The following is a 115,343-nucleotide window of genomic DNA, read 5'->3' as shown; positions in this document are numbered from 1 at the left end:
GGGCGGTGCCTGAAAAGCCATCTGTGATCATGCGCTGCGCCTCCAGATTCGTGGAATCGATTTCCCGGAAGAGACAGATCCTGATACGGCAGGAACCATCAGCAAAAAACATGTCATCCGGAAGCTCGGAACGGATGCTGTCCTCGGAAACAATGTCAGAGGATTCCCTCAGATAATAGCCTCTCTTCCGGTCAGAGAGGAGGGGGTATCCTTCGCTTTTTAATGAATTGACGGCCTTCCAGATGGCATTTCTGGAGACACCATACCGGTCCGCCAGGTCCTGGCCTGAAATCGGATTTCCTATATTCTGCTGCAACTCTCTCAGAATCTGTTCTTTTACTTTTACCATTGTGCACTCCTCGCCGGTTCCTATTATACCACAGTAAATGCCCGTACGATAAGTTGTGTCACAAACTGTATAAGCTACGGATTGCTCCGTGCTTTGCGCTCCCGCAATCCTACAGGTATTCGCGTTTTCGCCGTGTTTCACACGGCTTCACGCTCATACCTGTTGCCTTCGAAATCGCATACAGTCTCTTACACACGTTTCGCGCGTGACGATCCTGTCTGCGTTTTCGAAGAGCTTATACAGTAAGTCGTGTCACAAACTGTATAAGCTACGGATTGCTCCGTGCTTCACACTCTTGCAATCCTGCAGTAACTCACCATGGAAAAATTTTTGGATTTTTGCTATAATATATTCATAATTGATGACGAATGGGTGAATTTTTTTCAGCAGCTAAAGGTAAAGCACATATAGAAAAGAGGCAAAAAATGTATCAGAAAGGTGACTATGTAGTTTATGGATCAAATGGACCATGCCTCGTAATGGATGTGACTCGGCTACACATGCCGGGCTGTGACAGAAAACGTAAGTATTACGTTTTACGACCGGTTAATTCAGACAAGAGTACGATTTATTCCCCGGTAGACAATGATAAGGTGGCGATGCGTGAAATACTGGATCGCCAGTCCGCGGAGGCAATCATCGATGAAATCCCCGATATCGAATTCCTCGAGGTTGAGAGTGAAAAGTTCCGCGAAGAACAGTACAAGGATATTATCCGCAACAACAATGTCAGGGACTGTATCAGCATGATCAAGACATTGTTTGTAAAGCGGAAGAAGAGACTGGAGCAGGGCAGGAAATTCACGACGGTGGATGAGAAGTATCTCAGAGAAGCAGAAGCGATTGTCTGCAGTGAATTTTCCATTGCTCTGGGGAAGGACGCGGATGCGGTCGATCAGCTTCTCCGAAACAGATTCAAGCTTGTGAAGGAGAAGCCGAAGGCATAGGCGCGGGTCTTGCATCAGAATTGGATGAGTCACGGCGGTTGCTGACAGAATGAGATACTGAACAAGATATACAATGTGATAAAGAACAAGATACGGAATGAGATACTGAACAGAAGCCTGGGGACGGCCGGTTGCCGATTACCCTGCGGCTTCTTTTTTGTATGAGCTTTCGTAGTTGTGCTCTGGGGCTGTGTTCTATTGCTGAATTTCAGGGCGGTGTTCCACGGATGTGTTCTGTGGTTGTGCCTCCTGCACGGTTCGTGGCTGATCTGCTTTACATTTTTCCAGAGCTGGAATATCATGAAAAAGAACTCTGTATGCAGTCCGCAGGCGGATTATCACTGAGAAGAAGGCGGATATATACAGGAGAAGATCAAGGAGAAATGCTTAAATGAAAAATTCCTATCGCTTTTTTGAAAATCGGGATTGCCAGTACTTTCCGTGTCATAAGGGGCTTGAGAACTTCAACTGCATGTTCTGCTACTGTCCCTTCTATCTCAGTGAGAAATGTCCGGGGAATCCTGCCTTTGTCAGCCGCGGGAACAATGAAATCATCAAGGACTGCACCGACTGCAATTTCCCGCACCGTCCGGAGAGCTACGATGTAATCATCCGGTGGATCATGCATGAGAATAAGCACCGGACATTCAGTGAGGAGATCAGAAAAAAAACCGTTCTTTCAAGAAAGGCGGATGCATCAGCAACAGACACGTCAGGAGCAGATGCATCAAGAGCGGATACATCAAGAGCAGATACACCCGGACAAGAACACTCGAAGGGATGCTGAGATACTTGTTCACGCCGCAGGCGGATTTCTGTAAAATTTTCAGATGAAATAAATACAGATGATTCAGATATGGAAAACAGATCGACATGAAAGAAAGAAAAATCCTCAAGAACAAAGCATATCTTTACCTGACAGAATTTTTCGCGGGCATGGCTGTCATGGCCGTGGAGCTTGGAGCTAGCCGTCTTCTGGCTCCTTATTTTTCGTCCTCACAGATCGTCTGGACCATCATCATTTCCACGATCATGATCGCGATGGCTCTGGGAAATATCTACGGGGGCAGAAGCGCGGACAAAAATCCGGATCCTGACAGGCTTTATCGCCGGCTGCTGATCGCTGCGGTATGGACGGCAGCCATACCGGTGCTTGGCAAATACATTATTCTTCTGATCACAGGTATTCTGATTGTCACCATCAACAGCAATCTTTTGATTGCTGCGGGCTTTCTCGCGTGTATGGTCATTTTCGTATTTCCCTGCTTTCTGCTCGGTACTGTGACGCCGTCTCTTACCAAATATGCGGTCCGGAGTCTGGATGACAGCGGAAGCACCGTGGGAAGGCTCGGCGCCGCGAATACCGTGGGCAGCATCATCGGCACCTTCACGCCGACCTTCATCACAATTCCGACGGTCGGAACCTCGGTGACATTCCTGATTTTCTCGGGTATTCTTCTGGCGCTTGCCATGATTTATTTTATCAGCGCCCACACCGGAAAATGCCGCTGCCTGGTATCGGTGATCCTGTTTGTTTTGTGCAGCGTCTTCGGCCATTCCGGACATTTTGCGTTTTGGAACAATTCTCTGGCTTACGAAGGCGAATCCATCTACAACTATCTGCAGGTTCAGGAGGACAAGGATACCGTAATCCTCTCAACCAATGTCCTTTTCGGCATTCAGTCGATCAGCAGAAAGGACGGCTCGCTGACAGGAATGTATTACGATTATGCAATGGCTGCGCCTGTGATGGCAGGATTCGTGCCGGATGAAGAGGTGAGTGAGGCTTCCGGTAAGGAGAGCGGGTCAGGTGATGATTCGGCAGCAGACGTGGATGCGGGAGCACAGGCAAAATCGGATGCGGGAGACCGGGAAGAATCGCGTGCGGACGATGCCTGTGACATTCTGATTCTTGGAAACGGATCAGGAACGTACGCAAAGGAGTGCGCAAATCACTTCCCGGATGCGAAGATTCAGGGAGTGGAGATCGATCAGAAAATCACGGATCTTGCCGGCAGGTATTTTGACATGCCGGATTCCGTAAAGGTCGCTGCCTACGACGGGCGGGCGTATCTGGAGGCGGACCGGCACACCTATGATGTAATCATGGTGGACGCCTACCAGGATATTTCGGTGCCTTTTCAGATGTCCTCCGTGGAATTTTTCAACATGGTAAGGGAGCATCTGAAACCGAACGGAGTCATGGTAGTGAACATGAATATGCGCGCATCGGGCGAAAAATCCATCAACAGCTATCTCTCTGGCACAATCTCCGCAGTATTTCCTTCAGTCTATACGGTCGATGTGAAGGGATACACAAACCGTGAGCTTTTTGCACTCAATGAGGATCTGGATGCGGATACCCTCAATGATCGTCTGGACAGGATCGGAGATCCGGATCTGAAGGCGCTGCTGAAAAAGGTTTGCGAAAATCTCAGACAATACCGGAGGGGAGACCTTCTGCTCACCGACGATAAGGCACCGGTGGAGCTCCTGAGCATGCGTGCAATCGATCAGATTATCAATGATGAGCTTGCGTACTATAAAAAACTCTTCAGAGAAAAGGGTATTCAGGGGGTACTGAATGAGCTCTGAGAATATAAGGATTGGTGAAAAAGTTGGACAAGAAAATGGTGTTTCTGGACATTGACGGAACGCTTACAAATTTCCGGGGAGAGCTTCCGGAATCGGCGGAATATGCCCTCCGGGAGGCAGCAGAGCGTGGACATGATATGGTGATCTGCTCGGGAAGGACATACGCGCAGATTTACGCGTGGATCCGGGAGGGAGATCTGTTTCAAGGTATTGTCAGCGGTGCGGGAACCGTGGTACGCAGCCGGGGAGAGATCGTTTTCCGCAGATATGTGGAACATGAGAAAACAAGCATGCTTCTGGACTATCTGGATGAGATCGGAAGTCTTTATTTTCTCCAGGGAGATTCCGGGATTTACTGTCCGCGGGACAGAAGGGAAGAGGTCCTGCAGCTGTTCGGCGGAACGGAGGAGACCCTGGAAGAAAAATCAAGGCTGCTCGGCAGAATTACCTTTACCGATGCGCCGAAGGATAGCCCCGAGGTGAATAAATTCGTTTTCTACGGTGCGGGTCGGTCGATCCGGCAGATGCAGGAGGACCTCGGCAAATATTTCACTGTTGTGGAGACGAGCTTCAAGCTCGGAGATACGGTGGACGGCGAAATTACGATGAACGGATATGATAAGGCCTTCGGCATGCAGCGGTATCTTGACGCGAACGGAGGCCGGAGAGAAGATACCATCGCCTTCGGTGACGGACCGAACGATTTTGAGATGCTGGATTATGCGCAGGTGGGAGTGGCGATGGGAAACGCTCTGCCTGCGCTAAAAAAGACGGCGGATCTCGTCACAGATCCGGTAGATGAAGACGGACTGATGCATGCCTTTCAGAAACTGGGGCTTATCTTATGAGGCTGAGAGCAGCATGGCTGATCTTATGATGAAAGCGTAAAGGGCACCGGGACGGGTTATATGATGGAAATGTAAAGGGCGCTGGGATTGATTGTATAAGAAGTTGAGAGCATCGGGTGCGATCTGGTGATGCCTGTTATGTGATTGATGCGAGGAGGTAATTATGATGGAGTGCAGCGGACAGGAAAAAAGAGAATTTGTTCAGGAAAACTGCAAAGCGGATAGTATAAGAGATACTCTTCAGAGGGAAGTGCTGAAGATGGCAGAGGATGCCGGATTTTCGCACATGGCGCTGGCGGACAGAGCAACCTGGCATACCATGAAGGAAGTGCGTGACATGTGCGCGGCGGATAAATGCAATGCATATGGACATAGCTGGACCTGCCCGCCTGCCTGCGGGACGATTGAAGAGTGTCAGGCAAGGATGATGGAGTATGATTGGGGCGTTCTGGTTCAGACAACACAGATGCTGGAAGATTCCATGGATTATGAGGGTATGATGGAGGGAGAGAAGACCCAGAAGGAACGTTTCTCGGATTTTCTTCAGAGGCTGAGAGAGAAGAATGTTGACGTGCTGGCGCTGTCGAGCGGAGGATGCAGAATCTGCCGCAAATGTTCGTATCCGGATTCTCCGTGCCGCTTCCCGGAGAAGGCGCATTCATCCATGGAGGCCTATGGCCTTCTGGTGAGCCAGGTCTGTAAGGACAACGACCTTGGTTATTACTACGGGAAGGATACGGTAACCTACACGGGGCTGATGCTGGTGAAGGAGCATTCGGGTTCTGCGCAGTAACCGGGCTCTCCCGGGCAAACAGTACGGCAGCAAGGTGGCTAATCCCATAATCCTGTACAGAGGCGGTGTCTTTACGACGAAGAATATTTACGAGTAAGTCGTCAAAGAGGACTTTCTGTATACGATCTCCGGCAAAGGATGATCATCATGCCCGCAGCGGCACGTGTCCGGGGATTGCCGGAATCCCCGGGCATGCAGGATCAGGAATCGCTTTGGGAGTCGGAGGTGTGTCCGGAGCTGATCCGTATACCATTGACTTCAACGTTGTCGGTAACCGGAATCAGAATATATTCGATGCCGTCGATCATCCGGGTCTCGATCAAATCTGCTCTGGAGGAATCAATGGAGATCTTCACATCATCGGATTTCACCTCGAACTTGCCGGGAGTGGCGATGTTGGAGGCAAGGATGTGCTTATCCCCGGACGGATCGTCATCGTAGGTTTCCTCGAAATGTTCGATCTGTTCCTGCTCGGCTCCGCAGCTCTCAAGAAAATGACGAATCTCGTTCTTGTCGAGAGGCGTCGGCTCCGGATCGTCTTTTTTTCCCTCCAGAAGCGCATTCAGATTCCGGTGTACCGTCTTTGCCACCTCAAAATCACAGTGATCGCTGAAGGTGTCCTCAATGATCTGATCAAAGGTTTCTTTCTGGTCACCGGCCGTCATCGGAAGACTGCATCCGAGGATATCGTCCGGAATCTCGGGATGTAGAAGCTCTGCGTTTTTTGAATAGTAGAGGATGGAGTGGATGTCGGTGTTGCGGTCATTAAAGGCAGGGAAGAGGAAGCCTGTCTCGGGCATCTGAACCATCCAGTCCTGTGTCTTGTCGATGAAGGAATTCGTGGGAGCATCGAACACCAGGCCGGGCTTTGACAGAGACACCGGACAGATGCTGCACATGATAAAGGAATATACGTAGTCCGAGGCATCGAACATCTCTTCGTGATCTGTTCCGTGACCGGGGACATCGTAATTTCCGTGGATCAGAAGGATGAGATAGTTCTCTGCGTAGAGATAGGAGCTGATGATTTTGTCGTAAAAGGCGGAGATCAGCTCGTCATCCTCCAGCCGGCTGTCTCTGAGAGCCATCAGATCCTTCTGATGGCCGCCCTCCGCCTCTTCACTGAGCGGAAATTCGAGGTTCAGAAGATTTTTCCCTACCTGTCCCGAGAGCGTCTTTTTGAAGATATCGGTATATTTGTGGATCTCTTCCTCGGGAAGAGAGAGAAACGCCTCCTTCATCTCCGAGATTTTATTTTTGTGACCGTCCACATAGCAGCCGCAGATCCGGTCAACCCGGCAGTCGTCGGGCTTAAATAGTTTCCTGATTTCAAGTACTTCTTTTTTATTCATATAAAACCTCCTGTTAACTGTAACAAGTATAACTGATTCGATTTGCGAAAAAAAGTCGAAAAATGAGTCGAAAAAAGTCTTTCTTCAATTTGAAAAAAGTGCTTGCTTTTTCTCACGGTCTCTGCTATCATAGTCCTCGGTCGATTGGTCAAGCGGCTAAGACGTCGCCCTCTCACGGCGAAAACAAGGGTTCGATTCCCTTATCGACTGCTGGCAGAACATCTTGGTGTTCTGCTATTTTTTTTACGCGAACAGTGAGCCGCAGCCGAATGCGAAGTATTCGTGTGCGGCGAGCGTCGCGATAGCGAGATAAAACTCGTGCAGCGTGTTTTATCTCGTTCGTATTGGGGAACTGCAGCATTGGGAAGTTGTATTCGAACAGAAAGTTCCGCACGCGCGGAAGGAGAGGAACACTTTTTTCGGCCGGGCGGAAGAAGAGGCGGGCCGTTTGTTCGGATGGAGAAGGAAATAATCCGGAGAAACTCTTTTGTGTTCGTAAAAATTAAAGCGAACTTCTCTGTTACTAATAAAGATTTTCGAAATGGAAAAACAACTTGCATTTAACAGTTGCGTCTGGTATTATAATAAACGGTCGATTGGTCAAGCGGTTAAGACGTCGCCCTCTCACGGCGAAAACAAGGGTTCGATTCCCTTATCGACTGCGGCAGAACACCCTGGTGTTCTGCTTTTTCTTTATACAAATATTGAAACATCGGGTCGCGTGTTTGTAAATGAGTTGACTGCAGATGTTCAGATAGCTGAATAGGTATTTCTGGATCATGCTGGCTCCTGCTCACCGAGAATCTAATGTATTCTGAGCAGGAGCTGTTTTTTACGCGAACAGTGAGCCGCAGCCGAATGCGAAGTATTCGTGTGCGGCGAGCGTCGCGATAGCGAGATAAAACTCGCGCAGCGTGTTTTATCTCGTTGCAGGAGACGAATGAAAACATGATTATCAGGAACATACAGGTATTCCTTCCGGACAAGAGCTTCCATAAAGGATGCATCGTCACGAAGGATGATAAAATAGAGCGGATATATACACAGAAAGAAGAGGAAGGATCAGGGGAAATGGATGATCCGAACCTCATAGAAGATGCGTTCTCCATTTGGAGGGGAAATCCGGGCTTCCGGGAGAAACAGGATATTATTGACGGCCGGGGAGCTTATGCGATCCCCGGCCTGATTGATCTTCATTTTCATGGATGCAGAGGAGATGATTTCTGTGACGGTTCGATGGAAGCGATCAAAAGAATTGCGGAATATGAGGCGTCTGTCGGTGTGACGGCCATTGCTCCGGCTACGATGACGCTTCCGGTTTCGAAGCTCGTCAGCATTCTTCGCACCTCCGCAGAATATCGAAGAGAAGTCTGTGACGAGGGCATAGCAAGACTTGTGGGCATAAATATGGAAGGACCTTTTATCAGCGCCGCGAAAAGGGGTGCGCAGGACGCGAAATATATCATTCCATGTGACGCATCTGTCTGCGATCGATTTCTGGAGGCTTCCGGGGGACTGGTGAAATTTATCGGGATAGCGCCGGAAGCGTCGGGGGATTCCATTTCTTTCATCCGCCGGGTGAAGGACCGGGTTCATGTGGCGCTGGCGCATACAGATGCGGATTACGAGACAGCACTTGCGGCGTTCCGGGCGGGAGCGGATCATCTGGTGCATATGTATAATGCGATGCCGCCGTTCGGACACCGCGCTCCCGGCGTGATCGGGGCGGCCCTTGACTGCCCGAGGGTGATGTGTGAAATCATCTGTGACGGCATCCACGTCCATCCGTCCGCGATCCGGGCGGCCTTCCGGATGATGGGTGAGGAACGGATGATTTTAATCAGCGACAGCATGAGAGGAACCGGCATGCCGGACGGGAGGTATACGCTTGGCGGGCAGGAGGTTGATGTCAGAGGAAGAAGAGCAACGCTTGTAAGGGACGGATCACTGGCAGGTTCTGTGACAAATCTTATGGATTGTCTGCGTACGGCCGTGCGGGAAGCGGGAATACCGCTGGAAACGGCGGTTGCCTGCGCGACGAGAAATCCGGCAGAGGCTCTTGGAATTCTTGATCATTACGGTACTCTCGAGGAGGGAAAAATGGCGGATGTGGTTCTCCTGGACAGAAATCTGGGGCTGCAGGGAGTCATTGTGCGCGGAAGGATGCGTGTCGGTAAAAAATGAAGACGGCATATATCTGGTGGAAAGACGGTTTATAGCCGGTGGACAATGAAGGCGTCTGATAACCGGTGGAAGATGAGCCGGTGGAAGATGAAAGCGGCTTTGAGCCAGTAGAAGATAAGAGAGGCCGGGTTGACAAAAATCCGGTTCCATGGCAAATTGTAAAGCGTTAGTGTTCAGAATGGGACATATGCGGATGGCAGAGGTGGTATGAGGAAGACGGCATGAGAATACAGGATTTTGAAGGCGCGATTTTTGATCTGGACGGTACTCTGCTGGATTCGATGGGCGTGTGGCATCAGATTGATGTTGATTTTCTGGCGAAGAGGGGCATCGAGGTGCCCGATGATTATCAGAAGGCTATCACGCCTCTCGGTGCCCTTGAAGCAGCGAGGTACACAATACGGAGATTCCATCTGGAGAATGACACACCTGAGGGGCTTGTCCGCGAATGGCTGGATATGGCGCAGGAGGCGTACAGCAGCCATCTTCCCCTGAAGCCTTACGCGTTAAACTTCGTGAAATATTTGAAAGAAGCCGGATTGCACATCGCTGTGGCTACTTCTTCGGATGATGCGCTGGTCCGGCCATGCCTGGAGAGAACCGGACTGATGAGGCTCCTCGATGATTACTGTACGGGCAGCGATGTAAAAAGAGGCAAGGGATTTCCGGATATATATCTGAAGGCAGCGGCCGCGATTGGAACCGATCCCGGGAAGACCATGGTATTTGAGGATATTGCGGAAGGTCTTAAAGGTGCGAATGCCGGCGGCTTCTACACGGTCGGCGTATACGAGAAGGCGAATTACCGGATGCACCCGGAGATGATGGAGATCGCGGACGAGTTTATTTTCTCGTTCCGTGAACTGCTGCCGGATGACCGGATGGCAGACTGATTTCCGCAAAGCGCACGGATGTATTTTGAAGATGACCGGATGGCAGACTGATTTCCGCAAAGCAAACGGATTTATTTTGAAATGGAGTATGACATGGCAAAAAAAGACAGTTACAATGCATCGAGTATTCATGTTCTCGAAGGACTGGATGCGGTCCGCATGCGTCCCGGAATGTATATCGGAAGTACGGGGCGTAAGGGCCTGAATCATCTGATCTATGAGATCGTGGATAACTCCGTGGATGAGCATCTGGCAGGCTTCTGCTCGAAAATCAGTGTGGTGCTTGAAGCGGACGGTTCGTGCACCGTAACTGATAACGGGCGCGGAATTCCGGTCGGGATGCATGAGAAAGGAATGCCGGCGGAACGGCTGGTGCTTACCACTCTGCATGCCGGCGGAAAGTTTGACAACGAGGTGTACAAGACCTCCGGCGGACTTCACGGCGTTGGCTCCTCTGTTGTAAACGCGCTTTCCGTATATATGGATGTGCAGATCAGCAGAGACGGCTATATCTGGCACGACCGGTTCGAAAAGGGAAAACCCGTGCTGGAGCTGGACAGCAGCGGCCTATTGCCGAAGCTTGGAAAAACGAAAGAGACGGGGACACGGATTAATTTTCTTCCGGACGGCGAGATTTTTGAAAAAACCAGATTTTCGGCGGAGGATTTGAAAAGCCGGCTGCATGAGACAACCTATCTGAACCCGGCTCTTGTCATCGAATTTGAAGATAAGAGGGATGGGAAGGATGAGAAGATCACCTTCTCCGAGCCGGAGGGAATCGTCGGATTCGTAAAGGAAATGAATAAGAACGAGGAGACGCTTCACGACCCGGTGTATTTCAAGGGAGAGGCGGACGGAATCCAGGTGGAGGTTGCTTTCCAGTACATCCGTGCCTTTCAGGAGAATGTTCTCGGATTCTGCAACAACATCTTCAACTCCGAGGGCGGTACTCATATCACGGGATTCAAGACGCAGTTCACGCTGACGATGAACAGCTATGCGAGAGAGCTGGGTGTTCTGAAGGACAAGGACGCAAACTTCACCGGAGCAGACATCCGCAACGGGATGACTGCTGTGGTTTCTATCAAGCATCCGGATCCGAGGTTCGAGGGACAGACAAAGACGAAGCTCGATAATCCGGATGCCGCGAAGGCGGTCAGTAAGGTTACCGGCGATGAGGTGGTGCGATATTTTGACCGCAATCTGCCGGTTCTGAAGACTATTCTGGAGTGCGCCGAGCGTTCGGCGAAGATCCGGCGTACCGAGGAAAAGGCCAAGACCAATATGCTGACGAAGCAGAAGTATTCCTTCGATGCCAACGGGAAGCTGGCGAACTGCGAGAGCAGGGATGCGTCAAAGTGTGAGATTTTCATCGTCGAGGGAGATTCGGCCGGAGGGTCCGCGAAGATGGCCAGAAACCGGAATTTTCAGGCAATTTTTCCGATCCGCGGAAAGATCCTGAATGTGGAAAAAGCAACCATGGACAAGGTTCTGGCGAATGCGGAGATCAAGGGAATGATCAATGCCTTCGGGTGCGGATTTTCCGAGGGGTACGGCAACGATTTTGACATTACAAAGCTTCGTTACGATAAGATTATCATCATGGCCGATGCGGATGTAGACGGAGCTCATATATCGACACTGCTGCTGACGCTGTTCTACCGTTTTATGCCGGAGCTGATCTATCAGGGACATGTCTATATCGCCATGCCTCCGCTGTACAAGACCATTCCTTCAAAGGGTGAAGGGGAGTACCTGTACGATGACAAGGCACTGGAAAAATACAGGAAAAATCATGCGGGAGAGAAGTTCACGCTGCAGCGGTACAAGGGCCTCGGAGAGATGGATCCCCAGCAGCTCTGGGATACCACACTGAATCCGGAAACAAGGCGGATGCGGCGGGTGGAGATCGAGGACGCGCGTATGGCTTCTGAGACAACGGAGATACTGATGGGTACAAATGTTCAGCCGAGAAAGAAGTTCATCTATGATCATGCTACGGATGCAGAGCTGGATGTCTAAGAGGGAGATAAGCATTTAAAATGGAAGAAATTATCAGAACCGAATATTCGGAGTTGATGCAGAAATCCTACATCGACTACGCGATGAGCGTCATCATTGCCAGAGCCTTGCCGGATGTCCGCGACGGTCTCAAGCCGGTGCAGCGGCGGGTACTGTATGACATGATGGAGCTCGGGACCTACTATGACAGGGCTTACCGGAAATCCGCGCGTATCGTCGGCGACACCATGGGTAAGTATCATCCGCATGGCGACAGCTCCATCTATGATGCACTCGTTGTGATGGCACAGGATTTCAAAAAGGGACAGGTGCTCGTGGACGGTCACGGAAACTTCGGCTCCATTGAGGGAGACGGAGCAGCTGCCATGCGTTACACCGAGGCACGTCTTGCGAAGATTGCGCAGGAGGTCTATCTGAAGGATCTCGACAAGGATGTGGTCAGCTTTGTTCCGAACTTCGATGAGACCGAAAAAGAGCCGGAGGTGCTCCCGGTCCGCATTCCGAACATTCTGGTCAACGGCTCTGATGGAATTGCCGTCGGCATGGCGACCAGCATACCTCCGCATAATCTGGGGGAAGTCATCGATGCGGCCCGTGCCTATATCCGGAACAATAAGCTCACGAGCACACAGCTGATGAAATACATCAAGGGACCGGATTTTCCGACCGGCGGAATTGTCGTGAATCAGAAGGACCTGGCGTCCATATATGAGACGGGGTCCGGGAAGATCAGAATCCGCGGGAAGGTCGAGGTGGAGAAGGGAAAGAACGGGAAACAGCTCCTCGTCATCACGGAAATCCCCTACACCATGATCGGAGCGAACATCGGAAAATTTCTGATGGATGTGGCGGATCTGGTTGAGAGCCGGCAGGCACCGGAAATTACCGACATTTCAAATCAGTCCTCCAAGGACGGCATCCGGATCGTACTGGAACTTAGAAAAGGCGCGGACGTAGAACGGCTCAAGAACCTTCTCTACAAGAAAACCAGGCTGGAGGATACGTTCGGCGTCAATATGCTCGCGGTCGCAGGCGGGAAGCCGGAGACGCTCGGATTGAAGCAGATCCTTGATCATTTCGTGGATTTCCAGTTTGATCTGTCCACACGGAAGTACCGGAAGCTCCTGGCAAAGGAGATGGAGAAGAAGGAGATCCAGGAGGGACTGATCAAGGCGGTTGACGTCATCGATCTGATCATTGAGATCCTGCGCGGCAGTAAAAATCAGAAGATGGCGAAGGATTGTCTGACCATGGGTGTGACGGAAGGGATTACCTTCCGTCATAAGAACAGTGAGAAGCAGGCCAGTCAGCTCTGCTTCACCCAGCGGCAGGCGCAGGCTATCCTCGATATGCGCCTGGCAAAGCTGATCGGTCTGGAGCTTGAGGCATTGTATAAGGAAAATGAGGAGACACTGGAGAAAATCGCCCGTTATGACAAGATCCTGAACGATTACGATACGATGGCGGAGGTGATCCTCGATGATCTGGCCGCAATCAAAAAGGAATATGGCCGTCCGAGAAGAACCTTCATCACGAATGCGGAGACGGTGGTCGCAGAGGAACCGGAAGAGGAGGAGACCGAGCTGGTGTTCCTCATGGACCGTTTCGGCTATGCGAGGACGATTGACGTGTCAGTCTACGAGCGGAACAGGGAGTCGGCGGACGCGGAGAGCCGGTATCTGTTTCATTGCATGAATACGGATAAGATCTGCATCTTCACCGACCTGGGTGTGATGCACACGATAAAGGTGAAGGATCTTCCTTTTACGAAATTCCGCGATAAGGGAACGCCCATCGATAATCTCTGCAACTATTCGACGGAAAACGAGCAGGTTATTTTTGCGGCGCCCATGACCGAGGTCATCGGCAGAAAGCTGATTTTCGTGACTGCCGGAGGCATGGCGAAGGTGACCGACGGAAATGAATTTAATGTCACCAGGCGTTCAATCGCCGCGACGAAACTTGCAGACGACAAGGACCGGGCGGCGTTTGTCGCCTATGCGGATGCCGGGGACTATCTCGTCCTGCAGAGCAGGGACGGCTATTTCCTCAGGATTTCCATGGCAGAGATTCCGGAGAAGAAAAAGGGAGCGCTCGGGGTGCGCGCCATGAAGCTTACGGCAGGAGACGAGGTGGAGGAAGGCTATCTCGTGACCGGACATAAAGAGCTGGATATCGAATACCGGGGAAAGAAAATCTCTCTGAATAAAATCCGTCTGATGAAGCGGGACAGCAGGGGAACCAGAGTCAAGGTGTAAAAACGGAATAATCCGCAGAGGATACGTTTTGCAGGATTTCGCCAGACGGGATGGGTGCTGTTATCTGTCTGTGCCTGACCCGGTAAGGAGGAAGTTCTCTCAGACTCACATGGGACTGCAAAATTTAGCGAATGAAATGCAAAATATGTCTTTACAATCGATCCCTTAATCACTAAAATGTAGCGTGCTACACAATAAATGTAGCACGCTACATTTGTGCGCAGATATGCTGGCCTATCAATCATAGGATGGAAAGCATAACAAATATAAATCAGAAATTACGGTATACAAAGATGGAAAAAAGAGAAGCAACAGTAACGGAAGAGAGACTGCCGAAAAGGAGAAGGGAGGAAGCTTGTGATTCAGGACGTCCGGCGGGTGAGGAGGAGCGGCAGGAATCTGTGATACCGCTTCTGTTAATGAAAATCAACCAGCAGCTGAGAGCAAGCGCGGATCGAAATCTTGAGGAATGGGGTCTGACGCTTTCGCAGGCGCGTGTTCTCCATGTGATTGGCGAACATGGGGGCAGCGTCGCGCAAAGAGAACTGGAGCGGATCCTTGAGGTTTCCCATCCTACAGTGGTGGGATTGGTCTCGAGAATGCAGAAGAATGGATTTGTGAATATATCGATTGATACAAAGGACCATAGGAATAAAATCGTATCTTTTGCAGAAAAAGCATACAAGCATAAGGTAAGTCTGCGATGGCAGCATCTGGATGTGGATGATCGTTTGCTTCGGGGTATGACGGAGGAAGAAATTCGGCAGGCCGAAATACTGCTTCGAAGGATGTACCGCAATGTCCAGGACTGGGAAGAGGGCCGTGCATAAGAGAAGGTACAGCAATAAGTAAAAATTACAGAGATCTCATTACCTGTATAAAGAGGGAAGGGAATCTCTGTTCGCAATAGATATTCATACAGAAAGAGAGGATTTACAGGTGCTAAAAACATTAATGAAAAGTCTGAGAGAGTATAAGACTCCCTCCCTGCTTTCACCGCTGTTTGTTACCTTCGAGGTTATTCTGGAATGTATCATCCCGCTGGTGATGGCTTCTTTGATTGACCACATGAAGGGAGCTTCCCTGACGCCTGTGTTTCAGGACGGTATTGTCCTGATTATTCTGGCAATGGCTTCCCTGTACTGCGGACGCAGAGCAGCCATCGAGGCGGCAAAAGGATCTGCCGGTTTTGCGAAAAATCTTCGGCAGGACATCTATTTTAACATTCAGTCGTTTTCCTTTGCGGATGTAGACAGGTTTTCCACAGCTTCGCTTGTAACCCGTATGACGACAGATGTTACAAACGTGCAGACGGCCTTTCAGATGGTAATTCGCGGCGCGGTGCGGACGCCTCTGATGATCATCTTTTCGATTGTGATGTCTCTTACGATCAATGTCCGGATGGCCCTGATTTTTATAGCGGTCATACCTTTCCTCGCTTTAGTTCTGTTTGGCATTGTTTTGTATATTCATCCGGTTTTTGTAAGAATCTTCAAGAAATATGATGCCATGAACAATTCCGTGCAGGAAAATGTGGGCGGAATCCGAGTGGTAAAATCGTTTGTCCGGGAGGATTACGAAAAAGAGAAGTTCCATAAGAGATCCGAGGATGTCTGCAGGGATTTCACTTTCGCTGAAAAGGTTCTTGCGTGGAACAATCCGACGATGGTCTTCAGCATCAGTCTCACAATGGTGCTGGTCAGCTTTATCGGAGCCCGGATAATCATTACCACAAAGGGATCGTCCCTGAGTACGGGCCAGTTATCTTCGCTGATCACATATGGAATCCAGATCCTGATTTCCATGATGATGCTTTCCATGGTTTTTGTCCTGATTATTATCTCGCAGGAGTCTGCCAACCGAATCGTTGAGGTCCTGAAATACCAGAGCACCTTGACCTCACCGGAGAACGGAAAGACTGAAATTGCGGACGGATCGGTTGTGTTTGAAAATGTATCCTTCAAATATTCTGAGAGGAGCAAGAGATTTGCGCTGTCTGACGTAAATCTGCAGATCCCCTCTGGTTCCTCTCTGGGAATCATCGGAGGCACGGGTTCTTCAAAGACCACATTAATTCAGCTGATTTCCAGACTGTATGATGTGACAGAAGGAGCGGTGAAGGTCGGCGGAACGGATGTGCGTCAGTACGATCTGGACGCGCTGCGCAATCAGGTAGCGGTTGTGCTTCAGAAGAATGTCCTCTTCTCAGGTACCATCAAGGACAATATGCGCTGGGGCGATAAAAACGCGACGGATGAGGAAATTGTCCATGCCTGCAGGCTTGCGCAGGCCGATGAGTTTATTCAGCAGTTCCCGCAGAAGTATGATACCTATATTGAACAGGGCGGTACAAATGTATCGGGCGGACAGAAGCAGAGACTCTGCATTGCGCGGGCGCTTCTGAAGAAACCGAAGATTCTGATTCTGGATGATTCCACATCCGCGGTAGATACAAAGACCGATGCACTGATCCGGAAGGCTTTCCGGGAGGAAATCCCGGATACGACAAGAATCATCATCGCGCAGCGTATTTCTTCCGTTCAGGATTGTGACAACATTATTGTGCTGGACGGCGGAAGGATCGTGGAGCAGGGCAGTCACGATCAGCTGATCGCAGCCAATGGAATATATAAAGAAATTTTTGATTCGCAGACCATGAGAAAGGAGGAAAACTGATATGCCGAAAGGAAAAGCAAAGATTACACCGGTCAAAAAGGGAACAGCCGGACGTCTGTTTCGATATATTTTTTCCCATTACAAGGCCAGAATGATTCTGGTTATAATCTGTATCGTGATCGCGGGCGTTTCTTCTACCGGAGCTACGTTCTTTCTGCAGCGGCTGATTGATGATGTCATCACCCCGGGCATGAAGACCGGACTTACTGCGGTATGGCCAAAGCTTGTCCGTACGGTTATAGGGATGGCGGTCATCTACGGTGCCGGAGTTGTCGCATCCTTTCTCTATACGAGAAGCATGGCAACAGTGACGCAGGGAACGCTTATGAACTTCCGGAATGATATGTTTGATAAGATGCAGTCTCTGCCGATCAAATATTTTGACACGCATGCGCATGGAGATATCATGAGTACCTACACGAATGATACCGATGCCATCCGCCAGCTGATCGGACAGAGCCTTCCGATGGTTACACAATCGGTTCTTACCATTATTGCGATTGCCTTTATGATGCTGTACTACAGCTTCTGGCTGTCGCTTCTGGTAGCTCTTTCCATTGTTCTGATGCTTCGAGTGGCCCGGAAATATGCCGCCGCTTCTTCGAAATACATGATGCGGCAGCAGATTTCACTTGCAAAGGAAGAGGGATTTGTTGAGGAAATGATGGAAGGAACCAAGGTAATTAAGGTCTTCTGTCATGAAGGGGAGAGCAAAAAGGATTTCCTGAAAATTAACGAGCAGCTCTTTGAGGACAGCAATGAGGCAAATAAGGCGGGAAACGTGCTGATGCCGATTTTGTCCAATATGGGCAACCTTATGTATGTTCTGATCGCCTTTGTCGGCGCGATCATGGTATTTGAGGGAGCCACAAACGTCGGATTTTCCGGTTTTGGACTGATGACGGCAGGTATCATCATTTCCTATCTCGGCATGGCCCGTCAGCTGTCACAGACAATCGGTCAGATTTCCATGCAGGTGCCGATGATCGCCATGGGTATCGCCGGGGCCGGCCGTGTGTTTGAACTGATTGATCAGGAACCCGAAAAGGATGACGGATATGTGACGCTTGTCAGATGCAAAAAAGGAGAGGACGGCTCCCTTGTTGAGACAAAGGAGAAGACCGATCTCTGGGCCTGGAAGCATTTCCACAAGGCGGATGGTACGACGACCTATACCATGCTGAAGGGTGATATTGAGTTGGAGCATGTGGATTTTGGATATACGCCGGAGAAGCAGGTGCTGTATGATGTATCGCTCTATGCGAAGCCGGGACAGAAAATTGCGTTTGTAGGAGCAACCGGTGCCGGTAAGACAACCATTACGAACCTGATCAACCGTTTCTATGATATTCCGGATGGCAAGATCCGGTATGACGGCATCAACATCAACAAAATCCGTAAACCGGATCTCCGACACTCTCTCGGAATCGTCCTGCAGGACGTAAATTTGTTCACCGGCACGGTTATGGAAAATATTCGATACGGAAGGCTGGACGCCACGGATGAAGAATGCATCGCGGCGGCAAAGCTGGCGAACGCGGATGATTTCATCACAAGACTTCCGGATGGATATGATACGATGCTCACTGCAAACGGGGCGCAGCTTTCACAGGGACAGAGACAGCTGATTTCTATTGCGAGAGCCGCCGTAGCCGACCCGCCGGCCATGATTCTGGACGAGGCGACCTCCTCCATTGATACCAGAACAGAAGCGCTTGTTCAGAAGGGAATGGATAATCTGATGAAGGGCAGGACGGTGTTTGTCATTGCACACAGACTTTCCACCGTACGGAACAGCGACGCGATTATGGTTCTGGATCACGGCCACATCATCGAGCGCGGAACGCACGAGCAGCTGCTCGAGCAGAGGGGAACGTACTACCAGCTCTATACCGGAGCGTTTGAACTGGAATAAGAGAGAATATACAGGTTGTCGTCGCTAATGTTCTTGCCCACTGGTGAGCAAGCTCCCCGTGGGCCAAGAACATTGCGACTGGACTTATACAGTAAAAAAACATGTTGAATTTTATGTAAAATTATGTATAATAGTGGTTGTGCCACTTTTATGTGGACATGCCGGAATAGCTCAGCAGGTAGAGCACTTCACTCGTAATGAAGGGGTCATCGGTTCGAATCCGACTTCCGGCTTAATCAGGCGATTAATTCGGGCAGTGCTGCCATGAGTTAATCGCTTTTTTACAATCTGCCGGCGGAACGCCGGCACCTGACAGGACATACCAGGGAGGATATGAGTCTATGAGCTTTACAGCAACGGAACAGGATGCCAAGATCAGAGAACTGGTTGAGTTCAGCCGAAGATCCGGCAAGATCGATCTGAGCCTGTATCAGGAGTACGATGTCAAGAGAGGCCTCAGAGATAATACCGGAAAGGGTGTTCTGACGGGTCTTACGGAGATTTCCGATGTTATGGGAACAACGCTGAACGACGAGGGCGAGTCGGTGCCCTCAGAGGGGCGCCTGTATTATCAGGGATATAATGTCAATGATCTGGTGGGCGGGATGAAAAACCGCCGATTCGGTTTTGAGGAGATCACATATCTTCTTCTGTTCGGATCACTGCCGACGGAGAAGCAGCTGAATGATTTTATTGAGATTCTGAGCAGCTACCGGGAGCTTCCGGAGGAGTTCACCAGGGACGTCATCATGAAGGCACCCAGCTGCAACATGATGAATTCTCTGCAGAAGTGTATCCTGACGCTGTATTCCTATGACGCGCATGCGGACGATATTTCAATCCCGAACATCCTGCGGCAGGCGTTGTCCATGATCGCGAAGATGCCTCTTCTGGCCGTGTACAGCTACCACACGCACAGGCATTATCATCTGGGGCAGAACCTTATCATCCGGAACCCGAAGCCGGAGCTTTCGCTCGCTGAAAATCTGCTTCAGATGCTGCATCCGGACGGTCAGTATACACAGCTGGAGGCAAAGGTACTCGATACGGCACTGATTCTGCATGCCGAGCACGGCGGCGGCAACAACTCGACCTTTACGACGCATGTGGTATCTTCTACAGGAACGGACAGCTATTCCGCGGTGGCGGCTTCCCTGGGCTCCCTGAAGGGACCGAAGCACGGCGGTGCAAACCTGAAGGTTCTGCAGATGTTTGAGGACATCAAGGAGAACGTTCATAATTGGGACAATGAGGATGAAATCCGCGCCTATCTGAACAAGATTCTTGACCGTGAGGCGTTTGATCACGCGGGGCTGATCTATGGAATGGGGCATGCGGTCTACACGCTCTCAGATCCCAGATGTGTCATTCTGAAGGAATACGCGAAGAAGCTCTCGATTGAGAAGGACATGGAAGACGAATTTCATCTCTATGAAAATGTGGAAAGAATCGGAAAGGAGTGCATGATTCACAAGCGCCGTCTCGTAAAGCCGATCTGCGCAAATGTCGACTTCTACAGCGGATTTGTGTATTCAATGCTTGATTTTCCGAGAGAACTGTTCACTCCGCTGTTTGCGATCGCGCGTATCTCGGGATGGTCGGCTCACCGGATCGAGGAAATGGTCAACGGAGGCAAAATCATCCGTCCTGCATACAAGTACGTCGGTCATCACAGAAGATATATCCAGCTGGAGAACCGGGAAGACTGACAGAGGAGAGTTATACAGATACAAAGATTATTCACGGTTGAATCCGCAATTGAATCCGCAATATATCAGGCAAGCCTTGATATATTGCGGATTATTTTTTTATTAGATTGTTTCCCGGCTTCTTTTGTGTTCGAATGCATCTTACCATCCTTAATACACAGAAGTTTCTGGTAAATATATAGATAAGATAATAAAAACATTAATAGTTTTTGTACAACAGTCGGGAACCTGTATTCGAATTGACACAAAATGTGATATACTAATTGAGTGAAAATATGTTGGATCGAGTGGCAGTCCGGGTACAGATGGCAATGATTCTGTCTGGCAATACAGTCAGCAGACCGGCTGGCCCGGTTTGAACCAGAGAGTGTATATTGGAGGCGGCTGGATGAACGGTGCCGTATATAAATTAACATCTGAAGAACAGCAGATTCTTGAGAATCTTCCGAATGCGGTGGGTGTATTTCAATCTGTCGATGGGAAGATTATGCCGGTGTTTCTCTCGGGACAATTTCTGAAACTGTTCGGGTATGATTCGGGAGAACAGGCGATGGAAGCGCTGCGGAGAGACCTGTACCATGATATACACCCGGATGATGCCGCCAGAATTGCGGAAAGAGGATACGGGTTCGAGCGGGATGATACGGAATATGATGTTATTTACCGCAACAGGAATAAATATCAGCCGGATTATCATATCATTCATGCAGTCGGGAGACATGTGTGGAAAGAGGGTGTGAGACTTTCGTATTTTACATATGCAGATGAAAGCCGGATTCTGAACGGAGGGCAGGAGGAACTGCAGTTATCAGAGTCATTTTCGCAGACAATTTCACTTGACAATGACCTGCATCGCAATCAGTTTGATGATCTGACGGGACTTCCGACGGTCAGCCAGTTTCTGCAGACCATTCCCGCGAGAATCCTCGAGATAAGGAGAGAACACAGGATTCCTGCGATTTTATGGATGGACTACAGCGGATTCCGTGAGTATGAGACGTTGAACGGATTTGAGACGGGCGATGCCCTGATCCGTGGACTGGGTTGGCTGATTCGCGGTCGGTTCGGAGTCAGGAATACGGCAAGATTTAACAGTGATCATTTTGTGGCATGCGCGTCAACGGATAACTTGGAGTGTAATATCCGCAGCGTGTTCGAGAATGTGGCAAAGCTGAACCGGGGAAATTCCCGTCCGATTGCCGTTGGCGTTTATGTAATGGATTGTGATGATATCAGTCTGACATCCGCGATTGACCGCGCGAAGCTTGCGTGCGATTCGTTGAAGAATCCGGCACACTCTTCCTATACGTATTTCAATCAGGAGATGCTGGTCCGGGCAGAGCGGAAGCAGTATCTGCTGCAGAACTATCAGCGGGCAATGGCTGAGGGCTGGATTCAGGTCTATTACCAGCCGGTGATGCGTACTATCACGGGAAAGCTCTGCGGAGCAGAGGCACTGTGCAGGTGGAAGGATCCGGTATACGGGATGATCTCTCCTGGAGAGTTTATACCGGCTCTGGAGGATGAGGGCAGAATTACTGACCTCGATCTCTTTATGTTCGAACAGGTCTGTCGTGACGGCTGGGAACGGATCAAGGCAGGCATGAATATCGTGCCGGTATCGGTGAATCTTTCCCGCAAGGATTTCCGTAAGCCGGATCTGGTCGAAAGAATAGAAGGCCTGGCGAAAGAATATAAGATTCCGCGTGAGCTCATTAATCTTGAGATCACAGAGAGCGCATTCATCCGCCATCCGGAGAGGCTGAGTCAGTATATCAGCCGTTTCCATGAGCTGGGATTTCAGGTCTGGATGGACGATTTCGGCACTGCTTATTCGTCTCTGGGTTCTCTGAAGGATCTGAATTTTGATGAGCTGAAAATCGACATGAGCTTTCTGAGTACCTCGACGGAAAAAGCCAGAAACATCATCACCTCTGTCGTGGATATGGCAAAGAAAATTGGAATCCAGACGCTTGCCGAGGGCGTTGAGACCTGTGAGCAGTACGAATTCCTGAAGCAGATCGGATGCGAGAAGGTACAGGGATACTATTTCGGAAAGCCAATGGACAGGGCATCTTTCTCGCAGCACTGCCGGGATAGAAAAATCGGGGAAGAACGGCTCCGGTGGAAGAACTATTACGATGCTTTAAGCAGGATTGATTATCAGACGGATGAGCCTCTGTGTGTCATTGAGGATGACGGCAAAACCATGCGGCTGCTTTTTGCCAATGAGGCGTACAAGGATGTGCTTAGCCGTGACGGCATCAATGACATTGATTCATGGATTGCGGAAATCAACACGGACAACAATCCGATGCATGCCTTCCACCGGCGGTATGCCAATGAGCAGCTGCGGAAGCTTAAGGGACCGCAGGTGATCACCTATCCGTCCGGTGATCATTATATGGAGCTGACCGGGAACGTCATTACGCATTATGAGAAGTATTATATCTATGCAATGAATATCCGGTACATCCGGCTGAATACAACATCAAAGGATCAGCAGAGAGCATATTACATACAGAGCATCTATTATCTGTGCGGTGATATTGCGGTTTGTAATCTTATGGACAATACCATGTACGGGCTCAAGTCCGTAAATTCTGCCGAGCCGATCGGAATCGGAGGAGAAAGCATTGATTTGATGCGGGCAGAGAAGAGCTATACAGAGAAGTTTATCTATCCGCCGGATCAGAAGCGATTCCATGCTTTCCTCAATCTGAAGACATTAAGAACAAGGATGATGGAGAAGAAAGGACAGGATCTGAAGGGCTTTTTCCGAAGCAAAATGCCGGACGGCGAATATTACTGGATGCTGCACATGTGCATATCTATACCGGGAACGGATTTCTACCAGGTCCTTCTGGTAACTATTCCTGTAGACTTCAATTCGGAGGTCCGCGGACTTCTTCTGGGTGACCCGGACCAGAGTGGAGAGCACGGGACTTATAAGGAGACAGATGAGAGTAGAATCACGCCGGCGCTGCTCTGGAAGAATCTGGAAGCCTATTCAGACGGGATGTATTTCTGGAAGGATGTGAACCGGAGATTTGTGGGCGCAAGCCGTAGCTTTCTGAACTTTTACGGTTTTCAATCCGAGGACGATATTATCGGGAAGACAGATGAGGAGATGCACTGGCATGTAGAGACAGAGCCCTTTAAGAACGATGAGATCGATGTTCTGGCGAATGGGGAAAGAGTAAGTCTCGCAAAGGGAAAGTGTATCGTCCGGGGGAAACAGCGTACGATTCTGGCCAATAAGATTCCGATTTACAGAGACGGGAAGATCATCGGCCTGATGGGGAATTTTTTCGACGCAGAGAATCTGTATCAGCTTCTGGACGATCGGTATCAATCGGAATCGATCGATGCGGTGACGGATCTCCTGAATACGACAGGGCTGTCCGAAAGCTTCAGAGACTATCTGGAGGCGCTGTGGACGGATAACAAAGAGTTTTCACTGGTACAGATCTATATTCCGGAATATGAGAATTTCGCCAGAAGATATGGAAAAGAGGCGGGACACACGCTGCTCCGCAGTGTCGGAGAGCTATTGCGAAAGGTGTTCGGCAGAGAAAGCACCATCGGGAGACTGACCGGGAGTTACTTCACAATCCTGATTCAGGATGAGGATCCGAAGAAATTAACGGAAGCACAGGCAAGATTTGAAGAGAAGATTTCAAGGCTGAGAAAGGTCGGTCAGTGGCAGTGTGCGCTGACTGCCACAATAAGGGTATCAGTGATGAATCAGACCAACGCGAGCCAGGAAAAATATGCGAAGAATCTGAATCATATGTGGGCAGGATTGAGCGTATATAAGCCGGAGGCATGAGCGCAGCCGGCGGTCGGCGCCCGCGGAAATTACCCCTTCTATTGACCGGAGGTTCAATGGAAGGGGTTTCGTAATGCCGGATTGTGCTTCAGGGATCTCCTGGAAGATTTTCACGGCTCTTTCAGTAGAGTCAGAGTATGATCAGCATCTCGGGTGCATCCATGGCCTGTTGTTGAGATATGCGAATCAGAGGTCAGATTCAGGCCTGATTTTTCGGAAGAGTTCACTTGCATGGCAGGTTGAAATTTGGTGCTGCAATTGAGATGGGTTATTTTCGGAGAAGTTAAGGCAGATTATTTTCGGGGAAGTTAACATTGACAGGCAGGGATGTCTGGCGTATATTTATTATACCCATAGGGGGTATTGACTCGTTTGACAGGAGGTAATACATGTATAATTTCAGATTTAGTGTTCCTACAACGATTTATTTTGGTAAAGGGCAGATCTCACATCTGTCAGAGCTTGCTGATTTTGGCTCCAAAGTACTCCTTGTCTATGGTGGAGGGAGCATCAAGCGAAATGGTATCTATGATACAGCACTGAAAATCCTCGAAGATGCCGGGGTAACGGTCACGGAGCTGTCCGGTGTAGAGCCGAATCCCAGAATAGAGACGGTTCGAAGGGGCGTTGAGCTGTGTAAAGAGCAGAAGCTGGATATGGTTCTGGCAATCGGAGGAGGCAGTGCGATCGACTGTGCAAAGGTTGTGGCTGCCGGCGTGATGTACGACGGGGATGCCTGGGATCTTGTGCTGGATCCTTCTAAAATCAAAAAGGCTCTTCCGATTTTCTCCGTATTGACATTAGCGGCCACCGGTTCCGAGATGGATTGTTTTGCGGTTATTTCAGACATGACAAAGAATGAGAAATGGGGAACCGGCGCGGATGTTTTGAAGCCAACCATGTCAGTCCTGGATCCTACATATACCTTTTCGGTGTCCAGAAAACAGACCGCTGCCGGTACGGCGGATATGATGAGCCATACCTTTGAGAATTACTTCACCAAGGAGCCCGGCTGTGATGTGCAGGCAAGATTTGCCGAGGGCCTTCTGAAGACAATGATCAAATATGGCCCGGTCGCTCTTGAGGATCCGGATAATTATGATGCCCGTGCAAATCTGATGTGGGCGGCAAGTCATGCAATCAACGGGCTGATTGCGAATGGAAGTCAGCCGGCCTGGTGCGTACATCCGATGGAGCATGAGCTGTCCGCATTTTATGACATCACACATGGCCAGGGACTGGCGATTCTCACTCCGGCATGGATGGATTTTGTCCTTGAGAAAGATCCTTCAACTGCCGCAAATTTTGCAGAGTACGGAAGAAATGTGTGGGGAATTTCGGAAACAGAGGATGAGAAAGCTGCGAGGGAGGCGATTGCAAAAACCAGAACGTTCCTGTTTGAGACCATGGGACTTCCGGAGAACCTGCGCGCCGTTGGAATTGACAGCGAGGAACATTTCGAAGTGATGGCAGAAAAAGCGGCAAAGGGCAGTGTGGGCTGTTTCGTTCCTCTCACAAAAGAGGATATTGTGAAGATTTACAAGGCTGCCTTTTAATTCATATCAAATGCTGGCGTGAGGAGATTGAAAGCGTTCGTACAGATATTAGCATAGTGCACTTGAAAGCGTTCGTACAGACTTCTAAGGCCGAGTAATGTAAAAAACACCCGTAAAGTCCTGCCAGGCAAGACTTTGCGGGTGTTTTCCTGCAGTGCGCGAAACATTCAGAAATTGATTCGCGATCACTCTACACCGTCGTCCGGAAGGGGCGAAACATCGCTTCGGTAGACCTTCCGGAAGAAGGTCAGCGACAGAATAAAGGAGGCGATTTCCGCGATGAAGAAACACCACCAGACGTTGTTGACATTTCCGGTCATTGAGAGAAGCCAGGCGGCCGGGATCAGGATGACAAGCTGTCTTCCGAGGGAGACAAAGAGGGAATAAAAGCTTTTTGAGAAGGCCTGGAAGATGGAGCTCATGATGATGCCCATGGCTGCAATCGGAAAATGAATGGCTATCGTCCGGAGCGCGACGACACCCATCTGTTTCATTTCCGCGGAGGCATTGAACAGATCAAGAAGTCTGTCTGGTATCAGCTCGAAAGTTGCAGTTCCGCAGAGCATCACACAGATAGCAAGCAGCATGGCGAATTTGAGGGCCTTGTTGATTCTCCGTTTGTGTCCGGCTCCGTAGTTGAAGGCCAGAACCGGGATCAGTCCGTTGTTCAGACCAAAAACCGGCATAAAGAAGAAACTCTGAAGCTTGAAATACACTCCGAAGACGGCGGTTGCGGTTGTCGAGAAGGAGATCAGGATCAGATCCATCAGGTAGGTCATGACCGATCCGATGCTCATCATCAGGATCGATGGTATGCCGACAAAGTAAATTCTGCCGATGGTTTTTTTATCCGGATGAAGAATGGCTCCAGCGCTGATATGAATATCGCGGTTTAATTTCAGATTCATCACAAAGCCGAGAACCGAGGCAATCGTCTGTCCGATGACGGTTGCATAGGCGGCGCCCGCCACTCCAAGTTTCGGGCAGCCCAGAAGGCCGAAGATCATAACCGGATCGAGGAAAATATTGATGATGGCGCCGGTGAGCTGCGAGATCATACTCAGCATGGTTCTTCCGGTGGACTGCAGCAACCGCTCAAAGGTGACCTGCATGAAAAGTCCGAAGGAAAGAGTCATGACGATGCCGAGGTAGGCATTGCCATACTGAATAATGTCTGCCGAGGATGTCTGGCTCCGAATAAAGGGCCCGGTGATTGTCAGACCGAGAATCGCGGAGACGACAAAGCTGAAGAAGGCCAGAAGGATGCCATTATTCGCTGCCTTATCTGATTTGTCAAACTCCCGTGCGCCGAGCGCCCGGGAAAGCAGAGCGTTGATGCCTACTCCGGTGCCGGCGCCTACCGAAATCATGAGGTTCTGCATGGGGAACGCAAGAGTAACCGCTGTCAGCGCATCCTCACCGATCTGCGCGACGAAAACAGAATCCACAATGTTATAAAGAGCCTGTACCAGCATGGAAATCATCATAGGGACGGACATGTTGACGATCAGCTTCCGGATGGGCATGATGCCCATTTTGTTGTCGGACCGGGGGTCTTGTGTTGATTGTTTCATTACGAAAATATCTCCTGAGGTTTTGATGAAGAGCAGATCGATTACCATTTGTGCCTTTCTTATAGATATTGGTACGGGCAGTCGATCAGCCTTCTTATACTAACACAGAATGAAGATTTTTGGTATCCATCTCATGTTATTCCGGGTGACAGGAGAGAACCGTCGAAAGAGCCCGGGATCCAAGCACTGCATCAGAGGCACAGAAGATGTTTTTACACAAAGCAAGAATACATTGACCTTGTACAAATAAAATTAGAAGAGAACAATGATAATATCGGCAGGATAAAGAAGATGGCTGCACGCAGTATAAAATGAAGAAGATGGCTGCACACAGTAAAAAAACAAAAAAGAGACGGTCGCGATAGCTTGGGGTATGAGAATGGCTTATGCGAAGGCCTCTTTATGTTTGCTATTTCATTTAGGGGAGGGGAAAAGGGGAAATGAAGCGTTTTTATGCTTGGATTCGTCAGTTCTCGGAATCGGCCTCGACAGAGACGGAGATAGGATAGAACCATTTCTCCATGATCGGATTGAGAAGTCTGCAGAACTGACGGGCAATATAGCCGACGATGATGGCAGAGATCACCGTTCCCTCCCGTACGCCGTTGACACCGCGGAAGAGAACAAGGGAAAGAATAACCGCGGACGCCATCATACTGACGTCTACGAAAATTTTTACGATTCCCGCTTCCTTGCCGGTGATCTGGTGCAGAGCGGTTGCGACGCCTTCGCCCGGCAGCATGATTACATTGGCCGTGAATTCCATGGACACGCCGAAGGCAAGGATCAGGCAGCCGACGAGAAGACTGATAAGCTTCATCAGATACTGTTGAGGGTTCAGCCAGAAGATCAGATATTTCATAGAGAAATCAATAAAGTACCCGAACATGACAGATACGGGAATCTGCAGAAGCTGAATCGGCTGATATCTCTTGCGGAGCAGAACGATCTGGAGCGCAACGAGCAGGAGACTGAACAGGATGGTGAAGCCACCGAGTGTAATCGGGTACTTCAGACTCAGAACATAAGGAATGCTTGAGATCGGCGAGGTGCCGAGGCGGGCATTGGTGATGAAAGCCACTCCGAGAGAGTTGATGAAGAGACCGATGATGAAATACAGATATCTTTTGATAAGTGGCATATGACGCATTAGATAACCTCCTTCATATGTTTTATGTGATGGAAACAGAGAAAAACCTCTCCTTTCTATGTGCTTGCGCGAACAGCGAGAAGCTTCAGACCATTGTTCCTCATTATATGAAGTGTTGATGCGGGATTCAAACAGAAATAACAGATGGATTCATAAGAAATAGTTATGACTTTGATGCAAAAGCTGTGATATGATACCTATATATGTTATCCGGGTAGTATGGACAGCGGTACGCTTTGCAGGGGAGGGGAGAGTTTGACAATTCGTCAGCTGGAATATTTTCTGACAGCAGCGCAGACGTTGAGTTTTACGAAGACAGCGCGACAGTTCTATATTTCACAGTCAGCGGTGACGCAGCAGATCCATGCGTTAGAAGAGGAGTTTGATGCGGAATTGTTTCTGCGCAGAAATAACAGAATCCGTCTGACCCCGGCAGGAGAAACGCTGGTGCAGGATGCGGAAATGATGGTGGCCAGATACTATGACGCGATCGAAAAGGTGCATGCCGTACGGGACGGCATGAGCGGAGAATTGCGGATCGGGTATCTGCAGGGAATGGAGATGTCGCGTTTTCCCAGGACAGTACAGGAATTCCGCGCGGATTATCCGGGAATTCAGATTTCCCTGAACCGTGACAATGCCGTAAATCTGCATGATGATTATCTGAACGGGAAGTACGATATTATCTTCAACGTAAAAAATCCTCTTCTGCGATATTCTAACAGCCTTTCAAAGACCATCGGAGAATATCCGTATTACGTGGTGGTTCCGACGGATCATTATCTGTCTGGCACGCGGAAGGTAGAATTGCGTCAGCTCCGGTATGAGAAGCTGATTCTTCATGATTTTAAGATTGAAGTTCCGGCAAATTCGGAGATCCATCCGCATCCGTTTCTGAATAAAGAGATCATGAAGAATGTCGCACAGGTCACGGATGATATCGAGAATATTCTCATCTTTGTAGCGGCGGGGATCGGCATTGCGATTGTGCCGGAATTCGATGTCTTTAAGCCGCAGATCAATATCAATCTTTCGTATATACCGCTCGATACGGGAGACTATCGGGAGAAGCTGGAGATCGTATACCCGGAAAAAGATGCAAGTCCTCTGCTGCGTTATTTTATGGATAAGATTTAAAAAATCTGCCGTATATAAAATCAGGATTATTGAGCTGGAATGATAGGTCAAGCCTGAAAAAACCTTATTTTATACGGGTTTCAAGCAAAATCATGTTGCTGCATCTCCGTGGTTTTGAATGTATCCAGCCTCCCAGAATAGATCGTCAAGCGTTTTATCCAGCGCTTTGCAGATGGCGATGCAGAGGCGGATTGTGGGATTATAGTCCCCTTTTTCAATCGCGTTGATTGTTTGCCGTGACACGCCGACCAAATCGGCAAGCTGCTGTTGGGAGAGGTCTTTGGCGGCTCTTGCGGACTTCATCTTCAGATTCTTCATTAGTCCTCATTCCTCTTTTCCCGCAGCTTCTGGATTATTACGGCAACCACGATGACCATAAACATAACGCCCATTATGACCGTGATGTTGGTAGCAGTTAGCTTCCCTTCCGGCAGCCCATCCTCGGCGATACGAAGTATGCCAGTGATGAGATTGCAGAGACCGATGATAAAGATCAGGAGAGTCCATTTCTTCCATTTTCCCGAAACGCCAAAGTAAACGCCCTTCATGACCATATAGACAACGTAGACTGTAATCATCAGAAAGCTGACAGCCATTATTGCAAGGCTTCCGTCCATAGGGAATGCATCCCAGTCCAGAAGGAACGAAGTTATGATCCCGGAAAGAACACCGGTGACAGTCGCATACTGATACGCACGTCCCCTGACTGCTGTCTGCATCTCATCATACATAACCTGCTTGGTCTTTTTCTTCTCATTGAGTACGAGCACAAGAAGCACAAAAACTGCAAATGCCAATCCAATACCGACACCTATTTTGTAATACATGATTTGTCCTCCTTACTTTGTGTCAAGTTTATTTGACATCAAGAGCATAGCATGATGAATAGCAAAATGTCAACTATATATTACATATTTTTGGGAATAATAAAACAATAGAAATATCAACGATTTCGTGATGTGATAAACAAGACTTTTGAAGCAGAATCTATCGGAGGAAAACATAATGGCTGTGCAGTATAACAGGCTCTTTAACTTTAAGCTTGACAGGATCGAGTTCGAATAATCAGATCAGGAAATTAGATCAGTCAAGTAAAAACACTTGACACGGATTGCGATATCGTGTAGGATAAGCGGGTACGTTAGAAAAGCGTACCTGTTTTGTGCGCAAACAGGGACACACATGTGACTGAGAAGCAGTCATGCGCGGCAGGCAGCGCGAACGCGCGAAATCCGAATACCTGTAGGATTGCGGGAGTGCGAAGCACGGAGCAATCCGTAGCTTATACAGTTTGTGGCACGACTTATCGTATGGACGTTTGCTGTCGCTGCAGGATGGGAGATCGGGAATTGCTATGGAAGAGTTTGTGGAGAAATCTTACCTGTTTGATTTTTACGGCGAACTCCTGACAGAGCATCAGAGACGGATCTACTCCGAGATTAACTTTGAGGATTATACTGCTGCGGAGGTGGCCAGAGATGAAGGAATCAGCCGCCAGGGCGTGCACGACCTGATGAAGCGCTGTGACAGGATACTGGAGGATTATGAGAAGAGACTTCACCTTGTCGAGAAGTTCCTGAAGATCAGGAACAGCGTCAGGGAGATTCAGAGACTGACGGATTTCGGAGATCCGGAAAACCGGGCAGATGCTGCGGAGGCAGATCATCGCATGGAGAAGATTTACGGTATTTCTTCTTCGATTCTGAAGGAACTGTAGACCCGGGCAGAACGCCGCATGATATGAGGAACAGAGAGTATGGCATTTGAAAGCTTAACCGATAAACTTCAGAATGTGTTCAGGAATCTTCGGAGCAAGGGTAAGCTGACGGAGGATGATGTTCACGCTGCGCTGAAGGAAGTCAAGATGGCGCTTCTTGAGGCAGATGTCAATTTCAAGGTTGTCCGCAAATTCACGAAAACCGTGGAAGAGAAGGCAATCGGACAGGATGTCATGAACGGGCTGAATCCGGGTCAGATGGTGGTCAAGATCGTAAATGACGAGCTGATCAATCTGATGGGCTCCGAGACGACCGAGCTTCCGCTGAAGCCGGCCTCGCAGATTACGGTTCTCATGATGATTGGTCTTCAGGGATCTGGTAAGACAACGACCGCCGCAAAGCTTGCAGGCAAGCTGAAACAAAAGGGCAGGAAACCGCTTCTGGCTGCCTGCGATGTATATCGCCCGGGCGCGATTGAACAGCTGCAGACCAACGGAAGCAAGGTCGGAGTCGATGTCTTTTCCATGGGAAGCAAGGCAAAGCCGGTGAACATATCGAAGGCCGCATATGAGCATGCCAGAAGCAACGGCTACAATGTGGTCATCCTTGATACGGCGGGCCGTCTTCAGATCGATGAATCGATGATGGAAGAGCTTGTGGCCATCCGGGAGGCAGTGACCGTTGACTGTTCGATCCTTGTGGTAGACGCTATGACAGGACAGGAAGCTGTCAACGTGGCGAAGACCTTTGAGGATAAGGTCGGTATCGACGGCGTGGTACTGACGAAGCTCGACGGAGATACAAGAGGCGGTGCGGCGCTCTCGATCCGTTCCATCTGCGGCAAGCCGATCCTGTACGTGGGTATGGGAGAGAAGATGGAGGATCTTCAGCAGTTTTATCCCGACCGTATGGCGTCCAGAATCCTCGGCATGGGTGATGTGCTCAGCCTGATCGAAAAGGCACAGGCAAATGTCGATGAAGAGAAAGCCAGGGAGATGGAACAGCGTGTCCGGAAGGCGCAGTTCACCTACGATGACTACATGACCAGCATGGAGCAGATGAAGAATATGGGCGGCATTTCAAGTGTCCTTTCCATGATGCCGGGAATGACCGGAAGCAAGATGAAGGAAGTGGAGGGGATGATCGATGAGAAGGATCTCGCCAGAAAAGAGGCCATTGTCCGCTCGATGACGCCGAAGGAACGCGCAAATCCTGATCTGATGAACATTTCCCGAAAACGGAGGATTGCCGCAGGAGCAGGAGTGGACATTTCCGAGGTCAACCGCTTTATCAAACAGTTTGACCAGACCCGTAAGATGATGAAGCAGATGCCCGGCATGATGAAGCAGCGCGGCAGGAAAGGCATGTTCGGTAAGGGAGGTTTCAATTTTCCTTTTTAACCGGATGGAGATATTCGGAACGAAAGAGGGAAGATTGTTCTCATAGAAGTAATCAGGGGAGAGATACCTTAACGATTACAAATCACATCATATACAATTATTTTTATTATGGAGGAAAAGAACAATGGCAGTTAAAATTCGTCTGAAGAGAATGGGACAGAAGAAGGCACCTTTCTATAGAATCGTGGTAGCAGATGCGAAGTCTCCGAGAGATGGCAGATTCATTGAGGAAATCGGCACCTACGATCCGACCAAGGATCCGAGTGTTTACAAGGTGGATGAGGAAGCTGCTCAGAAGTGGCTGAAGAACGGCGCTCAGCCGACAGCAGTTGTTGAGAAGATCTTCAAGCTCGCCGGTATCCAGAAGTAATCATATTCAGGCCGGAGGTGGATTTTTGTGAAAGAGCTGGTTGAAGTAATCGCCAAAGCTCTTGTAGATAATCCCGATGAAGTGGTTGTCACGGAGATCGAAGACGGCAGCGACCTTCGAATTGAACTCAAGGTTGCAGCGGCGGACATGGGCAAGGTCATCGGACGGCAGGGAAGAATTGCGAAGGCAATCCGATCCGTTGTGAAGACCGCCTCTACCCGGATCGACAAAAAGGTGACAGTTGAGATCATCGAGTAAATCGCATGAGCAGCTTGCGGTGACGGATAAATGATTCATAAGAGCAGTCGTTTAAGGAGCATCTCTCTAGGGCTGATGCTGCTTGCTCGGCGGCTCTTTTTATATAAAGATAGTAGAACGTTCAAAAATAAACAAACCAATTATTGGTACAAGATGGCACTCTGTAAAGCCGTACTCAATATATCGATTGGTCTGGACGAATAAAGAACGCTCTGATAGTTCACAAAATATCAAGGTGGAAATGCTGACAGATGGTCTGCGTGCGGCGCTGGCCGGAACAGATGTACAGGAGATATGGGGCGAACAATATGGAAAAATTTCTGAAAATCGGTGCGGTGACGACGACGCACGGTGTCCGCGGGGAGATGAAGGTATTCCCGACGACGGACGACCCTGAGCGGTTCCTTGATCTGGATGAGGTGATTCTGACAAACGGAAAGCAGTCGGAGACCCATCAGATCCTTGGCGTCAGATTTTTCAAGAATCTTGTCATTCTGAAACTGGAAGGGATCGGATCCATGGATGACGCGGTGAAATACCGTTCGTGGGATGTGATGATTCCCCGGGAAAAGGGAGTGCCGCTGAAGGAAAATGAGTACTACGTTGCGGATGTGATTGGAATGACAGTCCGGACGGAGGACGGGCAGATCTTTGGAACGCTCAGGGACGTTATAGAGACCGGAGCCAACGATGTCTATGCGGTTGAGACGCAGGAGCACGGCGAAGTGTTGATTCCCGCAATTAAAGCGTGTATTATGAAGGTTGACGTCGAAAAGGGCGAGATGACGGTCCATCTGCTTCCCGGTCTGATCGACGGGTAAGAGTGGTAATCGAGATGCAACCCGCGCAGAGCGTGTTATCTCGATTGAGAAGAGAGGTATACACGAATTGAAAAAATGCATACATTGTGGCGCAGAACTGTCGGATGACGCAAAGGCGTGCAATAACTGCGGCTGGCCGGTCGGCAAACCGGATACGATTTCCGGGAGTTCACCTGAAATACCACGGGGATCATCGGAGACGCCTTCCGAAGAGCGCAGCGCCGGAACGGACGCGGAAGTGAATAAATCCGGGGACACAAAGGCTCCGGCGGCTCTGGAGACAACGGCGGATCAGGAGAAAATAGCAGGAGCTTCCGGAACCGCAGATTTCCCGGGAGTGGAAAACATTGTCCATAAAGGTCAGAATGTGACATCGGCTGCGACTGACTCAGAGACGGCGAAAACAGAAGCCGGCGTGCGGGAAGATCAGAATATGGCATCGGCTGCGAATGACTCAGAGATGGTGAAAACAGAAGCCGGCGTGCGGGAAGATCAGAATGTGGCATCGGCTGCGACTGACTCAGAGACGGCGAAAACAGAAGCCGGCACACAGGAAGAGCAGAAGATCGCCAGGGCTGCGGCGGATCACGGCGTTATATGGGATAAGGATCATTCCAAGGACAAGATCGACATTCCGTGGGATCCGGAAGAGGCTGACCGGAAGAAGGCAGAGGCCAGAAACGGCGGCGGGGACGGCGGATTTGGGAATGCGGAAAGTTCCGGGGATCACACGGATGTGTTCCGGAACAGAAACGGTGAAGAACATTCTGATCAGCCCGGAGGCTACTGGTTCCAGGGAAAATGGCATCCCCTCTCGGATCTGAATTCCGGTGAGAGCAGTAATCGGGAAAGGACGGGATCCGGTAACGGCAGGTACTGGGAAAATGGCGCCTGGCACGACGGTCCGCTCGCCGGAAATCCGCAGAATAATCGCGACAGTTCTGAGGACAGCGGAAGTGCGGGTGCTTGGAACGGAAGCGGTTCAAACAGTGGAAATTCCGGAAACGGCTGGAACAGCGGGAACGCAGACAGCGGATGGAAGAATGGACAGAATACCGGCTGGAACAGCGGGAATGCAAACAGCGGATGGAGTAATGGACAGAATACCGGCTGGAACAGCAGCAATTCAAACGGAGGCTGGTCCGGAAATCAGGGCAATGCTCCTTACGGATCGGGTTACGGCCCCGGATATCCGATCAGAAACAACAGCTTTGCGGTTGCGGCAATGGTACTTGCGGTCATTTCGATCTTCCTGAACAGCCTGTACTGTATTCCATCGGTGCTCGGCATTTTCTTTGCAATTGTCGCACTGAACCAGATCCGGAAAAATCCGGGGGCATACAGGGGAAGGGGGATGGCAATAGCGGCGCTGATTATGTGCATCGTACTGTTTATTGTCTATCTGATTGCCTTTGTCGAGGTTTTCAGGCTGATGAGAGACCCTGCGTTTATGAAGCAGATCGAGGATTATCTGAAGCAGCTGCAGGGAACTGTTTCTTCATCCGCCGGGCAGGCGGCAGCAATGTTCCGTGTGTGAGAACGGTGAAGACACAGAGAAGAATCCTTTCACGAGGTATACAGCTTGAATTTTTATGTATTGACTTTGTTTCCGGAAATGATACAGAATGCGGTGGGAACGAGCATCACCGGACGTGCCATCAAAAACGGCAGCATTCGTGTAGACACGGTGAATATCCGTGATTTTTCTACGAGAAAGACCATGCGCGTGGACGATTATCCCTATGGGGGAGGCGCGGGGATGGTGATGGAGCCGGAACCGGTATTCCGCGCGGTGAAATCCGTTGAGGCAAGAATCGGACAGAAGCCGAGAGTGGTCTATATGACCCCGCAGGCACGGGTGCTGGACCAGACAAAAGTCGAATCGCTTGCGCAGGAAAAAGATCTGGTCATCCTTTGCGGTCATTATGAGGGGATCGATGAGCGTGTTCTCCAGGAAACGGTGACCGATTATATTTCGATCGGCGACTATGTGCTGACAGGAGGAGAACTGGGAGCCCTGGTTTTGATTGATGCGGTGTCCCGATTTGTGCCAGGTGTTCTTTCAAATGAGGAATCCTCGCAGTTTGAATCTCTGCAGGATAATCTGCTCGAATATCCGCAGTACACGAGACCGGAGGTGTGGCATGAGCAGAGCGTTCCTCCGATTCTGCTGTCCGGCGATCATCTGAAGATCGAGGAGTGGAGACATGAGGAATCCCTGAAACGCACAAAGGAGCGTCGTCCGGATCTGCTGAAGAACAGCTATCGCGTGATCTGCGTGAGCTATGGAGAACCGGGGGCGGCGGAAAATGGCCGTCTTCTGACGGAATCTGTATCCCGTTACGGGGAATACATGGATTACAACCGACGGAAGCTGCAGAAAACGCCTCTTCGCATGAAACCGTGGAACCTGCTGCTTCTGGTGATGCCGGGAGCTGGGGGAGTGGGCAAGGCATTTCCTGCGGAGATAACATCTGCTTCTGCGGGGGTGAAGCCCGCCGTCCGGTATGACCCTTCCGTTTCGTTTGCGGAGCGGTTCCGCGGCCTGTACGGTTCAGAAACACCGGCGGTTCTCGTTGGCAGCGATGACGAGATCGAGGAGGCTTCGGCATTCCTCAAGAATCGGAAATTCCACGTAATTGCCCGGATCAGTCCTGCGGTGTTCGGCGGGGATCAGCTTCTTCGAAATGCCGCACTGGATATCAGGGAAAAAGTCTTGCATTTCCACTGAGCATAAGGTATAATGTCAAAGTCTGTGGACAGGTGAGCAAGTCCCGGATGATGGTCCGCTGTCACGTTTATCGGTGGTATGAACATCCATTTTATATAGTGTCAAGGAGAGATAGAAATGAACGAGATTATCAAGAAGATCGAAGAAGAGCAGCTGAAGAAGGACGTTCCGCAGTTCCGCGTTGGCGATACCGTTAAGGTTTACGGTAAGATCAAAGAGGGAAACCGTGAGAGAATTCAGGTATTCGAGGGTGTCGTACTGAAGAAGCAGGGCGGAAGTAACCGCGCTACATTCACGGTTCGCAAGACTTCCAACGGCATTGGCGTTGAGAAGACATGGCCGCTTCATTCTCCGCTTGTAGAGAAGGTGGAGGTTGTTCGCCAGGGTAAGGTTAGACGTGCAAAGCTGAACTACCTCAGAGGTCGTTCCGGTAAAGCCGCAAAGGTTAAAGCGCTGGTTAAATAATTCATTTCAGACGGACAAGGAGGCCCCGAAAGGGAGCCTTCTTTTTGTTTTATCGGATGTGAATAATTCCGGGAAAGGTGGCAAAATGTACAATTTCAGATTCAGTATTCCCACAACAATTTATTTTGGAAAGGGACAGATCTCTCATCTGTCAGAGCTTTCCGATTATGGATCAAAGGTTCTGCTCGTCTATGGCGGCGGGAGCATCAAGCGGAACGGAATCTACGACACGGCGATGAAAATCATGAGCGATGCGGGGCTTACGGTGATGGAGCTTCCGGGGGTTGAGCCAAATCCCAGAATTGAGACGGTGCGTAAGGGCGTTGATCTCTGCAAAAAAGAGCAGATCGACATGGTTCTTGCGATCGGCGGCGGAAGTACGATTGATTGTGCGAAGGCTGTGGCCGCTGGAGCTGCGTACGACGGCGATGCCTGGGATCTGGTACTTGATCCGTCGAAGATTACCGGGGCTCTTCCGATTTTTTCCGTTCTGACGATCGCCGCGACCGGTTCTGAGATGGATAAGTTCGCGGTAATCTCGGATATGACGAAGAATGAAAAGTGGGGAACATGCGCGGAGGCGATGAAACCGACGATGTCCATTCTTGATCCGGAATATACCTATTCCGTCTCCCGCAGGCAGACCGCGGCAGGAACCGCTGACATGATGAGCCACACTTTCGAGAACTATTTTACAAAGGAACCCGGATGCGACGTCCAGCAGAGATTCGCGGAGGGACTTCTGAAGACCATGATCAAATATGGCCCGGTTGCTTTGAAGGAGCCGGATAACTACGACGCGCGCGCGAATCTGATGTGGGCGGCAAGTCACGCGATCAACGGACTGATCTCAGACGGCAGCAAGCCGACATGGTGTGTTCATCCGATGGAGCACGAGCTGTCAGCTTTTTATGACATCACACATGGAGAGGGACTTGCCATTCTCACTCCGGTCTGGATGGAATTCGTTCTCAGAAAGGATCCGTCTGTTGTCCGGAATTTTGCGGAATACGGCAGAAATGTATGGGGGCTTTCCGGTGAGGATGAGGCGAAAATCGCAAAGGACGCGATCGCGAAGACGCGGACCTTCCTTTTCGAGACCATGGGACTTCCCTCCAATCTCCGTGCGGTCGGAATCGACAGCACTGAGAATTTCGAGACAATGGCGGCGAAGGCGGCCAGGAAGAGCGTGGGAAGCTTCGTTCCACTTACCAGAAGGGATATTGTAGAGATTTACCAGGCTGCCTTTTGATGGAACTGCCTTCAGATCGGTCAGCTTTCGGACAGGTTAGCTTTCGGATAGCCGTTGTACAGTGAAACAGGTGCGAATTCCCCTTGCCGACTCCTGTTTTCTTGCCAGATCAAGGGGTTTGCGGAGAATACGGCAAACACCCATACGATACATCATGCCACACACTGTATAAGCTACGGATTGCTCCGTGCTTCGCACTTGCGCAATCCTACAGGCATTTGCACTTTCGTGCCGCTTGCGCGTCACTTCGTGCTCATACCTGTTGCCTTCGAAATCGCATCCAGTCTCTTACACACGCTTCGCGCGTGACGATCCTGTCTGCGTTTTCGAAGAGCTTATACAGTAAAGAGATTTTTCTTCTGCGGGACCATCGGTCTTTGCTGTGGACAGTTCCCACGGCGGCGGAAGGAGGATCTCTTTTTTGCGTGAATCGGTCGTGGCGATTTTACGGCTTATGTGGTATGATTTAGCAATACAGTTTACAATGGACGGGGAGCGGAAGTTATGGGGAGAATGAAAAGAAAACGGCAGGAGACGCCGGCCGGTGTGAAAACGGTGGAACAGCAGGCACTGGAACGCCGACAGGCAGAGGCGGCGCTCCGGCGCGATGCGGAACGGGAGACCGATAAACCGGAGGATCCGGGTGTTCAGGAGAGCCGGAAAGGGGTGAAGAAGGCGTACCAGCATTCCCGTGGATTCCGGATCGGAGGATGGTGCGCTGCGGCAGGCTGTGCGCTGATTCTGGCGTTTCTGTTTGCACAGGCATTCTGCCATGCGATTGTGATCAACGAGGGATCGATGGAACCGACGTTGTCAGCGGGACAGACCTGTCTGATTAATGAGGCGGCATACCGGCTGAGCCGGCCGAAGCGCGGAGATATTATTGTTTTTCGTTCGGGGAACGGAAGGTATGGGGAGGGGCTGCGGATCAAGAGGATCGTGGGACTGCCCGGAGAGACGGTTCAGATCAGCGATGGAAGGATACTGATTAACGGGACGGCGATGAAAGATGACTTTGCCTCAATCGTTGATCCGGGTGTGGCATCAGAACCAGTCACTCTTGATGCGGATGAGTATTTCGTGCTCGGAGACAACCGCAACGGGAGCGAAGACAGCCGTTATGACGCGGTCGGGAATATTGCGGAATCGGAGATCGTGGGGAAGCTGTGGCTCCGTGTGCTGCCGTTTCGAAAGCTTTCGGTTCTGAAGTGAGAGAGCCTCACACATCTGCCGCCTCGTGAAGGCGGCAGGAAGAATCATTTGCAGGAGGAGTTGAATGGAAATACAGTGGTATCCGGGACATATGACGAAGGCAAAACGTCAGATGCAGGAGGATCTGAAACTGATTGATATCATCATTGAGCTGATCGATGCGAGAATTCCTTATTCCGGCCGGAACCCGGATATTCGCAGCATGGGCGCACAGAAATCGAGGCTGATTGTACTCAACAAGGCGGACCTTGCGGATGAGAAAAGGAACAGGCTGTGGATGGAATATTATCAGCAGCAGGGAGCCCAGGTCCTGCTGGCGGATTCGAGAAACAGAGGAACCTTGAAGCAGATCCAGCCGCTGATCCGTGAGGCGTGCAGAGAGAAAATAGAAAGAGACCGGCGCCGGGGGATCCGGAACCGCACGATCAAAGCGATGGTTGTGGGCATACCGAATGTCGGGAAATCGACCTTTATCAATTCCATGGCCGGAAGAGCTTCGGCAAAGACAGGCAATAAACCCGGTGTCACCAAGGGAAAGCAGTGGATTCATCTGAGTAAGGAGCTTGATCTGCTTGATACCCCGGGCATTTTGTGGCCGCGGTTTGACGATCCGAAGGCCGGGGTGCGCCTGGCATTTATCGGCTCCGTCAGTGATGATGTGGTGCAGACCGAGGAACTTTCACTGGAACTGATCCGCTATCTGACAGCGGAATATCCGGGCATGCTGGAGGCAAGGTATGGCGTCTCCGAATCGGAAGAACCGGTAAAGATTCTGGAGAATATCGCGGTAAACAGGAAATGCCTGTCGGTCGGAAATCAGGTATCATACGAAAAGGCGGCGGCTATCCTGCTGGATGAATTCCGCAGAGGCGCTCTCGGGAGAGTAACGCTGGAGATCCCCGAAGCTTGATGCTTTTATTAAATTTCTCTTTAAAGCCTTTGCTGTGGCGATGGGGAGGTCAGGCGGCAATAATGCAATCAGGTATGCTGAGGCCGTAAGAAGAAAGGACCGTATATCAGATATGACGAAGAAAGAGGAAGCGGAATTAAAGCGGGAGGCAAAGCTTCGGAAGGAAATGGAGCGGGTAGAGGCTCTCTGTGAGTTTGAAAAAAAATATCCGGACTGTGAACTGATCTGCGGGATCGACGAGGTGGGAAGAGGACCTCTTGCCGGGCCGGTGATGGCAGGAGCCGTGATTCTTCCGAAGGAGATCCGGATCCGCTATATCAATGATTCCAAGAAGCTCTCCGAGAAAAGGCGTGAGGAGCTGTTTGAGGTGATTTCGCGGGAAGCCATTGCGATCGGGATCGGAACGGCTTCTCCGGAGAGGATCGATGAGATCAACATCCTTCAGGCAACATATGAGGCGATGCGGATGGCAGTCGGAAAGCTCGGGGTAAGTCCGGATCTGCTCCTGGTGGATGCGGTTCATATTCCGGATCTGGCGTTCAGACAGGTCTCCATTGTAAAGGGAGACGCGAAGAGCCAGAGCATTGCTGCGGCCAGCATCATGGCGAAAGTTACCAGAGACCATCTCATGGAGGAGTATGACCGGAGATTTCCGGAATACCGGTTCGCAAAGAACAAGGGGTACGGAACGGCGGAGCATATTGCGGCGCTGAAGGAATACGGGCCCTGTCCGATTCACCGGAGAACATTTATCGGCCATTTTGTTGACGTCTGATAAGGCGCGTTTTCGCATTTCCCGTTTTTTACATGTGAATTCAGTTTTTCTTTCTGGCGACGTGTGAAAAATCCATCCGTCTTTTACATGCTGCATTGCATTCCCAAAATCGTCGCCCTTCACAAAACTGTCGGGCGGAGAAAAACAAGAATTATCTAAAATCGCCGCTCTTCACAAAATGGCCGGTTGGAGAAAAGCAAGAATCTAATACGTTTGTCTGTCGGTTCTTGTACCGTCAGTTTTGCACATCTGGGGCAGGAAAAGCCCTGATTATTCTGATCCCCGATTCCGGGGGCAATTTCCCTTGTTTCTGATAATAAAACGAAAATACATGTAACGACCCAGCGCACCATTAATAAAACGAAAATACATGTAACGACCCAGCGCTATATATATAAAACGAAAATACATGTAACGACCCGGCGCACCATATAATAAAACGAAAATATAAGTAACGACCCGACGCACCATATTATCAAACGAAAATATTAACGACCGGGCACATTGTAATTTCAAGCGGAAAAGACTGCTTGTTTGGTTTCGAGCGGATGGATTGGAGGAAAAAAGTGAATAAGAGGAAAACAGGATCCAGGTATGAAACGCTGGCGGCGAGGTATCTGGAGGATAAGGGCTATCTGATTCTCCGCCAGAATTTCCGGTGCCGCACGGGGGAGATTGACCTGATCGCGAGGGATGAAACGAAGGAACAGAGAACTCTTGTTTTCGTAGAGGTGAAATACAGAAGAAACGGCGCCGTCGGACTGCCCGAGGAGGCAGTCAATGAAAATAAAAGAAGAAGAATCAGCCGGGCGGCAGATTACTTCCGGATGCAGTACCGGATTTCTCCGGATATGCCGTGCCGGTTTGATGTGATAGCGATCGAGGGTGACAGGCTGAGGCACCATGTCAGTGCATTTGAGTATGAGGCGCAGAGGCGTTATTGAAAGGGGCATGAAGATGGCTCGGAGATGCAATGATGAAAGCCTGGATTGCTGCCGGCAAAGGTTCTTAAAATAGCCGCATGAAGATGGCCTGGAGATGCAATAATGAGAGCCGGCATAGATAGGTGGTATTGAGATGCGGCTCAACGAGATAAAACACGCTGCGCGAGTTTTATCTCGCTATCGCGACGCTCGCCGCACACGAATACTTCACATTCGGCTGCGGCTCACTGTTCGCGTAAAAAAATACTGCCGTACAAAATGAATTGTACGGCAGTATCAGACGAAATCTGAATCAGCATCCATGCTGCTTGAGAAGCTTATTGATCTTCAGGGTGTTGTCACGCACCTTATTGATGGATACGTCGTGGTTCAGCGTATCAATGATGCTGGCCATGTACTTGCCCATCTTCGCGGTGGAATACCACGGGCGGGAGAGCAGTTCCGGTGTCTGGTAGATCAGGTTAGTGGTGATGACCTTCTTGATCATTCCCTTTTCGTAGTATTCATCAAATTTGGCCAGTCCGTCTGTGAACAGGCCGAAGGTGCAGCAGACATATACGTTGCGGGCACCGCGGTTTTTCAGCTGTGTCGCGACATCGAGCATGCTGCCGCCGGAGGAAATCATATCGTCGATGACGATGCAGTCCTTGCCCTCTACGGAGTCGCCGAGGAATTCGTGGGCGACGATGGGGTTCTTGCCATTGACGATTCGGGAATAATCACGGCGCTTGTAGAACATGCCCATGTCAACTCCGAGCACATTGGAGAAATAGATGGCACGGGACATGGCTCCCTCATCCGGGGAGATAATCATCAGGTGGTCATTTGAAATCTGGATATCCGATTCTGTCTTCAGCAGTGCCTTCAGGAACTGATAGGTCGGGAAGAAATTATCAAAGCCGTGAAGCGGAATGGAGTTCATAACGCGCGGGTCGTGGGCGTCAAAGGTCAGAATATTGGTTACGCCGTAATCCACGAGCTCCTGCAGAGCAAGCGCGCAGTCGAGGGATTCCCTTCCGGTTCTCTTGTGCTGGCGGCCTTCGTACAGGAACGGCATCATGACGCTGATTCTGTGTGCCTTTCCGTTTGCCGCGGCGATGACGCGCTTGAGGTTCTGGAAATGGTCATCGGGGCTCATGTGGTTGATGTTTCCGAACTCGCTGTAGGTGACGCTGTAATTGCATACATCAACGAGGATGAAAAGGTCAACGCCCCGTACGGACTCATTGATGACACCCTTGCCCTCGCCGCTTCCGAAACGGGGAAGGTTCACGTCGATGATGTAATTGTCTGTGGCATATCCATAGGTGTCCTTCTTTGCGGTGTTCTGGGCAGAGATCTCCTGCCGGAACTGGATCAGATACTTGTTGATGGTCTTAGCCATTTCTTCGCATCCGGGCAGAGCGATCAGCTTGAGAGGAGCGACTGCAGATGCATTCACCAGATATTTTGTATTAGCCATGAAAGCCTCCGGTATAATGTTTTTTCACAACGGGATGCCCGGAAATTCGCGTAAAAAACGGCTCCGCTATAGCAGATAATGAATTCGCACGGGCGTACACGACACATATTAGCATTGAAAAAAAGGGGTGTCAATGCCTGCTTCCGCGGTCAAGTTGCTTTTTCAGAGCGGATTTGTTATGATTTGTAGGATGATCGGAGGATGGAAAATGGGAAAGACTGCACATATTATAAGAAAAATCGAACCCGGAAGCATTGCCGAGGAAATGGAAATGGAGCCCGGCGATGAGATCCTGAAGATCAATGGAAACGATATTGAAGATATTTTCGACTACCGGTTTCTGATGAATGACAGTTATATTGTGGTTCTGCTGAAAAAAAAGAAATCCGGCGAAGAATGGGAACTGGAAATCGAGAAGGATCCGGACGAGGATCTAGGAGTGGAGTTTGAAAACGGGCTGATGGATGACTACAAATCCTGCAGCAACCACTGCGTTTTCTGCTTCATTGACCAGATGCCGAAGGGAATGCGGGATACGCTCTATTTCAAGGATGACGATTCCAGATTGTCCTTCCTTCAGGGCAACTATGTCACACTGACAAACATGAGCGACAGCGATATAGACCGGATTATCCGCTACCGGATGGAACCCATCAATATTTCGTTTCAGACCACGAATCCGGAACTCCGCAGGAAGATGCTTCACAACCGGTTTGCGGGAGATGTTTTTCCGAAGGTGAAGAGGCTGGCGGACGCCGGGATCGAGATGAACGGGCAGATCGTTCTCTGTAAAGGCCTGAATGACGGGGAGGAGCTGGAACGGACCATCCGGGATCTCACCGGATACCTGCCTGCGCTCCGGAGCCTTTCGGTTGTGCCGGTAGGACTTTCCAGGTTCCGGGACGGTCTGTACCCCCTCGAGCCGTTCAATGGAGATGATGCGGCGAAGGTAATTGACCATATCGAAAGCTGGCAGAAAAAGCTGTACCCTAAGTACGGAGTGCATTTTGTGCATGCGTCGGACGAGTGGTATCTTCTGGCGGGCAGGGACATTCCGGAGGAGGAGCGGTATGACGGCTATCTTCAGCTGGAAAATGGTGTCGGCATGCTGAGGCTTCTGGAGACAGAGGTGAGAGAGGAGCTGCGGGAACGCAGCGGAGATGACAGGACACGGAACCTGACGATTGCGACGGGACAGCTTCCTGCCGATACCATTCGAAAGCTGTGCGGACTGATCCGGGAGAAATATCCGCAGGTCTGCGTCCGGATCGTACCAATCCGGAATGACTTTTTCGGCGAGAGAATCACTGTGTCCGGACTTGTCACAGGGACGGATCTGATTCGTCAGCTGAAGGGAAAGGAACTCGGGGAGGAGCTTTTGATTCCCTGCAATATGCTTCGTTCCGGGGAAAATGTTTTTCTGGATGACATCACGGTTGAACAGGTTATAATGGAACTAAAGGTTCCCGTCACTGTGGTGGATCCGGAGGGAAAGGATTTCTGCCTTGCGGTTCTCGGAGAGACGAAGGGCAGTACACATAGAAGGAGACAGATGTATGAGCAAACCGATCGTAGCAGTTGTGGGACGCCCGAACGTGGGTAAGTCTACATTATTTAATGCTCTTGCAGGAGAGAGAATCTCCATTGTGAAGGATACGCCCGGAGTGACCAGGGACCGGATCTATACCGATGTCAGCTGGCTCTCTCATGAGTTTACGATGATTGATACCGGTGGAATCGAGCCGGACAGCAGCGACGTGATCCTCTCGCAGATGAGAGAACAGGCGATGATCGCCATCGACACCGCTGATGTGATCATTTTTATGACCGACGTCCGTCAGGGACTGACAGACGCGGATTATCAGGTCGCCACCATGCTGCGCAAGAGCCGGAAGCCGATTGTGCTTGCCGTGAATAAGGTGGACAGCTTCAAGGCACAGCAGATGGATGTATATGAGTTCTATAACCTTGGTATAGGAGAACCTTATGCGATTTCTGCGGAAGGAAAGCAGGGACTTGGGGATCTTCTCGATGCGGTGATTTCGAAGTTCCCAGAGGGAGCAGAGGCGCCGGAGGAGGACGAGAATCCCAGAATTGCCGTTGTCGGGAAGCCGAATGTCGGAAAGTCCTCTATAATCAATAAACTACTCGGCGGTAACCGGGTCATTGTATCGGATATCGCAGGCACCACAAGAGATGCGATCGACACGGTTATTTCCCGGAACGGGAAGAATTATACCTTTATTGATACCGCGGGTCTTCGGAGAAAGAGCAAGATAAAGGAGGACCTGGAGCGGTACAGCATCATCCGGACTGTATCTGCGGTGGAGCGCTGTGATATCGCAGTTGTCGTGATCGACGCGACGGAGGGAATCACCGAGCAGGACGCGAAGATTGCCGGAATCGCCCACGAGAGAGGGAAAGGGCTGATTGTCGCGGTGAACAAGTGGGATGCGGTCGAGAAGGATGATAAATCCGTGAAGGAGTTTACGAACAAGGTGAGGAACACCCTCTCCTTCGCCTATTACGCGGAAATTATCTTCATATCCGCTAAAACCGGGCAGAGACTGCCGAAGCTCTTTGACACCATCGATGAGATTTTGGATTCGCAGACGCTTCGTGTGCAGACCGGTGTTCTGAATGACATCCTGACCGAAGCCCTTGCCATGCAGCAGCCGCCGTCAGATAAGGGCAGGAGGCTGAAAGTTTTTTATATGACACAGGTAGCGGTGAAGCCGCCGACCTTTGTAATCTTTGTGAATGAGAAGAAACTGATGCATTTCTCTTATCAGAGATATCTGGAAAACCGGGTACGCGATGCCTTCGGGTTTAAGGGAACCGCGATCCGTTTCATTATCAGGGAGAGACAGGACAAGGAGGAGAACTGAGAGATGCTTGCACGGGCTTGCAGTCTGCTGATCGGATACGGATTTGGTCTGTTTCAGACCTCTTATTTCATCGGAAAAGCAAAGGGCGTGGACATCCGGAAGATGGGGAGCGGCAACGCGGGAACGACTAACGCGCTTCGCACGCTCGGAACGAAAGCCGGTCTCATGACGATGGCCGGGGACGTAACGAAGTGTATTCTCGCTGTTATTCTTACCTGGCTGATTTTCCGCAATTCATACCCGGAGCTCTTCCCGCTTCTCAAGATCTGGACAGCTGCCGGAGTCATCCTCGGACATGACTATCCGTTCTATATGGATTTTCGAGGGGGCAAGGGAATCGCTGCAACGGCGGGAATGGTCATCGCCTTCGGCGACTGGCCGATGATACTGGTGGGTACGGTGCTGTTCTTCTCGATTTTTTTTGCGACTCACTATGTGTCTCTGAGTTCGCTGTCACTGTCTACGGAGTTTCTGGTATTTCTCTGCGTTTTTTGTGCAATGGGAAGATATTCGATGACGACAGCCCGGCTCACGGAGATGTGTGTGCTTACGGCGATTCTCACCGCACTCGCGTATTTCCAGCATCGGGGTAATATAAAGAGACTTGCGACGGGATGCGAAAGGAAGACTTATCTGAGTCATCGCCATCCGTCGGATAAATAATACCGGTGACGCGTGCAGCCTGGCGGACAAATCGGGCAATAATGGTGAACGCGTGTGTCCTGGCGGACAAACCGGTGACTCGCGCATTGCAGCGGGGCCGTGGCGGCACGGCAGATATTAGGGAGGTGAATCGATGGCAAAAATCAGTGTGATTGGTTCGGGAAGCTGGGGGACCGCGCTTACCTGGCTTTTATGCAATAATGGTCACGAGCTGACCCTTTGGTCCTACCGCGCGGAAGAAACGGAAATGTATCAAAAGGATCATCAGAACACGGATAAACTTCCGGGTGTGATTCTTCCGGATTCCGTGGAGTATACGACAGATCTCGGGGAGGCCTGTGCCGGAAGGAATCTCCTTGTGCTGGCAGTTCCTTCTCCGGCCCTGAGGAATACGGCACACAAGATGAGCGGACTGGTCCGGCCCGGACAACTGATCGTCAGTGTGGCAAAGGGGATCGAGGAGGATTCTCTGATGACAATGAGCGAGATCATTGAGCAGGAGATTCCGCAGGCGGATGTGGCTGTTCTTTCCGGCCCCAGTCACGCGGAGGAGGTCGGAAGAGGTCTTCCGACGGCTATTGTCGCCGGGGCGCACAGCAGAGAGACCGCGAACCGGGTGCAGTCCGTCTTTATGTCGCCGGTATTCCGGGTGTACACAAGCTCGGACATGAAGGGAATTCAGCTCGGGGCGGCATTGAAGAACGTGATGGCTCTTGCGGCGGGAATTGCGGACGGGCTCGGATACGGGGACAACACAAAGGCGGCGCTGATCACCAGAGGAAGCGCAGAACTTGCAAGGCTTGGAGGCGCGATGGGCATTCACATGAGAACGCTCTACGGTCTGTCCGGAATTGGTGATCTGATCGTAACCTGCGCGAGTCTGCACAGCCGCAATCGGAAGGCGGGCTATCTGATGGGGCAGGGATACACCATGGAAGCCGCGATGAAGGAAGTGCACCAGGTGGTCGAGGGCGTATATTCTGCCAGGGCGGGAAGGCTGCTCGCGGAAAAGTATCACGTGGATATGCCGATCGTGAATGAGGTGAATGAAGTGCTCTTTCACGGAAAGCCCGCCCGTGACGCCGTGAATGAACTGATGCAGCGGGACGGAAAAGATGAGATCGAAGAGTGGGAGGAGTAAGATGCTCTTCGATCAGTCAGTCAGAACCGCCCATTCCGTGTCTGCAAGATCCTGAGGAACATGAGCGGTGCGGAGCCCTTCGTCCATTGCGTCGATAGCGGTCATCTCCGGTTCTGTGAGGGCAAAATCAAAGATGTCCGCGTTTTCCGCGATGCGCGAAGGGTGTACGGATTTCGGAATCACTGAGATTCCACGCTGTATCAGCCACCGGAGACCGGTCTGGGCGGCTGTCTTTCCGTATTTTGCGCCGATCTGGATGAGAATTTCGCGGTCCTTGTATGCGCCGCGCGCGAGCGGCGCATAAGCCTGAACCTGAATACCGTGGCTCTGGCAGTAATCTACGGTTTCACCCTGACGCCAGAGGGGATGGCATTCTATCTGATTGAGTACCGGAACAACGCCGGTTTCCCGCTCAAGACATTCGAGCTGAGCCGGGGAAAAATTGCTCACGCCGATGGATCGGGCAAGTCCTGATTCCTTCAGGCGGATCAGTTCCTTCCAGGTCTGCCGGATACATCCCGGAACCGGCCAGTGAATCAGGTATAGATCGATATAATCGGTTCCGAGTCTGTCAAGCGTCCGCTGGAAGGCACCCGACACGTCTCCGAGCCGCTGGGCGTTGTTCCAGACCTTCGATGTGAGAAAAATACTTTCTCTCGGAATATCAAGGTCCCGGATGGCATTTCCTAAAAGCTCTTCGTTGCCGTAGACAGAAGCCGTGTCAAACAGACGATAGCCGCAGCGGTAAGCAGCGTCCACGGCGGTATGCATATCTTTTTCATCCGTTGTCTTGTAAACCCCGAGCCCGAGCAGCGGGATGGAATTCCCGTCGTCCAGGGGGTGAGACGGAATATTTATCTTCTTAAATTCTTTGGTCATAGTCTGATACCTCGCATTAAAACATCTGAAATATTCTGATTTAAAGTCAATAAAATCCTCCAACTATCTTTTGATATCCGATTTAAAGTCATCTGAAATATCCAGCCTATCGCTTGATATCCCAGGTAAAGCGATTTCGATTGCTCCGGTTATTTTTAAACATCCGCTTCCAGAACCTTAAAACGATAATATGTAACATTGCTCACAGCCGGTTGATGAAGAGATGAATATGACAATAAGCATAATGCATGAAAAAGTATGGAAATTACGGATGAAATCATTTAAAATAGAGATGTTACCGGAAATCTGATAACCGAAAACGGGGGAAAGTGCACAGGATCATCGGCCCAATTCCCTGTGAAAATGGAAAATATTGCTATTATCATAATACACATTATGGAAAAGTGCAATCATCACTGCGGCGAGAGAATAAGTATGCGGGTGTGTTTGTAAAAAAATACAATTTTTTGATACACTGCCGGAGAATTGTGCAGATTACATTAAAAAGACATGCCAAAAATGTGCAAGTTTTCGACCCGGAGAACCCCCTGGGGAGGATGGTGACAGCAACAGACAAAAGCGCCTCCTGTCGGCCGGAGCGACTTGTGCATTATTGAACAAAAAAGTTTGGGATCAGGAAACAATCAATTCGGAGAAAACGTTTTTTTACGTTCACTTTACACAAAAAATGGCTCTTAGGACAAACGACTTCTATTGATATTTTCCATGGGTGAGTATATAATCAAGGTGCTTGTGAAAAGAATATCATGCTTGTTTTTTTCAGCTATTGATAATTTCAGCGGAGGTCTCTCATGCATATTTTAAGAGATGAAAACGGAAATCTGATTCCTCACGGCGCACATGATCACGATCACCATGATCACGGCCATGCGGAAGCCTGCAATGCCGGATGCGGAAACTGCGAACCGGAAAGCGGGAAGTGCAAGGATCAGACATTTGCTTTACTGAACTATATGGTTCAGCACAACACACAGCACGCCGCGGAAGCGGAGAAGATGGCCGGCGAACTGGAGAAACAGGGACTGGCAGACGTCGCGGCACAGATCAAAGAGGGTGTCACCGAATACCAGAAGGGCAACATGTATCTGAATATCGCTCTGACGCTTTATAAGGAGCACCTGAAGGAAAAGGCCGGAGAGGAGCACTGACGCAGAAGACACAGCAAAGGAGTTGATAGAAATGTGTCTCGCAACCGTATATAAGGAAAGTGACAATACCGTAATCATGGAAAACACCGCACGAATCGATGTGGACGGCGATTTCGTGATTGTAGAAGATATTGTCGGAGAACAGACAAGAATTCAGGGCAGAATCAAGTGGGTGGACCTTGCGGCGAGCAAGGTTATGCTGGTCTGCGACTGATGACAGTTCCACTGACCGGATGAGCAGGGAACAGGACAGCAGAGCTTTTTTACTGCAGATGCAGATAAGGAAACAGGAGGTGTAATCGCCAATGGCGCATGTGATTGCCGTTGCAGGCAAGGGCGGTGTCGGAAAGACGACGCTGACTGCATTATTAATACAGTATCTCTGCAAGAGCGGGAAGGGCCCCGTGCTTGCGGTAGATGCAGACGCAAATTCAAATCTTAACGAGGTCCTCGGAGTCGAGGCACCGCCGACACTCGGAGAAATCCGCGAGGAGATCAATCATGCGGAGGATTTTGGAAGCAAGCTTCCCTCCGGAATGAGCAAGGCAGAGTACGCGCAGTTCCGTTTACAGGGCGCGCTCACAGAGGAGGATGATTTTGACCTCCTGGTCATGGGGCGTACTCAGGGGAAGGGATGCTACTGCTACGTCAACGGACTGCTTCAGACACAGCTTCAGAAGCTTCAGTCGAACTACCCCTATATTGTAGTGGACAATGAGGCGGGACTTGAGCATATCAGCAGAGGCATTCTTCCAAGCATGGAGACGGCAATTCTTGTCAGCGACTGCTCCAGAAGAGGCGTTCAGGCTGCCGGAAGGATCAAGGATCTGATTGCAGAGTGTCATCTGAACCCGGAGAGAATCGGACTGATTGTCAACCGTGCTCCGAACGGAAAGCTCAATGAGGGCACAAAAGAGGAAATCGAGAAGCAGGGTCTGGAACTGCTCGCGGTGGTTCCGGCGGATGATACCGTGTATGAGTTCGACTGTGACGGGAAACCATCTGTTGATCTTCCGGAGGATTCACCGGTCAGAGCTGCCTTGATGGAGGCAGTCAGAAAGCTGGGACTCTGATCCCTTTGAGACCCGTACAAGAGTAAAGTACCGGAGGGCGTAAGCCGGGCACATTTAATTTCGAATGCTGGCACAGGCGATGCAGTGGTTCTGCTGCCTGCGGCAGAGCGGTTCTGTGATGAGGAACCGCAGATAGATTATATTTTTGTTTAATTAACTTAATAAACCATTATACTTTTGAGGAGGACGAAAGCATGGCATTCAGACCGTATACGATCGAGGAACTCGAGGCGGCCACCAACAGATTACTGGAAACTGGCGCAAAAGTAGGAGCGGATTCCTATCAGGCCAGACTGAAGAATCAGACCCCGCACTGCGGATTCGGTGAGAAGGGAATCTGCTGCCGGATCTGCCGCATGGGCCCGTGCCGTATCACACCGAAGGCACCTCGCGGAATCTGCGGCTGCGACGCGCATGGAATTGTAGGAAGAAACTTCCTGCGTTTCGTAGCGGGAGGCGCTGCCACTCATTCTGATCATGGACGCTCCATCTGCTACACCCTTTACAATACAAAGCCGGAAGGACCGTACACCGTGAAGGATCCCGAGAAACTGATCCGTATCGCAAAGGAGTGGGGCGTTGAGACCGAGGGAAAGGATATCTATGACCTTGCTCACGAGGTTGCGTACATGGCGATGGAGGAGTACGGAAAGGTATTCGGCACGCAGAGATGGCTGTCGAGAGCTCCGGAGCACACCAGAGAGCTCTGGCACAAGGCGGAGATTGAGCCGAGAGCAATCGACCGTGAGATTTCCTGCTCCATGCATATGACACATATGGGCAACTCCTCTCTGCCGGAGGCACTGATCCGTCAGTCTCTGAGAGCCGGAATGTCCGACGGATGGGGCGGTTCCATGGCCGGAACCGAGTTCTCCGATGTTCTGTTCGGAACACCGAAGCCGGTTGACACAAGCGCGAACCTTGGCGTAATGGTCGAGGAGAATGTAAATATCGTTGTACACGGACACGATCCGGCACTTTCCGAGCTTGTCTGTGACTATGCGGAAGATCCCGAGATGATCGAGCTCGCCAAGAGCGTCGGCGCAAAGGGAATCACCGTATCCGGCGTGTGCTGCACATCCAATGAGGTTGCGATGCGCCGCGGAATCCCGATGGCAGGAAACTTCCTGCAGCAGGAAAATGTAGTTCTGACCGGAGCCTGCGAGGCGATTGTCGTTGATGTTCAGTGTATCTTCCCGGCACTTGGACCCCTGTCCAAATGCTTCCACACAAAGTTCATCACAACTTCTCCGATTGCCAGAATGCCAGATTCCGATTTCATCGAGTTTGATGTAGACGATGCGGATAAGCAGGCAAAGCTGATCGTTGAGACGGCTGTGAAGAACTTCAAGAACAGAAAACCGGAGCTTGTACATATCCCGCAGCTGAAGACAAAGGCAACCGTCGGATATTCTGTTGAAGCAATCAAGAAACAGCTCAATGTGGTTACAAACTCTCAGGTGGACGAGCTGGATACGCTTCAGCCGCTGGTTGACTGCATCACATCCGGTGTTATCCGCGGATGCGTTGCGATGGTCGGTTGCAATAACCCGCGGGTTCGTCCGGATACCGCTCATATCGGTCTGATGAAGAAGCTGATCGAGAACGATATTCTGATTGTCGCATCCGGATGTTCGGCACAGGCAGCTGCAAGAGTCGGACTCATGGATAAGGAGGCAAAGGAGATCTGCGGAACCGGTTTGAAGACCGTTTGTGAACTCGCAGACATCCCGCCGGTTCTTCATATGGGATCCTGCGTAGATATCAGCCGTATGTGCGTACTGGTATCGGATCTGGCAAAACAGGCTGGCTGCAATATTTCTCAGCTTCCTGTTGTCGGCTGCGCTCCGGAATGGATGTCCGAAAAGGCGGTATCCATCGGAAACTATGTAGTTGCTACCGGAATTGATACCTTCCTTGGCGTAGAGCCCGGTGTATCCGGATCGGATCAGATCACCGACCTTCTTACCGGAGGAATCCGCGACTGGGTTGAGGCTGCATATACCTTTGAGCCGGATATTGATAAGCTCGGTGACGAGATGATCGAGAGAATCGAGGAGAAGAGAAAAGCACTCGGAATCTGATCAAAAGCCGCGCAGACACATTTTGAAATGCAGACTGGCGTACCCGCCTGAAGGACGCCATTAAAGTTATCGGCCGCGGATCGCTTCGTGACCTGCATCTTCGCGGGTCCCGGGGCTGTCCGCCGCTGTTTCCGGCTGCCTTTGCGCAGATTATCCGTGTGATAAGAACGGGAGCGGCCGGAATTATTCAGCAGAGTTGGAGGCTTTATTAATGAAGATAGCGATCACCGGAAAAGGCGGCGTCGGCAAGACCACGTTTGCGGCAACACTGGCCAGGATGTATGCGGATCAGGGCAATGGGGTGCTTGCGGTGGATGTGGATCCGGACGCAAACCTTGGACTGGCGCTCGGTTTTTCAGAAGACGAACTCGACCAGATCGTTCCGATCACAAAGATGCGCGAGCTGATCAATGAGCGGACAGATCTGGACGAGATTACAAATATGTACAAGCTGAATCCGAAGGTTGATGATCTTCCGGATAAGTTTGCAAGAGAGAAGAACGGCGTAAAGCTTCTTCTTCTCGGAACAGTAGATACAGCAGGCCGCGGGTGTGTCTGCCCGGAGCACGTGCTGCTTCGAAGACTGATTCATCATCTGATGCTTCGCAGCAACGATGTGGTGATCATGGATATGGAGGCAGGACTGGAGCATCTCGCAAGAGGCACCACAAAGGGAATGGACCAGTTCATTGTCGTGATCGAACCGGGGGCGAGGAGCATTCAGACATACAAAAATGTAAAACGGCTTGCCGCTCAGCTTGGCATCAACGATGTCAATGTGGTGGCAAATAAGATCCGTGACGAGAAGGATGAAGAATTTATCCGATCCCGGATACCGGAGGAAAATATCCTCGGATTCATACACTATAATACGGATATCATGGATGCCGACAGGCAGGGCTGTTCACCGTATGATTACAGCAGGCAGCTCCTTGAAGAAGTTAGTTCTATTAAAGAAAAAATAGATCAAATAAAAAACGCGGAGGTAGAAAAATGACTTTATTTGATGTGATTTTTCAGGGAAATGATGCAGTTTACGGACTGACAGAAAAGGCCGTAGACGATGCCATCGCAAAGTATGGCGCAGACAAAAAGGTAGGCTTTCCGGGGACTGCATACAGCATTCCGTGCTATTATGCTGTTACAGGAACCAAGGTCAGCACACTCGGCGAGTTGAAAGATGCGCTTGCGGTTGTCAAGACACTTATGACAAGAGAGGCAAAGCTGAATGACGCTCTGATGTCCGGTGTAGCAACGGCTCTTCTTGCGGAGTTCATCGAGGTTCTCAAGTATATCGATAACGATACGCCATATGAGGCTCCTTACACAGGTCATCTGCCGGATCCGGTTATCCGTGAGCTCGGTGTTCCGCTTGTTACCGGAGACATTCCGGGCGTTCCGGTTATCATCGGTGAGGCTCCGACAGCAGAAGAGGGCGCAGCCCTTGTTAAATCCTATCAGGAGCAGGGACAGCTCGTTACACTGGTCGGCGGCATCATTGATCAGTGCGCGCAGCAGAAGGTTAAGATGGGCGCTAATGTCCGTGTAATCCCGCTTGGCAAGGATATCACAGCTGTTGCACATGTTGTTTCTGTCGCGATCCGTGCGGCTCTGATCTTTGGCAACATCAAACCGGGTGACGCCGCAGGACTCATGGCATATACCAAGGAGCGTGTTCCGGCATTTGTCAATGCTTTTGCTCCTCTGAACGAAGTTATCGTGGCTGCCGGCGCCGGCGCAATCGCGCTTGGATTCCCGGTTATCACGAACGAGGATACCTTCGCGGTTCCGGAATGCCTGATTCCGAAGGTTCCGGTAGAAAAGATGAATGCTGCTTCCCTGGAAGCGAGAAACATCAAGATCAAGATTACAAAGGTAGATATTCCGGTTTCCTTCGGCTCCGCGTTCGAAGGTGAAATCGTACGCCGCGGTGACATGCAGGTTGAGTTTGACGGTTCCCGTGTGGATTGCTGCGAGCTCGTACATATGAAGGATCCGTCAGAGGTTGAGGATCACTCCTTCGAGCTGATCGGACCGGACTTCGATGAATTCCCGGTCGGCAGCAAGCAGTCTATCGCCTATGTGGTTGAGGTTGCCGGAAAGAACATGCAGGCAGACTTCGAGCCGGTATTTGAGCGTAAGTTCCATTCTTACCTCAACTGCATCGAGGGTCTGATGCACACCGGTCAGCGTGATATGATCCGTATCCGTATCAGCAAGGATACCTTCAATGCCGGCTTCCGCGCAAAGGATCTTGCAGAGGTTCTGTACACCCAGATCAAGAACGAATTTGCCGCTGTTGTAGACAAATGTCAGGTAAAGATTTACACCAAGCCGGAGGACTGCACAAGAATCCGTCATGAGATTGCCATTCCGATGTTTGACAAGCGTGACGAGAGACTGTCGAGCATGACCGATGAGGCAGTTGATGTATATTACAGCTGCATCATGTGTCAGGCATTCTCTCCGAGCCATGTATGTATCGTAACTCCGGAGCGTCTCGGACTGTGCGGAGCCGTATCCTGGTTCGATGCAAAGGCAACGCATGAGCTGGATCCCAACGGACCCTGCCAGGTTGTTACAAAGGAGCGCCCGATCGATGAGAGAATCGGTGAGTATGAGGATGTAAACGAGGCAGTCAAGAAGTTCTCCCAGGGTGCGCTTGATGATGTATCTCTGTATTCCATCATGGAGAAGCCGATGACATCCTGCGGATGCTTCGAGTGTATCTGCGGTATTGAGCCGTTCTCCAACGGTGTCTGCATCGCAAACCGTGAGTATGCAGGTCAGACTCCTCTCGGAATGACATTCTCAGAGCTCGCTTCCATGACAGGCGGCGGTGTTCAGACACCGGGCTTCATGGGACATGGCAAGCATTTCATCGCATCCAAGAAGTTCATGAAGGCAGAGGGCGGAATTGCCAGAATCGTATGGATGCCGAAGGATCTGAAGGATCAGGTTGCGGATGCTGTCAATAAGACCGCGAAGGAACTGTACGGAATTGACAACTTCTGTGATATGATCGCGGATGAAACCGTTACGACCGATCCTGAGGAGCTGGTTGCATGGCTGACCGAGAAGGGACATCCGGCACTCAGCATGGATCCGATGATGTAATTCGTTGATGAGGCTGGTCGGAAAAGGCGTTTATGGGGACGCCTTTTCCGGCAGGCTTTTTTACGCGAACAGTGAGCCGCAGCCGAATGCGAAGTATTCGTGTGCGGCGAGCGTCGCGATAGCGAGATAAAACTCGCGCAGCGTGTTTTATTTCGTTGTGGTATTTCACCTTTCAGGATGGAATATTGATGCTGTTTTTGGTATGATAGAGGGGTAACAATTCCGGCATCGCAGAAGCTGTCTGTGTATTTTTGCTGACAGATAATCTGGCGGAGCCGGCAGAAGTTTAAGATTGTTATACTATTTTTACTCGCTTAGGAGGAACAAGAGAAATGCCGTTTAACCGTAAAGCACACAAATTCAATGCCTCTATTAATGAGGTTGAAATCGGAACAGGCGACAAGGCGATCAAGCTCGGAGGGGAGAATACATTTCCTTTCTACAGCTTTGACGGGTCGCTCGGCTCCGGCCCGAAGATCGGCGTTGAGATCACAGATCTTGGTCTTGACGGAGAGCCGGATGGCGTAAAGGCTTATTACGCGGGATGTAATACCATCGGCGAAATCGCCAAGAAGGCAGCACAGATGCCCGGCGGAGATTTTGTCGTACTTCGTTTGGCTGGCGGAGATCCGAACGGAGCAAACAAATCAGTGGATGATCTGGTAGCGGTTGCAAAGGAAGTTGCCGATGCTATCGACACTCCGCTGGTTGTGGAAGGCTGCAAGAACGTTGAGAAGGATGCGGATCTTCTCGCGAAGGTTGCGGGAGCCCTTCAGGGAAAGAATATTCTGGTAATGTCAGCGAAGGAAGAGAACTACAAGGCAATCGGCGCAGCTGCGGGCCTTGCTTACGGTCAGAAGGTCGGAGCAGAATCCGCGGTTGATATCAACCTTGCAAAACAGCTGAATGTAGTAATGACGCAGCTCGGCGTTCCGGCATCCAGTATCGTGATGAATACCGGTTCCGCAGCGGTCGGATACGGCTTTGATTACACGATTTCCACATTTGACCGTGTACGTGCGGCGGCACTCGGACAGGATGACAAGATGCTTCAGATGCCGATCATCACACCGGTTGCTTCCGAGACATGGGCAGTGAAGGAATCTACGGCTGCAGAGGAAGATGCTGATGAAGGATGGGGACCGGTTGAGGCCCGCGGAATTTCCATGGAGGTTCAGACCGCGACAGCCTGCCTTGTTTCCGGTTCTGATGCTGTAATTTTGAAACATCCGGAATCTGTTAAAACAATTTCCAGGTTAATCAAGGAATTAGTCTAAGAGAGCAGAGGAGGATAAAGAATTATGGCATTAAGTGGTATTCAGATTTTCAAACTGACCCCGAAGAAAAACTGTAAGGAATGCGGATGCCCGACATGTATGGCATTCTCCATGAAGGTAGCGCAGGGCGCAAAGCAGATCAGTGAGTGCCCGCATATGTCTGCAGAGGCTCTGGAGCAGCTCTCTGAGGCAACTGCTCCGCCGATGAAGACGATTAAGGTAGGAGCGGGAGACAGCGAGCATACGCTCGGCGGAGAGACGGTTCTGTACAGACATGAGAAGACCTTCGTAAATAAGACTGTTTACGCGGCAAACATCTGCACCTGCATGGATGACGCGGAGATCGATGCAAAGCTCGCACAGGTTCCTTCTGTAGACTACGACCGTATCAACGAGCGTATGTATACAGAGATGATCAATGTAAACTTCGGTAAGGATACGACACCGGAAAGATTCGCTGAGGTGGCAAAGAAGGCTGCAGCAGTTCGCCCGGTTATCCTTTCCGTAAAGGATGAGGCAGCGGCAAAGGCTGCACTGGATGCGGTCAAGGATACCAAGCCTGTGCTTGACGGAGCGGACGCTTCCAACTACGAGGCATTCAACAAGCTTGCGACCGATGCCGGTGTTGTGCTTGGCGTCAGCGGTACTAGTATCGACGAGCTGTATGATACGGTTCAGAAGCTTGAGAAGCTTGGCAATAAGAACCTGATTCTCGATGTGACAATGGATTCCATCAAGGCTACGTTTGAGGCTGCTGTAATCATCAGACGTGCGGCACTGGCAGACGGAGACCGCAGCTTCGGATATCCGTCCATTGTAAAGGTCAACAAGCTGACCGATGACAGAGAGCTTCAGCAGTCTCTCGTTGCTCTGTTCACGCTGAAATATGGTTCCATCGTCGTTGTGGACACCATGGATTATGCGATGGCTCTTCCGCTCTACGGACTGCGCCAGAACCTGTTCACTGATCCGCAGAAGCCGATGAAGGTGGCACCGGGAATCTATCCGATCAACGGAGCGGATGAGAACTCTGTATGCTTGACGACCGTTGACTTCGCTCTTACGTACTTCCTTGTATCTGGTGAGCTGGAGAGATCCGGAGTACCCTGCAATCTGATTATTTCCGATGCCGGCGGACTTTCCGTACTGACATCCTGGGCTGCAGGAAAGCTCTCCGCAACCTCCATCTCCAAGTATATTCAGGAGAATGTTGAGGACAAGATCAAGAACCGTACCCTTATCATTCCTGGTAAGGTAGCTGTTCTGAAGGGAGATCTTGAGAACAAGCTTCCGGGCTGGAAGATTGTAGTGGCTCCTCTTGAGGCAGTTCAGCTTGTGAAGTTCCTGAAGGATATGAAAGCAAACGGAGAGATCTGATCTCTTCGGGCAGGACGGACAGCAGTGATGTTGCCCGTCCCGCGGCAAAATCTATATAAAAGTATAAAGGAGACAAAAACATGGCAAAATTCGTTACAATCGGTGAACGTATCCATTGCATTTCCCCGGCAATCCGCAGAGCTATGGACAACAAGGAGCCGGAGGCTATTCTGAAGCGTGCAAAGGAGCAGATTGACGCAGGCGCTACTTATCTTGACGTTAATATCGGACCTGCTGAGAGCAACGGACCGGAGCTTATGAAATGGGCAGTTGAGCTTATTCAGAGCAATTTTGACAACGTTCCGCTTGCGCTGGATACCTCCAACAAGGCAGCGATTGAAGCGGGAATTTCCGTTTACAACCGTTCCAAGGGCAAACCGATCGTGAACTCCGCAGACGCAGGAGACCGCATGAGCAACATCGACCTCGCTGCGGCAAATGATGCAATTGTTATCGCACTTTGCTCCAACGGACCGATCGCTGCCGATAACGATGAGCGTATGATGCATTGCCAGAATATGCTTGAGCACGGCATGGAGCTCGGCATGGAAGCTGAGGACCTCTGGTTTGATCCGCTGTTCGTCGTTGTAAAGGGAATGCAGGACAAGCAGATGGAGGTTCTGGAGTGCATCAAGATGTTCTCCGATATGGGACTGAATTCTACCGGCGGTCTTTCCAACAATTCCAACGGAATGCCGAAGAACATCCGCCCGATCATGGATTCCGCACTTGTTGCCATGGCAATGATGCAGGGTCTTACCTCTGCAATTGTGAATCCGTGCGATCAGAGACTGATGGAGACAATCAAGTCCTGCGATGTATTCAAAGGCAACACACTGTATGCAGATTCCTATCTGGAGCTGTAATCACAGAGGATGGAAAAACAGGCTCCGGGAAGAATACTTCCCGGAGTCTGTTGCTGTATAAGGCTGTCATCAAGCGGAAAGCTTTTGTGCATGTGAAGCATGGTAAGAAGTCCGGAACGGAAATCACGATGAATTTTACACAGGATAAAAGTCTCTCTGCATGCGAAGCATGCTCGGAAAGCAGCATACATATTGTGGTGTCCTGCTTGCGGGGCAAGTGGTGACACGGGGCTGATACAGCCGGATAACCGGTGTGATAACCGCCGGATCCGTTACCGGAGAGAGAACAGTAGAAGGTGGAGGTAAGGTATGTACAAGATTACATTTGTAACAGAGGAAGGCAGCCGGACGGAAGCCTTTGCAAATGACGAAGAGACGATTCTGTCTGTTGCGCAGAAAAGCAATGTTCCGATTGATGCGCCCTGTTCCGGGAATGCTTCGTGCGGAAAATGCCGGGTAAAAATTATATCAGGAGAAGTGGAATCCAGACAGACACGGCATATCACGGATGAGGACTATGCGGCAGGATGGAGACTGGCCTGCGCCAGCAAGGTGATCGGGGATGTAACGGTTGAAGTTCCGGATATTGCTTCCGCCTATAAGAGCAGAATGCGGGTGGCGGATCTTAGCTCCCCTGCCGAGCTGAAAATCTTCCGGGATGCGACGGATCAGGTAAAGAAGGCGGGGATTGCGTACCGGAATAATATGGATATCATCGAGATCCGGATGGATGCCCCGACGCTGGATGATACAAGACCGGACAATGAGAGGGTTGTGGATGCGATCGAGAAGAAAACCGGGATCGGGAAAGTGAGACTGCCGTATTCTGTCATGCGGAAAATGGCACATGTCCTTCGGGTGAGTGATTTTCATGTGAAATGTGTCGTCCGGACGACCGGGAAAGATGTGTTTGTATATGACATGCTTCCGGCCTCTGTTGATGTTGTGATCGGCGGACTCGCGGTAGATATCGGTACCACTACCGTTTCAGCGGTGCTGCTGAATATGAAAACCGGAGAAATTCTCGGAAAGGCGTCCTCGGGCAATGGGCAGATCCGTTATGGAGCCGACGTTATCAACCGGATCATTGAGTCTCAGAAACCAGGAGGTGGTAAAAGGCTTCAGGACGCGGTGATTAAGGAAACGATCAATCCGCTGATTCAGGAAATCTGCCGGGCGGCAAAATTTCCGAAGAGCCACATCTACCGGATGGCCGTCGCGGGAAATACGACGATGAACCATCTTTTGTTCGGCGTCGATGCGGATCCGATCCGAAAGGAACCCTATATTCCCACTTTCTTCAAGACAAATTCACTGTTCGCCTCGGATATCGGGATTGATATTCACCCGGATGCGCACATTATTCTGGCTCCGAATATCGGGAGCTATGTAGGAGGTGACATTACAGCAGGGGCCTTTATCAGCATGATCTGGAACCGTCCGGAGATGTCGTTGTTTATCGATCTTGGAACAAACGGTGAGCTGGTGCTGGGAAACTCAGATTTTCTTGTGAGCTGCGCATGTTCAGCAGGGCCCGCGTTTGAGGGAGGCGATATCAGCTGCGGTATGCGCGCGACCGACGGCGCGATCGACGCGATCACGATCGACAAGGAGACGATGGAGCCGACGCTCAGTATCATTGGGGATAAGGGACAGAAGCCGGTCGGTCTGTGCGGATCAGGGCTGATTGACACCATCGCTGAGCTGTATATCAACGGGATTATCAATCCGAAGGGAAAGTTTGTCCGTGAAGGGGAGAGAATCCGCCACGACAAATACGGAATGGGAAGCTATGTCATTGCGTATGAGAAGGATGCGGACAGCGTTAAGGACATTGAAATCACAGAGGTTGACATCGACAACTTCATCCGCGCGAAGGGAGCCATTTTTTCCGCGATCCGCACGATGCTAAGACAGCTGGAGCTTCCGGTTGAAGTTATCGATGATGTATATGTGGCCGGCGGAATCGGCAGTGGCATCAACATGAAAAATGCTGTTACGATCGGAATGTTCCCCGATATACCTCTTGAGAAATTCCATTATATCGGCAATTCGTCTCTGACGGGCGCGTACAGCATGCTGCTGTCCGGAGACGCTGAACGAAAGGTGTATGAGATTGCGCGCAGCATGACTTACATGGAACTTTCCACAGTGAATACGTACATGGATGAATTCGTCGCATGCTGTTTCCTGCCGCACACGGACAGCACGCTGTTCCCGTCCGTAAAGCTCAGGTGACAGCAGAGATCTTTAATTGAGCAAATTGTACAAATAATTTCAAAAAGATTCCGCAAAGATCACGGACGGCCTGATTGTTATTTATTTCACACAAATATTGGTTAGACTGAACAAAAAACAGGAGATTGAGTCAAAAAGATATGATTCAATCCCCTGTTTTTTGTTAGAGTTTGCACAATTTTTGCATAAAATTTTATGTGGCAGAACAAAGAAAAGACAGTAAACAATGCATATAATCACACATGTGATTGAATTATAATAAAAATAATTAGAAATAACAGAATAATATTAAAAAAAGAAGTAGATGACTATTGTAAACTGTGTTACAATAATTACCGGTACAGTATAGTATATGAGATGCTGTCTTAAAGGAGGATATTTTAGTATGGGCTACAAATCAGACATTGAGATTGCTCAGGAATGTGTAATGGATCCGATCTCGAAGGTCGCTGAAGCAGCGGGCATCGACGAGGAGTATCTGGAGTACTACGGAAAGTATAAGGCGAAGATCTCCGACAAATTAATGGACAAACTGGATAAGCCGGACGGAAAGCTGGTTCTTGTCACTGCAATCAATCCGACTCCGGCAGGCGAGGGCAAGACAACGACTTCCATCGGTCTGATTGATGCCCTTTCCAGATTAGGCAAGCATCCGGTAGGCGCGATCCGTGAGCCTTCGATGGGACCTGTATTCGGTGTCAAGGGCGGAGCCGCAGGCGGCGGCTATGCTCAGGTTGTGCCGATGGAGGATATTAATCTCCATTTTACCGGAGATATGCATGCAATTGGCGCGGCGAATAACCTTCTTGCGGCAATGGTAGACAATTCCATTCAGCAGGGAAATCCGTTCAACATCGATCCCAGAAAAGTGATCTGGAGACGCTGCGTAGATATGAATGACCGTCAGCTCAGAAATGTAATCGATGGACTTGGAACCAGGCTTGACGGTGTTCCGCGTTCTGACGGATTTGATATCACGGTTGCTTCCGAGGTTATGGCTACCTTCTGTCTTGCAAAGGATCTGATGGATCTGAAGAAGAGACTGTCAAAGCTTATCGTCGGCTACACCTACGGCAAGGCTTCAGAGGAGAAGCCGGTTACAGCCGGAGATCTCGGCGCAGCCGGAGCAATGACCGCCCTTCTGAAGGATGCGATCAAGCCGAACCTTGTTCAAACACTGGAGCATACGCCGGTTCTGGTTCATGGAGGCCCGTTCGCCAATATCGCGCACGGCTGCAACTCCGTTATCGCTACACGCACAGCTCTGAAGCTCGGCGATTACTGTGTGACAGAGGCCGGATTCGGCGCGGATCTGGGAGCGGAGAAGTTCCTGGATATTAAGTGCCGTTTCGCAGGTCTTAAGCCAAACGCGGTTGTGATTGTTGCTACCGTTCGCGCTCTGAAGTACAATGGCGGTGTCGCAAAGGCAGATCTGAACAATGAGAATCTGGAAGCTTTGGAAAAGGGACTTCCGAATCTGCTCAAGCACGTAAGCAATATCAAGAACGTATATCATCTTCCCTGCGTTGTTGCGATCAATGCGTTCCCGACCGATACAAAGGCAGAGCTTGATCTTGTTGAGGAGAAGTGCAAGGAGCTCGGTGTAAATGTCTGCCTGTCCGAGGTATGGGCAAAGGGCGGCGAAGGCGGTATTGATCTTGCCAAAGAGGTGGTACGTCTCTGTGAGCAGGACAATTCCACATTCACCTACAGCTATGAGCTTGAGGGTACCTCAATCGAGGATAAGCTGAATGCCATTGTTCAGAAGGTATATGGCGGAGATCATGTTGAATTTACAGCGAACGCGAAAAAGCAGCTGAAGAAGCTGGAAGAAGCTGGATACAGCAATGTTCCGATCTGCGTGGCAAAGACTCAGTACAGTCTCACGGATGATCCGACCAGACTCGGTGCTCCGAGCGGTTTCGTAGTAACTGTCCGTAATCTGAAGATTTCGGCGGGAGCAGGCTTTATTGTAGCGCTTACCGGTGAAATCAGCACAATGCCGGGACTTCCGAAGCATCCGGCGGCAATGGACATCGATGTGGACGAGAATGGCAAGATCACAGGCCTGTTCTGAGATGACCTCCTGTGTCCGGTTGATCCGGTTAAGTCTATAAGGATTGTACATTCTTGTACAGGGTGAAATAATTAGTGTGCCTGCGGTTTTCTTGCTGTTCAACGGCAGTTGCCGCGGGCACATTCTATATCTGCACAGCTGGGAGACAGAAAGACTTTGATGCCTCCATATGGGCACATTCTATGTCTGCATGGACAGAAAGCAGCCGCTCACGAAGAGGATCAAATATCGGAATCGCAGGATGAAACCCTCGAAACGCGCGTTATCCTGCTCTGTTATCTGTTAAAAGATAAATGCCCAATACATTGTGCCATGAGCTGTATTAATCTATAAAATCTATAATGAAGGTCCGGATTTATATGCGCTGCAGATTCCGCAACGGGTGATCTGTCTGCGTTTCCGGATAATGAATAACGGATTGTGTATGTAGTGATCTAAGGTTTCAGAATCAGAAAAGGAGGCAGACTATTCAGTGAGTGATGAAAAAGTAATGAATCAGGAGGATTCAGCGGGACAGACTTACAGATTCACAGATCTTTCCTGCGAAGAGTTTACGGACAAGCTTTCCTCGAAGGCTCCTGTACCCGGCGGCGGCGGAGCTTCAGCTCTTGTAGGTGCCCTTGGGGCGGCGCTCTGCAACATGGTGGGGAATCTCACGGTTGGCAAGAAGAAATACAAGGATGTTGAGGCGGAGATTCTGGATCTGATGGAAAAGGTCACGAAACTTCAGCAGGAGCTGCTCGAGTGCGTGGAGGAGGATGCAAAGGCGTTTGCTCCGCTGGCAGCCGCATACGGACTTCCTCACGGGACGCCTGAAGAGCAGGCACATAAGGCGGAAGTTCTTGAGGAATGTCTGAAGGGCGCATGCAGCGCGCCGATGCAGATCATGCACAAGATCTGTCGCGTGATCTCTATGATCCGTGTCTTCCAGACGAAGGGATCGGTTCTTGCGGTAAGTGATGCGGGAGTTGCGGCGGCTCTCTGCAGCGCGGCTCTCCGGGGAGCAAGTCTGAATGTGTACATAAACACGGGATCCATGAAGGACCGGGAGTACGCGGAGATGCTGAACAGAGATTGTGATGAGATGCTGGATATCTATTGTTCGCTGGCGGATCAGATCTATCAGGAAGTATTCCAGAAGCTGAATCCGTGACAGGGTTCTCTGTATTGACAGAACTCTCAAATTCGTGGAGAAGAAGAGGCCAAAGTGATCTTTTAATCGTTCAGCGTGGAGAAGAAGAGACGAGAGTGACCTTTCAAACGGGTGGAAATGCCGAGCTTTGGGAGAAAATACGAATCAATATTATTTAGATATAGAAAGAGGGATTGACAGAAATGGCAAAACAGTTATTGGGCAAGGAAGTAAATGCGGATCTGAACCAGCAGATCATTGACCGGGTCAATGCGCTGAAGGAAAAGGGTGTTGTTCCCACCCTCGGAATCATTCGTGTAGGCGAAAAGGACGCGGATCTGTCATATGAGCGCGGCGCAACCAAGCGTTGTGAAAAGCTCGGTGTTGAATACAAGAAATTTGTATTTTCCGAGAACGTTTCTCAGGAAGAGCTGATGGGTGCCATCGATCAGGTAAATAAGGACAGCTCGATTCATGGAGTCCTGATTTTCCGTCCGCTGCCGAAGACGTTGGATGAGAAGGCGGTCATTGCGGCTCTCGATCCGGAGAAGGATATCGATGGAATCACAGACGGATCCATGGTCGGCGTCTATACCGGTCAGAAAAAGGGTTTTCCTCCCTGCACAGCACAGGCGGTAATGGAGATTCTCAGACATTATCAGGTGGATCTGAAGGGAAAGAAGGCTGTCGTCATCGGAAGAAGCCTGGTTATCGGAAAGCCGGCTGCAATGATGCTGCTGAAGCAGAACGCGACAGTTACTATCTGTCACACCAAGACGAAGGATATGGCAGCCGAGGCAAGAGAGGCGGACGTTCTTGTGGTCGCGGCGGGACACCGCGATGTGGTTGATGACACTTTTGTGAGACCGGGACAGATTGTAATTGATGTGGGAATCAACGTGAATGACGAGGGGAAGCTCTGTGGAGATGTTTCCTACGACAAGGTGGAGCCGATTGTTGATGCGATTACACCGGTGCCGGGAGGCGTTGGAAGCGTAACGACATCTGTTCTTGTAAGCCATGTTGTTGAGGCGGCTGAAAGGAGTCTTGAGAAATGAGTGCATTCGATGAGAAATTCGGGGAATTGAAGAATTCCGCGAAAGAGCTCGGAAGCAGAATCGGGAAGGGCGCGCAGGATCTCGGGAGCGCTGCTTCCACCAAGGCAAAGTTAGAGATGGAGAAGGCAAAGCTCAAGGATATCTATGCGGAGCTGGGCTCACTTTATTACAGAGAAAATAAGGATACACCGCCCTTTGAATACTCGGATCTGTTCGAAAGAATTGAGAAGGGAGAACAGGCTGTCGCCGATTATGAGCAGATCATCGACAAGAACCTCAAAAATTTGAAAAAACCGGAACAGTCCTGAGCGGTGGCGGTATTCCGTAACGAAGGATCAGGCATACGCCGGAGAGATGATTTATGCGATTGCTCCTGGTTAGAAGATGCTTTTTGCGATTGAAAAACAGAGAACAATCATATATAATCAAATTAGATGAAGCGGTCGGCAAATTCACCACTAGTCATATGAAGTGGTTAGCAGATATGTCAAACGAAGGGGTCAGCAGATATAACGTTTATCTGCAGGATTGCAAGAACGCAGAGCACGGAGCAATCTGAAGCCTGTACAGAGTGTGGTAAAATGGATCGCAATTCAGTTTGATGAATAACACGAAATGTTGAAATGAATTTTCCTGGGGTGTTCGATCCCCTGTCTATTATGAACCTACATTTACTTTAAAACGGGATTCCTATATCAAGGTACGGCTGTCAGGCCTCCGTTTGCAGAGGAAGGCAAAAGTACGTTTGCGGTTGCCCACCTGGAATTTATTTCTAGGAGTCAAATGGCAGGAACGGCATTTCGGGTCGGAGGAGAGTGTATGCTCTCCTCCCTTTTTTACGCGAACAGTGAGCCGCAGCCGAATGCGAAGTATTCGTGTGCGGCGAGCGTCGCGATAGCGAGATAAAACTCGCGCAGCGTGTTTTATCTCGTTTGCGAGAACTGCAAGTTCGGCGCTTCCGTCGGCATGACCGGGCGATCGTATGCTCTCCTCTTTTTTGCGAGAGCTGAAAGAGGAAATAAATCCACCACATACATTTTATGCCGTTTTTCTTGACACTGTCAGGGGAAGAAGCTAGAATAACAGGCAGTGAAAAGCGTTGAAGACGTATGTATGGGTATATTGACCCGCAGAGAGGAAGGATCGCTGGCTGAAAGTTCTTCCGGGCTCCGGTATATTCAGAGTTTCGCGTCGGAGCTTCTTTTCTGAACGCCGGAGTTTTTCCGGTCGGTAGGATCAGACGTGTCTGCACGTTACAGCAGCTATGAGTGTCCGTTTTTTCTGTGTGGAGAACAGCCTGCGGCAGCAGGGAGAATCATGCGGGAGAATCGGGAATCAGGGTGGTACCGCGAGAGTTTTGCCTCGTCCCTAGACAGGGATGGGGCTTTTTTTACGCGAACAGTGAGCCGCAGCCGAATGCGAAGTATTCGTGTGCGGCGAGAGTCGCGATAGCGAGATAAAACTCGCGCATCGTGTTTTATCTCGTTGCGCTTCTGTTTTCAGCTGAAGGGCCGGCAACAGACGGAAATGACATTTTTGCCGGAAGGCCGGTCCTTAACGGGAATGCAGCTTTCGGCGTGAATCTCGTTGACAGGTGTGATGCCGGGAACCCTCCGGGGAGCGGAGAGTCAGCGGTTAGACAGCGATAGAGTCCCTGCCCGGGCGGTGAATCAGAGAGCACCGTTGAAGTATCATGTAAAGATCAAAAAAGATCAAAAATGAAAGAGGAAAAACAATGAGTGATGTAAGCATGAAGGAAAAACTGGAAGCAATTGTCGGAAAGACATTGGAGAGCCTTCGGGAAGCTCACACTCCGGATGCGTTGAACGAGATCCGTGTCAATGTACTTGGAAAAAAGGGTGATCTGAAGAATCTGATGAAAGCCATGAAGGATGTGGCTCCGGAGGATCGTCCGCGGGTCGGGCAGCTTGTCAATGAGGCGAGAGATACAATTTCAGAGAAGCTGGATGAGGCAAGACAGAAGATTGAACTGGATCAGATGAATCTGCGTATGAAGCAGGAGACCATCGATGTGACGCTTCCTGCGAAGAAGGCCGAGATCGGTCATCGTCATCCGAACACAATCGCACTCGAAGAGATGGAGAGAATCTTTGTCGGAATGGGATATGAGGTCGTGGAAGGACCGGAAGTTGAGTACGACGAGTATAATTTTACAAAGCTGAACATTCCGGCGAACCATCCGGCAAAGGACGAGCAGGATACCTTCTACATCACAAAGGATATTGTGCTGCGTACGCAGACATCTCCGGTTCAGGCCAGGAGAATGGAGCAGGGGAATCTGCCGATCCGTATGATCTCACCGGGACGGGTATTCCGCGCGGACGAGGTGGATGCTACTCATTCTCCTTCCTTCCATCAGGTGGAGGGCCTTGTCATCGACAAAAATATTACCTTCTCGGATCTGAAGGGTACCTTGGAAGAGTTCGCAAAGGAAATCTTTGGACCGGACACGAAAACGAAGTTCCGTCCGCATCACTTCCCGTTTACGGAGCCGAGCGCAGAGATGGATGTCAGCTGCTTCAAGTGTGGTGGAAAGGGATGCCGTTTCTGCAAGGGCGAGGGATGGATTGAAATCCTTGGATGCGGAATGGTTCATCCGCATGTACTGGAAATGTGCGGCATTGATCCGGAACAGTACACGGGCTTTGCGTTCGGAGTTGGACTTGAGCGTATCGCACTTCTGAAGTATGAAATTGATGACATGCGCCTTCTGTACGAGAACGATGCGCGGTTCCTGAAGCAGTTCTGATTATCCGGAGAGATAGAAACGGAACATGGATGCGCCGGGTTCAGAGAAATAAAAGACTGAGGCATGGATAAAGCCGCAGGCGAGGATAAAGCCACAGGTGAGGATAAAGCCGCAGGCAAGGATAAAGCCGCAGGTGAGAATAAAGCACAGGCGAAGACAAAACCCTGATCAGATATAGGAGAGAAAGAATGAATACATCTTATTCATGGATAAAAAAATACGTACCGGACCTTGATGTCACTCCGCAGGAATATTTTGACGGGATGACGCTTTCCGGAACAAAATGTGAGACTTACGAGGTACTGGATAAAAACCTGAAAAATATTGTGGTCGGACAGATCCAGTCGATCGAGAAGCATCCGGATGCCGACCATCTGGTGATCTGCCAGGTGGATATCGGAACCGGGACGGTACAGATCGTAACCGGTGCGCCCAATGCGCACAAGGGCATGCTTACCCCGGTTGTCCTTCCCGGAGGAAAGGTCGCCGGCGGACATGACGGAAGCGCGCTTCCTGAGGATGGCATCGAGATTAAGGACGGTATGCTCCGCGGAGTTCCGTCGCACGGAATGATGTGCTCGATTGAGGAGCTCGGAAGTTCCAGGGAATTCTATCCCGAGGCGCCGGAGAACGGAATTTATGAGTTTTCAGAGGATGACGGGGTGAAGCCCGGCGATGACGCGATTGCAGCGCTCGGGCTTCACGATGTGAACTTCGAATATGAAATTACCTCGAACCGTGTGGACTGCTACAGCGTGATTGGTATCGCAAGGGAAGCAGCAGCTACCTTCCATCAGAAATTTTACCCGCCGGTGATCAGGGAGACGGGCAACAACGAGGATGTCAATGACTATATCAGGGTAACGGTTGAGGACCAGACTCTATGCCCGCGCTATACGGCAAGAGTCGTAAAAAACATTCATCTGGCACCGTCGCCGAAGTGGATGCAGAGATGTCTCGCTTCCAACGGCATCCGGCCCATCAATAATGTCGTGGATATCACGAACTATGTGATGGAGGAATACGGGCAGCCGATGCATGCTTATGATCTCGATACGATTGCCGGAAAGCATATCATCGTGAGACGGGCAGATGATGGGGAGAAATTCACCACTCTGGACGGAAAAGAATACACGCTGGATTCCTCGATTCTGACGATCCGTGACGATGAGAAGGCGGTAGGCCTGGCCGGAATCATGGGAGGTGAAAATTCCATGATTACGGACAATGTACACACCATGCTTTTTGAGGCGGCCTGCTTTGACGGTACCAATATCCGTCTTTCCTCCAAAAAGATTGGAAACCAGACGGATGCATCCAGAAAATTTGACAAGGGTCTCGATCCGAATACTGCCCTTGAAGCGATGAATCGCGCCTGCATGCTCATCGAAGAGTTCGGGGCAGGAGAGGTAGTCGGCGGAGCCATTGATATTTACCCGGTTAAACGAGAAGAGTCGAGAGTTACGTTTGAGCCTGACAAAATCAACCGCCTTCTGGGCACGAACCTTTCAGCGGAGGAACAGCTGAAGTATCTTGCCTCTGTGGAACTCAGATATGATAAGAAGACGAATGAGATCGTGGCTCCGACCTTCCGGCAGGATATCCACAGGACCTGCGATATTGCGGAGGAAGTTGCGAGATTCTTCGGTTATAATAATATTCCGACGACACTTCCGACTGGAGAGGCGACCACCGGGAGACTGTCGTTCAAGAACAGGGTTGAGGCGAAGGCAAGAGACGTGGCAGAGTACTGCGGATTTTCTCAGGGGATGTGCTACTCCTTCGAGAGTCCGAAGGCCTTCGACAAGCTTTTGTTCCCGGAAGATGATCCGGTCAGAAAGGCTATTGCGATTTCCAACCCGCTGGGTGAGGATTTTTCAATCATGCGGACGACTTCTCTGAACGGCATGCTGACATCCCTTGCGACCAACTACAACCGCCGCAACAAGGATGTCCGTCTCTATGAACTCGGAAATATATATATTCCGAAAGAACTGCCGCTGACAGAGCTTCCGGATGAGAGAATGCAGTTTACTCTGGGCTTTTACGGCAAGGGCGACTTCTATGATATGAAAGGTGTGGCAGAGGAATTTCTCGGACAGATCGGCATGCATGACAGGGTAGAATACGACGCGAAAGCCGGAAAACCGTTCCTTCACCCCGGACGCCAGGCACTGATCCGATATGACGGAAATATTATCGGGTATCTCGGCGAGGTTCATCCGATGGTACTGAAAAACTACGGAATCGGTGAGCGCGCATATGTGGCTGTACTTGATATGCCGGAGATCCTTCCGTTCGCTTCCTTCGATCGTAAGTTTGAGGGGATTGCGAAATTCCCCGCGGTAACCCGTGATATATCCATGGTAGTTCCGAAAGAAATTGAAGCGGCAGTTATTGAGAAAATGATCCGCCAGAGGGGCGGAAAAATTCTGGAGGATCTGAAGCTGTTTGATATCTATGAGGGAGAACAGGTTGAGGCAGGACATAAATCCATGGCTTATTCGCTGACATTCCGTTCCAGAGAAAAGACGTTGGAGGAGTCGGATATCGCTGCATCAATGAAGAAGATTCTGAACGGACTGTCAGGTCTCGGCATCGAACTCCGGCAGTAATGTAAGAGGAGAGGTAAAGGTGAAAATATATGCAATCCGGCATGGCGAAACATCCTGGAACAAAGAAAGACGGCTGCAGGGGCAAAAGGGCAGTGATTTGGACAGCGAGGGAGTATTGCTCGCAAAGATGACGGCGGAAGCGCTTCGGGAAGTGAAATTTGATATCTGCTACACAAGTCCTCTGGTTCGTGCCCGTCATACGGCTGAAATTATTCTCGCGGACCGCAAGGTTCCGGTGATTCCGGAACCGAGAATTGAGGAAATCGGATTCGGAGTCTGGGAAGGATTGTGCTGCGATGCGGATCATCCGGAGAGAATGCAGATTCCGCTGGATGAGTATATCCGATTTCAGGAGGATCCGCTTCATTATATTCCGCCGGAGGGAGGGGAACGGATTCAGGATGTCCTGGAGAGAACGCACAATTTTTATGAGGAGCTGATTCACAACCCCGATCTGCAGGACAAAACCGTATTGGTATCTTCACATGGCTGCGCCGTCCGTGCTTTTCTGAACAATGTATACGAGGACAAAAAAGATTTCTGGCAGGGAGGTGTGCCGATGAACTGCTCCGTCAGCATTATTGACGTGGAAAACGGAGTGGGAAGGCTGGAGGCATCGGATCAGGTATTTTATCCGAAAAAATACTATCACAGTTTTTACAAGCGTCCGTCAGATGCCGGTGATCAGAAGGAGAAAAAGAAACATGCCGATGAAAACAAGTGATTTCTATTATGACCTGCCGCAGGAACTGATTGCGCAGGACCCGCTGGAGGACAGAAGTTCCTCCAGATTGATGTGCCTGAACAGAGAGACCGGAGAGGTGCGGCACGAACACTTCACGCAGGTGATTGATCATCTGACAGATAAGGACTGTCTGGTCATCAATGATACAAAGGTCATTCCTGCCCGTCTTTACGGGACCAAGAAGGATACTGGCGCGGTGATCGAGGTTCTGCTTCTGACACGGAAGAAGGATAACATATGGGAGACGCTGGTGAAGCCCGGAAGGAAATGCAAGGTAGGAACGGAACTTGTTTTCGGACACGAGGGAATCCTGACGGGCACCGTCGTTGATGTGACGGAAGATGGAAACCGGTTTATTCAGTTTCATTATGAGGGAATTTTCGAGGAAATTCTGGATAAGCTCGGAGAGATGCCACTTCCGCCGTACATCAAACACAAACTGAAGGACCGCACCAGATATAATACCGTCTACGCGAAGAATGACGGATCGGCAGCAGCGCCGACGGCAGGGCTGCATTTTACAAAGGAACTGCTTCAGCAGATCCGGGACAAGGGCGTGAAGATTGCGCATGTGACGCTTCATGTCGGACTGGGCACCTTCCGTCCGGTAAAGGTGGAGGATGTCACGAAGCATCAGATGCATTCCGAGATGTATATTGTAGAGCCGGATCAGGCAAAAATCATCAATGATACGAAGGCAGCAGGAGGCCGGGTGATCTGTGTGGGCACAACCAGCTGCCGCACACTGGAATCCGCGACAGATGAGAATGGAATCCTTCAGCCGGGCAGCGCATGGACCAGCATCTTTATCTATCCGGGCTATCAGTTCAAGATCATGGATGGACTGATCACGAATTTTCACCTCCCGGAATCCACATTGATCATGCTGGTGTCCGCGTTTGCGGGGAAGGATAATATTATGAATGCGTACCGCATCGCTGTGCAGGAAAAATATCGCTTCTTCAGCTTCGGGGATGCGATGCTTATAGAATAACAGCAAAATCTCATTATTTGCGGTTTGCGGCCGCCTGTGGCCGTAAACACGATTAAGGGCGGCTGTTCTGCTTATGCAGAACAGCCGCCCGAGCTTATACAGTGACCGCAGCGATGCCCATGGCACCTTTTCCGCCGTGGCAGGAAATGGTGCAGCCGGTCATGACGTATTCAGTATTTTGAAATCCGTTCTCGACAGCGATTTCCTTCATACGATCCAGAACATCCTGAGCCAGTCCCTTTCCATACATCAGATACAGGGTATCCTTGCGGCAGTCATAACGGCTGAGAAAATCCCGATAAAACTTATCAACAATCCTGCGCATGGATCCACGGTATTTCCTGGTTGCGATCAGGTGACCGGTGCTGTCAATCTCGATCAGCGGTTTCAGATTGAGGATGTTGGCGGCAATGTAGGAGGCATTGGATACTCTTCCGCCGGCTCGCAGATATGCGAGTGTCGCCGGGATGAACTGGCACTCGATATGATCTGAGATGGAGCGGAGTTCATCCGCGAAGGCGCTGTAATCGGTGATATGCTCCCCGCGTTCCCGGATCAGACGGTATGCTTCTGAAATGTAAGCGGTGCAGCCTCCGGATACAGACTTTGTATCAATCAGATAGACATCCTGAAAACCCTCGTCATCAATGGCAAGCCGGGCGTGGTCATATGTGCTTGATGCGGCGGCAGAGTAGGCAAAATGATAAATCACACATCCGGGATGTTCTTCCTGCAGCCTGTGGAAAAAGTCGATATATTCACCCTCGTTTACCGCGGATGTTGTCGGAATTCTTCCGGTTTCGTCAAAATAGTCAAATACGCGGTCAATCGGAAAATGACCGTCGTCAAATGACTCGCCGTTCATAATGACATGCATTGGAACAACATGAATCTGATATTTTTGTACAAGTGATTCCGGAAGATCCGATCCACTTTCTGTTGATATGAGAATCTCTCTCATATATTTTCTCCTGTCCAGCGCCATGAATTTGGGTTGTTGCAGACGCTTAAACTCAGTATATCCTTTTTCGAAAGAAATGAACAGTGCAAAGCGAGAATTTTCGCTGTCTCATCTTTTCACTGCCTCCGTCAGGACGCTCCGTTCTTAAGCTGTCCGGGGAGCAGGCTGCTCCGGTGAGGCCGGTAAGGGAGGACTGCTCCGGTTGAGGCCGGTCGGGCAGGCTGCTCCGGTGAGAGGTGACCCGGGGAGGCGGCCCTTCAGGTCTGACTCTGCAAACCGTGATCTGCAGCCAGCGCGCAATTTTTTTACAGAAGCGGATATAAAGGGAAAATGGAGGAGGCGAAGAAACAGAAAGACAATAGCGGAGAAAGAAAATAGCAGGAAAATAATTTACATCTGTCACAAAAATGGTAAAATACAGATAGGTTGTTAAAAAAATATCATAAAGCGCGGTCCCTGAAAATGGAAACGGAAAGGCGTATGGAAGAGGAGGAATGAGCTGATGAATTACGATGAAAAGTACAAGGAGAAACTGGTAACCGCCGAGAAGGCAGCTTCGGTGATTAAAAGCGGCGACTGGGTTGATTACGGATGGTGTGTAGGAACGAATGTTGCGGTTGATAAAGCTCTGGCAAAGAGAATGCCTGAGCTTCATGACGTGAACATCCGCGGCGGCGTTCTCTGTCATGCTCCGGCTATCTTCGGAATTGAAAATCCGGCGGAACATTTTATCTGGAACAGCTGGCATATGAATCCGGTGGAGAGACATTCGGTATCCAAGGGGTTCTGCTTTTATACGCCGCTTCGTTATTCTGAGCTGCCGCGCCTCTACAGAGAGAGCACGATGCCGTTGAATGTGGCAATTTTTCAGGTATCGCCGATGGACAAACACGGCTACTTCAATTTCGGCCCCTGCGCGAGTCAGATGAGCGCTGTTGTGGAGACGGCAGATATCGTAATCGCAGAGGTGAACAAAAACATGCCGGTATGTCTCGGAACCCGGGATAATTACGTGCACATTGACCAGATCGATATGATCGTTGAGGGAGATGATCCTGCGATTGACGAGGTGCCGGCAGGGGGAGAAGCCAGTGATGTGGATAAGGCGGTCGCGGAGCTTGTAGTTCCGGAAATCTCGGACGGCGCCTGCCTGCAGCTGGGGATCGGCGGAATGCCGAACGCGATCGGCAAAATGATTGCGGAAAGTGACCTGAAGGATCTGGGTATTCACACGGAGATGTACGTGGATTCCTTTGTGGATATGGCAGAGGCGGGCAAAATTAACGGGTCAAAGAAGAACATTGACCGGGGGCTTCAGGTGTATGCTTTCGGTGCCGGCACCAGAAGGATGTACGATTATCTCGACGGAAATCCGGAATGTATGGCTGCCTCTGTCGGATATGTCAACGACATCGATACCATCGGCGCGATTGACAATTTTATCTCTATTAATAACGCTGTGGACATTGATCTTTACGGACAGGTTAACGCCGAGAGCGCAGGGATCAAGAATATTTCGGGAGCCGGCGGACAGCTCGACTTTGTACTTGGAGCGTATAAATCCAGGGGCGGAAAGAGCTTTATCTGCCTGTCGTCCGCGTACAAGGACAAAAAGACCGGGGAGATCAAGAGCCGGATCCGTCCGACGCTGACCCCGGGAAGCGTGGTTACGGATACGCGCGCGAACACGATGTATATCGTGACCGAATATGGAAAGGTCTGCCTGAAGGGGCTCTCCATGTGGCAGAGAGCGGAACAGCTGATCAATATCGCACATCCGAAGGTACGGGATGAACTGATCCGTGAGGCGGAGAAAATGAACATCTGGAGACGGTCCAATAAGAGATGACATGCGGCGGTGATGTCAAGGAAAAAACTATACAAGATTGCGATCCAAATTTAGCAAGTTTTTTTCAAAATAAAGATTGATAAATATTTGACAAAAAGGCGGAATAGGGGTATGATGATTACATCGTTAAGAAATAAACGAGCATTGTTCCGGCGGTCTGAATCAGAAGACTCGGTACAGCGTTCCGGCTTTTTCCTGACGGTGATTCATGAGGATATACATATTTCACGTACTATAATATTTATTTTTTAAGGAGGCTTTAATATGGCTGAGAAAATTGTTATTGCTGGCGCCTGCCGTACTGCGATCGGTAAGATGGGTGGAGAACTTAGCACAGTTCCGGTTGCTGATCTCGGAACAATTGTTATCAAAGAGGCTCTGAAGCGCTCCGGAGTACCGGCGGATAAGGTAGACATGGTATACATGGGATGTGTACTTCAGGCAGGACAGGGACAGAACGTTGCCCGTCAGGCATCTGTAAATGCGGGAATTCCGGTTGAGGTTCCGGCAATGACTCTTAATATTCTCTGCGGTTCCGGACTTGCAGCTGTCAACATGGCAGCAGACATGATCCGTGCGGGAGAGGCGGAAATCGTTGTTGCAGGCGGCATGGAGAGCATGTCCAAAGCTCCGTACCTTCTGCAGAACGGACGTTATGGATACAGAATGGGCGATGGAGCACTGATTGATTCCATGACGCATGACGCTCTTACCGATGCATTCAACAATTATCATATGGGAATCACAGCTGAGAATGTTGCCGAGAAATACGGCCTGACCAGAGAAGAGCTCGACGAGTTCTCCGCAAAATCTCAGCAGAAAGCCTGCAAGGCAATTGAAGAGGGCAAGTTCAAGGATGAGATCGTTCCGGTAGAGGTAAAGGGACGTAAGGGCAAGGTTACCATCGTTGATACCGATGAGGGACCGCGTCCGGGAACAACAGCAGAAGGACTTGCAAAGCTTCGCCCCGCTTTCAAGAAGGATGGAATTGTAACCGCAGGTAATGCTTCCGGAATCAATGACGGTGCGGCAGCAGTTGTAGTAATGACAGAATCCAAGGCAAAAGAGCTCGGTGTAAAGCCGATGGCTTCCTGGATCGCAGGCGCGCTCGGCGGCGTTGATCCGGCTATCATGGGTGTAGGACCGATCGTAGCTACCAGAAATCTGCTGAAGAAGACCGGAATGACCGTTGCGGACTTCGATCTGTACGAGGCAAATGAGGCATTTGCTACACAGTCTCTCGCAGTTGCCAAGGAACTCGGATTTGATCCGGAGAAGCTGAATGTAAACGGAGGAGCAATCGCTCTTGGACATCCGGTAGGATGCTCCGGAACAAGAATCCTTGTTACCCTGCTCTATGAGATGCAGAAGAGAAAAGCGAACAAAGGTCTTGCAACTCTTTGCATCGGCGGCGGCATGGGCTGCGCTACCGCGGTAGAGAGATACGAGGAGTAAACGGAAACTTATCAGGAGCTGAAACGGAGCTGTTTTTCCCTGCACAGGGAGAGCCGTTTCCGGCTCCTGAATCATATTGGATAAGAAAGGGTTTCTATCATGGCATATGTTACATATGAAACCGAAGGCGCGGTAGCAATTGCCACTATTGACCGCCCGAAGGCTCTGAATGCATTAAACAGCGAAGTTCTTGACGATCTGGAGAAGGTGATTGAGGGCATTGATCTTGATACCATCCGTTGCCTCATCATCACCGGTGCCGGCGATAAATCCTTCGTAGCCGGTGCGGATATCGGAGAGATGAGCACCCTGACAGCTGCCGAGGGAGAGGCTTTCGGCAAGAAGGGAAATGACCTGTTCCGCAAAATTGAGACGCTCCCGATTCCTGTCATTGCCGCGGTTAACGGATTTGCTCTGGGCGGCGGCAACGAGATCGCAATGAGCTGTGATTTCCGCATCTGCTCTGAGAATGCCGTATTCGGACAGCCGGAAGCCGGCCTTGGAATTACGCCGGGCTTTGGAGGCACACAGAGACTTGCTCGTCTGGTAGGACCGGGAATGGCAAAGCAGCTGATCTACACCGCAAGAAATATCAAGGCGGATGAGGCGTTCCGCATTGGTCTTGTCAACCAGGTGGTGCCGCAGGAAGAGCTGATGCCAACGGTGAAAAAAATTGCTTCCATTATCGCGGGCAACGCGCCGATCGCGGTAAGAGCATGCAAGAAAGCGGTCAACGAGGGCCTTCAGGAGAATATCGATGATGCACTTGTGATCGAGGAGAAGCTCTTCGGTTCCTGCTTCAATTCCGAGGATCAGAAGGAGGGAATGGCAAATTTCCTCCGCAAAAAGGATGATCCGAAGAAGGTAAAACACGTGGCATTCCAGAACAAGTAATCGTATAATACAGTACAGGTGTCCGGCACCGGTTTTTTCGCGTTCCGGAAGCCGGACACCAGATACTGTTTCCATCACTATAGAATATCTATGCAGGAGGTACAGCAATGAAAGTTGGTATTATTGGCGCCGGCACAATGGGTTCCGGTATTGCACAGGCATTTGCACAGTGCGGCGAAGTGGAGAAGGTTTATCTCTGTGATATCAAGCAGGAGTTCGCTGACGGCGGCTTCGCGAAGATCAAGAAGGGCCTCGATAAGAGAGTGGCGCGGGGAAAGATTGACCAGGCAACTGTTGATGGAATCCTTGGCAAGATCGAAACCGGACTGAACACAATCTGCACAGATGCTGATCTGATCGTAGAGGCTGCTCTTGAGAATATGGAAATCAAGAAAAACTGCTTCAAGGATCTTCAGGAGAACGTCGTAAAGAACCCGAACTGCATCTACGCGTCCAACACCTCTTCTCTGTCTATCACAGAGATTGGATCCGGACTTGCAAAACCGGTCATCGGAATGCATTTCTTCAATCCGGCACCGGTTATGAAGCTGGTAGAGGTTATTGCCGGAATCAACACTCCTGCTGAGATCGTTGCCCGGGTAAAGGAGATTGCGGTTAAGCTCGGCAAGACTCCGGTAGAGGTTAACGAGGCGGCCGGATTTGTTGTAAACCGTATCCTTGTGCCGATGATCAATGAAGGAATCTGTGTATACGCTGCAGGCGTTTCTGATATTGAAGGCATTGATACCGCTATGAAGCTCGGATGCAACCATCCGATGGGACCGCTTGAGCTGGGAGATTATATCGGACTTGATATTGTACTTGCCATCATGGATGTCATTTACAAAGAGACCGGTGATTCCAAGTACCGCGCATGCCCGCTTCTTCGCAAGATGGTTCGCGGCAAACAGCTCGGAGTCAAGACCGGAATCGGATTCTATGATTACTCCAATGGCGGAAAGGTTCCGACCGACAAGAAGTAATCAAATCATAAAGCATACATTTTCCGGCGGCGGAGCACTGCGTCCGTTTGCCGGATAAACACGTGTCCTTTCAGGACACCTTCGAAAAAATATCCGGCTCCGGTTTTCGGCGCTGCATCAAGCGGCTGTACAGGTTTACATACAGACTTACATGATGCTGGTTCAAGCGCACGGTTGCCTGTTTTGCTTTCCGGAAGAGATTAGAATAACATTTGGAGGTTAGACATGGATTTCACGTTAGATAAAAAACATGAAATGGCGAGATCTCTTTTCAGAGATTTCGCGCAGAATGAAGTAAAGCCTCTTGCGCAGGAGATCGATGAGGAAGAGAGATTTCCGCGCGAGACATTTGACAAGCTCGCAAAATACGGCTTTATGGGAATTACCGCTCCCAGAGAGTACGGCGGACAGGGCTGCGATGAGCTGACGTATGTACTCTGTCTGGAGGAGATCGCAAAGGTCTGCGGAACGACAGCGGTTGCTCTTTCCGCTCATACTTCTCTGTGTATCGACCCGATCATGACCTTCGGTACCGAGGAGCAGAAGAAGAAGTATATTCCGAAGCTCGCAAAAGGTGAGTGGCTCGGCGCCTTCGGTCTGACGGAGCCTGGTGCCGGAACTGATGCGCAGGGGCAGCAGACAAAGGCGGTTCTTGACGGAGATGAGTGGGTACTGAACGGCTCCAAGTGCTTCATTACAAACGGCAAGGAAGCGGATGTCTACATTATCATCGCGGTAACGGGAACCGTTGAGAAACGCGGCAGAAAGCAGAAAGAAATCTCCGCATTCATCGTGGAAAAGGGAACACCGGGCTTTACCTTCGGAACGAAGGAGAAGAAGATGGGTATCCGCGGATCCGCGACCTATGAGCTGATTTTCCAGGACTGCCGTATTCCGAAGGAGAACATCCTCGGCGCGAAGGGCAAGGGCTTCGGAATTGCCATGCACACGCTGGACGGCGGACGTATCGGAATTGCGACACAGGCTCTCGGCCTCGCGGAGGGCGCGCTGGATCTTACCGTAGCCTACACGAAGGAGAGAAAGCAGTTCGGACGTTCGATCGCACAGTTCCAGAACACACAGTTCCAGCTCGCAAATCTGAAGACAACCTGTGACGCTGCTCAGCTTCTGGTATATAAGGCTGCCTGCGCGAAGGACGCTGCCGGCTTCTCACCGGCATCCACGTACAGCGTAGAGGCCGCAGAGGCAAAGCTGTTTGCCGCAAAGGCCGCGATGGATGTCACGACAGAATGTGTACAGCTCCACGGCGGTTATGGTTATATCAGAGAGTATGACGTAGAGCGTATGATGCGTGACGCGAAGATCACGGAGATCTATGAAGGAACCGCAGAAGTTATGCGTATGGTTATATCTGCGAACTTACTGAAATGACAGGAGGAATATACCGTGAAGATAATTGTTTGTATTAAACAGGTACCGGATACAGCAGGCGGTGTCAAATTCAAACCGGATGGTACCCTGGATCGTGCGGCTATGCTTGCCATCATGAATCCGGATGACAAAGCCGGACTGGAGGCGGCACTGAGGATCAAGGACGAGACCGGAGCAGAGGTAACAGTTCTCACCATGGGACTTCCGAAGGCGGCTGATGTTCTTCGCGAGGCGATCGCGATGGGCGCGGACAAGGGCGTTCTTCTGACCGACCGGAAGCTCGGCGGAGCAGATACCTGGGCGACTTCCTCGACGCTTGCAGCCGGAATCCGCAAGATCGGAGAGTACGATCTGATTATCACCGGACGTCAGGCGATCGACGGCGATACCGCGCAGGTTGGACCGCAGATCGCGGAGCATCTCGGCATTCCGGTGATCTCCTATGCACAGGCAATCAAGGTGAACGAGGCAGAGAAGACCGTAGAGGTTGAGCGTCAGTTCGACGACAGATATCATGTGCTGAAAGCAAAGATGCCCTGCCTGATCACAGCTCTTTCCGAGCTGAATCCTCCGCGCTATATGACCCCTGCCGGAATCTGGGATGCGGTTGACGCGGAAATCACCACCTATAACCGTGATGATCTGACGACACTGAAGGATGAAGACTGCGGTCTCGCTGGTTCTCCGACAAAGATCGCGAAGGCTTCCGACAAGGTACGCAAGGGAGCAGGCACCATGTTCAAGGATCTTGATCCGGATGCCGGTGCTGCTGTCATCTGCGAAGAACTGACAAAGAGACATTATATTTAATGAAGGCGGTGAGTAGAATGAGTTTAGAAGATTACAAGGGTGTATATATCTTTGCACAGCAGGTAGATAATCACATTGACAACATTGCCTTCGAGCTGCTCGGAAAGGCAAGAGACCTGGCAAAACCTCTGAACACACAGGTTACCGCAGTTCTGATCGGATACCAGGTTGGGGGCCTTGCAGACGAGCTGGCCGAGTACGGCGCGGACAGAGTCATCGTCGTGGATGACCCGGAGCTGAAGGAGTACCGCACGGAGCCTTACGCGCACGCGCTGGCATCGGTTATCGAGAAGTATAAGCCGGAGATCATGCTGGTGGGCGCAACCGCGATCGGCCGTGACCTCGGCCCCACGGTTTCGGCACGTGTTCATACAGGACTTACTGCGGACTGCACCTCCCTCGATATCGGAGATTTTCCGCTTCAGCCGAAGCCGAATCAGGAGCAGAAGCACAATCAGCTGCTCATGACCCGTCCGGCATTCGGAGGCAACACCATTGCCACCATCGCATGCCCGGATAACAGACCGCAGATGTCAACCGTACGTCCCGGCGTCATGGAGAAGATCACGCCGATCAAGGGAGCGAAGGCTGAGGTCATTAACTACAATCCGGGATTCACTCCGGATGACCGTTATGTCACAATCGAGAAGGTTGTGAAGAAGGTCAGCGAGACGGTAGATATCCAGAAGGCAAAGATTCTGGTATCCGGCGGCCGCGGTGTCGGAAGTCCGGAGAACTTCCAGATCCTCAAAGATCTGGCGGATGTTCTCGGCGGAGAGGTATCCTGCTCCCGTGCGGTAGTTGATAACGGATGGGCGCCGAAGGATCTTCAGGTCGGACAGACCGGAAAGACGGTTCGTCCGAACATTTATTTCGCAATCGGTATTTCCGGAGCCATCCAGCACGTAGCAGGCATGGAGGAGTCTGATCTGATCATTGCGATCAACAAGGACGAGTCCGCACCGATCTTTGACGTGGCGGACATCGGAATCGTCGGAGATCTGAACAAGATCGTTCCGAAACTCACGGCGGATATCAAGGCTGAGATTGCAAAGAAGGCCTGAATAACGAGATAAAACACGCTGCGCGAGTTTTATCTCGCTATCGCGACGCTCGCCGCACACGAATACTTCGCATTCGGCTGCGGCTCACTGTTCGCGTAAATAAAAACTAAAAAGGCAGGACTTTCACGGTGGCGTGAAAGCCCTGCCTTTTCATGTACATGAGCAGACGGACGTAAAACAGAGAGGCAGTTATACAGAGACAATTATAAACAACATTGACGGGCCGTCTCCTCTGAATCAGATTCCGGGAAGGCGGAAGCTGCAGAAAAAGAGGACTTTCACGCGATGAAATTCGTGTGAAAGCCCTCGTTTTTCATGTCAGAACAGGCCCTTGAGAGCGGGATAGAATTTACGGAACCGGTTATACTTCTCCTCGTATTTTTCCGTGAGAACCGGGTCTGGCTCGATTGTATCTGTGACATGTATGATGCGATCTGCCGCGTCCTCGACAGAAGCAAATTCACCACAGCCGACAGCCGCCAGCATGGCGCCGCCGAGAGAGGGGCCCTCCTGAATGGCAGGGACATCGAGTGTCAGATTCATGACGTTGGCGCAGATCTTCATCCAGAGTTTTGATTTTGAACCACCGCCGACAATTTTGGAGCGGGTTACATTGAGACCAAGACCTCTGGCAATTTCGAGAGAATCACGAAGACCGAAGGCAACGCCCTCCAAAACAGCCTGCGTCATTTCGGCACGCGTCGTATCCATGCGCATGCCGATAAAAGCTGCCTTGCAGGAGGGGTCATTGTGCGGGGAACGCTCGCCCATCAGATACGGAAGATAAAAGACATTGTTCTCCCCGAGCCGGGAGATCGATGCCTGCTCTCCGGAATAATCCTTTGTATTCAGAATCTCTTCATTCCACCATTTGTTGCAGGAGGCGGCACTGAGCATGCAGCCCATCAGGTGATAGTGACCGTCTGCGTGGCAGAAGGAGTGAAGCGCGTGGTTGGGAGTATCCACAAACGAGGAACTTGAAATAAAGAGCGTGCCGGAAGTTCCGAGCGAAAGGTTGCATCTCTCATTTCCGACGGTTCCGGTTCCGACGGCGGAAGCCGCATTGTCGCCTGCACCCGCGATGATCTTCACAGTGCGGGGAAAGCCCAGTTCTTCCGCAACGGAAGGCTTGAGTGTTCCGACCGGCTCATAGCTTTCATAGAGCTTTGGAAGCTGTGATTCTGTGATCCCGCAGATCTCAAGCATTTCCGGGGACCAGCGTCTGTTTTTCACATCGACGAGAAGCATCCCGGAGGCGTCGGAGAGGTCTGTGCAGAAGCTCCCGGAAAGCATATACGCGAGGTAATCCTTCGGAAGCATGATTTTGCATATTCTGCGGAAATTATCGGGCTCATTTTTGCGGACCCAGAGAATCTTGGGGGCAGTGAAGCCGGCGAAAGCGATATTTGCCGTCCAGGAGGCAATTTTATCCTCACCGATGGTATGATTGAGATAGTCGGTTTCCTCCTGGGTGCGGCCGTCGTTCCACAAAATTGCGGGGCGGATAACCTGATCCTTGTCATCAAGGATGACGAGGCCGTGCATCTGGCCTCCAAAACTGATTCCGGCGATCTCACTTCTGTTAATATCTTTGGTCAGGATCTTCATGCCCTCCAGGGATTCTCTATACCAGTCTGAAGGGTCCTGCTCTGACCATCCGGGGTGAGGAAAGTGGAGAGGATACTCGCGGCTGATGATGTTCCGGATCGTACCCGCGGAATCCATGAGAAGAAGCTTGACGGCAGATGTGCCGAGGTCAATGCCGATATAGTACATAGAGCTATTCCTCCTGTATGCATTTTTGTGACAAATTGTGGCGCCCTGCCTTTGGAGCAGGGCGCTAACTGGTAATTTACGCGAACAGTGAGCCGCAGCCGAATGCGAAGTATTCGTGTGCGGCGAGCGTCGCGATAACGAGATAAAACTCGCGCAGCGTGTTTTTTCTCGTTGTTAGGCAAAAGGATTTTCGTCCGCATAGCGGTCTCCGGCGGGATGATTGTATCCGATCTCATCAACCGGGACACCGATGAATTTCAGGGTGTCGTAGAGAACCTTACCGTAGTGACCGAACATTACGGCGCCGTGGTGCGGGAAATTCTTCTCGATCAGCCAGTGACGATAGAAACGGCCCATTTCCGGAATCGCAAAGACACCGATGGATCCGAACGATCTTGTCGCAACCGGAAGAACCTCGCCCTGCGCGACATAGGCGCGGAGCTTGTTGTCAGCGGTTGACTGCAGTCTGTAGAAGGTAATGTCGCCCGGAACGATATCGCCTTCGATTGTTCCATCGCACCACTCCTTCGGATGGGTGTTCGCCATGATGGCCTGATAAGCCAGATGAGGGTTTGTGAGCTTGTTGGAGCAGGTGTTGCCGCAGTGGAAGCCCATGAAGGTGTCGCTGAATTTCCAGTTGTATGCGAATTTGCCCTCGATGCTTTCCTTGTACATATCCTTTGGTACGGAGTTGTTGATGTCGAGCAGGGTGACCTCATCCTGGCTCAGGCAGAGACCGATGTACTCGGACAGTGTGCCGTAGATATCAACCTCGCAGCTTACCGGGATGCCCCTCTTCATGAGACGGCTGTTTACATAGCAGGGAACAAAGCGGAACATATCCTGGAACGCGGGCCAGCACTTTGTAGTGAGTGCGACATATTCCTTGCAGCCCTTGTGACTTTCCGCCCAGTCGAGGAGGGTCAGCTCGTACTGCGCAAGTTTCGGGAGCATTGCCGGCCTGTTTGCTTCGGTGTATCCCATTTCGTTTGACATGTCCTCGATAACAGATGCGATTCTTTCATCATCCGCGTGCTTGGTATAGGACTCATAGAGGTCAAGCTCGGATTCTTCCTCGATCTCTACGTTCAGATTGTAGAGCTGCTTGATGGGGGCATTGCAGGCGAGGAAGTTAGACGGACGGGGGCCGAAGGAGATGATCTTCAGGTTGTTCAGTCCGATGGCAACTCTTGCGATTGGAAGGAATTCATGGATGCGGTCCGCCAGATCCTCGGCGTCGCCGACCGGCTCATCGGGGATGTAGGCCTTTACATTGCGCAGGGCCAGGTTGTAGCTCGCATTGAGCATTCCGCAGTATGCGTCGCCGCGGCCGCCCTTCAGATTGGTCTGAGTCTCTTCGGCGGCGGCACAGAACATCACCGGTCCGTCAAAATATTTTGCAAGCATCGTTTCGGAGATCTCCGGACCAAAATTGCCGAGGAAGACGCACAGGGCATTGCAGCCGGCGGCTTTTACATCTTTGAGCGCATTTACCATATCGGTTTCGCTCTCAATGATGGTGATCGGACATTCGTAAATATCTGCGGCGTTATATTTTGCGGCATAGGCATTCACCAGAGCTTTGCGCCGGTCAAGTGTGAGACTTGCCGGAAAACAGTCGCGGCTTACGCCGACAATGCCGATTTTAACAACTGGAATATTGTTCATTATAATATCCTCCTGAGAAATAAAAAATCTGTGAAGCTTTCCCGGGTATAAAAAATCTGTGATTCATTCCCGGGGGAGCGGCTGGTCAGTCTACCCGGAGATTTTCGCCTTCGAGACCGTTAAATGCACCTTCGATTCCGGCATCCGGATGAGCGATGAGCCATTTGTTGACGGCAGTAATCAATCTGTCCTCGCTGTCTCCTCCGTGATCGGAGGTCAGCTCGGTATTCGTGCCCTTCGGAAGGACCACGACACAGCGGAACGGCTTGCCGTCAACGCTGCACGGCGCGTAATGAAGGGTGGTGGCGTAAACCTCGATCACTGTGCCTGCCGGCACAAGGAATGCCTCAACCTTTGAGGTGTCATAGTGAAAATCATCTGTGATATCCTGCTGTTTTCCGAGAAGAAGAATAAGATCATTTTCTGCGATATTGATTTCGGACGAACGATGATATTCCAAAGCGTTCAGAAAAACATTATACCCATTGCAGTATCCGATCTGGACCGGCAGTTCGCCGTATATGGTCTGACGGACCTTCTCACCGGATGCGGTCTGCTCAAGCTTCGGATCCGATGCGACGTAGATGGTGTGATCCGTCGGACAGTCGGTATCCTTTAAAGCATCCATAATGCCGGAAACATCGAGGCCGTTGATTACGCGGCCGTATGGATGAAAGAATTCATCATGGACATTATGTATTACCATTCTAAAAACCTCCCTTAATATCTGTGAAGTTTGTCCTTATGTGGAAAGCTTCTCTAGTCATCGCTTTTAATTATAACAGATTTTGCTGAAAATACGATACATTTTCTTGACAAAAAGTACAAAAAATAGAACAAAAAACAGAACAAAACAGCAGAACAAAAAAACAGAGCAAAAAAACGGCCGGCCTTCGGTTAAAGGAAGACCGGCCGGTGTGGTTGAAGCTTTAAAGAGAAGAAATCGGTATGAGGCGAACAGCAGATCGGGGAAGACTTTGTCACTGCTGCAGAAGGAATTTCAGATCCCGGTAGAATTCCGGATAGGATATGTTCACGCATTCGGCGTCCCGGATCTCCGTTTCGCCGTCGGCGGCGAGAGAGGCAATGGCAAAGGACATGGCGATGCGGTGATCGAGATGGCTGTCGATGAGGGCACCGTGAAGCGGTTTTCCTCCATTGATTATCATACCGTCGTCGGTACCGGTGATGTCGACACCCATGCGGGAGAGATTTTCCACCATGAGGTCAAGACGGTTGGATTCCTTTACCTTCAGCTCTCCGGCATCCCGGATTACGGTTGTTCCCTCTGCCGTCGAGGCGAGGACGGCGATGATCGGGATCTCATCGATCAGGGTCGGAATCAGACTGCCTTCAATTACGGTGCCATGAAGCGGAGTGTACCGCACTTCGAGGTCTGCCGTGGATTCTCCGCCAGAAGCCGAAAGTCTGCGGTAGGTCACAGTTCCGCCCATGTCCTGAATAACGCGCAGAATACCGTCGCGGGTGGGATTTGTGCCCACGTGCCGCAACAGAATCTCGGAGCCGGGGATCATGCAGGCGGCCGCCAGAAAATAGGCGGCGGAGGAGATATCACCGGGTACCTTAACAGATATTCCGGAGAGCTCATTTCCGGGATGAATGGTTGCCGCAAGACCGTCGGAGGACAAATCGGCGCCGAAATGACGAAGCATCAGTTCCGTGTGATTTCTGGAAAGAGCCGGCTCTATGACTGTTGTAGCAGAATCAGCGTAAAGCCCTGCAAGCAGAAGGCATGATTTTACCTGGGCGGATGCCACCGGAGAATGATAGGTAATACCGTGAAGCGGCTGACCTATAATCTGAAGAGGTGCGCATCCGTTGTCACGCTCGCTGGTGATGCACGCGCCCATCTGCGTCAGTGGTTCGATGATCCGGTTCATGGGCCGCTTTTGTATGGAGGCGTCTCCGGTGAGGGTACAAGGAAAATCCTGTCCGGCAAGAATGCCGGAGATGAGGCGGGTTGTTGTGCCGGAATTGCCGCAATCAAGCACGGTGTCCGGGGCGTTGAGCCCGTGGAGCCCCTTCCCGTGGACGATGACATGATCCGGGTGTTCCGGATTGGTTTCGATATCAATCCCCATGCTGCGGAAGCAGCTGATAGTGGAGAGGCAGTCGGCGCCGGGCAGAAAATGGGAGATCTCAGTCGTCCCGTTTGCGAGACTGCCGAACATGACTGCCCGGTGAGAGATGGATTTATCCCCCGGAATATCCAGCTGTCCGTGAAGCGGTTTATCTGTCGGATAAAATTTCATGACACGGTTCCTTCCTTCTGAAAGTTCTGCAGATTCATTTACTGTATAAGCTCTTCGAAAACGCAGACAGGATCGTCACGCGCGAAGCGTGTGTAAGAGACTGTCTGCGATTTCGAAGGCAACAGGTATGAGGATGAAGCGCGAACGCGCGAAATCCGAATGCCTGTAGGATTGCGGGAGTGCGAAGCACGGAGCAATCCGTAGCTTATACAGTATGTGGCACGACTTATCGTATGAGGTTTACTGTATAAGATGCGTAGTAGCTCATTTATATCCCGTTTATATTTCGGAAATGTCATTATTGCCTGCGGCCCATCGGATGACGCGGCGGGAAGCAATCTTTTTTCAGACCTTGCGACGGACAAGATAGTTCCTTTTCCGCAGAACGTCATCTGCGTTGTTCCGGGCGTTTTCCTCATAAAATTCAATCCGGAGGACTCCGTCTTCAAATTCCCGGTTGTGAATGATGCCGATGTTCCGGATGCTGATCTGATTCATGGCGAGCAGCGTCGTAACGGTTGCGATTCCGCCGGGTTCGTCGTAGATATCCACGTACAGAAGATATTGTCTCGGAACCGATCCCCTCTTGATGTCGTCGATAGAATCCCGGTAATCCTTGGATGAGGAAAAAGTGCGGTACAGGCCGTCGGCATCAGCGGAATCGATCATGAAGCGGAAATTGGAGAGAAATTCCATATAGCGATCCAGAACCTTCAGGATATCTTTCCGGTTGGCGAGGCAGATCTGCTGCCACATGACCGGAGATGAGGAGGCTATTCTGGTGATGTCACGGAACCCGCCCGCTGCCACCAGCTTCATCTTTTCATCACGGGTATCAATGCTTTTTACCGTGTTCACCAGAGATGAGGCAACGATATGCTCGAGGTGGCTGACACCGGCAACGATGTAGTCATGCTCTTCGGCGGAGACTACGATCGGGAGAGAACGGATGGACCGGATCAGGTCCGAGTAACGCCGGACCTTTTCGGGGTCGGTTTCCCGGTTTGTCGTAATAAAATAGTACGCGTTTTCCAGCAGGTAATCCGTGGAGCTGGAGAAACCTGTTTTCTCTGTACCTGCCATCGGATGGCCGCCGATGAAATTCTCTGCCAGGCCGGTCCGTACCGCAGCGTCGGTCGTCTCGCCTTTAACGGAGCCCACGTCGGTCAGTATGCAGTCTTCCCGGATGATGGATCTGAGAAACGGAAAATAGGTGATATTGGTCTGTACAGGTGCGCACAAAAAAATAAAGTCACAGTTTCCGAACCGCGGGTCATTCTGGTCGAGAGCTTCGTCGATTGCGCCTGCTATCAAAGCCTGTTCGAGCGTGGAAGGGGTGTGGGAGTATGCGAGTATATGAAAATCCGGATGGAATTTTTTGATGGATCTGGCCAGGGAACCTCCAATCAGTCCGAGACCGATAAAGCCGATACAAGTCATAGGAGTTTTTCCTCACTGTAATATACATCAGCGCGTCAAAGCGCTAAAACAACTTATGTCAGTGTAATGGATAAACAGAGAAAAGTCAATGAAGGCAGATCAGACGATAATCATGTAAAAATAAGACATAAATGCGGCGTAATAACAGCAACGTCCCGGGATGCCGGCCGGAAATGTTGGATAAATGACACAAAAAGGTTGATAATATTGCAAGTTTTTAGTAAAATATATCCATAGCGCCGGGAAAGAGAGAAAGCGCTTTCAAGGCGACTCAAATGTATGGAGGTTAACATTATGGAGGTTTTCAGAACTGACAGGGTCAGAAACGTCGTAATACTCGGACACGGCGGAGCAGGCAAGACTACCCTTGTTGAGGGAATGGCATATCTTTCCGGCATCACCAGCCGTCTCGGAAGTGTTAACGACGGAAATACAATCAGTGATTACGATAAAGAAGAGATTAAGCGCAAGATTTCTATCAATACATCCATTGTTCCCGTTGTGTGGAACAAGTGCAAGGTAAATGTACTGGATACCCCCGGATATTTCGATTTTGTCGGCGAGGCTGAAGAAGCAGTTTCAGCTGCGGATGCGGCGGTAATCGTTGTTTCCGGAAAGGCCGGCGTTCAGGTAGGCACAGAGAAGGCATGGGATCTCTGTGAGAGATACAACCTTCCGAGAATGTTTTTTGTCACGGATATGGATATTGATGACGTATCCTATCGTGATGTTGTTCTGAAGCTTCAGGAGCTTTACGGCAAGAAAATCGCTCCTCTTCATATGCCGATCCGCAAGGACGGGAAGTTTATCGGCTATGTGAATATCGTGAAGAACAAGGGACGCAGATACATTAATAAGAATGAAAAAGAGGAAATCCCGGTACCGGATTACCTGAAGGATTACCTCTCTGAATATAGAGACGCGCTGTTGGAGTCAGTGGCGGAGACCAGTGAAGAGATGATGGACCGCTATTTCAACGGTGAGGAATTCTCCCCTGCGGAGATTGGCGCTGCACTGGCAATGAATGTCGGCTCCGGAGATATGGTTCCGGTCTGCATGGGATCTCCGATCAATCTGCAGGGCGTGAAGATTCTCCTTGATGATATCGTGGAATATTTCCCGGATCCATCCCGGAGAAAACGCGCGGGACTTGACCGCAGCAGCAATGATGTATTCAACGCGGACTATAATTTCACCGGTCCGAAGAGCGCAACGATCTGGAAGACGATTGCGGACCCGTTCCTCGGAAAGTATTCCGTGATCAAGGTCTGCTCCGGTGTATTGAAGTCAAATGACGTGCTCTACAATGTCACGCAGGATTCCGAGGAGAAGATCGGAAAGCTGTATGTCATGACCGGCAACAAGCCGGTGGAGGTACCGGAGCTTCATGCCGGTGATATTGGAGCGCTGGCAAAGCTCGGCGATGCAAAGACCGGCGATTCTCTGGCAACAAAGGATCATCCGGTTGACTTCGGTCCGGTGGCGGTGTCGAAGCCTTATACGGCAAAACGCTACAAACCGCTGAACAAGAATGATGTGGATAAGATTTCCCAGGGCCTTTCCAGACTTCAGCTGGAGGATCTGACAATGAAGGTTGTCAATGACTCGGCAAATCATCAGTCTCTGATCTATGGCATCGGTGAACAGCACATCGAAGTAATTGCGGCGAAGCTGAAGGAGAGATATAAGGTTGACATCGAGCTCTCTGAGCCGAAGATCGCTTTCCGCGAGACGATTCGCAAGAAATCTGACGTGGACTCCAAGTACAAGAAACAATCCGGCGGTCACGGTCAGTATGGACACGTGAAAATGCGCTTTGAGCCATCAGGGGATCTGAATACACCGTTTGTTTTTGAAGAGGAGGTTGTGGGAGGATCTGTTCCGAAGAACTACTTCCCTGCAGTTGAGAAAGGCCTGGCAGAATCGGTGACATCCGGACCGCTTGCGGCATATCCGGTAGTCGGTGTCAAAGCGATTCTTTATGATGGATCCTATCATCCGGTTGATTCCTCGGAGATGGCATTCAAGACCGCAACCATTATGGCGTTTAAGGATGGTTTTATGAAGGCGGATCCGGTATTGCTGGAGCCGATTGTAGATCTTAAGGTGATTGCGCCGGATGCGTTCACCGGCGATATAATGGGTGACCTGAATAAGCGACGCGGACGCGTCCTGGGAATGAATCCGGCCGGAAACGGGAAGACGGAGATCGAGGCGGAGGTACCGCAGCTCGAGCTGAGCGGATATTCCAATACGCTTCGTTCCATGACCGGAGGTGCCGGCGATTTCTCCTATGAGTTCGCGAGATATGAGCAGGCTCCGGCGGAGATCCAGAAAGCACAGGTTGAGGCGAGAGCAGGAAAGGTCACGAAGCTTGATGATTGACAGGACGGCTTTCCTCTGCTGAGAGTGCTCCTGTGAATGTGAATCTGCTGTCTGCTGCATCAGCTGGGAAGCTGTATGCGGCAGACAGCTTTTTTATGCGAACAGTGAGCCGCAGCCGAATGCGAAGTATTCGTGTGCGGCGAGCGTCGCGATAACGAGATAAAACTCGCGCAGCGTGTTTTATCTCGTTATCGCGCCTGAGCAGGAAGAGAACCCATGGCTGCACCGGAAGCAAAGCCGGAGCGGCCAAGTTTCGTGCGCCGTGCTGCGGTTTCAGCGGCTGGGGGAACATCAAAAACACGAGGAACGTTTTGGCTCGCTTTCCGGATATCCTTTGTGTTATGATTATAAGGATTAAGGATTACAAAAATGCACCACATGCGGAGCGGCAGGATCCATACAGGCTACCGCGAAGGCGGAGACATTGATCAGGACGTCCGCATGGAAAGGAGACAGCAAAAATGGGGAATGATAAGGAATTTGAGGCTGGCAGTATGAGAGGGAATCCTCTGGGAACTGACATCAGTGCGGAGGAAGTGCGGGATCTGGCGGAGAAATTCATTTACTCCAGATATATTGTGGGTAAGGAACAGAATCAGAAATTTCTGCATAACCTGAAGATGCCGGAATACCTGGCACTGCATATCGTGCGGGAATACGTAAAGGATCTTCCCGAGGACAATCGGAAAATGTATCTGAATGTTCTGTCGGAGAAGCTGGAGCTTCCGATAAACGAAACCTCCCATGTGGCTGAGGCACTGAAAAACCGCGGTTACGTGACCTGGACCTTTGATGGGAAGGGAAACGGAGGCACTTATCTCAATATTACCCAGCGCGGGCTTGATATGCTTGCGGATAATGAGAAGCGCGTGGACAAGTTTACGAAAAAGGTCGTTAATCGTTTCGGACTCGACCGGATGCTTCAGTTTATGGAAATGAGCTCGGAGCTCTCCCGGATCATGAAGGATGAGCGGGAGGAAACAGAGTCCGGAGAAAGCAGCGGTAAGGCATGATTTCTCCGTATAATTTCCGCAGACTGGAGAAAAAGTGGGAGGGCTTTTTGGGCCCCTCCGCTGATGCCCGGGACGGGATACCGGAGTATTATCAAAGAGAATACGGGCAGGACGCGATGCGCATGTATGTACTGTTCTCCGGAAAACTGCCCGGAAACAGTGAACGGGATGAAGCGTGCGCCGAGGGAATTCTTCGATATCTTCGCAGATACTGGAGAATCGCAGAGGAGATTCTGGAACGGTCGAATGAGTCAGAGTCAGCAGATGAAACAGAGGCTGGTGACAATTTCGACGCATGCAGCGTGAAAAAACTGCCGGGAGAAGCCCGTGAGCTGATATATACTGTGAATGAGAGAGTCAGCCGCTCTAAGTGGAATACAGCGGCAGCTTCGATGATGGAAGGCCTTAATCTGCTGCGTAAGGAGGAGCGTGGCCGGGGATTGATGAACCCTGTGGAAGAATTACTTTTTATGAAGAATTACATTCTTCTGTCTGCTCCGTTCACTCCTTACATTGCACAGGAGCTTTGGGAGAGGTACGGCGGGTGCGGATATCATCGTGGTGTGCCGGACATTTTGGAAGATGAAGACAGAAGAAGTGTCATGGAGGAACCCTGGCCGATTGCCGGGGATGCAGATAGGTCCGGTGATCCGGTTCGCCTTCCAGTCTGTATCGATGGAAGAAAAAGAACCGAGATACCGGCACTTTTTGGGTGGACCCGGGAACAGGCGGAAAGGGCAGCGGCCGCTGCCCTCGGGAGCAGGATGCCGTCAGATGTCAGGAGAATTGTCTATGTGCCGGGGCGCATTCTGAACCTTGTGACAAAGTAAACGGCCATACGATAAGTTGTGACACATACTGTATAAGCTATGGATTGCTCCGTGCTTCGCACTCCCGCAATCCTCCAGTAAACCGTAGTGCTGTATACAGCGGCACACACGGTATAAAGCCAGCGGCTCCGTTGCCTCGTAACTCTCACAGCTGCCACATGAGAGCGGATTCGTCGGTCTGTCGCGGCGTTCAGGCATGCGGTTTTCTGTGTTTGCTCCTTATGCCCAAAAACTGCCCGCCTGACGACGGCTTTATACAGTAAACCTTTTCGCTTTTTTTGTTTGCAAAGTGAAATTTTGGTGTATAATATCAGCAGATTATCATTAGGAGGACAAATCAATGGCTACAAAAGATATTGACTGGGGAAGCCTGGACTTTAATTACAGAGAAACGGATTACAGCTATGTCTCCATGTACAGAGACGGAAAGTGGGATGAGGGCAGGCTGACGAAGGATCACACAGTTACGATGAGTGAGTGCGCGGGGGTTCTTCAGTATTCTCAGTCCTGCTTTGAAGGCCTCAAGGCATATAGAACGAAGGACAACAAGGTGGTATGCTTCCGCCCGGATATGAATGCGCAGCGTATGTATGATTCCTGCAAACGGCTGGAAATGCCGCCGTTCCCGGTTGATCGTTTTGTGAAGGCTGTTGAAGAGGTGGTAAAGGCGAACGTTGACTGGGTACCGCCATATGGCTCCGGCGCAACGCTCTATATCCGTCCTTATATGTTCGGATACAATGCGGTTATCGGAGTAAAGCCTGCTGAGGAGTATATGTTCCGTATCCTCGTAACACCGGTTGGCCCGTATTTTAAGGGCGGAGCAAAGCCGGTTGTTGTGCGTATTCCTGACTTTGACCGCGCTGCGCCGCATGGAACCGGCGGAATTAAGGCCGGCCTGAACTATGCGATGAGTCTTCACCCGATTATGGAGGCGCACAGAGAGGGATTCAACGAGAATCTGTATCTGGATCCGGCGACCAGAACAAAGGTGGAAGAGACCGGCGGAGCAAATGTAATCTTTATCAAGGACAACGGGAAGACACTGGTAACGCCGAAGTCCGATTCGATTCTTCCGTCCATCACCCGCCGTTCCCTCTGCTATATCGCCGAGAATATGCTGGGCATGAAGGTGGAGCACAGACCGGTTATGTTCAGTGAAGTACCGGAATTTGAGGAGATGGGTCTTTGCGGAACCGCAGCCGTTATCAGCCCGGTAGGACAGATCAATGACCATGGCAGAATCATCAACATTCCGAGCGGCATGGAGAAGATGGGGCCGGTTCTCACAAAGCTTCGCAGCACACTGACAGGTATTCAGGACGGAGAGATCGAAGGACCGGAAGGCTGGGTTCATGAGATAGACGTTGACTGAAGAAAAGTGAATCCGTGACGTTCTTTTTACAGGTTAATTGAATTAACAGAAAATTGATGCTAATATGAGACTGTCGCATGATATGCATACAGTGAATCAGCGGACCGGCCGCAGGATGAACACGTACTGCGGACCGGGATAAGCAGAGAAGATTTTGATTCACGGGTAGGCTCAATGCGGTGGTCTCATTTTTTGTGAGTCCGGAAGAAAGACAGAAAGGCATCATAAGTGAATCAGAATAGTACACCGATTTTGGACGCAATTGAAAATTTCCGCAGCGAAAGGCCGGCATTTTTCCGTATTCCAGCGCATCGCTTTGAACGCGGAGCAGATCTGAGGGCTTTGGAGGTTCTCGGGGAAAGGGCGTTTATGAGCGACCTTACAGAGGCTGAGGGACTGGATGATCTGCATCAGCCGACGGGGCCGATCCGGGAGGCACAGGATCTGGCTGCGGAAATCTGGGGATCGGATCACTGCTGGTTTCTGGTGAATGGTACAACGTGTGGGAATGAAGCTATGATTCTCGCCTCTGTACAGCCCGGGGAAAAAATCCTGGTTCCGAGGAATGCGCATAAATCCGTGCTGATGGGCCTGATTCTGAGCGGAGCCGTTCCGGTATGGGTAAACACGGAGACAGTTCCCGGATGGAATATCTCCGGTGAGGTGAAACCAGAGGAGATTGAAAAAGCATTGGAGCGGGACAGCGAAATCCGGGCAGTCTTTGTGGTGAGCCCGACTTATTACGGGATCTGTTCCAATTTGCGGAGAATTGCGGACATCTGTCACCGGCATGGGATTCCTCTGCTTGTCGACGAGGCACATGGATCCCACCTGTATTTTTCGGATGAGATGCCGGAAGGAGCGATCCGGGCAGGGGCGGACGCAGCGGCACAGAGCATTCACAAGACATCCGGAAGTATGACGCAGAGTTCAATGCTTCAGTGGAAGAGCCGTTTTCTTTCACGCCAGAGACTGGATGAGTGCCTGAAGCTCGTGATGAGCACGAGCCCGAATTACCTTCTTATGGGTTCTCTGGACGGAGCACGCCATAACCTTGCGCTCCACGGCGGAGAATTGATGAGCAAATCGATGGCGATGGCAGACATTCTTCGTGAGGAGCTTGCGCGGATTCCTTACGTGGATGTACTGACGACAGATGTGTGTTATGAGATGTCCGGGGAAGAAAAAATTGCCCTTGCGACTGCAAAGTCAGCGGGAATTCCTGTGGAAGAGCTTCTCGGGAAGGGAAAAAAAGTGCCGGAACACCTGACGCTGGATCCGCTCCGGATCGTTTTTTCGGCAAGGAGAGCAGGAATCACAGGTTTTCGTCTGCAGAGACTGCTCTATGATAAGGGCAGAGTCAGCACGGAACTGGCAGATTTTGAGAACGTAGTGGCAGTCGTCACGTGGGGAAATAACGGCGACGATATCCGGCGGCTGATAGAGACACTGAAGAAGATCTTGAGGGAACAGACGGGCTGCGGCACAGAGGACATTCCGAGGGAAAGTGCGGAAGAAATCGGGAAGATCCCTGAGAATAATGGGAAAATGCCGGGCAATAACGGAAAAATTTCGGGGAATAACGGAAAGGCCACAGGAAAGGACGCGAGGATCACGGAGCTGGACAGCTTGTACGGCTTCTCCGACAGCTTGTCGGACGGAAGACGCGAGGACTATCTCAGGCATGCCGCATCTGTGCTTCCCCAGGTGGTAATGACACCGAGAGAAGCTTTTTACAGTGAGAAGATTCTGGTGAAATGGGAAGATGCGGTCGGCAGAGTTGCCGGGGAAAGCATCATCCCGTATCCGCCGGGGATTCCGCTGATCTGCCCGGGTGAGGTGATCACCAGGGAGATTTTCGACATTGTCCAGCGGTACAGGGAAAACCGGCTGCCGATCCACGGACCTGCGGACCGTGATCTGGAAACCATGAGGGTCATCCGATATCGAACAAAGCCGGATATCACCTGAGGATGGCATGAAGGAAAGATATATAACCGGGAGGTATGCATGAAATTTATATCCTGGAATGTGAATGGGCTGCGAGCCTGTGTGGGAAAAGGATTCAAGGAGTATTTCGACAGCACCGGCGCGGATTTCTTCTGTATTCAGGAGAGCAAGCTTCAGGCCGGTCAGATCGATTTTGCGCCGGAGGGCTATTACTGCTACTGGAATTATGCCGACAGAAAAGGATATTCCGGCACAGCGGTTTTTGCAAAGCAGGAGGCGCAGAATGTCACTTACGGGATCGGAGTGGAGGAGCATGATCATGAGGGACGCGTGATCACTCTGGAATATGAGAAGTTCTATCTCGTGACCTGCTATACGCCAAATTCCCAGAGTGAACTGAAACGGCTGGATTATCGGATGCGCTGGGAGGATGATTTCCGTGCTTATCTCCACACCCTCGCGGAGAAAAAGCCGGTGATTGTGTGCGGGGATCTGAATGTGGCACATGAAGAAATCGATATCAAAAACCCGAAGACGAACCGCAGAAACGCCGGATTTACCGATGAAGAGCGGGAAAAGATGACTGAGCTTCTGGATTCGGGTTTCACGGATTCCTACCGCTGGCTGCATCCTGATAAGATTGAGTACTCCTGGTGGTCGTACCGCTTCCGGGCGCGTGAGAAAAATGCGGGATGGAGAATCGATTATTTCCTGATCACCGATAATCTCAGGGATCATGTCAGCGATGCGGTTATCCACACCGATGTGATGGGATCGGATCATTGTCCGGTTGAGCTGGACCTTACGATATGATTTCAAGCCGGATGAGGTCGGATTCGGGGAAGCCGGCTATCTGACTACAGGTATGGGGATGAAGCTGCGAAGCAGCGAAGTGACGCGCAAGCGGCACGAAAGTGCGAATATGCGCGGGCGGGTGAGCCACATCTGCGCACACAGTGTGAAGCGGTTTACCTGTCTGTGATCAGGGAAGAACCGGAGGAAGAGAATGGCAGAGAAGACAGAATTCAGGGTAACACCATCAGATCCGGAAAGACTTGGAGTGCACGGCATTACGACGAACGGAGTGCGGAACGGAAACCTGTTCGCCTGCGTGATTCCGGAAGGGAAGCGGGCGGAGCTTCTGCTCTATCATACCGGGGAGATAGAGCCGTGTCAGGTGATTCCCCTGGAGGAAAAATACCGGACCGGCGATATCAGTTCCGTCTTTGTGGAGATGGAGAATTCGGCAGCGTATGAATACAATTATCGGGTAGAGGGGAAGATCGTGGCGGATCCGTATGCCAGATCTGTTCGGAAAATTACAAATCCGGTCAGCGGCGAGGAAGAGTACCGGTGTTCGATGCGGGTCTATTTCAAGGCGGGAACCGAGCCTCTCAATATCCCCTATGAGGACAGTATCTTCTACAAACTTCACGTGAGAGGCTTCACAAAGACCCGGCCGGCGGGCGTGAAGCATCCCGGAACATTTCTCGGTGTCACGGAGATGATCCCGTATCTGAAGGACATGGGGGTGACTTCGCTGATCCTCATGCCGTGCTATACCTTCGAAAATCAATCCAATGAGGAAAAATACTACTATCTGGATCAGCAGGTGCAGGTGAAGGAACCGGAGAATAGTGCGGACCCGGTTTTGAATTACTGGGGATACACAAAGGGATTATATTTCGCGCCGAAAAAGGCTTACTGCGCCACGGATAATCCGAACAAGGAGTTCGCGGAAATGGTGGATGCCCTCCATGAGGCTGGCCTGGAATGCATCCCGGAGTTCTATTTTCTTCCGGAAGCGGATGCAAGGCTTGTCACCGATGTGCTTCGCTACTGGCGCCTTCACTTCAAGGTGGACGGTTTCCATCTCGTCGGCGACGGGAGCTGGATTCACGCGGCCGTTACTGACCCCCTGCTTCGGAGAACGAAGCTGATTACCTCCGGTTATGATACCTCCGTGCTGTATGGAGGCAGAAAACCGGTATTCCGGAATCTTGCGGCTATGAATCCGTCCTACGAGCAGGCGATGCGCCGGTTTCTGAAGGGCGATCCGGATGTCGGCACGGACGAAGCCGGCTGGTATCTCCGAAGAAACAGCGAGGACCAGGCGTTCATCAATTATTTCGCTGACCAGGATGGCTTCACGATGTATGACATGGTTTCCTATGAGGAAAAACATAATGAAGCCAACGGTGAACAGAATCACGACGGGACAGATTTCAACTTTACCTGGAACTGCGGGGAGGAGGGACCGTCCAGAAAGAGCGCGGTCCGTGCGCTGAGACGGCAGCTGCTCAGGAATGCTTTTCTGATGCTGATGACCAGCCAGGGAGCACCGATGGTCTACGCAGGGGATGAGATGGAGAACAGCCAGGGGGGCAACAACAATGCCTGGTGCCAGGACAACCGCACCGGCTGGGTTACATGGAGCAGATCAAAATCGGCGAGAGAGATGCATGATTTTGTCAGGAAGGCCATTGCGTTCCGCAGGGAACATCCGGTTCTTCGATCCGCACGGGTGCTGCGGATGGCGGACTATAAGGCCTGCGGATTCCCGGATCTTTCGTTTCACAGCGAGGTGGCATGGATGAGCGCCTCCGGAAAGACGAAGACAGGATTCGGCGTCATGTACTGCGGGCAGTATGCGGAGAAGCCGGACGGAACAGCGGACGACACGATCTATATCGCATACAATATGTACTGGCTGACGCAGCGGTTCGCACTTCCGGATCTTCCGGAAGACTTCCGGTGGGTTATCAGCGCGGATACGTCGCGTGAGCAGGCGTTCCCGGAGGAAGGTACGGAGACGGAAATCGATTCAGACGAGAAGGCAGTGGAGGTATCTCCGAGAAGTATCGTGATCTTAGCGGCGGTGCGGAAATGAAGAATAATTACGCGTGGCAGCATTTCAAGACAATTACATATCACAAGTGCCTGGTTCTTCATTATTGTTTCCGTATGGGGCTTTACTGGCAGGGAATTGTGCATGATCTGTCCAAGTATTCGCCTACGGAATTCCGCGAGGGGGCGAGATACTGGCAGGGAACCAGAAGCCCGAACAACGCGGAACGCGAGGCTACAGGAGTTTCCCTTGCCTGGCTTCATCATAAGGGGCGCAACAAGCACCATTTCGAATATTGGATTGACTATGGTATAAACTGTGATACAATCATCAAAGGCGTGCCGATTCCCCGCAAATATGTGGCGGAAATGGTCGCGGACCGCATCAGTGCATCCAGAGTATATCTGGGGGACGGCTATAATGACTGTGCTCCCTATGAGTACTGGAAGAAAGGCAGAGACAGGCTGTGGTTTGTCGATGATTCCGTGAAGAATCAGCTTGATCAGCTGCTCAGGATGCTGGCAGAGAAGGGTGAAGACGTAACTGTTTCATATATAAGACACACATTTTTGAAGGGTGGACAACAGGAATGAAAAAAGTAGTGAAATTCGGTGGCAGTTCTCTCGCAAATGCTGAGCAGTTCAAGAAGGTCGGAGATATCATCCGGGCGGATGAGGGCAGACGCTATGTTGTCCCGTCGGCACCCGGCAGACGGTTCAGCAATGACACCAAGGTTACCGATATGCTGTATGACTGCTACCATCGTGCGGAGGAAGATCAGGATTTCTCCGACGCGCTTCAGAATATTCGCGATCGTTACGATGAGATCATTCACGGTCTGGGCCTGTCTCTCAATCTGGACAGCGAGTTCGAGACAATCGCCGAAAATTTCCGCAGCAAGATCGGAACCGACTACGCTGCGTCCAGGGGAGAGTATCTGAACGGAATTGTGATGGCGGAATACCTCGGATATGAATTCGTCGATGCCGCAAGAGTTGTGGCCTTCGATGAAGACGGAAAGTTTGACGCGGTAAGGACAGATAAACAGATGGGTGCGGTGCTTGAGCCTCTTGAGCATGCGGTGATTCCGGGATTCTACGGCACAAAGCCGGACGGTACAGTGGAGACCTTCTCCCGGGGCGGGTCCGACATCACCGGATCCCTCGTGGCAAAGGCGGTTCATGCGGATCTGTATGAAAACTGGACGGATGTATCTGGCTTCCTGATGGCGGATCCGAGAATCATCAAGGATCCGGTTACCATCAATACGATTACCTATCGTGAGATGCGCGAGCTTTCCTACATGGGAGCGACGGTTCTCCACGAGGATGCGGTTTTCCCTCTCAGAAAGGAAGGAATTCCGATCAATGTTCGAAATACAAACCGTCCGCAGGATCCGGGCACAATGGTTGTCGAGAACACCTGCAACAAGCCGAAATATACCATCACCGGTATCGGCGGCAAGAAGGGATTCGCTTCCATCACGATTGAGAAAGCCATGATGAACGCGGAGGTCGGATTCGGCCGTAAGGTGCTTGAGGTGTTCGAGGACTGCGGGATGACGTTCGAGCATACGCCTTCCGGCATTGACACCTTCTCCGTGTATGTCAACCAGAATGAATTTGAGAAGCACGAGCAGCAGGTTATCGCGGGGCTTCACAGATCCGTTCATCCGGACATGATCGAGCTGGAATCTGATCTGGCACTGATCGCGGTTGTGGGCAGAGGTATGAGAAGAACCAGAGGAACCGCGGGACGGATCTTTGCCGCGCTGGCCCACGCTCATGTCAATGTCAAGATGATCGACCAGGGTTCCTCTGAGCTGAACATCATCATTGGCGTGGAAAACCGCGATTTTGAGACGGCGATCAAGGCGATTTATGATATCTTTGTTGTTTCACAGCTGTAATCGTCAGATTTTATAGCGATAAAGAATTCCTTTATGCTATAATATAAGCAGTTGCCGTACGAATCATCGGCGGCAGGGCCCGTAAACAGAAGAAGAACAAGGAGATCGTGCATGAAAAGACTATTGCTGAAGCTCAGCGGAGAAGCGCTTGCAGGAGACAGGAAGACTGGATTTGACGAGGAAGTTGTAACAGGTGTCGCAAAACAGGTTCGGAAACTGGTGGATGACGGCTTCCAGATCGGGATTGTTATCGGAGGCGGAAACTTCTGGAGAGGCCGCTCCAGCAAGAATATCAACCGCACGAAGGCGGATGAGATCGGTATGCTTGCGACGGTTATGAACTGCATCTATGTGTCCGAGATTTTCCGGTCACAGGGGATGATGACATCGGTTCTGACACCCTTTGAGATCGGCGGAATCACGAAGCTTTTCTCGAAGGACCGGAGCAATAAGTATTTTGCGCACAACATGGTTGTATTCTATGGCGGAGGAACGGGCAGCCCGTATTTTTCGACAGATACGACCGCTGTTCTCCGCGCGATTGAAATCGATGCTGACGAACTGCTTCTGGCGAAGGCTGTCGACGGCGTCTATGACAGCGACCCGAAGAGCAATCCGAACGCAAGGAAGTACGATGAGGTTTCGATTCAGGAGGTCATCGACAAACAGCTTCAGGTGGTGGATATGACCGCATCGATTCTGGCGAAGGAGAACAGGATGCCGATGGTGGTGTTCGGTCTTGACGGGGAAGACAGCATCGTCAATGCTGCGCACGGGAAGATCACCGGGACAAGGGTGACCGTGTAAGAGACCAGGGAGGAATTTACAATGAATGAGAGAGTAAAGGCATACGATGCCAAAATGGAGAAGACACTCGCAAACCTTGCAAATGAGCTCGGTGCCATTCGTGCCGGCCGTGCGAATCCCCATGTCCTGGATCGTATCACGGTTGAATATTACGGCGCTCCGACACCACTGAATCAGGTGGCGAATATTCAGGTTCCGGAGGCCAGAATCATTCAGATTCAGCCGTGGGAATCTTCGATGATCAAACCGATCATCAAGGCAATCCAGACGTCCGATCTTGGCATTAATCCGAATACGGACGGTAAAGTGATCCGCCTGATTTTCCCGGAGCTGACGGAGGAGAGACGTAAGGAGCTCACAAAGGAGACAAAGAAGAAGGGCGAGGAAGCCAAGGTGGCTGTCCGCAACATCCGCCGGGATGGCAATGAGGCTTTCAAGAAACTGGAAAAATCCGAGGATCTGTCCGAGGACCTCATCGCGGAGCTTCAGGATGACCTTCAGAAGGCGACCGATAAGAGAATCAAAGAAATCGACAAGGCTGTGGAAGAGAAGTCCAAAGAGCTGATGAAAGTCTGATCGGCACAGACGGCTTCGTGAAACAGAAATGAGGGGGAGCTGACGTACGAAATGCTTGTTGTATAATTTGCCGCAGAGGTTTTGCTCCGGGGCATTGTGCAAAAAGGTGTTTCGCGCGGCAGCTTCTTTCTATGCTTGCTGCTAATTGCTGCAGCTGGAGGAAGAAATGAAAGAAGAAGACCAGCTTGAGGGCCTGAAGGTCCCGAACCATATTGCGATTATTCTGGACGGTAACGGAAGATGGGCAAAGCGCAGAGGAATGCCGCGCAGCTACGGCCATATTGTCGGCTGCAATAACCTGGAGAAGATGTGTGATGAGATCTGCGAAATGGGGGTAAAGTATCTCACGGTCTATGCGTTTTCCACCGAAAACTGGAAACGGTCGGCGGATGAGGTGAAGGTGCTGATGAATCTTTTTCGGAAGTATCTGAGGCGTGTCGAGATGAAAGCGCACAAGAACCGGATGAAAGTGCGGATTATCGGTGATCCTTCTGCACTTGCACCGGATCTCCAGGAAGAGATCCGCGAGGTTGAGGAGGCATCTGCAGATTACGATCAAATGTATTTTCAGATTGCCCTGAATTACGGTGGGAGAGATGAGATCGAACGCGCGGTTACAAGGATTGCGGAGGATGCCAGTAACGGGAAGCTTCCGGAGGGCCGGGTGACCGGAGAGATCTTTGAGAGATACCTGGATACAGCCGGAATACCAGATCCGGACCTCCTGATTCGTACAAGCGGCGAGCAGAGGATCTCGAACTTTTTACTGTGGCAGCTGGCATATACGGAATTCTATTTTACCGATGTGGCATGGCCTGATTTTCATAAGCAGGATCTGATTGAGGCGATCGAAAAGTATAACGGGCGGGACCGTAGATTCGGAAACGCAAAGTAAGGACAGCAGGGAGGAAATACTAATGTTTTATATTCTCGGCCTTGTCGGGGTACTTGTGATGCTTGTCGTTCAGTATCTGACAAGAAAGACGACAAATTCTTTTCTCACAAGACTGGTCAGCGGTGTGATCCTGGTTCTGATCGCACTGATGGGGATCAATGCCGGAGGGTGGGTGCTCTTTCTCATCTCTCTCGCTCTGGCTCTGATCGGCACATTCGAGCTGTATCGTGCCCTCGGTATTCACAGGGGCGGCAGAACCATCGATATGCTTGAGCTGTTCGGATATATTTCAGTGATTCTCTACTATGTGAGCCTCGTCTATATGTGGGGCAGTTATCAGGTGTTCGCGATCATCTGCAGCCTGGTCATCGTGATGTTCGTCTATGTATTCTCTTATCCGAAGTACAATGCCCGTCAGATTATGGAGACGTATTTCGGGGTGATTTATGTGGGCGTCATGCTTTCCTTCGTCTACCAGACCCGTTGCCTTGAGGGAGGACAGTTTATTGTCTGGCTTATTTTCCTGTGCTCATGGGGATGCGATACCTGCGCCTACTGCGCGGGGAGACTATTCGGCAAACATAAGATGGCGCCGGTGCTCAGCCCGAAGAAGACCATCGAGGGAGCGATCGGGGGAGTCGCCGGAGCAACGATTCTCGGCATGATCTATGCGCTTCTCACGCAGGGGCCGGTAATGGAATACATGATCATCTGTCTCATCGGGGCGCTGATCTCGATGGTCGGTGACCTCTCGGCATCTGCAATCAAGAGAAATGCCGATATCAAGGATTACGGGAAGCTCATTCCCGGTCACGGCGGAGTTCTGGACCGCTTTGACAGTGTGATCTTTACCGCGCCGATCATCTATTTTCTGGCAGTGACGCTGGTGAAGTGAGCATAGTTCGGGCGAAAGCACCGGCGAGGTGAGCATAGTTCGGGCGGAAGCGCCGGTGAAGTGTGCATCATCCTGGTGGTGACGCCGGTGAAGCGGGCAGAAGCACGGCAGAAAGGAGCAGGCAGGAATGAAAAAAATAGCCATTCTGGGTTCGACCGGATCAATCGGTACCCAGACGCTGGATGTGGTGAGGAACAATGGGGATATCCGCGTGGTTGGAATTTCCGCGGGACACAATGCAGACAAGGCGGAAGAGCAGATACGGGAATTCCATCCGGAGATTGCGGTTATCTACGATGGGCAGGCGGCGGAGGAGCTCAGAATCAGAGTCCGGGACACGGATACAAGAGTGCTGTCGGGCATGGACGGACTTCTGGAGCTGGCTGTGATGCCGGATGCGGACATTCTGGTCACTGCCATTGTAGGAATGATCGGGATCCGCCCGACACTGGCTGCCATTGAGGCCGGAAAAGATATTGCCCTTGCCAATAAGGAAACCTTGGTGACAGCGGGGCATCTGATCATTCCGCTGGCGCGGGAGAAGGGGGTGCGGATCCTTCCGGTTGACAGTGAGCACAGCGCGATTTTCCAATGCCTGCACGGTGAAGACAGAAGGCAGGTTCACAAGCTCCTCATCACAGCTTCCGGAGGACCCTTCCGGGGTAAAAAAACAGCAGAGCTTTCGAACATCCGGCCGGAGGATGCCTTGAAGCATCCGACGTGGTCAATGGGAAGAAAAATTACCATTGATTCCGCAACACTGGTCAATAAAGGTCTTGAGGTCATGGAGGCCCGATGGCTGTTCGATGTGCCGCTGGAAAGAATTCAGGTCGTTGTCCAGCCACAGAGCATCATTCACTCTATGGTAGAATTTGAAGACGGGGCGGTTATGGCGCAGCTCGGTTCTCCGGATATGCGGCTGCCAATTCAATATGCGCTTTATTATCCGGAGCGAAGATATCTTCCGGGAGAGCGGCTTGATTTCACAAAGCTGCGCTCCATCGAAATCGATGAGCCCGATATGGAAACCTTCCGGGGTCTGCCGCTTGCAATTCAGGCGGCGAAAGAAGGCGGCTCAATGCCGACGGTCTTCAATGCCGCAAACGAGGAGGCCGTGGCTCTGTTTCTGGATCACAAAATCGGTTTTCTGGATATCTACCGCATTATCGAGGGGGCAATGAACAGACACAGAACGATTGAGAATCCGGATCTCGGACAGATCCTCAGTGTTGAGGCAGAGACCAGGAGGCGGATCTCAGAAGAATGGAACAAATAATATAGGGGAAGCGTATTGAAATATATCATCGGAATCCTGGTGCTGGGACTTGTCGTCCTTTTTCATGAGTTCGGCCATTTTATCCTGGCGCGGAAAAATCACATCGTTGTTGAAGAGTTTGCCATCGGCATGGGACCGAAGATTTTGTCGTTCAAAAGCAAAAAGAGCGGAACAGTCTTTGCATGGCGTCTTCTTCCCTTCGGAGGATCCTGCGCGATGCTGAATGAAGATGAAGGGGAGGAAATCCCCGGCAGCTTCATCGGTGCGCCGGTGTGGAGGAGAGCACTTGTAGTCGCGGCAGGACCCGTCTTCAATTTTATTCTGGCATTTCTGCTGTCTCTTGTGATTGTCGGTGCGATGGGAGCGGATCCGGCGGTAGTCGCAGAGGTTCCATCCGGCACGCCGGAGGCAGAGGCGGGCCTTAGCACGGGGGATGAAATCGTATCGTACAATGGAGAGTGGATCGTAAATTCCAGAGACTTCTATATGGACCTTCTGATGAAGGAGATTCCGACAGATAAGGTTACGCTTGTCGTAAGGCGGGACGGAAAGAACGTCCGGGTCAGCTATCAACCGTTATCGCAGACGAGATACCTGCTCGGAATTCACTGGCAGGAGGCGGAAGACGGAAGCGGCCTTCAGCTGACCATGGTGAATAAGGGAACAGCTGCCCGGAAGGCAGGCCTTGAAATGGGCGATATTGTAACTGCGCTGAACGGGACAAAGGTCCGCAGCACGGAAGATATCAGCAATTATCTGGAGGAGCATCCTCTGGACGGATCTCCCGTGGAGATCACCTATGAGAGAAACGGAAAAGAAGGGACGGTGACGGTAACTCCGGAAAAGACGGTTACTGCCACGTTGAATTTTTCCTATCAGTCTGCCCGCGTAAGGCAGGGATTCTTCGGCGTAATTCGTTACTCCTTTTACGAAGTGATCTTTTGGATCAAGATGGCCTGGAAGTCTCTGGCGGGGATGCTGAACGGAACGTTTGGCATAAATGACATGTCCGGACCGGTGGGAATCGTCAAAACGGTAGGAGACACCTACAGCGCGGCCGCGGCAGAGGTATCGCCGGCAGCGGCTCTCTTCACACTTCTTAGCGTAATGTCCATGATATCCGTCTCTTTGGGATTTATGAACCTGATTCCGCTTCCGGCTCTTGACGGAGGAAGACTTCTTCTGATGCTTATTGAAGGCATACGAAGGAAGCCGGTCAACCGCAAGATCGAGGAAAATATCAATTTCTATGGTCTGATGGCGTTGCTGGCATTTATTGCGTATATTACGGTGCACGACATCATGAAACTTATCTGAGACAGACGGAGCCGCGTGGCTGTCGTACTATGCATCGCGATGCGCGCGTGAGATCGCGATGCCCGCTGTGTTGTGGTTCGTTGTAATGGCGGGAGAACGAATGGCGGCGCGTCCTGGCGGTTTTCTGGTTAAAAGAAGAAAGGGAATAAGAATGATTTCATCAATTACGGCAATGGATGTGCGGGTACTGGTATTCTTCCGGGATCACCTGCGCTTTTCGTGGATGACACCGATTATGCAGGGAATCAGCGCCTTCGGTTTTTTCGGCTGGTTCATTTTGACGATTCTTCTGCTGGTATTTCGGAAGACAAGGGATGCGGGGAAGGTGGCCGCGGTTTCACTCGTGATTGAGGCAATTGTTGTCAATCTGATGATGAAGCTGCTCTTTGCGCGTATAAGACCCTTTGATGCCTTCAACTTTTTGATGCCGATCGGAAAACTGCCGACGGACTATTCCTTCCCGTCAGGACATACGGCGAACAGCTTTGCCGTAGCGCTTTCGGCTGTACACATGCTGCCGCGGAAAGCGGGGATACCTTTGGTCATCCTTGCAGTGTTGGTCGCGTACTCCAGGATGTATCTGGGGGTTCATTACCCGTCTGACGTGATCGGCGGGTTTCTGGTAGCACTGGTGATCAGTCAGGCAGTGTGGTACTTCATGGTAAAGAGACCGGTGGGAATGGAATCCAAAGCCACAGAGTCCGAGTAGACTGTTGATTGAAATGTGAGTCCGCAGCGTTTTTCGCCGGGCTGTTTTTATGCTGAGAAGGACAGATGACGGGCGCGAGAAAAACTGGAATTTTTTCTTGTAAATTTCAAAAAAACTGTTGACGAATCCAGGTACAGGTGCTATTATAATATTCGTTGTCGGCGAGAATAACAGCGATAACAAAATGAATAAATGCGGAAGTGTCGGAACTGGCAGACGAGCAAGACTAAGGATCTTGTGGTAGCAATACCGTGTGGGTTCAAGTCCCATCTTCCGCAGACCAAAACCGTCTGATTTCATCAGGCGGTTTTTTCATGCCCTGAAATGCCCGAATAGCTGCGAAAATGGGCCTGAAAAAGAGGCTTTAGATGACGTTTTACAGAGAGCAATGTGTTATCTGAAAATTACACGCTGTTTTCCTCTTATTCGTGATTTCTGCGACAAAATATGTTACTATATACTAAAGTATTTGCGCAGAAGGAGAAAAATTTGGACAAAAAGACAAAGATGAAGAGGAGCGCACTCCGCAAAAGGTGGATCATTACCGGTATCGTTTTTTTGCTATGTGCAGCTGCATTATGGCTCTTTATCGGGGCGGTACGCAGAAAATCCGCAGCACAGATGAGAGAGATGTGTCGTCTGAGCGAGCAGGCACGGATAAGCGAGCTTAACGCAGACATTGATCAGTGCAAGGATATCACGCAGACGCTGAAATTACTGCTGCAGGACAGCAACAGTGAAGAAATCCGGAATTTTACCATGATTTCCAGGAATATGCTGTACGGCCGTAATGAAGTGGCTTGCCTGCAGCTGGCTCCGGATGGAATCGTCAAGGAGACATATCCTGAGGATGCCGGATACTCGGATAAGAAAGATCTTTTCCAGGATAAGGAAACAAGGGAAATATGTGAGTATTCCAAAACATCTGGCGCGATTGTGGTTCAGGGACCGATAGAGATGAAGCAGGGCGATTCATGTATCGTGGTGCGGAATCCTGTTTATCTGTATGGGCAGGACGGGAAGAAGCACTTCTGGGGCTTTACCATTGCGATTATCCGTGTTTCCAAGGCATTTCAGGCAGCGCTGAATTCCCTGAGTTCCTTCGGATATGATTACCACCTGTATAAGACAAATCCGCTGGACACAAAATATCATCTGGTGAATTCTTCAAAAAGATACCTGGTGAAGCCTGAGACGGTTTCCTTTGTAAATGGTGGCTGCACCTGGCGGCTGGATGTGACGCCGAAAAAAGGCTGGCAGGTTACCGATTCCTTGAAAAATTACTGTTATTTCGGCTCGGTAATCTGTGTTCTGATCACGGTGCTGGTGTATCTGGTTCTGATGATTTCAGAGGACCGGAAAAAGCTTGTGTCGATGTCAGAGCATGACAGTCTTACCATGCTGTTAAACGGACGAAGGTTTGGCACGGATGCCGCTGCCGCTGCCGCTCGGGCAGCGTCGAACGGATGTGGATTCGGAATTATTTATATTGATCTCAACTGCTTCAAGAAGATTAATGATCAATATGGTCATCAGACCGGTAATGATGTTCTGGTGGAGGTGGCTAAGAGGCTTTCTGCGTCGGTGCCATATGCAGCTTATCGGCTTGGCGGGGATGAATTTGCTCTTCTTGTAACAGATGATTTTACGGAGGACGGATATGGGGACATCATTCGGGGCATCAAAGCCTTTTTTGAGGCGCCGGTTGTTGTGGGAAGTCATCTGATTTATGTCAGTATTAGTGCGGGATATGCGCTTTCTTCCAGGGATGGAAACGATCCGGAGAAGCTCAGGTCAATTGCGGATCAGTGGATGTATCGGGAGAAGCAGAAGTATCACAGAATGAAGGAGATAGAGAATATTGATGGGACTAAGCAAGCTTATTGAGTACTTTAAAACCAGTGATACCATTGGCGAAAATCAGGAGGCTATAGAGACTATGCGTTACTATAGCCGCGAATCCCAGAAGCTGACCATGGAATTAAATACCGGTTTTCATGAGCCGGAAGAAATCGCGGAGCTCTTCTCCAAAATTATCGGAAAACCGGTAGGAGAGGGATTTGGGCTGTTTCCTCCTTTTTATACGGATTTTGGAAAGAATATTACAGTAGGAAAAAACGTCTTCATCAATTCTGATTGTAAATTTCAGGATCAGGGCGGAATTTTTATTGACGATGATGCCCTGATCGGGCCAGGAGTTGTGCTTGCAACACTGGACCATGATTTCAACCCGGAAAAAAGACATCAGATGCATCCCGCATCTATCCATATTGGAAAAAGAGTCTGGATTGGTGCAAATGCAGTGATTACCAGGGGAGTAACCATCGGAGATAATTCTGTTGTCGCAGCGGGTGCGGTTGTAGTGCGTGATGTACCTGAAAACACGGTTGTTGGAGGCGTACCTGCCCGTATGCTCAAAAGTATTACCTGAGAATTCTCCGGGTGAACTACTCCGACTTATAGAAGTCGGAGTAGTTCACGTCCGGCCACAGAGCACTGATGATGACGCAGTTTGCCACGGGTTTATTGTACGTGATTGCATTTTTCTTTGGGAAAAGCAGCATCATGCTTCTATTTGTAGTTTTGTTTTGCGCAACCGCAGTAAGTGGAAAGGAAAAAGTAAAAGAGAATAGAAAGCATTTGATTCAGGAGACCTCAGGCGGATACTGCAGAGGTCTTTTTTTACGCGAACAGTGAGCCGCAGCCGAATGCGAAGTATTCGTGTGCGGCGAGCGTCGCGATAACGAGATAAAACTCGCGCAGCGTGTTTTATCTCGTTGATGATGGAAAATACCGCGGAATCTTCAGATGTGTACTGCTTCTTACAAAGAACAAAAATGAATGTTTGTCTGCATGTAGAATCATGTTGAAATTATTTTTTGTCATATTGTATTAATCTATTGACACAGACGAGTACTCGTGATATTGTTCTAGTGTACTAAGGAACTAATACAGACATGCGAAAGAGATGATTGCAAGGCCGTAGGGAGGTGGTTATACAGATGGCATGGGAATTTAAGAACGGTATTCCGATTTATCTTCAAATTATGGAAGGAATAAAAACCCGGATTGCTGGCGGACTGCTTCCGCCGGGAAGCAAGCTGCCTTCGGTCAGAGACCTTGCTGCGCAGGCAGGGGTGAACCCGAATACAATGCAGCGTGCGATGACGCAGCTGGAGCAGGAAGGGCTGCTTTATACACAGCGGACAAGCGGAAGATTTGTGACGGAGGATGAGGCGAAGATGAAGGAATTAAGAAGCAGCCTGAGTGAGAAGTATGTGGAGGAATTGTTTACACAGCTTTCGCGGCTTGGTATGTCAAGAGAGGAAATCATTTCTGAAGTCAGCCGGTGGAGACCACAGGAAGATGAGAATGTTAATAAGAGCAGTGAATGAAAATCATATTTATTTTTCATAGAAAAGGATGTAAGGAGAAAAATAATGGCAGAAATAGAATGCAGGGATCTGGTAAAAAAATATGGGGCGAAGGTCGCGCTGAATGGAGTGAACCTGTCTCTGGAGAAACAGAGAATCATCGGGGTGGCAGGGCCGAACGGAAGTGGAAAGACGACGCTCATCAAGCTGATTGAGCGGCTGCTTACGCCGACATCCGGAGAGATCTTAATTCACGGATTGCAGCCGGGAAAGGAAACAAAGGAAATTGTTTCCTACCTTCCGGACCGGGATTTTCTTCCGGATTGGATGAAGGTAAAAGAGCTGCTGGATTTCTTTGAAGCCTTCTATAGCGATTTTGATCGGGTTAAGGCTGAAAATCTGATGGATAAGCTGGAAATCGACTACAATTTGAACTTTAAAAAGATGTCGAAGGGTACCCGGGAAAAAGTGCAGCTGATTTTGTGCATGAGCCGCAAGGCAGAGGTATATCTGCTGGACGAACCGCTTGCCGGTGTGGATCCGGCGGCGAGGGACTACATTATTCATACAATATTGGAAAACTATAACGAGGACGGATTGGTTCTGATCTCTACACATTTGATTACAGATATTGAATCGATTTTGGATGAGGTGATTTTTCTTCAAAACGGAAAAGTCCTTCTTCACCGGAACGCAGATGATCTCCGCGCGGAAACGGGAAGAAGCATCGATGATTATTTCAGGGAGGTATTCGCATGCTGAGCAAGTTAATCGGTTATGAAATGAAAGCTTTTGGAAGGATCCTGTTTCCGGTTTATCTGGCGATCGTAGTGGTTGCGGTACTGCTTGGCATTGATTTCCGTCTGTTTTCGGCCCCGGAAGGTGCGGCTGGATCTGTTGCGCTTACCATTATACTTGTACTTTTGATTGCGGCAGTGTTCCTTATTACGATTATTCTTTCTGTAGTGCGCTTTTACACAAATCTTCTGGGGCGGGAGGGATATCTGATGTTTTCCCTGCCGACGGGAACGGGAAGCCTGATCTGGGCGAAGGTTATTTCTTCTGTTATCTGGAGCCTGTTCAGCGTAATCGTGGCAGCTGCATCGGTCATTCCATTTTTCCTGATCCCGTCTTTTTCTGAGGAAGTGGAGAAAATCGAAATCAGCAGCATTGTCTCAAGGGTTTTTGAAGCGGCGGCACCGTATACGGCAACTATTGTGCTGGGAGTTCTTATCGTGATTGCCTCGACTGTTGCTGCGATCGTTCGGATATATGCGGCCATATCCATCGGACATTTATGGTCGGATCACAGAATTATCGGTGCGGTTCTGACGTATATAGGATTTGAGATTCTGGAATTGATCATAATGGCCATTCTGGGCAGCAGCCTTTTCATAACAATTAACCTTCCGGGTTTATTCCGTGCGATGGGATCAATCGGAGCGGAGGTGTCCGTTTTGCTGGGGTGTATTGTGATAATTGCAATTTATAGTATCGTTACCTGGATCGTTCTCGATAGGAAACTTAATCTGGAGTGAAGCTGAAATACCCGCCTTATCTCAGCGGGATCGAAGATCATGGCGTCGGTTGAGAAAAACGTCTCACCGGCGCATCCCTTTTTCTCTGGTGTGAACAGGTTCCACAAAAGGTGCACGGGTTCGTTGATCCAAAGGATAAAATGATGTATGGTTACGATCTGCACCAGGCAATCAGAACCGCACAGACCTGCCCGTGGGAGCGATCAGCTTGAGGATGACACAACAAATGCCTAAATTGCCTGAACAATAGGTACAATAGCATGCGGCATGTTGAGCCGCTGGGTGAAAAACGCATATTTGAAGGAAATATCAGTGATAAAAAAATTCTTCAAAAATCTACAATTCATGGTTGACATTCGTGCCCTACGGTGTTAAAGTATCATTTGTCGCCGAAATACAGCGACAGCACAGAAGTAACACAGAATGAACATTGACAACTGAACAGTAAAACACATCCTCGAAAATTCAAATGAAGTTTTATTAAATTTTTGTTTGAACGATCGAAAGTATTCAACGGGTTATTGAACTGCCTAGCAGGGAGATAACAAATTGATTACGATCCTTTAAAACAGTAAAAAGGGATGAATTAGCCAAGTGTTAATTCTGAACGAATCAATCTTTTTTATGAGAGTTTGATCCTGGCTCAGGATGAACGCTGGCGGCGTGCTTAACACATGCAAGTCGAGCGAAGCGCTGAAAAAGATTTCTTCGGAATGATTTTTCAGTGACTGAGCGGCGGACGGGTGAGTAACGCGTGGGGAACCTGCCTCATACCGGGGGATAACAGTTGGAAACGGCTGCTAATACCGC

At 50.6% G+C, this 115,343-nt stretch carries 93 protein-coding genes, 4 tRNA genes, 1 rRNA gene and 1 other RNA gene (1 of these 99 running past the window's edge); 85 read left to right on the top strand and 14 right to left on the bottom strand.

Translation table 11 applies throughout. From position 1 onward, the window contains the following. A protein-coding gene (locus ACTQ1O_RS02270) for a biotin operon repressor (RefSeq protein ID WP_441485924.1) crosses the window boundary here: on the bottom strand, positions 1 to 349 show its 5' end (the start). Its footprint begins 503 nt before the window's first position; the window shows 349 of its 852 coding nt (coding positions 1-349); its start codon is at positions 347 to 349; its stop codon lies off the left edge, out of view. A 425-nt stretch (positions 350 to 774) separates the two neighbouring features. Between ACTQ1O_RS02270 and ACTQ1O_RS02265 the strand changes: the two genes are divergently transcribed. From ACTQ1O_RS02265 to ACTQ1O_RS02245, 5 genes are all read left to right on the top strand, one after another. Further along, complete coding sequence (locus ACTQ1O_RS02265) at positions 775 to 1,296, top strand: CarD family transcriptional regulator (protein ID WP_441101201.1); 522 nt, start codon at positions 775 to 777, stop codon at positions 1,294 to 1,296. 391 nt (positions 1,297 to 1,687) lie between these two features. After that, complete coding sequence (locus ACTQ1O_RS02260; RefSeq protein WP_441485923.1) at positions 1,688 to 2,083, top strand: cysteine-rich small domain-containing protein; 396 nt, start codon at positions 1,688 to 1,690, stop codon at positions 2,081 to 2,083. Positions 2,084 to 2,169: 86 nt separating this feature from the next. Next, a complete protein-coding gene (locus ACTQ1O_RS02255; RefSeq protein WP_441485922.1) occupies positions 2,170 to 3,891 on the top strand; it encodes a spermidine synthase in 1,722 nt (573 codons plus the stop codon). Between the two features lie 14 nt (positions 3,892 to 3,905). After that, complete coding sequence (locus tag ACTQ1O_RS02250; protein ID WP_441486075.1) at positions 3,906 to 4,739, top strand: Cof-type HAD-IIB family hydrolase; 834 nt, start codon at positions 3,906 to 3,908, stop codon at positions 4,737 to 4,739. 163 nt (positions 4,740 to 4,902) lie between these two features. Continuing rightward, positions 4,903 to 5,532, top strand: a complete 630-nt coding sequence (locus ACTQ1O_RS02245) for a DUF2284 domain-containing protein (RefSeq protein ID WP_441485921.1) — start codon at positions 4,903 to 4,905, stop codon at positions 5,530 to 5,532. Positions 5,533 to 5,732: 200 nt separating this feature from the next. Here the strand turns inward: ACTQ1O_RS02245 and ACTQ1O_RS02240 are convergent, their stop codons facing one another. Next, positions 5,733 to 6,884, bottom strand: a complete 1,152-nt coding sequence (locus ACTQ1O_RS02240; protein ID WP_441485920.1) for a DUF4317 domain-containing protein — start codon at positions 6,882 to 6,884, stop codon at positions 5,733 to 5,735. A 138-nt stretch (positions 6,885 to 7,022) separates the two neighbouring features. On the opposite strand from ACTQ1O_RS02240, the gene ACTQ1O_RS02235 reads away from it, so the two are divergent. The 13 genes from ACTQ1O_RS02235 (at position 7,023) to ACTQ1O_RS02175 (ending at position 25,929) form a co-directional block, all read left to right on the top strand. Next, positions 7,023 to 7,094, top strand: a tRNA-Glu gene (locus ACTQ1O_RS02235). 380 nt (positions 7,095 to 7,474) lie between these two features. Then, positions 7,475 to 7,546 (top strand) — tRNA-Glu (locus tag ACTQ1O_RS02230). 286 nt (positions 7,547 to 7,832) lie between these two features. Further along, the gene (nagA, locus tag ACTQ1O_RS02225; RefSeq protein WP_441485919.1) at positions 7,833 to 9,068 is read left to right on the top strand and encodes an N-acetylglucosamine-6-phosphate deacetylase; all 1,236 of its coding nucleotides are present in this window, start codon (positions 7,833 to 7,835) and stop codon (positions 9,066 to 9,068) included. A 221-nt stretch (positions 9,069 to 9,289) separates the two neighbouring features. Further along, the gene (locus tag ACTQ1O_RS02220; protein ID WP_441485918.1) at positions 9,290 to 9,961 is read left to right on the top strand and encodes an HAD family hydrolase; all 672 of its coding nucleotides are present in this window, start codon (positions 9,290 to 9,292) and stop codon (positions 9,959 to 9,961) included. A 93-nt stretch (positions 9,962 to 10,054) separates the two neighbouring features. Beyond that, a complete protein-coding gene (locus tag ACTQ1O_RS02215; RefSeq protein WP_441101207.1) occupies positions 10,055 to 11,983 on the top strand; it encodes a DNA gyrase/topoisomerase IV subunit B in 1,929 nt (642 codons plus the stop codon). A gap of 20 nt (positions 11,984 to 12,003) precedes the next feature. After that, positions 12,004 to 14,241 (top strand): DNA gyrase/topoisomerase IV subunit A, encoded by a 2,238-nt coding sequence (locus ACTQ1O_RS02210; protein WP_441485917.1) that lies wholly within the window; start codon positions 12,004 to 12,006, stop codon positions 14,239 to 14,241. A gap of 293 nt (positions 14,242 to 14,534) precedes the next feature. Further along, entirely contained in the window at positions 14,535 to 15,071 is a 537-nt protein-coding gene (locus tag ACTQ1O_RS02205; RefSeq protein ID WP_441485916.1) for a MarR family winged helix-turn-helix transcriptional regulator, read from the top strand. A gap of 109 nt (positions 15,072 to 15,180) precedes the next feature. Beyond that, complete coding sequence (locus ACTQ1O_RS02200; RefSeq protein WP_441101210.1) at positions 15,181 to 16,917, top strand: ABC transporter ATP-binding protein; 1,737 nt, start codon at positions 15,181 to 15,183, stop codon at positions 16,915 to 16,917. Between the two features lies 1 nt (position 16,918). Next, on the top strand, positions 16,919 to 18,832 hold the full coding sequence (locus tag ACTQ1O_RS02195; protein ID WP_441485915.1) for an ABC transporter ATP-binding protein: 1,914 nt from the start codon (positions 16,919 to 16,921) through the stop codon (positions 18,830 to 18,832). A 160-nt stretch (positions 18,833 to 18,992) separates the two neighbouring features. Further along, positions 18,993 to 19,065 (top strand) — tRNA-Thr (locus ACTQ1O_RS02190). 108 nt (positions 19,066 to 19,173) lie between these two features. Next, a complete protein-coding gene (locus tag ACTQ1O_RS02185) occupies positions 19,174 to 20,541 on the top strand; it encodes a citrate/2-methylcitrate synthase (RefSeq protein ID WP_441485914.1) in 1,368 nt (455 codons plus the stop codon). Between the two features lie 388 nt (positions 20,542 to 20,929). After that, complete coding sequence (locus tag ACTQ1O_RS02180) at positions 20,930 to 24,373, top strand: EAL domain-containing protein (protein WP_441485913.1); 3,444 nt, start codon at positions 20,930 to 20,932, stop codon at positions 24,371 to 24,373. Between the two features lie 389 nt (positions 24,374 to 24,762). Then, a complete protein-coding gene (locus tag ACTQ1O_RS02175) occupies positions 24,763 to 25,929 on the top strand; it encodes an iron-containing alcohol dehydrogenase (protein WP_441485912.1) in 1,167 nt (388 codons plus the stop codon). Positions 25,930 to 26,114: 185 nt separating this feature from the next. On the opposite strand, the gene ACTQ1O_RS02170 is transcribed toward ACTQ1O_RS02175, so the two are convergent. Both ACTQ1O_RS02170 and ACTQ1O_RS02165 read right to left on the bottom strand, forming a co-directional pair. Next, positions 26,115 to 27,503, bottom strand: coding sequence for an MATE family efflux transporter (locus ACTQ1O_RS02170; RefSeq protein ID WP_441485911.1), 1,389 nt, complete (start codon positions 27,501 to 27,503; stop codon positions 26,115 to 26,117). A 466-nt stretch (positions 27,504 to 27,969) separates the two neighbouring features. Continuing rightward, positions 27,970 to 28,653, bottom strand: coding sequence for a YczE/YyaS/YitT family protein (locus ACTQ1O_RS02165; protein WP_441485910.1), 684 nt, complete (start codon positions 28,651 to 28,653; stop codon positions 27,970 to 27,972). Positions 28,654 to 28,908: 255 nt separating this feature from the next. Between ACTQ1O_RS02165 and ACTQ1O_RS02160 the strand changes: the two genes are divergently transcribed. Then, a complete protein-coding gene (locus ACTQ1O_RS02160) occupies positions 28,909 to 29,790 on the top strand; it encodes a LysR family transcriptional regulator (RefSeq protein WP_441485909.1) in 882 nt (293 codons plus the stop codon). Between the two features lie 90 nt (positions 29,791 to 29,880). Here ACTQ1O_RS02160 and ACTQ1O_RS02155 read toward each other — a convergent pair whose 3' ends face one another. Together ACTQ1O_RS02155 and ACTQ1O_RS02150 are read right to left on the bottom strand one after the other, a co-directional pair. Continuing rightward, on the bottom strand, positions 29,881 to 30,108 hold the full coding sequence (locus ACTQ1O_RS02155; RefSeq protein WP_441099213.1) for a helix-turn-helix transcriptional regulator: 228 nt from the start codon (positions 30,106 to 30,108) through the stop codon (positions 29,881 to 29,883). Next, the gene (locus ACTQ1O_RS02150; protein ID WP_441485908.1) at positions 30,108 to 30,617 is read right to left on the bottom strand and encodes a hypothetical protein; all 510 of its coding nucleotides are present in this window, start codon (positions 30,615 to 30,617) and stop codon (positions 30,108 to 30,110) included. The genes ACTQ1O_RS02155 and ACTQ1O_RS02150 overlap by 1 nt, the downstream gene beginning before the upstream one ends. A gap of 527 nt (positions 30,618 to 31,144) precedes the next feature. Between ACTQ1O_RS02150 and ylxM the strand changes: the two genes are divergently transcribed. The 13 genes from ylxM (at position 31,145) to ACTQ1O_RS02085 (ending at position 42,646) form a co-directional block, all read left to right on the top strand. After that, positions 31,145 to 31,507, top strand: coding sequence for a YlxM family DNA-binding protein (ylxM, locus tag ACTQ1O_RS02145; protein ID WP_441474799.1), 363 nt, complete (start codon positions 31,145 to 31,147; stop codon positions 31,505 to 31,507). 39 nt (positions 31,508 to 31,546) lie between these two features. After that, on the top strand, positions 31,547 to 32,908 hold the full coding sequence (gene ffh, locus ACTQ1O_RS02140; protein WP_441485907.1) for a signal recognition particle protein: 1,362 nt from the start codon (positions 31,547 to 31,549) through the stop codon (positions 32,906 to 32,908). Between the two features lie 124 nt (positions 32,909 to 33,032). Beyond that, positions 33,033 to 33,278: a 30S ribosomal protein S16 gene (gene rpsP / locus ACTQ1O_RS02135; protein ID WP_441099209.1), complete on the top strand. Its 246-nt coding sequence runs from the start codon at positions 33,033 to 33,035 to the stop codon at positions 33,276 to 33,278. A gap of 27 nt (positions 33,279 to 33,305) precedes the next feature. Next, complete coding sequence (locus ACTQ1O_RS02130; RefSeq protein WP_441099208.1) at positions 33,306 to 33,536, top strand: KH domain-containing protein; 231 nt, start codon at positions 33,306 to 33,308, stop codon at positions 33,534 to 33,536. 308 nt (positions 33,537 to 33,844) lie between these two features. Further along, complete coding sequence (gene rimM / locus ACTQ1O_RS02125; protein WP_441485906.1) at positions 33,845 to 34,357, top strand: ribosome maturation factor RimM; 513 nt, start codon at positions 33,845 to 33,847, stop codon at positions 34,355 to 34,357. 67 nt (positions 34,358 to 34,424) lie between these two features. Further along, positions 34,425 to 35,894, top strand: a complete 1,470-nt coding sequence (locus ACTQ1O_RS02120) for a DUF4190 domain-containing protein (protein ID WP_441485905.1) — start codon at positions 34,425 to 34,427, stop codon at positions 35,892 to 35,894. Positions 35,895 to 35,939: 45 nt separating this feature from the next. Continuing rightward, positions 35,940 to 37,088 carry a tRNA (guanosine(37)-N1)-methyltransferase TrmD gene (trmD, locus tag ACTQ1O_RS02115; protein ID WP_441485904.1) on the top strand — a complete coding sequence of 383 codons (1,149 nt, stop codon included), beginning with the start codon at positions 35,940 to 35,942 and terminating at the stop codon, positions 37,086 to 37,088. A gap of 117 nt (positions 37,089 to 37,205) precedes the next feature. Continuing rightward, positions 37,206 to 37,553 (top strand): 50S ribosomal protein L19, encoded by a 348-nt coding sequence (rplS, locus tag ACTQ1O_RS02110; protein ID WP_441099204.1) that lies wholly within the window; start codon positions 37,206 to 37,208, stop codon positions 37,551 to 37,553. Between the two features lie 85 nt (positions 37,554 to 37,638). Continuing rightward, the gene (locus tag ACTQ1O_RS02105) at positions 37,639 to 38,805 is read left to right on the top strand and encodes an iron-containing alcohol dehydrogenase (RefSeq protein WP_441485903.1); all 1,167 of its coding nucleotides are present in this window, start codon (positions 37,639 to 37,641) and stop codon (positions 38,803 to 38,805) included. A 504-nt stretch (positions 38,806 to 39,309) separates the two neighbouring features. After that, on the top strand, positions 39,310 to 40,017 hold the full coding sequence (gene lepB, locus ACTQ1O_RS02100; protein WP_441485902.1) for a signal peptidase I: 708 nt from the start codon (positions 39,310 to 39,312) through the stop codon (positions 40,015 to 40,017). Positions 40,018 to 40,081: 64 nt separating this feature from the next. Continuing rightward, positions 40,082 to 40,927 (top strand): ribosome biogenesis GTPase YlqF, encoded by an 846-nt coding sequence (ylqF, locus tag ACTQ1O_RS02095; protein ID WP_441485901.1) that lies wholly within the window; start codon positions 40,082 to 40,084, stop codon positions 40,925 to 40,927. Positions 40,928 to 40,967: 40 nt separating this feature from the next. Next, positions 40,968 to 41,702 (top strand): ribonuclease HII, encoded by a 735-nt coding sequence (locus tag ACTQ1O_RS02090; protein ID WP_441486074.1) that lies wholly within the window; start codon positions 40,968 to 40,970, stop codon positions 41,700 to 41,702. 566 nt (positions 41,703 to 42,268) lie between these two features. Then, positions 42,269 to 42,646, top strand: coding sequence for a YraN family protein (locus ACTQ1O_RS02085; RefSeq protein WP_441485900.1), 378 nt, complete (start codon positions 42,269 to 42,271; stop codon positions 42,644 to 42,646). 292 nt (positions 42,647 to 42,938) lie between these two features. Here the strand turns inward: ACTQ1O_RS02085 and ACTQ1O_RS02080 are convergent, their stop codons facing one another. Then, on the bottom strand, positions 42,939 to 44,108 hold the full coding sequence (locus ACTQ1O_RS02080) for a ribose-phosphate pyrophosphokinase (protein ID WP_441474790.1): 1,170 nt from the start codon (positions 44,106 to 44,108) through the stop codon (positions 42,939 to 42,941). A gap of 208 nt (positions 44,109 to 44,316) precedes the next feature. Between ACTQ1O_RS02080 and ACTQ1O_RS02075 the strand changes: the two genes are divergently transcribed. From ACTQ1O_RS02075 to ACTQ1O_RS02060, 4 genes are all read left to right on the top strand, one after another. Further along, complete coding sequence (locus tag ACTQ1O_RS02075; RefSeq protein WP_441485899.1) at positions 44,317 to 45,711, top strand: DUF512 domain-containing protein; 1,395 nt, start codon at positions 44,317 to 44,319, stop codon at positions 45,709 to 45,711. Then, entirely contained in the window at positions 45,665 to 46,996 is a 1,332-nt protein-coding gene (der, locus tag ACTQ1O_RS02070; RefSeq protein WP_441474788.1) for a ribosome biogenesis GTPase Der, read from the top strand. The genes ACTQ1O_RS02075 and der overlap by 47 nt, the downstream gene beginning before the upstream one ends. Positions 46,997 to 46,999: 3 nt before the next feature. Next, positions 47,000 to 47,659, top strand: a complete 660-nt coding sequence (locus ACTQ1O_RS02065) for a glycerol-3-phosphate acyltransferase (RefSeq protein ID WP_441474787.1) — start codon at positions 47,000 to 47,002, stop codon at positions 47,657 to 47,659. Between the two features lie 133 nt (positions 47,660 to 47,792). Then, positions 47,793 to 48,800, top strand: a complete 1,008-nt coding sequence (locus ACTQ1O_RS02060; RefSeq protein WP_441485898.1) for an NAD(P)H-dependent glycerol-3-phosphate dehydrogenase — start codon at positions 47,793 to 47,795, stop codon at positions 48,798 to 48,800. 12 nt (positions 48,801 to 48,812) lie between these two features. Here ACTQ1O_RS02060 and ACTQ1O_RS02055 read toward each other — a convergent pair whose 3' ends face one another. Next, a complete protein-coding gene (locus ACTQ1O_RS02055) occupies positions 48,813 to 49,679 on the bottom strand; it encodes an aldo/keto reductase (RefSeq protein ID WP_441485897.1) in 867 nt (288 codons plus the stop codon). Positions 49,680 to 50,491: 812 nt separating this feature from the next. Between ACTQ1O_RS02055 and ACTQ1O_RS02050 the strand changes: the two genes are divergently transcribed. The 19 genes from ACTQ1O_RS02050 (at position 50,492) to queA (ending at position 74,271) form a co-directional block, all read left to right on the top strand. After that, the gene (locus ACTQ1O_RS02050) at positions 50,492 to 50,848 is read left to right on the top strand and encodes a cobalt transporter (protein WP_441485896.1); all 357 of its coding nucleotides are present in this window, start codon (positions 50,492 to 50,494) and stop codon (positions 50,846 to 50,848) included. Between the two features lie 31 nt (positions 50,849 to 50,879). Then, positions 50,880 to 51,062 carry a CooT family nickel-binding protein gene (locus tag ACTQ1O_RS02045; protein ID WP_441099191.1) on the top strand — a complete coding sequence of 61 codons (183 nt, stop codon included), beginning with the start codon at positions 50,880 to 50,882 and terminating at the stop codon, positions 51,060 to 51,062. A 91-nt stretch (positions 51,063 to 51,153) separates the two neighbouring features. Beyond that, complete coding sequence (locus ACTQ1O_RS02040; RefSeq protein ID WP_441485895.1) at positions 51,154 to 51,921, top strand: nucleotide-binding protein; 768 nt, start codon at positions 51,154 to 51,156, stop codon at positions 51,919 to 51,921. A 194-nt stretch (positions 51,922 to 52,115) separates the two neighbouring features. Then, complete coding sequence (gene cooS, locus ACTQ1O_RS02035) at positions 52,116 to 54,005, top strand: anaerobic carbon-monoxide dehydrogenase catalytic subunit (RefSeq protein ID WP_441474782.1); 1,890 nt, start codon at positions 52,116 to 52,118, stop codon at positions 54,003 to 54,005. Between the two features lie 211 nt (positions 54,006 to 54,216). Continuing rightward, the gene (locus ACTQ1O_RS02030) at positions 54,217 to 55,002 is read left to right on the top strand and encodes a nucleotide-binding protein (protein ID WP_441099188.1); all 786 of its coding nucleotides are present in this window, start codon (positions 54,217 to 54,219) and stop codon (positions 55,000 to 55,002) included. Next, positions 54,999 to 57,122: an acetyl-CoA decarbonylase/synthase complex subunit alpha/beta gene (acsB, locus tag ACTQ1O_RS02025; RefSeq protein ID WP_441485894.1), complete on the top strand. Its 2,124-nt coding sequence runs from the start codon at positions 54,999 to 55,001 to the stop codon at positions 57,120 to 57,122. The genes ACTQ1O_RS02030 and acsB overlap by 4 nt, the downstream gene beginning before the upstream one ends. 332 nt (positions 57,123 to 57,454) lie before the next feature. Further along, complete coding sequence (gene acsD, locus ACTQ1O_RS02020; protein WP_441099186.1) at positions 57,455 to 58,399, top strand: acetyl-CoA decarbonylase/synthase complex subunit delta; 945 nt, start codon at positions 57,455 to 57,457, stop codon at positions 58,397 to 58,399. Positions 58,400 to 58,423: 24 nt separating this feature from the next. After that, positions 58,424 to 59,776 (top strand): acetyl-CoA decarbonylase/synthase complex subunit gamma, encoded by a 1,353-nt coding sequence (gene acsC / locus ACTQ1O_RS02015; protein ID WP_441485893.1) that lies wholly within the window; start codon positions 58,424 to 58,426, stop codon positions 59,774 to 59,776. An 80-nt stretch (positions 59,777 to 59,856) separates the two neighbouring features. Then, positions 59,857 to 60,642 carry a carbon monoxide dehydrogenase/acetyl-CoA synthase methytransferase subunit gene (gene acsE, locus ACTQ1O_RS02010; RefSeq protein ID WP_441099184.1) on the top strand — a complete coding sequence of 262 codons (786 nt, stop codon included), beginning with the start codon at positions 59,857 to 59,859 and terminating at the stop codon, positions 60,640 to 60,642. A gap of 309 nt (positions 60,643 to 60,951) precedes the next feature. Beyond that, entirely contained in the window at positions 60,952 to 62,880 is a 1,929-nt protein-coding gene (gene acsV / locus ACTQ1O_RS02005; RefSeq protein WP_441485892.1) for a corrinoid activation/regeneration protein AcsV, read from the top strand. A 385-nt stretch (positions 62,881 to 63,265) separates the two neighbouring features. Further along, a complete protein-coding gene (locus ACTQ1O_RS02000; protein WP_441485891.1) occupies positions 63,266 to 64,957 on the top strand; it encodes a formate--tetrahydrofolate ligase in 1,692 nt (563 codons plus the stop codon). A gap of 472 nt (positions 64,958 to 65,429) precedes the next feature. Next, on the top strand, positions 65,430 to 66,110 hold the full coding sequence (locus ACTQ1O_RS01995) for a cyclodeaminase/cyclohydrolase family protein (protein WP_441485890.1): 681 nt from the start codon (positions 65,430 to 65,432) through the stop codon (positions 66,108 to 66,110). Between the two features lie 182 nt (positions 66,111 to 66,292). Beyond that, positions 66,293 to 67,147, top strand: coding sequence for a bifunctional 5,10-methylenetetrahydrofolate dehydrogenase/5,10-methenyltetrahydrofolate cyclohydrolase (locus tag ACTQ1O_RS01990; RefSeq protein ID WP_441485889.1), 855 nt, complete (start codon positions 66,293 to 66,295; stop codon positions 67,145 to 67,147). Next, positions 67,144 to 67,455 carry a hypothetical protein gene (locus ACTQ1O_RS01985; RefSeq protein WP_441485888.1) on the top strand — a complete coding sequence of 104 codons (312 nt, stop codon included), beginning with the start codon at positions 67,144 to 67,146 and terminating at the stop codon, positions 67,453 to 67,455. Before ACTQ1O_RS01990 ends, ACTQ1O_RS01985 begins: the two co-directional genes overlap by 4 nt. Positions 67,456 to 67,774: 319 nt before the next feature. Then, a non-coding RNA gene (gene ssrS / locus ACTQ1O_RS01980) (6S RNA) lies at positions 67,775 to 67,958 on the top strand. A 939-nt stretch (positions 67,959 to 68,897) separates the two neighbouring features. Continuing rightward, positions 68,898 to 69,917, top strand: a complete 1,020-nt coding sequence (gene pheS / locus ACTQ1O_RS01975; protein ID WP_441486073.1) for a phenylalanine--tRNA ligase subunit alpha — start codon at positions 68,898 to 68,900, stop codon at positions 69,915 to 69,917. A gap of 188 nt (positions 69,918 to 70,105) precedes the next feature. Further along, a complete protein-coding gene (gene pheT, locus ACTQ1O_RS01970) occupies positions 70,106 to 72,532 on the top strand; it encodes a phenylalanine--tRNA ligase subunit beta (protein ID WP_441485887.1) in 2,427 nt (808 codons plus the stop codon). 19 nt (positions 72,533 to 72,551) lie between these two features. Continuing rightward, positions 72,552 to 73,256: a histidine phosphatase family protein gene (locus ACTQ1O_RS01965; RefSeq protein ID WP_441485886.1), complete on the top strand. Its 705-nt coding sequence runs from the start codon at positions 72,552 to 72,554 to the stop codon at positions 73,254 to 73,256. Beyond that, on the top strand, positions 73,243 to 74,271 hold the full coding sequence (gene queA, locus ACTQ1O_RS01960) for a tRNA preQ1(34) S-adenosylmethionine ribosyltransferase-isomerase QueA (protein ID WP_441099312.1): 1,029 nt from the start codon (positions 73,243 to 73,245) through the stop codon (positions 74,269 to 74,271). The genes ACTQ1O_RS01965 and queA overlap by 14 nt, the downstream gene beginning before the upstream one ends. A gap of 94 nt (positions 74,272 to 74,365) precedes the next feature. Here queA and ACTQ1O_RS01955 read toward each other — a convergent pair whose 3' ends face one another. Then, the gene (locus ACTQ1O_RS01955; protein ID WP_441485885.1) at positions 74,366 to 75,232 is read right to left on the bottom strand and encodes a DegV family protein; all 867 of its coding nucleotides are present in this window, start codon (positions 75,230 to 75,232) and stop codon (positions 74,366 to 74,368) included. Positions 75,233 to 75,734: 502 nt separating this feature from the next. Here ACTQ1O_RS01955 and ACTQ1O_RS01950 point away from each other — a divergent pair. The 7 genes from ACTQ1O_RS01950 (at position 75,735) to ACTQ1O_RS01920 (ending at position 83,679) form a co-directional block, all read left to right on the top strand. Next, complete coding sequence (locus ACTQ1O_RS01950; RefSeq protein ID WP_441099176.1) at positions 75,735 to 77,081, top strand: butyryl-CoA:acetate CoA-transferase; 1,347 nt, start codon at positions 75,735 to 75,737, stop codon at positions 77,079 to 77,081. A gap of 264 nt (positions 77,082 to 77,345) precedes the next feature. Further along, complete coding sequence (locus tag ACTQ1O_RS01945; RefSeq protein ID WP_441099175.1) at positions 77,346 to 78,536, top strand: acetyl-CoA C-acetyltransferase; 1,191 nt, start codon at positions 77,346 to 77,348, stop codon at positions 78,534 to 78,536. A 99-nt stretch (positions 78,537 to 78,635) separates the two neighbouring features. Beyond that, a complete protein-coding gene (locus tag ACTQ1O_RS01940; protein WP_441099174.1) occupies positions 78,636 to 79,430 on the top strand; it encodes an enoyl-CoA hydratase-related protein in 795 nt (264 codons plus the stop codon). A 107-nt stretch (positions 79,431 to 79,537) separates the two neighbouring features. Beyond that, positions 79,538 to 80,413 (top strand): 3-hydroxyacyl-CoA dehydrogenase NAD-binding domain-containing protein, encoded by an 876-nt coding sequence (locus ACTQ1O_RS01935; protein ID WP_441099173.1) that lies wholly within the window; start codon positions 79,538 to 79,540, stop codon positions 80,411 to 80,413. 225 nt (positions 80,414 to 80,638) lie between these two features. Continuing rightward, positions 80,639 to 81,805: an acyl-CoA dehydrogenase gene (locus tag ACTQ1O_RS01930; RefSeq protein WP_441099172.1), complete on the top strand. Its 1,167-nt coding sequence runs from the start codon at positions 80,639 to 80,641 to the stop codon at positions 81,803 to 81,805. 15 nt (positions 81,806 to 81,820) lie between these two features. Beyond that, on the top strand, positions 81,821 to 82,615 hold the full coding sequence (locus ACTQ1O_RS01925; RefSeq protein ID WP_441099171.1) for an electron transfer flavoprotein subunit beta/FixA family protein: 795 nt from the start codon (positions 81,821 to 81,823) through the stop codon (positions 82,613 to 82,615). A 17-nt stretch (positions 82,616 to 82,632) separates the two neighbouring features. Further along, the gene (locus ACTQ1O_RS01920; RefSeq protein WP_441485884.1) at positions 82,633 to 83,679 is read left to right on the top strand and encodes an electron transfer flavoprotein subunit alpha/FixB family protein; all 1,047 of its coding nucleotides are present in this window, start codon (positions 82,633 to 82,635) and stop codon (positions 83,677 to 83,679) included. Positions 83,680 to 83,997: 318 nt separating this feature from the next. Here the strand turns inward: ACTQ1O_RS01920 and xylB are convergent, their stop codons facing one another. The 5 genes from xylB to ACTQ1O_RS01895 all read right to left on the bottom strand — a co-directional run bounded on the left by xylB (position 83,998) and on the right by ACTQ1O_RS01895 (position 90,836). Next, positions 83,998 to 85,455, bottom strand: a complete 1,458-nt coding sequence (xylB, locus tag ACTQ1O_RS01915) for a xylulokinase (RefSeq protein WP_441485883.1) — start codon at positions 85,453 to 85,455, stop codon at positions 83,998 to 84,000. 174 nt (positions 85,456 to 85,629) lie between these two features. Beyond that, the gene (locus ACTQ1O_RS01910) at positions 85,630 to 87,123 is read right to left on the bottom strand and encodes an L-fucose/L-arabinose isomerase family protein (protein WP_441485882.1); all 1,494 of its coding nucleotides are present in this window, start codon (positions 87,121 to 87,123) and stop codon (positions 85,630 to 85,632) included. A gap of 85 nt (positions 87,124 to 87,208) precedes the next feature. Continuing rightward, the gene (locus ACTQ1O_RS01905) at positions 87,209 to 87,829 is read right to left on the bottom strand and encodes a DUF4867 family protein (protein ID WP_441485881.1); all 621 of its coding nucleotides are present in this window, start codon (positions 87,827 to 87,829) and stop codon (positions 87,209 to 87,211) included. Between the two features lie 274 nt (positions 87,830 to 88,103). Then, positions 88,104 to 89,396: a 3-phosphoshikimate 1-carboxyvinyltransferase gene (gene aroA / locus ACTQ1O_RS01900; protein ID WP_441485880.1), complete on the bottom strand. Its 1,293-nt coding sequence runs from the start codon at positions 89,394 to 89,396 to the stop codon at positions 88,104 to 88,106. Between the two features lie 345 nt (positions 89,397 to 89,741). Then, entirely contained in the window at positions 89,742 to 90,836 is a 1,095-nt protein-coding gene (locus ACTQ1O_RS01895) for a prephenate dehydrogenase/arogenate dehydrogenase family protein (RefSeq protein ID WP_441485879.1), read from the bottom strand. Between the two features lie 294 nt (positions 90,837 to 91,130). Here ACTQ1O_RS01895 and ACTQ1O_RS01890 point away from each other — a divergent pair, with 294 nt between their 5' ends. The 23 genes from ACTQ1O_RS01890 to ACTQ1O_RS01780 form a co-directional block, all read left to right on the top strand. Then, on the top strand, positions 91,131 to 93,221 hold the full coding sequence (locus ACTQ1O_RS01890) for an elongation factor G (RefSeq protein ID WP_441474767.1): 2,091 nt from the start codon (positions 91,131 to 91,133) through the stop codon (positions 93,219 to 93,221). 461 nt (positions 93,222 to 93,682) lie between these two features. Continuing rightward, positions 93,683 to 94,234: a hypothetical protein gene (locus ACTQ1O_RS01885; RefSeq protein WP_441485878.1), complete on the top strand. Its 552-nt coding sequence runs from the start codon at positions 93,683 to 93,685 to the stop codon at positions 94,232 to 94,234. Then, positions 94,231 to 95,064, top strand: coding sequence for a class I tRNA ligase family protein (locus tag ACTQ1O_RS01880; protein ID WP_441485877.1), 834 nt, complete (start codon positions 94,231 to 94,233; stop codon positions 95,062 to 95,064). The genes ACTQ1O_RS01885 and ACTQ1O_RS01880 overlap by 4 nt, the downstream gene beginning before the upstream one ends. Positions 95,065 to 95,404: 340 nt before the next feature. Then, entirely contained in the window at positions 95,405 to 96,439 is a 1,035-nt protein-coding gene (locus ACTQ1O_RS01875; RefSeq protein WP_441485876.1) for a branched-chain amino acid aminotransferase, read from the top strand. Between the two features lie 228 nt (positions 96,440 to 96,667). Beyond that, positions 96,668 to 98,410: an aminotransferase class I/II-fold pyridoxal phosphate-dependent enzyme gene (locus tag ACTQ1O_RS01870; protein ID WP_441485875.1), complete on the top strand. Its 1,743-nt coding sequence runs from the start codon at positions 96,668 to 96,670 to the stop codon at positions 98,408 to 98,410. 39 nt (positions 98,411 to 98,449) lie between these two features. After that, positions 98,450 to 99,202: an exodeoxyribonuclease III gene (locus ACTQ1O_RS01865; protein WP_441485874.1), complete on the top strand. Its 753-nt coding sequence runs from the start codon at positions 98,450 to 98,452 to the stop codon at positions 99,200 to 99,202. Positions 99,203 to 99,395: 193 nt separating this feature from the next. After that, a complete protein-coding gene (locus ACTQ1O_RS01860; protein ID WP_441485873.1) occupies positions 99,396 to 101,279 on the top strand; it encodes a hypothetical protein in 1,884 nt (627 codons plus the stop codon). Beyond that, on the top strand, positions 101,276 to 101,830 hold the full coding sequence (locus ACTQ1O_RS01855) for a DUF5662 family protein (protein WP_441485872.1): 555 nt from the start codon (positions 101,276 to 101,278) through the stop codon (positions 101,828 to 101,830). Before ACTQ1O_RS01860 ends, ACTQ1O_RS01855 begins: the two co-directional genes overlap by 4 nt. Continuing rightward, on the top strand, positions 101,827 to 103,146 hold the full coding sequence (locus ACTQ1O_RS01850) for an aspartate kinase (RefSeq protein WP_441485871.1): 1,320 nt from the start codon (positions 101,827 to 101,829) through the stop codon (positions 103,144 to 103,146). Before ACTQ1O_RS01855 ends, ACTQ1O_RS01850 begins: the two co-directional genes overlap by 4 nt. Before the next feature lie 111 nt (positions 103,147 to 103,257). Further along, the gene (gene pyrH / locus ACTQ1O_RS01845; protein ID WP_441485870.1) at positions 103,258 to 103,953 is read left to right on the top strand and encodes a UMP kinase; all 696 of its coding nucleotides are present in this window, start codon (positions 103,258 to 103,260) and stop codon (positions 103,951 to 103,953) included. Positions 103,954 to 103,974: 21 nt separating this feature from the next. Continuing rightward, positions 103,975 to 104,529 carry a ribosome recycling factor gene (frr, locus tag ACTQ1O_RS01840; RefSeq protein WP_441485869.1) on the top strand — a complete coding sequence of 185 codons (555 nt, stop codon included), beginning with the start codon at positions 103,975 to 103,977 and terminating at the stop codon, positions 104,527 to 104,529. Between the two features lie 193 nt (positions 104,530 to 104,722). Further along, positions 104,723 to 105,424, top strand: coding sequence for an isoprenyl transferase (locus ACTQ1O_RS01835; RefSeq protein WP_441486072.1), 702 nt, complete (start codon positions 104,723 to 104,725; stop codon positions 105,422 to 105,424). 58 nt (positions 105,425 to 105,482) lie between these two features. Beyond that, on the top strand, positions 105,483 to 106,319 hold the full coding sequence (locus ACTQ1O_RS01830; protein WP_441486071.1) for a phosphatidate cytidylyltransferase: 837 nt from the start codon (positions 105,483 to 105,485) through the stop codon (positions 106,317 to 106,319). 127 nt (positions 106,320 to 106,446) lie between these two features. Beyond that, positions 106,447 to 107,595, top strand: coding sequence for a 1-deoxy-D-xylulose-5-phosphate reductoisomerase (locus ACTQ1O_RS01825; RefSeq protein ID WP_441485868.1), 1,149 nt, complete (start codon positions 106,447 to 106,449; stop codon positions 107,593 to 107,595). Between the two features lie 15 nt (positions 107,596 to 107,610). Then, the gene (gene rseP / locus ACTQ1O_RS01820) at positions 107,611 to 108,912 is read left to right on the top strand and encodes an RIP metalloprotease RseP (protein WP_441485867.1); all 1,302 of its coding nucleotides are present in this window, start codon (positions 107,611 to 107,613) and stop codon (positions 108,910 to 108,912) included. Between the two features lie 151 nt (positions 108,913 to 109,063). Then, positions 109,064 to 109,621 carry a phosphatase PAP2 family protein gene (locus ACTQ1O_RS01815; RefSeq protein ID WP_441485866.1) on the top strand — a complete coding sequence of 186 codons (558 nt, stop codon included), beginning with the start codon at positions 109,064 to 109,066 and terminating at the stop codon, positions 109,619 to 109,621. A gap of 194 nt (positions 109,622 to 109,815) precedes the next feature. Beyond that, positions 109,816 to 109,899, top strand: a tRNA-Leu gene (locus ACTQ1O_RS01810). A gap of 211 nt (positions 109,900 to 110,110) precedes the next feature. Further along, the gene (locus tag ACTQ1O_RS01805) at positions 110,111 to 111,508 is read left to right on the top strand and encodes a diguanylate cyclase domain-containing protein (protein ID WP_441485865.1); all 1,398 of its coding nucleotides are present in this window, start codon (positions 110,111 to 110,113) and stop codon (positions 111,506 to 111,508) included. Beyond that, on the top strand, positions 111,486 to 112,052 hold the full coding sequence (locus ACTQ1O_RS01800) for a DapH/DapD/GlmU-related protein (protein WP_441485864.1): 567 nt from the start codon (positions 111,486 to 111,488) through the stop codon (positions 112,050 to 112,052). Before ACTQ1O_RS01805 ends, ACTQ1O_RS01800 begins: the two co-directional genes overlap by 23 nt. 571 nt (positions 112,053 to 112,623) lie before the next feature. Next, positions 112,624 to 113,016 carry a GntR family transcriptional regulator gene (locus tag ACTQ1O_RS01795; protein WP_441485863.1) on the top strand — a complete coding sequence of 131 codons (393 nt, stop codon included), beginning with the start codon at positions 112,624 to 112,626 and terminating at the stop codon, positions 113,014 to 113,016. A gap of 45 nt (positions 113,017 to 113,061) precedes the next feature. Next, a complete protein-coding gene (locus ACTQ1O_RS01790; RefSeq protein WP_441485862.1) occupies positions 113,062 to 113,757 on the top strand; it encodes an ABC transporter ATP-binding protein in 696 nt (231 codons plus the stop codon). Beyond that, positions 113,751 to 114,533 carry a hypothetical protein gene (locus ACTQ1O_RS01785; protein ID WP_441485861.1) on the top strand — a complete coding sequence of 261 codons (783 nt, stop codon included), beginning with the start codon at positions 113,751 to 113,753 and terminating at the stop codon, positions 114,531 to 114,533. Before ACTQ1O_RS01790 ends, ACTQ1O_RS01785 begins: the two co-directional genes overlap by 7 nt. A 620-nt stretch (positions 114,534 to 115,153) precedes the next feature. Next, positions 115,154 to 115,343 (top strand): 16S ribosomal RNA (locus ACTQ1O_RS01780); the annotation flags it as partial.

It is taken from the genome of Bilifractor sp. LCP21S3_A7 (genome assembly GCF_052118825.1).
GTDB lineage: Bacteria > Bacillota > Clostridia > Lachnospirales > Lachnospiraceae > Bilifractor.
Note: the sequence above shows the minus strand (reverse complement) of the source record. Positions and strands in the feature narration are given on the sequence as shown.

Coding starts and splice junctions, on each gene's coding strand:
- ACTQ1O_RS01875 (WP_441485876.1), top strand. CDS start 95,405: ATGGCTACAAAAGATATTGACTGGGGAAGCCTGGACTTTAATTACAGA.
- pheS (WP_441486073.1), top strand. CDS start 68,898: ATGAAGGAAAAACTGGAAGCAATTGTCGGAAAGACATTGGAGAGCCTT.
- ACTQ1O_RS02040 (WP_441485895.1), top strand. CDS start 51,154: ATGGCGCATGTGATTGCCGTTGCAGGCAAGGGCGGTGTCGGAAAGACG.
- ACTQ1O_RS01920 (WP_441485884.1), top strand. CDS start 82,633: ATGAGTTTAGAAGATTACAAGGGTGTATATATCTTTGCACAGCAGGTA.
- ACTQ1O_RS01940 (WP_441099174.1), top strand. CDS start 78,636: ATGGCATATGTTACATATGAAACCGAAGGCGCGGTAGCAATTGCCACT.
- ylxM (WP_441474799.1), top strand. CDS start 31,145: ATGGAAGAGTTTGTGGAGAAATCTTACCTGTTTGATTTTTACGGCGAA.
- aroA (WP_441485880.1), bottom strand. CDS start 89,396: ATGAAATTTTATCCGACAGATAAACCGCTTCACGGACAGCTGGATATT.
- ACTQ1O_RS02155 (WP_441099213.1), bottom strand. CDS start 30,108: ATGAAGAATCTGAAGATGAAGTCCGCAAGAGCCGCCAAAGACCTCTCC.
- ACTQ1O_RS02220 (WP_441485918.1), top strand. CDS start 9,290: ATGAGAATACAGGATTTTGAAGGCGCGATTTTTGATCTGGACGGTACT.
- ACTQ1O_RS01955 (WP_441485885.1), bottom strand. CDS start 75,232: ATGAGAGAGATTCTCATATCAACAGAAAGTGGATCGGATCTTCCGGAA.
- rimM (WP_441485906.1), top strand. CDS start 33,845: ATGGAAAAATTTCTGAAAATCGGTGCGGTGACGACGACGCACGGTGTC.
- acsC (WP_441485893.1), top strand. CDS start 58,424: ATGGCATTAAGTGGTATTCAGATTTTCAAACTGACCCCGAAGAAAAAC.
- ffh (WP_441485907.1), top strand. CDS start 31,547: ATGGCATTTGAAAGCTTAACCGATAAACTTCAGAATGTGTTCAGGAAT.
- rplS (WP_441099204.1), top strand. CDS start 37,206: ATGAACGAGATTATCAAGAAGATCGAAGAAGAGCAGCTGAAGAAGGAC.
- ACTQ1O_RS02000 (WP_441485891.1), top strand. CDS start 63,266: ATGGGCTACAAATCAGACATTGAGATTGCTCAGGAATGTGTAATGGAT.
- acsD (WP_441099186.1), top strand. CDS start 57,455: ATGCCGTTTAACCGTAAAGCACACAAATTCAATGCCTCTATTAATGAG.
- ACTQ1O_RS01985 (WP_441485888.1), top strand. CDS start 67,144: ATGAGTGCATTCGATGAGAAATTCGGGGAATTGAAGAATTCCGCGAAA.
- rpsP (WP_441099209.1), top strand. CDS start 33,033: ATGGCAGTTAAAATTCGTCTGAAGAGAATGGGACAGAAGAAGGCACCT.
- ACTQ1O_RS02245 (WP_441485921.1), top strand. CDS start 4,903: ATGATGGAGTGCAGCGGACAGGAAAAAAGAGAATTTGTTCAGGAAAAC.
- ACTQ1O_RS02265 (WP_441101201.1), top strand. CDS start 775: ATGTATCAGAAAGGTGACTATGTAGTTTATGGATCAAATGGACCATGC.
- ACTQ1O_RS01815 (WP_441485866.1), top strand. CDS start 109,064: ATGATTTCATCAATTACGGCAATGGATGTGCGGGTACTGGTATTCTTC.
- der (WP_441474788.1), top strand. CDS start 45,665: ATGAGCAAACCGATCGTAGCAGTTGTGGGACGCCCGAACGTGGGTAAG.
- ACTQ1O_RS02150 (WP_441485908.1), bottom strand. CDS start 30,617: ATGTATTACAAAATAGGTGTCGGTATTGGATTGGCATTTGCAGTTTTT.
- ACTQ1O_RS02165 (WP_441485910.1), bottom strand. CDS start 28,653: ATGCGTCATATGCCACTTATCAAAAGATATCTGTATTTCATCATCGGT.
- acsV (WP_441485892.1), top strand. CDS start 60,952: ATGTACAAGATTACATTTGTAACAGAGGAAGGCAGCCGGACGGAAGCC.
- ACTQ1O_RS02080 (WP_441474790.1), bottom strand. CDS start 44,108: ATGGCTAATACAAAATATCTGGTGAATGCATCTGCAGTCGCTCCTCTC.
- ACTQ1O_RS01945 (WP_441099175.1), top strand. CDS start 77,346: ATGGCTGAGAAAATTGTTATTGCTGGCGCCTGCCGTACTGCGATCGGT.
- ACTQ1O_RS01860 (WP_441485873.1), top strand. CDS start 99,396: ATGGCAGAGAAGACAGAATTCAGGGTAACACCATCAGATCCGGAAAGA.
- ACTQ1O_RS01910 (WP_441485882.1), bottom strand. CDS start 87,123: ATGAACAATATTCCAGTTGTTAAAATCGGCATTGTCGGCGTAAGCCGC.
- ACTQ1O_RS01890 (WP_441474767.1), top strand. CDS start 91,131: ATGGAGGTTTTCAGAACTGACAGGGTCAGAAACGTCGTAATACTCGGA.
- ACTQ1O_RS02175 (WP_441485912.1), top strand. CDS start 24,763: ATGTATAATTTCAGATTTAGTGTTCCTACAACGATTTATTTTGGTAAA.
- pheT (WP_441485887.1), top strand. CDS start 70,106: ATGAATACATCTTATTCATGGATAAAAAAATACGTACCGGACCTTGAT.
- ACTQ1O_RS01895 (WP_441485879.1), bottom strand. CDS start 90,836: ATGACTTGTATCGGCTTTATCGGTCTCGGACTGATTGGAGGTTCCCTG.
- ACTQ1O_RS02240 (WP_441485920.1), bottom strand. CDS start 6,884: ATGAATAAAAAAGAAGTACTTGAAATCAGGAAACTATTTAAGCCCGAC.
- ACTQ1O_RS02045 (WP_441099191.1), top strand. CDS start 50,880: ATGTGTCTCGCAACCGTATATAAGGAAAGTGACAATACCGTAATCATG.
- queA (WP_441099312.1), top strand. CDS start 73,243: ATGAAAACAAGTGATTTCTATTATGACCTGCCGCAGGAACTGATTGCG.
- ACTQ1O_RS01785 (WP_441485861.1), top strand. CDS start 113,751: ATGCTGAGCAAGTTAATCGGTTATGAAATGAAAGCTTTTGGAAGGATC.
- ACTQ1O_RS02105 (WP_441485903.1), top strand. CDS start 37,639: ATGTACAATTTCAGATTCAGTATTCCCACAACAATTTATTTTGGAAAG.
- ACTQ1O_RS02255 (WP_441485922.1), top strand. CDS start 2,170: ATGAAAGAAAGAAAAATCCTCAAGAACAAAGCATATCTTTACCTGACA.
- ACTQ1O_RS01825 (WP_441485868.1), top strand. CDS start 106,447: ATGAAAAAAATAGCCATTCTGGGTTCGACCGGATCAATCGGTACCCAG.
- ACTQ1O_RS01905 (WP_441485881.1), bottom strand. CDS start 87,829: ATGGTAATACATAATGTCCATGATGAATTCTTTCATCCATACGGCCGC.
- ACTQ1O_RS02260 (WP_441485923.1), top strand. CDS start 1,688: ATGAAAAATTCCTATCGCTTTTTTGAAAATCGGGATTGCCAGTACTTT.
- ACTQ1O_RS01885 (WP_441485878.1), top strand. CDS start 93,683: ATGGGGAATGATAAGGAATTTGAGGCTGGCAGTATGAGAGGGAATCCT.
- ACTQ1O_RS01865 (WP_441485874.1), top strand. CDS start 98,450: ATGAAATTTATATCCTGGAATGTGAATGGGCTGCGAGCCTGTGTGGGA.
- ACTQ1O_RS01850 (WP_441485871.1), top strand. CDS start 101,827: ATGAAAAAAGTAGTGAAATTCGGTGGCAGTTCTCTCGCAAATGCTGAG.
- ACTQ1O_RS02050 (WP_441485896.1), top strand. CDS start 50,492: ATGCATATTTTAAGAGATGAAAACGGAAATCTGATTCCTCACGGCGCA.
- acsE (WP_441099184.1), top strand. CDS start 59,857: ATGGCAAAATTCGTTACAATCGGTGAACGTATCCATTGCATTTCCCCG.
- lepB (WP_441485902.1), top strand. CDS start 39,310: ATGGGGAGAATGAAAAGAAAACGGCAGGAGACGCCGGCCGGTGTGAAA.
- ACTQ1O_RS01855 (WP_441485872.1), top strand. CDS start 101,276: ATGAAGAATAATTACGCGTGGCAGCATTTCAAGACAATTACATATCAC.
- ACTQ1O_RS02170 (WP_441485911.1), bottom strand. CDS start 27,503: ATGAAACAATCAACACAAGACCCCCGGTCCGACAACAAAATGGGCATC.
- ACTQ1O_RS01990 (WP_441485889.1), top strand. CDS start 66,293: ATGGCAAAACAGTTATTGGGCAAGGAAGTAAATGCGGATCTGAACCAG.
- ACTQ1O_RS02055 (WP_441485897.1), bottom strand. CDS start 49,679: ATGACCAAAGAATTTAAGAAGATAAATATTCCGTCTCACCCCCTGGAC.
- ylqF (WP_441485901.1), top strand. CDS start 40,082: ATGGAAATACAGTGGTATCCGGGACATATGACGAAGGCAAAACGTCAG.
- ACTQ1O_RS01830 (WP_441486071.1), top strand. CDS start 105,483: ATGCTTGTCGTTCAGTATCTGACAAGAAAGACGACAAATTCTTTTCTC.
- ACTQ1O_RS01795 (WP_441485863.1), top strand. CDS start 112,624: ATGGCATGGGAATTTAAGAACGGTATTCCGATTTATCTTCAAATTATG.
- ACTQ1O_RS01930 (WP_441099172.1), top strand. CDS start 80,639: ATGGATTTCACGTTAGATAAAAAACATGAAATGGCGAGATCTCTTTTC.
- ACTQ1O_RS01790 (WP_441485862.1), top strand. CDS start 113,062: ATGGCAGAAATAGAATGCAGGGATCTGGTAAAAAAATATGGGGCGAAG.
- ACTQ1O_RS02065 (WP_441474787.1), top strand. CDS start 47,000: ATGCTTGCACGGGCTTGCAGTCTGCTGATCGGATACGGATTTGGTCTG.
- ACTQ1O_RS01880 (WP_441485877.1), top strand. CDS start 94,231: ATGATTTCTCCGTATAATTTCCGCAGACTGGAGAAAAAGTGGGAGGGC.
- acsB (WP_441485894.1), top strand. CDS start 54,999: ATGACTTTATTTGATGTGATTTTTCAGGGAAATGATGCAGTTTACGGA.
- ACTQ1O_RS02030 (WP_441099188.1), top strand. CDS start 54,217: ATGAAGATAGCGATCACCGGAAAAGGCGGCGTCGGCAAGACCACGTTT.
- ACTQ1O_RS02215 (WP_441101207.1), top strand. CDS start 10,055: ATGGCAAAAAAAGACAGTTACAATGCATCGAGTATTCATGTTCTCGAA.
- ACTQ1O_RS01950 (WP_441099176.1), top strand. CDS start 75,735: ATGAATTACGATGAAAAGTACAAGGAGAAACTGGTAACCGCCGAGAAG.
- pyrH (WP_441485870.1), top strand. CDS start 103,258: ATGAAAAGACTATTGCTGAAGCTCAGCGGAGAAGCGCTTGCAGGAGAC.
- ACTQ1O_RS02205 (WP_441485916.1), top strand. CDS start 14,535: ATGGAAAAAAGAGAAGCAACAGTAACGGAAGAGAGACTGCCGAAAAGG.
- ACTQ1O_RS02180 (WP_441485913.1), top strand. CDS start 20,930: ATGAACGGTGCCGTATATAAATTAACATCTGAAGAACAGCAGATTCTT.
- ACTQ1O_RS02060 (WP_441485898.1), top strand. CDS start 47,793: ATGGCAAAAATCAGTGTGATTGGTTCGGGAAGCTGGGGGACCGCGCTT.
- ACTQ1O_RS01935 (WP_441099173.1), top strand. CDS start 79,538: ATGAAAGTTGGTATTATTGGCGCCGGCACAATGGGTTCCGGTATTGCA.
- cooS (WP_441474782.1), top strand. CDS start 52,116: ATGGCATTCAGACCGTATACGATCGAGGAACTCGAGGCGGCCACCAAC.
- xylB (WP_441485883.1), bottom strand. CDS start 85,455: ATGTACTATATCGGCATTGACCTCGGCACATCTGCCGTCAAGCTTCTT.
- frr (WP_441485869.1), top strand. CDS start 103,975: ATGAATGAGAGAGTAAAGGCATACGATGCCAAAATGGAGAAGACACTC.
- nagA (WP_441485919.1), top strand. CDS start 7,833: ATGATTATCAGGAACATACAGGTATTCCTTCCGGACAAGAGCTTCCAT.
- ACTQ1O_RS01800 (WP_441485864.1), top strand. CDS start 111,486: ATGGGACTAAGCAAGCTTATTGAGTACTTTAAAACCAGTGATACCATT.
- ACTQ1O_RS02090 (WP_441486074.1), top strand. CDS start 40,968: ATGGGGAGGTCAGGCGGCAATAATGCAATCAGGTATGCTGAGGCCGTA.
- ACTQ1O_RS02185 (WP_441485914.1), top strand. CDS start 19,174: ATGAGCTTTACAGCAACGGAACAGGATGCCAAGATCAGAGAACTGGTT.
- ACTQ1O_RS02195 (WP_441485915.1), top strand. CDS start 16,919: ATGCCGAAAGGAAAAGCAAAGATTACACCGGTCAAAAAGGGAACAGCC.
- ACTQ1O_RS02075 (WP_441485899.1), top strand. CDS start 44,317: ATGGGAAAGACTGCACATATTATAAGAAAAATCGAACCCGGAAGCATT.
- ACTQ1O_RS02210 (WP_441485917.1), top strand. CDS start 12,004: ATGGAAGAAATTATCAGAACCGAATATTCGGAGTTGATGCAGAAATCC.